Origin of the sequence: Mesorhizobium sp. M0037, from assembly GCF_040323635.1 — a bacterium.
Classification (GTDB): domain Bacteria; phylum Pseudomonadota; class Alphaproteobacteria; order Rhizobiales; family Rhizobiaceae; genus Mesorhizobium.
The window spans coordinates 54,749-170,091 of sequence record NZ_JAMYVB010000009.1; the positions used below are offsets into that span (position 1 = coordinate 54,749).

Sequence of the window (115,343 nt, forward strand, 5' to 3'; positions counted from 1 at the left end):
AGCACTGCCTTCTCCGGATTCGGCGGGAATGCCGGATCGGTCTTCTGGCCGCGCAGCAGCTGTTCGGCATAGATCAGCTGCAGATCGTCCTTCGGATCCGGCGGCACATAGGCAGCCGAGCCCGAGCCGGTATCGCTCTCGTCGGCCCCCTTGATGTGGCCCTTGAGGTCAGATTCACCGCGCGTCAGGTCCCTGCCCTGCAGTTCGGGCGGCAGCGGCTGGTCGACCTTGATGTCGGGCGTGATGCCCTTGCCCTGGATCGACTTGCCGGACGGCGTGTAATAGAGCGCCGTCGTCAGGCGCAGCGCGCCGTTCTCGCCAAGCGGGATGATGGTCTGCACCGAGCCCTTGCCGAATGACTGCGTGCCGACCACTGTGGCGCGGCGCAGGTCCTGCAGCGCGCCGGCGACGATCTCGGAGGCGCTGGCCGAACCGCCATTGACGAGCACGATCAGCGGCTTGGCGCCGATGTCGTCGCCTGCCTTGGCGTCGAAGCGTGTGACGTCCTTCGGGTCGCGGCCGCGGGTCGAGACGATCTCGCCACGGTCGAGGAAGGCGTCGGACACGCTCACCGCCTGGTCGAGCAGGCCGCCCGGGTTGAGCCTGAGATCGAGCACATAGCCCTTGAGCTTGTCGTTCGGCACCTGCTTCTTGATGGTGTCGATGGCGTTCTCGAGGTCGTCATAGGTCTTTTCGGTGAAGGAGGTGATCTTCATGTAGCCGATGTCGTTCTCGACCCGGAACTTGACCGCCTTGACCTTGATGATGTCGCGCACCACCGTCAACTCGATCGGCTTGTCGGCGCCCTGGCGCAGGATGGTCAGCTTGATCGGCGTGTTGACCAGGCCGCGCATCTTTTCGACCGCATCGTTGAGCGTCAGGCCGCGAACCTCTTGGCCGTCGATCTTGGCGATATAGTCGCCGGCCAGCACGCCTGCCTTGGCAGCCGGGGTGTCGTCGATCGGCGTGATCACCTTGACCAGGTCGTTCTCCATGGTGACCTCGATGCCGAGGCCGCCGAACTCACCCTTGGTCTGCACGCGCATGTCCTGCGCCTGCTCGGCATTCATGTAGGAGGAGTGCGGATCGAGCGAGGTGAGCATGCCGTTGATGGCGTTTTCGACCAGCGACTTGTCGTCCGGCGGCGTCACATACTGCGCCCGCACGCGCTCGAAGATGTCGCCGAAGATCGCCAGTTGCTTGTAGGTCTCGGAGCCTGCAGCGTTCGCCGTCGAGCCGGGCGCGCCATAGACCAGGCTCATCGCTGACGCGCCCATCAGCGCACCGGCAATAAGAAGCGACAGTTTCCGCATCATTTCACGTCCTTCCAGAGAAGCGGTCCGCCCACCATGGGGTCGGATCGACGGGTTTTCCATCCTTGCGGAACTCGACATAGAGTTCCGGCGTGGCATTTCCATTCTTCGAGGCCGAGGTGCTTGCCACCCGGGCCTCTCCCATCGCGCCGACCGGCTCTCCTGCGAGCACCGACTGGCCAGACGCGACGCTGATTCTGCTCATCCCCGCCAGGACGACATGATAGCCGTCTCCCGCATTGAGGATCAAGAGTTGACCATAGGAGCGAAAAGGCCCCGCATAAAGCACATTTCCGTCCGCCGGTGCCGTGACGATGGCTCCCGATTGTGTCGCAACCATGTCGCCAAGCATCACCGCGCCGTTACCGTCATCGGCCCCGAAACGCAGCTTGATCTTGCCGGTGACCGGCAGCGAGACTTGTCCCTGAAGTGCCGAAAACGGCGCGGCGGCGGTGAGGCGGTTGCCTTCCGGCACGGGCAGCGAAGCCAGCTCCGTCGACGCGGTTGTGCCTGCATCAGCGTTATCGGCGTCCGGCTTATCGCTGTCGGCCGCTTTCTGTTCGCCTGCCTTGACGGCATCCGCCGCCTTGCGGCTCTTGTCGGCTTCAAGCGAAGCGATCAGCTCTTTCAGGCCGCCGGCCTTGGCCGCAAGCGCCTGGGACCGCTGCTTTTCAGCGGCCATCGCCGTCCAGGTGTCCGCCTCGAGCTTCTGCTTGGCTTCGAGCAGCATGGAGAGGCGTTTCTTTTCCGCCGTCTGCTCGCCGACCGCCGCCGTCAGCCGCGTCCGCTCGGCCTCGATCGAGGCCGTCACCCGGGTCTGTTCCCTGAGGTCGGCCAGCAATTTGTCGGTCTGCTGGCGCAGTTCCGGCACCACTGCGCCGAGCAGGATGGCGCTGCGCACCGACGACAGCGCGTCTTCCGGCTTGACCAGGATCGCCGGCGGCGGATTGAGCCCCATGCGCTGCAGCGCCCCCAGCACCTCGGCCAGCACGTCGCGCCGCGCCGCCAGCGAGACACGGATCTTCTGTTCCTCGCCCTTCAGTCCTTCGAGCCTGGCGCCGATATCCTCGATGTCCTGGCCGAGCTTCTGCTCGGTCATAGCCGACTGGATAAGCGCCGCGGTGATCGAGGCATGGTCCTTCTTGACCGAAGCAATGTCGGCGGCGAGCTTGGCCAGCCGTTCGGACGACAGCGTGATCTCGGCCGACACCTTCTCATATTCGGCACGGCTCAGATCGGGGTCGGGCGCCACGTCCAGCGTATTTTCGGCCCGTGCAAGCCCGAGCGACAGCAAAACCACCGCCGCAGCGATGCCGCAGCGCGCGTGCCGGAAGCCCGTTCGTGATTTCCCGTTGTCAGCCATTGAAGCCCGACTCTATGCGTGGCTTCGTTAACGAACCATCAACCATGATCGAACCGAAGCCTAGCACAAAACAGCCGCGCATTGGGGCGGAAATCCGGACGATTGACCCTCGACCCACTGATTTACGAACGGTGGTAGGGATGTCCCGAAAGAATCGTTGCCGCCCGATAGAGCTGCTCGCCCAGCATGACACGCACCAGTTGGTGCGGCCAGGTCGCCGCGCCGAACGAGACCATCAGCTCAGCCTGATCGCGAACCGACTGGTCGTGCCCGTCGGCGCCGCCAATGGCGATGACCAACGCCTTGCGTCCGCCATCGCGCAGCTGGCCGATACGGCTGGCGAAATCGTCTGAGGACAGGTTTTTGCCGCGTTCGTCGAGCAGGAACAGCGCCGTGCCCGGCTGCAGCTGTGCCTGCAGCTTCTGGCCTTCCTCGCGGCGGCGCTCATTAGCGTTCTGGGCTCGTCCCTCGGCGATCTCGGCGACACCAGAGAATTCGAACCCGATCGCCGGGCCGCTCTTGGCGAAACGCTCGAAATAGCGGTCGGCGAGCTCTCTCTCGGGGCCGGCCTTCATCCGGCCCACGGCATGAACTGCTATCTTCATCCCTGCCTCGGCGAGCTTTCAATCCATGTCGCACCCAGGATGGTTACGACATGAGACGAAGCTCAGTGCAAGGTCTCTTCCTCGAGGTCCGGCGCCTGCCACATCTTTTCAAGATTGTAGAACTCGCGGACTTCTGGGCGGAAGACATGGACGATGATGTCGCCTGAATCGATCAGGACCCAGTCGGCGCCGGACAGCCCCTCGACGCGCGCCGTGCCGAGACCGGCATCCTTGAGCGCCTTGAGGAGGTGGTCGGCGACAGCCGAGACATGACGGTGCGACCGGCCCGACGCGATGACCATATAGTCGCCGAGGCTCGATTTCCGCTGAATGTCGATTGAGACAATATTTTCGGCCTTGGAGTCTTCCAGACTGGCAAGGACTGTCTTGATGGCACGGGACACGGCGTCATCTACGCTGATCCTGGCCGGCGAAGGCATGATGTCAGCCTTCTTCCGCAATGCTGTTCTCAGTGTATTTCCTTTCGCAGCAAGAACAACCAAATCACCCACGAAATCAGGTGACACCCTATAGATAGGCAGAGTTCCCTTGCAGTTTCAAGACGGGAGGCCCTGCCACCGCGAACGCAGTGCAAGACTTCCGGTTCCGGAGCCTTGAGAAAAATCGGAACCCATGGCCGCGGCAGGGGTTATCGACACACCCCCCAAACGGATTTTCCTGATGCCAATCGACCCCCAGAACACGCTGCTCACCGTGCAGGCTGGCCTTGCGCAACTCAGCACACTGATCGTTTCCTATTCCTTCTCCGCCATCGGCGCCATCATCCTGCTGGTCGTCGGCTATCTCGTCGCCGGGCTCGCAGAACGATCGATCTCAGCCGGCCTCGGCCATATCCATGGTTTCGACGCGACGCTGCGCCATTTCTTCTCGAAGATCGTGCGCTACGCCATCCTGATCCTGGTGGTCATCATGGTGCTCGGCCAGTTCGGCGTTCAGACGGCCTCGATCATCGCCGCCATCGGCGCCATCGGGCTGGCAATCGGCCTGGCGCTGCAAGGCACGCTGCAGAACATCGCCGCAGGCATCATGCTTCTGGCGCTCAGGCCATTCCGCATCGGCGAATATGTCGAGGTCGGCGCCATTTCCGGCACCGTCGAGGAAGTCGGCCTGTTCGCCACCAAGCTCCGCACGACAGACGGCGTCTATGTGCTGGCGCCCAATTCGACGCTATGGAACCAGCCGGTGCGCAATTTTACCCGCAACGGCGTGCGCCGCGGCGATATCACGCTGAGCATCGGCTCCTGGAACGACATCGACCTGGCGCAGAAAACCATGCTGGGCGTTGCCGGCAGCGAGCGCCGCGTCAAGCGAGAGCCGGCGCCGATCGCCTTCGTTGCCACCGTGGGCGATGCCAGCGTCGCCATCACCTTGCGCTACTGGACCACGGCGGCGGATTTCTTCGCCACCCAGATCGATCTCACCAAACGCGTCAAGCAGGCCTTCGACGCCGAAGCCATTTCGGTTCCCGCACCTCCGCCGGAGGCCCGACAGGAAACTGCCGCCACCAGGCAGTAGGAGCTGTGAAACCGTTCAGCGCTGATCTTCCGGGGCGTAGGCGAGCTCCACCGGCAATGGCGCCTGCGCCGACATCGGCGCGAAACTGCCGGTCGCCGTGGCGGGAACGGCCTGCGTCGTCGCCACTCGCCACAGCACGAACAGGCAGAACACGGTGGCGATGATGATCGCCACATAGATGAAGGCCTGCGTTCCATAGACGGCCGACAGGGCCGTCACGATACCTGGTACGATGAAACCCGACAGCGACCAGGCAAACAGGAGCGAACTCGACAGCGCCACCATGTCGTCCTTGCCGGCGCGATCGGCGGCGTGTGCGCTGGCGAGCGAATAGATCGATTCCGAGGCGCCGTCCCAGATCACATAGATCACCACCAGCACCGCCAGAGCGCCACCGTCAAAGCCGATAGCCAGAATACCGGCAACGATGGCCAGTGCCGCAGCGCCGGCCAGCACGTAACGGCGATCGGTACGGTCGGAAATCCAGCCGAGCGGGATCTGCAGGATCAGCGTGCCGACGGGCATGGCCGACAAAAGCAGCGCCACATCGGCCTGGCTGTAGCCTTTGGCCGTGGCGTGGATCGGCGCAAAGCCGGCGATCGCCATCGACAGACCGCCAACGGCGAGCATGCCGGCCACTCCGACCGGCGAAATCCGCCAGGCGCGACCGAGCGCCACGGAGGCTGCGCGAGGTGGCGGCGGTTGAGCCAACCGCGTCATGCCGACCGGCAGGATCGACACCGCGGTGAAGGCAATGCCGATCAGCGGCGCCTGCGCCGTCGCGATGTCGACCGCCGCCAGCAGGGCATAGCCGACGCCAAGTCCGGCGACATAGGCGACGTAAAACACCGCCATCACCCGGCCGCGAATGGCGTTTGCGACGGCATCGTTGAGCCAGCTCTGGGCGACGATGAACAGGCCGCATATTGCAAAACCGTAAAGCGCGCGCGCCGCGATCCACAGCAATGGATAGGTGCCGGCGCCGATGGCGGCATTGGACAGCGCTATCAGCGCCGACAGCACCATGAAGGCGCGGGCGTGCCCGACGCGGCGCACCAGCGGCCCGGTCAGGATACAGCCGGCAAGCCCGCCGGCCGACAGGCCGGTGATGATCAGCCCGGCCCAGGTCGGATCGAAGCGCTCGACGCCAAGCCGGACCGGGATATAGGCGAACATCAACCCGTCGCCGACCGCGATCAGCGCCATCGACATGATTACGCTGGCAATGGCGATCACGGGCGCCGGCGGGGCGCCATGATTGTGGTCGATGTCGGTCTGGTTCACTGAATTGGCCATATCCAGCGCAGCATCGCCCAGCGGATCGCGAAAGGCCGCCGTAAAAGCGACATCGGCGATCTGGCCTTACGAGTTACCCCTTGGCTTGCTTGCGAATAGCACTCGATGACAGCGACGAACGCGGGCCGTGAATAAAAGTCCAGGCCGGCGCCTTCATGCGGGCGAGCCGGGGCGCGTCACCCTCGTCGACGCGGGCATAGTCGAAGGTCTTGGCCACGACCGAGGACAGGAAGGACAGCGTCGCGCCCGGGCGGTCGATGACCGCGATGGGGAAGGTCATGACGATCTGGCGCCAGCGCTGCCAACGGTGGAAATCGCGGAGTGAGTCGGCGCCCATGATCCAGACGAAGTCGACGCCGGGATTGCGTGCCTTGACCAGCGCCAGCGTGTCGGCGGTGAAGCGAATATGATGCGCCGCCTCGAAGGCGGTGACCTTGATCTTCGGGTTCTTGGCGATCTGCTCCGACTGCAGCAGCCGGTCGCTCAGCGGCGCCAATTCCCTGGTGCTCTTCAGCGGATTGCCTGGCGTCACCATCCACCAGAGCTGGTCGAGCGCCAGCCGCCTGAGCGCGATTTCCGCCACCAGCGCATGGCCGGCATGCGGCGGGTTGAACGAGCCGCCGAACAGACCGACGGCAAGGCCTTTCTCGGCATGCGGCATGCGGAGGTAGTGCGAGGGGATGGCGGGCTGAAGGGACGACAGCATGGTGCTAGGCACCCCCCTCTGCCCTACCGGGCATCTCCCCCGCAAGGGGGGAGATCAGCAGCTTCGGCAAAGGCACTTTTCTTGCAACGTTAGTGATTGGCGAAAGCGGAAGAAAAAGCTGATCTCCCCCCTTGCGGGGGAGATGTCCGGCAGGACAGAGGGGGGTGTCTGGGCTCAATGCCTCAAGCCCTGACGCGAATGATTCAAGGCCTCACCTGTCCCGACCCGCGCACGCGGTATTTGAACGAGGTCAGCTGTTCGACGCCAACCGGTCCGCGCGCATGCATCTTGCCGGTGGCGATGCCGATCTCGGCGCCCATGCCGAATTCGCCGCCATCGGCGAACTGCGTCGAGGCATTGTGCAAAAGGATCGCCGAGTCGATCTCGTTGAAGAACCGCTCGACCGCTTTGGTATCCTCGGCGATGATCGCCTCGGTGTGGTGTGAGGAGAACGTCTCGATATGGTCGATGGCACCGGCAATTCCGTCTACCAGCTTTACCGCGATGATGGCCTCGAGATATTCGGTCACCCAGTCGGCATCGGTCGCCGGCTTGGCGTCGAAGAACAGCTTCATCACTTCCTGATCGGCATGGATCTCGCAGCCGGCGGCGCGTAGCGCGTCGAGGATCGGCACCAGATGCGTGGAGGCCACCGCGCGGTCGACCAGCAAAGTCTCTGCAGCGCCACAGACACCGGTGCGCCGCATCTTGGCGTTGACGGCGATCCTGACCGCCATGTCGAGATCGGCCGAGCGGTCGATGTAGAGATGGCAGATGCCTTCAAGATGGGCAAAGACCGGCACCCGCGCCTCGCTCTGGACGCGCCCGACCAGGCTCTTGCCGCCCCGCGGAATGATGACGTCGAGATTGCCGGAAAGCCCTTTCAGCATCTCACCGACGGCGGCGCGGTCAGTGGTCGGCACCAACTGGATGGCGTCTTCGGGCAGGCCGGCGGCCTTCAACCCCTCGACCAGGCAGGCATGGATGGCGGCGGACGAATTGAGCGAGTCCGAGCCGCCGCGCAGGATCACCGGATTGCCGGCCTTGAGGCAGAGTGCGCCGGCATCCGCCGTCACATTCGGCCGGCTTTCATAAATGACGCCGACAACGCCGAGCGGCGTGCGCACGCGCTCGATCTGCAGGCCGTTGGGGCGATCCCAGGCCGCGATCACATCGCCGACCGGGTTCCTGAGCTCGGCGATTTCACGTATGCCATCCGCCATGGCACGGGTGCGCGCCGGATCGAGCTTCAACCGGTCCATGAAGGAGCCGGACAAGCCCGATTCGTGTCCGTTAGAGACATCGATGGCGTTGGCATCGAGAATCTGCTGCTGGCGCGCGATGATCGCGTCGGCCATGGCGAGAAGTGCGGCATCCTTGGCGGCGGCGGTCGCAATCGCCAACGGTCGGGCGGCCGCGCGGGCGCGGCGGCCGATATCAGCCATCAGCGCGACGGTGTCATCCCCGGATTGTTCATGCAACTTCAGCATGTCTCATCCTCCGCTTACCTCGCCCCCGGCCCATAGCTGGCCGGCAGGCCGTATCTGGTCACCCGGATCGCTCACCACCAGATCGTCCCTGTGAATCATCGCCGAGCGCGCCTCGTAGCCGAGCACGGTTTCGATCTCGGCGGTCTTCAGGCCTGCGATCCTTACGGCATCGGCGGCATCATAGGCAACCAGCCCGCGCGCGATCTCGCGCCCGTCGGGCGACAGGATCGCCACCGTGTCGCCACGCGAGAAATTGCCGCTGACCAGCCTGACGCCCGCCGGCAGCAGCGATTTGCCGGACAGCAGCGCACCGATGGCGCCGGCGTCGACGGTGAGCCGCCCGGCCGGTTCGAGCTGGCCGGCGATCCAGGTCTTGTAGCCTTTCACCGGATTGGCGCTCGGCCTGAAGAAGGTGGCGCGCTCGCCACGCTCAATCGCCATCAGTGGCGACAGCCTGGTGCCCGAGGTGATGATCATGGCGGTGCCGGCGGCGGTGGCGATCTTGCCGGCATCGAGCTTGGTGCGCATGCCGCCGCGCGACAGTTCGGAAGCGGCCGCCCCCGCCATTGCTTCGATATCGGGTGTAATGCGGTCGACCACCGGAATGAATTTCGCAGCGGGATCGCGCGCCGGCGGCGCCGTATAGAGCCCGTCAATGTCGGAGAGCAGCACCAGCAGGTCGGCGCCCATCATGGTCGCCACCCGGGCCGCCAGCCGGTCATTGTCGCCATAGCGGATTTCGGAGGTCGCCACCGTGTCGTTCTCATTGATGACCGGCACCGCCTTCATCTTGAGCAGCGTCGAGATCGTCGCGCGGGCATTCAGATAGCGACGGCGCTCCTCGGTGTCGCCGAGCGTCAGCAGGATCTGGCCCGATTTCAGCGAGCCCTTGCCCAGCGCATCCGACCACGCGCCGGCCAGCGCGATCTGGCCGACGGCCGCAGCCGCCTGGCTTTCTTCCAGCTTCAATGCCCGTTTGCCGAGACCGAGAATGGTCCGGCCGAGCGCAATGGCGCCGGAGGACACGACCAGGATCTCGGCGCCGCCCTTGGCCAGCACTGCAATATCCTCGGCAAGCGAAGCCAGCCAGTCGCGCTTCAGGCCGCTGGTGCGGTCGACCAGCAAGGCCGAACCGATCTTGACCGTGATGCGCCGGTATTTTGTCAGCGACTGCGCCGTCATCGCTATCGGTCCCAGCGGGTCTCGACGGGAGCGGCGGCCCTGTCGCGCGCTTCGCCGACAACCGCCATCAGCGCGCGCAGCACCGCTTCGACGCCCTCGCCGGTGGCCGCCGACAGCAGCATCGGCGCGCGGCCGGCAGCGCGTTTGAGCGACGCAACCTTCTTCTTGCGCTCATCGGCGTCAAGGATATCCACCTGGCTGAGCGCGACGATTTCGACCTTCTCGATCAGCCCATTGCCATAGGCGTCGAGCTCGGCGCGCACGGTCTTATAGGCTTTGCCCGGATTTTCCTCGTGCGCCGAAACCAGATGCAAAAGCACACGCGTGCGCTCGACATGGCCGAGGAACCGGTCGCCGATGCCGACACCCTCATGCGCGCCCTCGATGAGGCCCGGAATGTCGGCGATGACGAATTCGCGCGCATCGATCCGGGCAACGCCGAGACCTGGATGCAGCGTGGTGAAGGGGTAGTCGGCGATCTTTGGCTTGGCCGCAGTGACGGTTGCCAGAAAAGTCGACTTGCCGGCATTGGGCAGCCCGACCAGGCCGGCGTCGGCAATCAGCTTCAGCCGCAGCCAGACATTCATCTCTTCGCCGGGCTGGCCCGGATTGGCGCGGCGAGGCGCCTGGTTGGTCGAGGTTTTGAAATGCTGGTTGCCGAAACCGCCATTGCCGCCCTTGGCCAGCAGGAAGCGCTGGCCGACCACGGTCAGGTCGCAGATCAGCGTCTCATTGTCCTCGGCAAACACCTGGGTTCCGGCCGGCACCTTGAGCGTCACATCGGCGCCCTTGGCGCCGGTCATGTTGCGGCCCATGCCGTGGACGCCGGTCTTGGCCTTGAAATGCTGCTGATAGCGATAGTCGATCAGCGTGTTGAGGCCGTTGACCGCTTCCAGCCAGACATCGCCGCCGCGGCCGCCGTCGCCGCCATCCGGGCCGCCGAATTCGATGAATTTTTCGCGCCGGAACGACACAGAGCCGGCGCCACCGTCGCCCGAGCGGATATAAACCTTGGCTTGATCGAGAAATTTCATTGGACTACGCAGTTTCTGTTGGCCTTGCGGCTTTGCTATAGATCTTGCGCCTTGCTCTAAACCAAGGCGCGGCCAAGGGCGAGGCCGTTTTGCGACTAAAGCGCCGGATGCCCTTTTGTCGGGGACGCGGTAGCAGTGTTCGCGGACGGAGCTTGAAGGGCGCGGGAATGAAGGTTGTAAGCTACAACATCCAGCACGGTATCGGTCTAGATGGCCGCTACGATCTCGGCCGCATCACCGAGGCGGTTCGCGGCGCCGACGTGATCGCGCTGCAGGAAGTGACCCGCAACAATCCGAGGAACGGCAACCGCGACATGGTCGCCGAGATCGGCGACGCGCTGCCCGAATATTTTGCCGCCTACGGCAGCAATTTCGAGGTCAATGTCGGCTCGCGCCTGGAGGCCGGCCGCGCCATCACCACCACTTTCCAGCTCGGCAACATGGTGCTGTCGAAGACGCCGATCCATCTGTCGCGCAATCTGCTTTTGCCGCGCAGCCGCAGCCTTGAGGCGATGAACTTCCAGCGCGGCGCACTCGAGGCGTTGGTCGAGACCCCGCTCGGCTTCATCCGCTTCTATTCCACGCATCTCGACCATCGCAGTCCGGTTGAACGCGCCAGCCAGATCCGGTTCCTGCGCCAGCGCCTGTTGAACTATGCCTTCGAGGGCGGCGGCCTCTCCGGCATTCCCGAGATCGGCCTGCCGGACCTGCCCTATCCCGAAGCCTTCATCGTCATGGGCGACTTCAACATGCTGCCCGGCTCGGCCGAATATGTCGAACTCGTCGGCCGCCCGGATCATGAATTCGGCATGCCCTTGACCGCCGATCTCGCCGTCGACGTCGCCCAGCGCCTCAACACGCCGGACGTCGTCACCTGGGTCGATCCCACGCGACCCGAAGACACAAGCCGCCACAAGCGCATCGACTACATCTTTACCTCGGCCTCGCTCGCCGGATCGCTGAAGCGCCTGTGGGTCGACCCGCAAGCGGTCGGTTCGGACCATCTCCCGATTTGGGTCGAGATGGGCTGAGTTGAGCCCGATCCACAACCAACGTTGCCAAACCTGTCGTTTGGAGGCACGCGCCTAGGTGTGTTGAGATTCAGGTCAGGCCGAGCCGAAAACACTGGTTTTCGAGAACCGGAGCGGAGCGTACTTAAGTACGTGCACCGGAAGCGCATAAACCCGCGTTTGCAGGCCGGCCTCACCTGAATATCAAAACACCTAGAAATGCACCCAGTTGCGCAGGCTGATCCAGGTCTTTCTGTCCAGCCGGTACCGCTCGACCGGCACCTGGCCGGCGACGATCGAGTTCAGCATGCCCTGGCCGGCATACTGGAAGCCGCATTTGTGGATGACCCGGCGCGAGGCCGGATTGATCACCCGCGTCGAAGCCTGCAGCACCTGGATCGACGTCCGTTGGAAGGCGAGGTCGACCAACGCGTGCGCGGCCTCCGTCGCATAGCCGCGCTTCCAATAGGGCTCGCCGATCCAGTAGCCGAGTTCCAGCCCGCGATCGGTCATGTTGAGGCCGGCGCAGCCGACGAAAATGTCGGTGCCGGCGAGCGTCAGGGCGTAGGCGATGCCGGCCCGGCGCGACCTGGTCATGGCCAGGAAGGCGCGTGCCTCGGCCTCGCCATAGGGGTGCGGCATGCGGGCCAGCATCTCGGCGACGTGACGGTTGTCGGCAAGCTCGACCAGTTGCGCGATGTCGGCTTCACACGGGGCGCGCATCACCAGCCGCTCCGTGGCCAGCACCGGGCAATCTATCGCGTAACTTTCGTCTTCGGTGTCTTCCGCTTCGGCAACCATTCGACGTCCTCCAGGCAAGAAAAAAGGGGAGATGGAAAACCCATCTCCCCTGATCCTTTTCCTGGCTCCATTCAATGGTTTGGCCAGACACCGGTTCCCGAGATGGGCGCCGGTTTTATAGTGCGGACCGGCTACTCCGCGGCTTTGGTAATCGGGTTGACCGATACGTAGGTTCGGCCGTTGGCTTTTTTGTTGAAGGTGACTGCGCCGGTCTCGAGCGCAAAAAGGGTGTGGTCCGTGCCCATGCCGACATTGACGCCGGGATGCCAGGTGGTGCCGCGTTGACGGATGATGATGTTGCCCGGGATGACGGCTTCGCCGCCGAACTTCTTCACGCCCAGACGCTTGGAATGCGAGTCGCGACCGTTGCGCGACGAGCCGCCAGCTTTCTTGTGTGCCATCTAACTAACTCCGATGCGCCCTGGGGCGCTTGAATGGTCTTATGAACGCGTTCGCGTTCCGTTTCAAGTCCGATCCGGCAACCTTGTCGCCGGTTCGTTTTACTTCTTCGCCAGTTCCTTGGCCTGCTCGCGCCAGTCGTTGATCTGGTCGGTGCTGAAGGGCATGTGCGCGTCGATCTTGGCCACGTCCTTGTCCGACAGCTTGGCAAGCTGGGCGAAGGTGGTGATGCCCTGCTCGTGCAGCTGGCCGGCGGCAACCGGGCCGATGCCCTTGATCACGGCCAAATCGTCCGGCTCGCCCTTCGGCGCCTTGAACAGCGGCGCGGCGACGGCGGTCTCCGTCTTGGCTTCATCCTTCGGAGCAGCCTCGGCTTTGGCTTCCTTCTTCGCCTTGGCTTCCTTCGGCGCGGCCTCAGCCTTCGCCTCGGGCGCTACGTCAGCCTTGACTTCCTTGGCTTCCACCTTGGCTGCGGCCTTCTTGGAAGGCTTGGCGCCACCCAGCAGGATCTCGGCGATCCGCACGGTGGTCAGAAGCTGGCGGTGGCCGATCTTGCGGCGCGAATTCTGCCGGCGGCGCTTCTTGAAAGCGATGACGGTGCGGTTCTTGCCCTGCTCGACGACTTCCGCCGTGACCAGAGCGCCATCGACGAACGGGGCGCCGAAGGTGACATTTTCGCCTTCGCCATGGGCGAGGACGCTGCCGATTTCGACGATATCGCCGACATTGGCTTCGAGCTTCTCGATCTTCAGGAGATCGTTGGCGGCAACGCGATACTGCTTACCGCCCGTTTTAATGACTGCGAACATTTTTTGCCTTTCGCTGTTCGGTCGGCCTCGATGAGCCGCGTCACGCGGTTCGGCCGTCTTTTTGTCAGTCTGCGGGTTCGAAAAACAAGCGGCGTGGAAGAACCCTCCACGCCGATTGCGCGCTTCCCCTAACCGAAGGTTCGGTACGAGTCAAGGCAAACGGCCGGATTCCTTGGCCATGCGGCCTCCTTGCCGCGCCCGATCCCTCCGGTCGAGGACCGGTTGGCCCCATCTGCCGACGTGGCCGCAACGCAGCCCTCCAGACAGAGCCCGCACAGGAAGCTGAATTTCCCAGTGAATTTGGCCTTGTAACCTGCCCGCCCAGCCGTTATCTAGTGCGCCGCGCCGGCAACGGCCGACCATGACCGCGGAGAGGTGGCAGAGTGGTCGAATGCACCGCACTCGAAATGCGGCATGGGTGCAAGCCCATCGGGGGTTCGAATCCCCCCCTCTCCGCCAAAAACTATCGATGTCATTAACTTACTGGTTTTATTGCCATTCGAGTGGATGGCCATGGGAGCGGTGCCCCACTGCGGTGCCCCAAGATTTCATATAGGCTACAGGCTCGATTCGTTATCGCCTTCCGTTGGCGGGGACTAGATTCGTATGTTTGCATTTTCAAAGCGTTGGGGCTGGCGCCTTATTTGGCACGAATACCGGCAACATCTATTGCGAGATGGACGGTCCTGAGACGGGGTTTAGCATACGTATCCGCTTCATGGACCAAACATTTGGATTAGCAGTGTATGAAGGCAGGGGGAGCTTTGATGGCTCAGCCCTTCGCTTTGCAGCGACGCCCGTTCAGGCTGAATCAGGCGTAAAAGTTGCCCCTATCAAAGGAAAGGGCGATCTAAATTCAAAGGGCTCCATATCCGGCGACTGGGAATCAGAGCTTGGCACCGCCGGCACATTTGTCCTTCACCCTCATGACCCCACAGACCCGGTTAGCCTGATAGAGACTACAAACGAACTTGCCGAAACGATTCACACCGAGAACAGGACACTCGGATCGATCCGTCTTTATAGGGCCGACTTCGAGGAAATGGTGGCGGCAGTCCGCAAGGACTTCAAGGCCGGCCAATTATTTGTAACATTCAGCGACCGGAAGACAAAGCGAACCATGACTGTCGAGCAGTTCATGGAGGCCAGCAAGAATCTTTCAACAATTACTTATCTGAGGCTAAATGTTCAAGAGAGAGAAAGTCCCAACATTAATCGGATCGCCATGGTCGAGTTGGATTCGAGCGGCGAGAACGCAATTCTAGTTCAGGGTGGACAAGAATCGTGGGCCAGAGGTGAAGCGGATTTCCTCAAATCGATCGCGGAACGCGGGCTTACAAGAACAATCACCTCTATCAAGAAATTTGGGCTCAACATAAATGGACTGATGTTCGTCATCGGACTCGCGGCTTTGCCCGACTTGACCTTTGGGAAGAGGCTGCTTTTTCTCGCAATCCTGTTTACCATCATGGTGGTCATAATGGGTCTGCACAAAGCCTTTGTCAGCAATGCGTTGATCTTCATGAACGAGGAACGGCCCCGAACTCTAAGGATTTATTCGGAGCAAGTTGTTTCGGTGATTATCGCCACGCTAGCCGGCACGCTTGCAGCAGCAGCGTACGGTGCCCTCAGTGGGAAGCTCGCCGGCGCTTTGCAAGCTATCGGCGCATTCTTCGTCGCCAATCCTTAGATCGCGGCGCTCGTGAGAAAAGTCGTCATTTCTTAACCAAAGGGATTTCGAAACCTAGTTCATCAAGCTGCTGAGATCATCTCCTTATCTCCAGTCTCAGCATTTGGCATCGTGCCGGTCGTCGATCGGGCTGCCGCTAGGCAACGAGGCCTTGCCTGATCTGGTTTACGTCTTCGATCGGCACGGGATGCCCGGTGAGGAAGCCCTGCATCAAATTTACCCCCAGGCGCTGCAGCAATATGTACTGCTCCTCTGTTTCAACGCCCTCGGCGAGCACGACATGGCCGAGATTGCGAAGCAGCCCGACCATGTCCCGCAACAGGCTCAAGCCACGAGACGTCTGGCAATCGTGGAGGAAGCTGCGATCAATCTTGACCACGTCGAATTTGAAGCGGCGGAGCCATGTCAGGCCGGCAAATCCCGTTCCGAAGTCGTCCAGCCAGATCTGAACGCCGAGTTTTCGCAACCGCTCCACGTTTCTTACCGCTTGCGCCTCCAGAAAGATGTCACTGCCTTCGGTGATTTCGATGGCCAGTTTCTGGGGCGCAAGGCCGTGCCTGCCAAGGATTTCGGTGATCCGGAGCGAAAAGTTGGGAGCCTTGAGCTGAAGAACGGAGACGTTCACCGTCACGACCGAGCCCAATCCGTATTCCGCCATGTCACCGCAGGCTCGATCGATCAGCCACGTACCCAGTTCCACGATCGCTCCGGTCTGCTCGGCAACGGGTATGAATACGGACGGACTGATCATGGTGCCGTCGAAGTCGCATACCCGCATCAGACTCTCGTGGCCCAGCACGCGTCCCGACGCCAGCTCGCGAATTGGCTGGTAGGCGACAGAAACGAGCTGGTTGGAAACTGCCACCTTCAGCAGTTCTGAAAGATTTTCGCCGGAGCGATCCTGGCTGGTGGCGTGTGGGTCGTAAATCGTGAACGTAGCCCGACCGGCAAACTTGGACGCGTAGAGTGCGCGGTCAGCTTCCTGCAGCAGGATTCTAAGCTCTATGCTCTGATCGGCGCGCGTCAACGACGCTCCGGCACTGATCGTGACGATGTTGAGCTTGTCGCCCCGGTCAGGGTGATAGATATCCAAATCCTCTACAGCGCGACAGAATTTATTCGTTATCTCATGAAGGTGAGCCCGCCCGGTGACCTTGCAGAGAATGACGAATTCTTCTCCGCCATAGCGGGCCGCGATGGCGTTGTTGGCAGCCGCCATCTCGGAAAGGACATGGGCGAGTTTGATCAGGCAATCGTCGCCGGCCTGATGACCAAGTCCGTCATTGAACCTTTTGAAGTAGTCGACGTCGATCAGAATGAGCCCTATCTCGTCGTCGTCTGCGGCCCAGTCTTCGCGCAGCTCCGAGAATTCTCGAATGATCGCCCTGCGGTTCTTCATTCCCGTGAGCGGATCGGTGTCGGCGATTTCGGTTAGCTTCTGCCCCTTCTTGATAGCAGCCTGCTCCTGGAACTGCGCCCGAAGCGCGTGCAGGAAAGTCTGGTACCGCTCCAGGCTCAGCCGCCAGGAAAGATAAAGCGACAAGACGAGACAGTTCACGAAATAGGCCGACAGCACGATGCGGCCGGCGATGTCGGCCTGAAGGGAGAACATCGCGGCGTACACAAAGCTTGCGGCGACCGTCGCGGAGGCAAGGGCTGAAAGCCAAAAACGGAAGTTGAAGAACAGATTCGCACCCAGGATGAACACTGTGCCAAAAACCATGAAATGGGAGAGGGCATCCTGATGCTCTGTTCCAACAGCGGAGACGAGCCACCCAAGGGCACCGGAGACAATCGCCAGCGCTGCTACAAGGTGCAAGGTGGCAAGGGCAAAGCCCCGTCGGGCGACAAATTCGACAAGCGCCAGGGAAGTGATCCCTAGCGTAACGCGCGTCAAAACAAGCCGGCCGGCGACATCCGGAAAGAGAAACCAATCGAAAAGGCCATAGGCCACATAGCTGAATACAGCAGCCGCAATACCCCATCGCACAAGGCTGCGATTCTCATCGGCATCCTTCTGCAGGAACAGTGTCAGGAGTTCCGGATCGGCGGAATGCCACCGCGGACGTCCAATCGCTGCCGCCACCTTCTGGGCAACGTCCTCGCTCAGTTGCATCGCAACGCTCCTCCGCGATCTCCAGTAGCGAATGCAACAGCCGACGTCGCCTGCGGTCGGGGAATGAAGACGTCCCTGTCCGCAAGAAAAGTCAGATGTCGCTAACCGAGGGTAAACGGGCGGTTCGGATTTAGCCAGTTTGCAGGATTGACGGCCGTTCCGTTGATTAAAATTTCACTAAAATTTTATTAAAATTGTTAGCATTGGTTGGCGGCGCACCTATGCTGCTGGCCGGGGACCGGGGCGGTAAACCGGAGAGTAAACGGCATGCCTATCAAGCCAAAACTGCAGCTCGACCAATACAGCCTGGTCACCACCAGGCTGATGAAGAAACATGTTGCGACCTCCGAAGAGGCGGCTGACTCCGACGAGTTGAGGGACAGCACGGCCCAGCTCGCCCTGATACTGGACCTTGCTCATCAAGCCTTTGCGCGAAACAAACCGGCCGCTCCCGTCGTCCATCGTTTGGCGGGGCGACTCCACAAGCTCCGCCGGCAGGTTGCTACCGCGGTTTGGCAGAAACTCGTTCCTTTGGCTCAGCAGCATCGGGTCGCGGAATATTTGCTCCAGGACCCGTTCACGCGGTGGTCGGTCGAAAAACCGCGCGGGTATTCGGGCGATGCAGGCCTGCTGGATATTTACTACAAGCATCCGATCGCCGACGAGATCGTGGCCTCGTCGACCTTACTTGGTCGGCAAATCTATGCGTACACCAGTGAAGCTGCCAGTTCGGTGGCGGGGCGCGAGCGGCGGGATATTCTGGCCAGGACCGTGGACGAGACGGCCAGCAGTGTGGAAAAGGCTGAGGTGCTGGCGATTGCCTGCGGCCACCTCAGGGAAGCCGAACGCTCCGACGCGTTGGCCAGGCATAAACTGCAACGTTGGATCGGCCTGGATCAGGACCCCGTCAGCGTAGCCACGGTGAACCACGACTTTGCCGGCACGGCAGTCGAGGCAGTCCAGGGTTCCGTACGCGGCATCCTGCGCCGCGCCTACGCCCTTGGCACATTCGATCTCGTCTACGCATCGGGGCTTTACGATTACCTGCCGCGTGCCATCGGCGTCCGCCTGCTTCAAAGAGCCATGGAACTCGTCAAGCCCGGTGGCGAATTCCTGTTTGCCAATTTCAGCGACGAGATAACGACGGATGGTTACATGGAGACTTTCATGGATTGGCCGCTCATCCTACGTTCGGCCGACGATATGTGGGACATCATCAATGCCGCCCTCGGCGGGAGTCCTTTCGACGCGAAAGTCTACTATGGCTCGAACCGGAATATCGTTTACGGCAAGGTGAGGAAGGGCGATCTCTAACTAGGCGCGGGAATCGCGCGCGCATCCCCGTAGCAAGGTAGGTCTGCCATGACGAGGCCATGTCTTCGCCGGCTTTCCGGCGACGGGCGAGCAGCTCGTCCGGGCTGCGGTCGGCCTACGCCGTGTTCGTTCTGCTTGCCGCCATACAGATGTGGCGGCGGTTCCAGCAGCACGACGGTGCTGCCCGCTCGGCGGGCTGCGTCTGGCCGTGTTGCTGGCACTGCCGCTGATCGCTAGGCTGTCGGTCGTGCAATGCAACGCGACTGGCCGGCCTGATCAGGCCTCAAAATAGCCGGGACGGTCGAGATCGGCGATGAGCCCAAGCCCGGTCGGCTGCCATCCCAGCGCAGTGCGGGTCTGCTCACTTGACGCCGACAAGTCCCTGCCGATGAAATGCCCGAGAAAGCCGAAATGCGCAGCCGCCTCCTCGGGGCCTATGGAAACGACCGGCAGGCCGAGCCGGCGGCCGATGATCTCGGCGATCTCTTTGCTCGCCACGCCCTGTTCGGCAACCGCATGATAGCTGACGCCGCCCGCCCCCTTCTCCAGCGCCAGCCTGTACAGGGTGGCGGCGTCGAACCGGTGCACCGCCGCCCAGCGATTTGCGCCGTCGCCGACATAGGCCGAGACGCCCTTTTCACGCGCAATGGCAATCAGCATCGGCACGAAACCGTGATCGCCCTCGCCATGGACGGTCGGCGCCAGCCGCACCGTCGATGCGCGCACCCCGCGCGCTGCGAGCGCCACGGCCGTTGCTTCCGAAGCGCGCGGCATGGAGGCCGATGGAGGCGCAGGTTTGTCGTCTTCGGTTGCCGGCCTTCCCTGCGCAAAACCGGCGAGTCCGGAGGTGACAAGCAGCGGCCGCTCGGAACCCTCGAGCGCCGCGCCGAGCGTTTCGATGGCGCGCTGGTCCGCTGCGCAACTGGCGGCGAATCTCGAAAAGTCGTGGTTGAAGGCCGTGTGGATGACGCCATCCGCTCGGGCAGCGCCGCTGCGCAGGCTCTCGAAATCCTCGATATCGCCGCGATGCGCCTCGGCGCCCGCGGCCACGATCGACTCCGCACCTGCTTCCGACCGCGCGAGGCCAAGCACCTGATGGCCCGCCCCGAGCAATTCCCGCACAACAGCCGAACCGACAAAACCGGTAGCCCCGGTAACGAACACACGCATGATCATTTCTCCTTGGTTTTCGGCGAAGGCCGTACAGGCAGCCCGTTGCCGAAGGAGATAGAAGGTTGCGATCATACGATCTATACTGTAAAATCCGAGATATCTTCGCAATCGTCCGAGAACGCTCATGGATCCGCTGTCAGACGTGCTGTCGCTACTGAAGCCGCGCAATTACCTGTCGGCTGGGCTGGAAACCGGTGGCGACTGGGCGATCCAGTTCCCTGACCAGCAGGCCGCCATCAAATGCGGCGCCGTGGTGTCCGGCCGATGCTGGCTGTCGGTCGAGGGCGTCCCTGACGCGGTGCGGCTGGACGTGGGCGACTGCTTCCTGTTGCCGCGCGGCCGGCCTTTCCGCCTTGCCAGCGATCTCGGCCTGCCGACGGTCGATGCGCGAACGATCTTTTCACCGGCGCGCACCGGCGGCATCACCGTCCATAATGGCGGCGGCGATTTCCTCCTGGTCAGCAGTCGCTTCACGCTGTCCGGCGACCATGCCGGCATCCTCTTGCGGATGCTGCCGCCCATCGTCCACATCCGCGGCGAGAGCGACCATTCGGCGCTTCGCTGGCCGGTGGAGCGGATGATGCAGGAATTGCGCCAGCGGCGCCCCGGCGGCTTTCTCATCGTCGAGCACCTCGCCCACATGATCCTGATCGACGCCTTGCGCCTGCATATGACGGCGCAAGGCAATGTCGGCTGGCTGTTCGCGCTGACCGACAGGCAGATCGGCGCGGCGATCGGCGCCATGCACGAGGACCCTGCACATGGCTGGACATTGCAAAAACTGGCGGAACGCGCCGGCATGTCACGGTCGACCTTTGCCCTGCGCTTCAAGCAGACGGTCGGGGCCTCACCCCTGGATTATCTGACGCGCTGGCGCATGATGCTGGCCGGCGACAGGCTGATGCATTCCGGCGATCCCGTCTCCGTCATCGCGCTGGCGCTCGGCTACGAATCCGAAAGCGCCTTCAGCACGGCATTCAAGCGCGTCATGGGCTGTTCGCCGCGGCAGTACAGCCGCCGGGAGCCGGACCTGACTGCGCAGGCCGAACGCGAAGCCGCCTGAGGCGGCGATCCGATCGCCTTGATCACCTTGCCCTTAAAGGCTGAAGCGCGAACGAAACTCGGTGAACGACATCGCCAGATGGTTCTCGTCCACATGGCCGGTGATTCCGTCCACACTGCGCGAGTCGAGTTGTAGCGGGCGAGCCAGAGCGGACAATTGCCGAAGCCGCTCGGATTTCCCAGCGCGCTTCGACCGCTGCGGCCCTTCTGCTCAGATCGATCCCTTGCTTGCTCCATGGCATGCGCTTGACAATCGACTGATTCGCAACCCTTCGGGAATATAAGTATTTCAGTTAACTTAGGGATAATCGGCAGCAGGAACTAGATTTTAGACGCTCAATTGGCACGAGCAAAATCGCGTTTTTCATGCTTTCAGAATGACTTGCTCGCGTGCTGGCGGTTAACCGGCACCAACTTCTCCGATTTCCTTGCCTCTACGGCTGGGTAGCGCAATAGGGTTAATTGCGCGATTGCTAATATGCCTATATCTTAGGCGGCGCGGGGGGCCTCATATCTTCCCGCAGTGGCCGGTGCGGTGAGCCCCACAAGCATGCCCAACCTGCACCGGCCATTCCCTATGGCTGGGTATGGTGTTCCCGCTCGGCAATCTTTTCCAAGAGCTTCCGTGAAGCCTCTAGGACGCGTCGCGTTTCGGCGATGGTCGATTGCAGGGAGTCCAGTTGGCTCTCCGCTCGGAGCTGGCTACGGCGGGCGCTTTCAATGAACTGGTGGTCAGGTTCCCACCGGTCTTTCATCGGGCTTAGCCTCTCTACAGACGAACGAACTTGTCGAGATCCAGGCGTATCCGCTGGCCCTCAGCATAGGACAGCGCAAACGATCAATCACGAATGATCGGGTAATTTCCTGGTCTTCCTTGGCCACAGGAACGGACCATTCGCCGCCGGCTTCGACCACTTCCACGCAAGGCAATGCTTTGCGGATTGGACCCACGTTTCCACCACAGCCTCTATACGAAAAGCAATGGTAACCTCGAGTTTTATACTCCCGTCGAAAGCGGGTTTTCAACAACAAAGATGGTCTGAATCATACCATTCGGGTCAGGGATAGCGGCTGCCGACGTAGCGTCTCCAAGGCCGAGAAAACCGCCATCCGCGCGCAACAGCGGGTTTCCATAGTCACGGCTACATCCGAAGAATCGACCGCATAGATTCAGGAATGTGTGTTGTCGTCACGGTTCCATACAATTTGGAAGGCTATTCCCCTACGGCAGGGTAGCGCCAAAATGAAAGGATAAGCGGGCGGGCAAGTTGAAGGCGTACTGATGCCGGATCGGGCTTTGGTCCAGCAAAAGCCTCTCAGCCTGACGCCTCGGAAAAGTGCGCGGCAATGGCGCTCAGAAAAACCTTGCCGAACTCCTTGAGCTTGGCCGCACCGACGCCATTCACTTCGGCAAAATCGTCGAGGTCTTGCGGACGACGCTCGGCCATGTCGATCAGTGTACGATCCGAAAACACCACATAGGCCGGCACCTGGCGTTCCTTGGCCAGCCGCAGCCGCAGCGTCTTGAGCGCCGCGAGCAGCGACGCATCTACATTTTCGCTCTGGGGGCTCTGCCCGGCGCGAGCCGCGCGGCGCGCGGCGCGCGTGCGCATCTCGACCCGATACTGGAACGGCACCTCGTCCCGGCCGAGTGCGTGGCCCTTGTCCGCGATGGCCAACCCGCCATGGCCGGCCGGGTCCGGCATCAGGAAACCGTTCGCGACCAGCTGGCGAATCATAGATTGCCAAAAATCCTTCTTGTGCGCGGTGCCATTGCCGAAGGCTGCCAGCCTGTGATGCCCCCTTGCCGCGATCTTTTCAGTCTCGTGGCCGATGAGGATGTCGATGACATGGCCGGCGCCGAAGCGCTCGCCGCTCTGCGCCACCGCCGCCAGGATGAGGCGCGCCTCGGCGGTGCCGTCGGTGCGCGGCGCCTGTTCCAGGCAATTGTCGCAATTGCCGCAAGGGACCGCCTCTTCACCGAAATAACCGAGCAGCACCTGGCGGCGGCACTCGGCCGTCTCGCAATAGCCGATCAGCGTATCGAGCCGGCCATGCGAGCGGCGCTTGTGCTCGACAGCGGCGTCCTCGTCGTCGATGAACATGCGGCGCATGCGGATGTCGCCAAGGCCGTAAAGCATATGCGCCTCCGCCGCCCGGCCGTCGCGACCGGCGCGGCCGATTTCCTGGTAATAGGCCTCGAGGCTGCCCGGCAGGTCGGTGTGGAAGACATACGCGACATCAGGCTTGTCGATCCCCATGCCGAAGGCGATGGTCGCCACCATGACGACGCCCGACAGCGTCATGAAGGCGTTCTGGTTGGCATCACGCGCCTCCTTGCTCATGCCGGCGTGATAGGCGAGCGCGGCGACGCCGTTCTTTTCGAGGAATGCCGCCATCTCTTCGGTCTTCTTGCGCGACAGGCAGTAGACGATGCCGCTGCGCCCCTGATGGCGCTCGATGAAGTTGAGCAACTGCCGCTTGCTGTCCTGCTTGGGCTCGATGGCAAGCTTGATGTTGGGCCGGTCGAAGCCAAGCACCTGCGTTTCGACACGCCCGCCAAACAGCCGTCTCTCGATGTCTGCCCGCGTCGTCTCGTCCGCCGTCGCCGTCACCGCAATGATCGGTACGTCGGGAAAGATGCCACGCAGCTGCGACAGGTCTTCATATTCGCGCCGGAACGCCGGCCCCCACTGCGAAATGCAATGCGCCTCGTCGATGGCGATCAGGCTGACATCGAGCCTGGCAAGCGCATCCAGCATCCGCTCGGTCATCAGCCGTTCCGGCGCGAGGTAGAGCAGCCGCGTCTGGCCCGACGCGACGCGGCGCCATGCCGCGACATTGGCATCACGGTCGATCGAGGAATTGATCGTATCGGCGGCGACGCCGGCGAGGCGCAGTGCCGCGACCTGATCCTGCATCAGCGCCACCAGCGGCGAAACGACAATGGTCAGCCCACCCTTGACCAGCGCCGGAACCTGGTAGCACAGCGATTTGCCGGCACCCGTCGGCATGACGGCCAGCACATGGCGGCCGCCAAGCAGCGCCTCCATCACCGCGGCCTGTCCGGGACGGAAATCGTCGAAGCCGAACACGTCCTTGAGGACGCGCCGTTTGGGATCGTGCGTCGGCACGCTTGTCGTCAATATCTGCATCACTGATGTTTCGATCGGCCGCCCGAAGCAGCGGCGTGGACAGAACGATTAGCGCAGCCCCTGCGTGACCACAACAAGCAGCAGCAACACCCCACCGGCGATCGACCTGATTGGCATCGTTAAACCTATCTTCACCATGTTGCGGCACCGTCCAACCCTGCGGCGATGTTTCGAGTACCGCTGCGCCACGAGCGCACAGGCAACAGCCCGCGCCTCCCCAGGAGGCGCGGGTTTCCTGTTTCTGGAATTGCCGAAAAAGGTTCAGGCCAGGAAATCGGCGCGGTGCGGGGTAAAGCTGTCGACCAGGCGCCCGGCCTCCAGCGCCTTCACGCCGTGCACCAGATTGGACGGCACGATGAAGCTGCCGCCGGTCTCGATTGTTTCGATGCGGCCGTCGATGGTCACCTCGAAGCGGCCTTCGGCGACATAGCTGGCCTGGACATGCGGGTGCGAATGCAGTGCGCCGACGCCGCCCTTGTCGAAGCCGAACTCGACCATCATCAGCTCATCGGTGGAGACGAGAACGCGCCGCCTGTTGCCGTCCGGCGTCGGCGTCCACGCGCTCTCGCCGGGTTGGGCGAAAATCTTATGCTCGATCATGACTGTTTCCTCATCGCGCCAGCCAGCCGCCATCCACCGGGATCACGGCGCCGTGCATATAGTCGGATGCGGGGGCCAGCAGGAAGACAGCGGCGTCGCCTATGTCTTCCGGTCCGCCCCAGCGCCCGGCCGGGATGCGCGCCAATATAGCCGCACTGCGGTCGGGATCGGCGCGCAACGCCTCGGTGTTGCTGGTTTCAATATAGCCGGGCGCAATGGCATTGACATTGATGCCTTTGGCCGCCCATTCGCAGGCAAGCAGCCGGGTCACGCCGAGCGCGCCATGTTTCGACGCGGTATAGGACGCGACGCGGATGCCGCCCTGGAAACTCAGCACCGAGGCGATGTTGACGATCTTGCCGCGCCGCCCGGGATCGGCCAGCACGTGTCTGGCAAAACCCTGGCTGAGAAAGAATAGCGTCTTCAGATTGACGTCGATGACGTCGTCCCAGTCGGCCTCGGAGAAATCGACCGCATCGGCGCGGCGGATGATGCCGGCATTGTTGACCAGCCCGTCGATCGGGCCGGTCTTTTCCCAGACCTGGTCGAGCATCGCCTTGGCGGCCGCATGGTCGGCAAGATCGCATCGCACCGCCTCGAACTGGCCACCGGCTTCCGCGACTTGTCTTTCCGTGTCGTCCATCGCCGAGCGGCCGACACCGATGACGGTGCCGCCGGCGCGCGCGATCGAGCCGGCGATGCCCTGGCCGATGCCGGTGTTCGCGCCGGTGACCAGGATACGCTTGCCGGCCAGGCTGAAGGAGGAAGGGCCGCTCAACGCAATTCACCCAGCGGCACCGGGTCGACATCGGTGTAGTCGACATTGTCGCCGGCCATCGCCCAGATGAAGGCATAGTTCGAGGTGCCGGCCCCCGAATGGATCGACCAGCCCGGCGACAGCACCGCCTCCTCGTTAGCCATCACCAGATGCCGCGTTTCGTCCGGCTCGCCCATGAAATGGAAGACGCGCGCCGTCTCCGGCAGGTCGAAATAGAGATAGGCCTCCATGCGCCGGTCATGCACATGGCAAGGGATAGTGTTCCACACCGAGCCCGGCGCCAGTTGGGTCATACCGACCACCAGTTGGCAGGTCTTGACGCCATCGGCATGGATGAATTGGAAGATGGAGCGTTCGTTGCAGGTTTCCTTGCTGCCGAGATCGAGGCGCTTGGCATCGCCAATGCGGATCAGCCGGTTGGGATGGGTGTGATGCGCAGGCGCGCTGAGCAGATAGAATTTGGCCAGTGCGCCCTCATCGGCCGATGCGAACGAAACGTCGGTGCTGCCCATGCCGAGATAGAGCATGTCGCGCGCCTGCAACTGGTGGGCCTCGCCATTCGCCGTCACCGAGCCGGCGCCGCCGATGTTGACGATGATCAACTCGCGGCGGTCGAGAAAATTCTTGGTGCCCGTCGGCTTGATCGCCTCCAGCGGCAGTTGTGCCGCAGCCGGCACGGCGCCGCCGACGATCATGCGGTCATAGTGGGTGTAGGTCAGGCTGATGCGTCCCTGCTGGAACAGGTCGTCAATATGGAAATTGTGACGCAGCTCGTCGGTTCCCATGGACGCCGCGGCGACCGGGTCGATGGCGAAACGCGAGGTGAAATCGGTATGCGGGTGACTTTGAGTCATTGCTGCTCCAGCTGAATGAATGGCTATTTGGTTGCCGACGCCTTGACCGAGTCGGCGTAGTAGACCTGGCGGGCGTGCAGCCGCTCGCGGTAGCGCTGCTGGCTGGCCGTGAGATGGGCGCGCATCGCCTCGCGCGCGGCCTCCGCGTCGCCTGACGTGATCGCGTCGAGGATCACCAGATGCTCGCGCTGCAGTCCGCGCTGATAGCTGTCGGATTGCACCAGTTCGGTCGACCAGGGCGAGGTCACGTCGCAAGGAATGGCGCGGCGTCCAAGCACATCGAGCATCTCGACATAGAACGGATTGTTGGTGGCGCTGGCGATTGCCCGGTGGAAGGCGAGATCGGCCGGACCGGTCGGCTCGCTGTTGAGAAGCAGCCGTTCGAATTCGAAGAACGCTTCCTGGATCGCTGCTTCCTGCGCGGCGTTGCGGCGAATGGCGGCGAGCCCGGCCGATTCGATTTCGACGGCCAGGCGCACTTCGAGCACATTGAGCGCGATGGAATCCTTGCTGCCCATGTCGGCGGCGAGCGCGCCGAACATCGTTGAGATGTGCTCGGTGACGAACACGCCTGCGCCCTGGCGCGCCTCGACCAGCCCGTCGGCGGCGAGCTTGGCCAGCGCTTCGCGGATGACGGTGCGGCTGACGCCGAAGGTCTCGGTCAGTTGTCCTTCGGTCGGCAATTTGTAGCCGGGCAGGATCTCGCCCGCCTGCAGCTGCTTGCGGATCGCAGCGACGACGGTCTCCGACAGTTTGGGTTTTCTCTCGACCCTGAGATCAACAGCGCTATCCGATGCCATATCGCACCCCTGTTTGAAGACGTCTGTTTGAAGACGCCCTATTTGAACACGCTCGGCAACCAGAGCGAAATCGCCGGAATATAGGTCACCAGCCCCAGAACCACGATGCCCGCGCCATAGAACGGCCAGATCGAGCGCATCGCTTCCCAGACCGTAATCTTGCCGACGGCACAGGCGACGAACTGCACCGTGCCGACCGGTGGCGTGTTGAGGCCAATGCCGAGATTGAGGATGGTGATGACGCCGAAATGCACGGGGTCGACGCCGTAATGGGTGACCAGCGGCAGGAAGATCGGCGTGCAGATGATGATCATCGGCCCCATGTCCATGAAGGTGCCGAGCAGCAGCATCAAGACGTTGAGCAGAAGCAGCACCACCAGCGGATCGGTGGAGATGGCGTTCATGCCTGCGATCAGCAACACCGGCACTTTGAGATAGGCCATCAGCCAGCTGAACGAGGCCGCCGTGCCGATGATCAGCAGCACCATTGAGGTCGTGCGCACCGCGCCCTTTGTGGCATGGACGAAATCGCCCCAGGCCATCGACCGGTAGACGAAGACGGTGACCAGCAAAGCGTAGATGATGGCGATGCAGGAGCTTTCCGTCGCCGTGAAAATGCCCGAGCGAACGCCGCCGAAGATGATCCCGATGAGCAGAAGTCCGGGGATAGCGATGACCGCCAGCTGGCCGACACGCGAGAAGCCGGGAAAAGCCTCGACCGGGTAGCCGCGGCTGCGGGCGACGAAATAGGCGGTGACCATCAGCGAAGCGGCGAACAGCAGACCAGGCAGGATACCGGCGGTGAACAGGTCGGCGATCGAAATCTTGCCGCCGCCGGCGATCGAATAGATGATCATGTTCTGCGACGGCGGCAGAAGCAGCGCGATCAGCGCCGCCATCGAGGTGACGTTGACGGCATAGTCGGCTCCGTAGCCGCGCGCTTTCATCTGCGGGATCATCAGCCCGCCGACGGCAGCGGCTTCCGCCACAGCCGAGCCGGAAATGCCGCCGAACAACGTCGCGGCGATGATGTTGACCTGACCGAGCCCACCGCGGACATGACCGACCAGCGAGCCGGCAAAGGAAACGATGCGCTGCGCGATGCCGCCGCGCACCATCAGGTCGCCGGCAAAGATGAAGAACGGGATCGCCATCAGCGAGAACGCCGACATGCCCGACTTCAATTGCTGGAACACCACCAGGGGCGGCAGGCCGAGATAAAGCACGGTGGCGAAGGACGCCGCACCCAAGCAAAAGGCGATCGGCGTGCCGGCAAACATCAAAAGCGTGAAGACGCCAAACAGGATCCAGAGTTCCATCTAGGCCTCCTGCACGGCCGGCATTTCCGGCACTTCTTCGAGATTGATATCCTTGTCGATGTCGGCGCCGGACCAGCGCAGCGCGATGCGTTCGGCCGAGAACAGGCAGATCAGAAAGCCGCCGGCAACCAGCGGCAGATAGTCGAAACCGCCGGGAAGTTCGAGCGCCGGGATGACAGTGTGCCAGGTCAGCCCGACCAGCTTGCAGCCGTACCAGACCATGCCGAAGCCGAAGCCGAACGCGATCAGGTCGGACAGGGTGCGCAGCGCCCATTTGCTGCCCTTGGGCAGGATATAGAGCAGCACGTCGAAGCCCATATGGTAATTCTCGCGCACGCCGACGGCAGCGCCCAGGAAGATGAACCAGTTCATCAGCATGATGGCGGTGACTTCGGTCCAGCTCGGTGACGCGTTGAGCACGAAGCGGGAAAACACCTGGTAGGCAACAAGCGCGGTCATGGCGACCATCCCGATGCCCGCGAGATAGAGCGCACCGTCGCAAATCTTCGAAAGCACCGCGCTGAAGCGCGGTGGCGCTCCGCTCCTGGCCGTTCCCGCAGTCATCCGATCCTCCCGGTCTTTCCGTCCCCTAAAAGCGATTGGCGGGGCGGCGCCATGCCGCCCCGCCAGAAAATCACTTGGTCGCCTGGATGCGCGTCGCGAGGTCCTTGAGCTCCGGCGTCTTCAGATACTTGTCGTAGACCGGCTTCATCGCATCGATCAGCGGCTGCTTGTCGATCTCGCTGACCTTGACGCCGGCCTTCTCGACGATCTCTCGCGACTTCTTCTCCTGCGCGTCCCACAATTCGCGCATATTGACGACGCTATCCTTGGCCGCCTGCTTGACGATCGCCTGGTCTTCCGGCGTCAGTCTGTCCCAGCTCGATTTCGACATCACCAGCACTTCCGGCACGATCTGGTGCTGGTCGACGGTATAGTGCTTGGCGACTTCGTAGTGCTTGGCGGATTCGAAGCTGGGCCAGTTGTTCTCGGCGCCGTCGATGACGCCGGTTTCGAGCGCCGAATAGACCTCGCCATAGGCCATCGGCGTGGCGTTTGCTCCAAGCGCGTTGACCATGTCGACGAACACGTCGGACTGGATGACGCGGAACTTCATGCCTTTCAGATCGGCGATCGAGGTGATGTCCTTCTTGGTGTTGTAGAAGGAACGGGCGCCGGAATCGTAGAAGGCAAGGCCGACCAGATCATGCGTCTCGAAGGCCTTGAGGATCTCGTCGCCGATCGGCCCGTCCATGACATGGCGCATGTGCTCGACCGAACGGAACATGTAGGGCAGCGACGGCACCGCGGTTTCCGGCACGATGCCGTTGAACGGACCCATCGAGACGCGGTTCAGATCGATGACACCGGTCTGCGTCTGCTCGATCGTGTCTTTTTCCTCGCCGAGCTGCGCCGAATGATAGACCTCGACCGAATAGCGGCCGGCGGTGCGCTCCTTGATGAGCTCGCCGAGATATTTGACCGCCTCGACGGTCGGATACCCGTCCGGATGGGTGTCGGCCGAGCGCAGTACGGTCTGGGCGCCGGCAACGCCGATCATCAGCGAGCCGAAGGCGAATGTGGCTGCCATCAGTTTTGAAAAATGCAACATGACTGTCTTCCTCCCTTTTAAAATTCCACGCGCCCGGCTCACAGCCGGTACGCCTTCTTGGCAAGCGTGTAGGCAAGCTCCCGCGCCAGCTCATGCGCCTCGTCCTCACGCAGCCGGTGCTCGGCGACGAGACGGGCGAGAAAGGCGCAGTCAACCCGGCGCGCCACATCGTGACGGGCGGGAATCGACGGAAAGGCACGGGTGTCATCGTTGAAGCCGACGGTGTTGTAGAAGCCGGCGGTCTCGGTGGTCATCTCGCGGAACCGGCGCATGCCTTCCGGACTGTCGTGGAACCACCAGGCCGGCCCGAGCTTCAACGCCGGATAGACGCCGGCCAGCGGCGCCAGTTCGCGCGCGTAGCTGGTCTCGTCGAGCGTGAACAGAATGATGGAGAGGTCGCGCTCCAGCCCGACGCAGTCGAGCAAGGGTTTGAGCGCCGCGGCATAGTCGGTGCGGGTCGGAATATCGAAGCCTTTGTCGCGGCCGAATTTTTGGAAAACACCAGGCGAGTGGTTGCGCCAGGAGCCGGGATGGATCTGCATGACCAGCCCGTCGTCGCGGCTCATCTTGGCCATTTCGGTCAGCATCTGGGCGCGAAACAGCTTGCGCTCGCGCTCGTCGTCCGAGCCGCGGCGGATGCGGTTGAACAGCTCTTCCGCCGCCGCATCGGAAAGATTGGCGGTCTCGGCCGTCGGATGGCCGTGGTCCGACGAGGTTGCGCCGAAGCTTTTGAAGAAGGCGCGGCGCTGGCGATGCGCGTCGAGATAGCCGGCCCATGTGCCGGTGTCGCAGCCGGCGATCTCGCCCAGACGATCGAGATTGGCCGAAAATCCTTCGAAGTCGGGATCGACGACGGCATCCGGCCTGTAGGCAGTGATGACGCGGCCCTGCCAGCCGCTGTCGCGGATCGTCTTGTGCCATTGGAGATCGTCGAGTGCGCCCTCGGTCGTCGCGATGACCTCGATGTTGAAGCGCTCGAACAGCGCGCGTGGGCGATAATCGTCGCGCTGCAAAAGCGCCGCGATGGTGTCGTAATGGCGGCTAGCGGTGCTGGCGTTGAGCGGCTCTTCGATGCCGAACAGATGCTCGAGCACATGGTCGAGCCACAACCGCGTCGGCGTGCCGCGGAAGAGGTAATAGTGCTCGGCGAAGCGCCGCCAGATCGCCCTGGGATCGGTCTCGACCGGCGAGCCGTCGAGGGTCGGGACGCCGAGATCTTCCAGCCGCACGCCCTGGCTGAACAGCATACGGAAAATGTAGTGGTCGGGCACCACCAGCAATTGCGCGGGATCGGGGAATGGCTCGTTGAGCGCATACCAACGCGGATCGGTGTGGCCGTGCGGGCTGATGATCGGCAGGTCCTTGATGCCGGCATGGAGATCGCGCGCGATCGACAGCGCGCGCCCTTCGGCGGCAAAAAGCAGATCCGGATCGGTCAGTCCCGCCACGTCGTTCCTCCCAGGGGCGATATCGGTAGGATTGGAAAGAAATAATGTCAACATACAAAAACTGGATTGTTGTATGATGACTTTTAACCGGCGTCAGGTCATTGTGCGGCGGAAGAGCGGATGTTACGCCGCTAGCAGATCCCGCCCCGCACACCATCCAGCGACAAGCCGCGCCCAACAAGCCAAGCCATGACCAGCAGACGCCTTTCCAACGCAACAGTGCAATCCTTGCCGGCCTCGGTCGCGGTCCCCCCCTATGATCGCGCCAGTGTCGCCCCAGGCATCGTCCATCTCGGCGTTGGAGCCTTCCACCGTGCCCATCAGGCCGCCTATGTCGATGACTGCCTAGCGGCCGGCGAGACCGGCTGGGGCATTGTCGGCGTCTCGCTGCGCAGCCCCGACACGCGCGATGCGCTGACGCCACAGGACGGGCTCTACACGCTGGCGGTGCGCGGCAGCGATGGCGAAGCGCTGCACATTATCGGCTCGATCCAGTCGATGCTGGTCGCGCCGGAAGACCCCGGCGCGGTGCTGGCCGCGCTGACCGACCCGCGCACCCGCATCGTCACCCTGACCATCACCGAAAAGGCCTATCTCAGGGCCGCCGACGGCAGCCTCGACGAAAACCATCCCGATATCGTCCACGATCTGGGCAATCCCGGATCTCCCAGGACAGCGCATGGATTCCTGGCGGAAGCGCTGGTGCGACGCCGGGCCGCCGGCACGCCGCCCTTCACCGTGCTTTGCTGCGACAACCTGCCGGCCAATGGCGCCACGCTGCACCGGCTGCTGGTCGGGTTTGCAAAACTGCGCGATGCCGGCGCTGCTGCTTCAGGCGACGCTGCCCTCGCCGGTCATATAGCCGATGACGTTGCATTCCCATCGAGCATGGTCGACCGCATCGTGCCGGCAACCACCGATGCCGACCGGGCGCGCATCGCGGTCGAACTCGGCCTCGAGGACGCCTGGCCGGTGATGACCGAACCGTTCCGGCAATGGGTGATCGAAAACAGGTTTCCAGCCGGCCGCCCGGCCTGGGAGAAATTCGGCGTCACCATGGTCGAGGATGTCCGGCCGTTCGAGGACATGAAGCTTCGGCTGCTCAACGGCGCCCATTCGGGCATCGCCTATATCGGCCTGCTCAGCGGCCACGTCACCGTCGACCGCGCCTTCGCGGATCCCGCGATCCGCGCGTTCGTCGACCGGCTCTGGGCCGAGGCCATCCCGACATTGCCTGGGGATGCCGGGCTCGACACGTCAGCCTATACGGCCGAACTTGCCGAACGTTTCTCCAACACCGCGCTGGCCCACCGCACCGCGCAGATCGCCAATGACGGCAGCCAGAAATTGCCGCAGCGCATTGTCGCTACCGCCATCGAGTGCATCCAGGCCGGCCTGGTCCCGGAGCATCTGACGCTGGTGATCGCCGCCTGGATCGCCGCCTGCGAGGCGCGCGGCAAGGACCTGCCGGAAGCCCACTTTACCGATCCGCTCGACGCGGCGCTGGCGGCGCTCGACGAACGACGGATGCTGGAACGAGTAGCGGCGGTGTTCGACTGGGCCGGCTTCGCCAGCGGCAAGCCCGAGCGGCAGACGCTGATCGAACTGGTCGCCGCTCATCGCGAGCATATCCTGCAAGGCGGGGTGGCGCTCGCGCTCGCGGCACTGGGTATACCGGGAAAGACCAGGTGACCTGACGTCGCCCGGATACAAAAAGCCGGGCTTAAGCCCGGCCTGTTTCATACCTTTGCCCGACCATGACCCCTCGGATCACGTCCAGTCATTCTGCGGCTTACGCCGGCAGCAGCGCGCCTTCGAGCGTGGTAAGCTGGCTAAGGAACTGCTCCGCCTTGCTGCGGCTCTGGTCGTCCTTGGCGTCGGCGGCGTCTTCCTTGGCTTCCTGGATGCGGCGGGCGAGATCGGCGCGGTCGATATCGCCGACGGCGACCGCCGATTCGGCGAGCAGCGTGCAGCCGGCAGGGACGATGTCGGCAAAGCCGCCGAACACCACATAGCGTTCTTCCTTGCCGCCGGCGGTCTTCAGCGTGACGACGCCCGGCTTGATCGTGGTCATGACTGGCGCATGGTGCGCCATGACTGTCATTTCACCTTCGGCGCCTGGAATGACGACGGACTCGACCTGCTCGGAAACCAGGAGGCGCTCCGGCGAGACCAGTTCGAACTTGAAAGCTTCAGCCATGTCAATTTAGTGAGTAGGGAATAGTGAGTAGGGAGTAGGGAGAGGACAGCTGTCCTGATCACCCGGCCGCTATTCACTACTGACTACTGACTACTCCCTATTGCCTTGATTACGCTGCTTCAGCCGCCAGGCGCTGAGCCTTCTCGACCGCTTCGTCGATGCCGCCGACCATGTAGAAGGCGGCTTCCGGCAGGTGATCGTAGTCGCCGTTGCAGAGGCCCTTGAAGCCCTTGATTGTGTCGGCGAGGTCGACCAGCTTGCCCGGCGCACCCGTAAACACTTCGGCGACGAAGAACGGCTGCGACAGGAAGCGCTCGATCTTGCGGGCGCGGGCCACCGTCTGCTTGTCCTCTTCCGAAAGCTCATCCATGCCAAGGATGGCGATAATGTCCTGCAGCGACTTATAGCGCTGGAGGATCGACTGCACCTGGCGGGCGACGGCATAGTGCTCCTCGCCGACGACCAGCGGATCGAGCATGCGCGAGGTCGAGTCGAGCGGATCGACGGCGGGGTAGATGCCCTTTTCCGAGATCGCGCGGTTGAGCACGGTCGTCGCGTCCAGGTGGGCGAACGAGGTCGCAGGCGCCGGGTCTGTCAAATCGTCGGCCGGCACGTAGATCGCCTGCACCGAAGTGATCGAACCCTTGGTCGTTGTGGTGATGCGTTCCTGCAGCGCACCCATGTCGGTGGCCAGCGTTGGCTGGTAACCCACGGCCGAAGGAATACGGCCGAGCAGCGCCGACACTTCAGAACCGGCCTGCGTGAAGCGGAAGATGTTGTCGACGAAGAACAGCACGTCCTGGCCCTGGTCGCGGAAATATTCGGCGACCGTCAGGCCGGTCAGGCCGACGCGGGCACGCGCGCCCGGCGGCTCGTTCATCTGGCCATAGACCAGTGCCGCCTTGGAGCCTTCGCCGCCGCCCTTCTTGTTGACGCCGGACTCGATGAACTCGTGATAAAGATCGTTGCCCTCGCGGGTGCGCTCGCCGACGCCGGCGAAGACCGAGAAGCCGCCATGCGCCTTGGCGACGTTGTTGATCAGCTCCTGGATCAGAACCGTCTTGCCGACGCCGGCGCCGCCGAACAGGCCGATCTTGCCTCCGCGGGCGTAGGGCGCCAGAAGGTCGAGCACCTTGATGCCGGTGATCAGGATCTGCGCTTCCGTCGACTGTTCGACATAGGTAGGCGCCGGCTGGTGGATGGCGCGCATCTCGATGCCGTCGACCGGGCCTTCTTCGTCGACCGGCTCGCCGATGACGTTGATGATGCGGCCGAGCATGCCCGGGCCGACCGGAACGGTGATCGGCGCGCCGGTGTCATAGACGTCCTGGCCGCGAACCAGGCCTTCGGTGGAATCCATGGCGATACAGCGCACGGTGTTTTCGCCCAGATGCTGGGCAACTTCGAGCACCAGGCGGTTGCCAACATTGGAGGTTTCGATGGCGTTCAAAATGGCCGGCAGATGATCGCCGAACTGCACGTCGACGACGGCGCCGATGACCTGGCGAACCTTGCCGATGGCGCCGGTCTTCTTGACGGCAACGCTCGTCGTCTTCACTGCCGGGGCCGCGGCCTTGGCGGGCGCGGCCGCCTTCTTGGCCGGAGCGGCCTTCGCCGCTGCTGCCGGAGCCTTTGCGGCCGCCTTGGGGGCCGTCTTCGCGGGGGTCGCTGCTTTCGCCATCGTCTTTACCCTTCTCGTCCTTTGTTTCTCACGCTCCATCAGAAGGTCGATGACCTCCTGGCGGTCGCGCCTAGAGCGCTTCGGCGCCCGAAATGATTTCGATCAGTTCCTTGGTGATCTGCGCCTGCCGCTGGCGGTTATAGGTGATCGACAGTTTGTTGATCATGTCGCCGGCATTGCGCGTTGCATTGTCCATGGCGCTCATTTTGGCGCCCATCTCGCCGGCTGCGTTTTCGAGCAGCGCGCGGAAGACCTGGACCGAGATGTTGCGCGGAATGAGGTCGGTGAGGATCTCGCCCGGCTCCGGCTCGTATTCGTAGACGGCATTGCCACCGGCGGTCGCTTCGGCGGGAGCGGAAGCCACGCCGGCAGGAATGATCTGCTGCGCGGTCGGAATCTGGCTGATCACCGACTTGAACTGCGAATAAAACAGCGTGCAGATATCGAAGCCGCCTTCGCCGAACAGATGGATGATCTTACGGGCGATCGCATCGGCATTGACGAAGCCGAGCTTCTTGACATCGCGCAGGTCGACGCGGTCGATAATGAGCGAGGCATAGTCTCGGCGCAGAATGTCGAAACCCTTCTTGCCGACGCAGATGATCTTGACCTGCTTGCCGTCGGCCAGCAGCCGGCGGATATGGTCGCGGGCCAGACGTGCAATCTGCGAGTTGAAGCCGCCGCAAAGGCCGCGCTCGGCGGTGCAGACGACGAGCAGATGCACATCGTCCTTGCCGGTGCCGGTCATCAGTGCCGGGGCATCGCCGCCGCCGCCGATCGCCTGCGTGATATTGGCCAGCACCGCACCCATCCGCTCGGAATAGGGACGCGCCGCTTCCGCCGCTTCCTGCGCGCGGCGCAGCTTCGCCGCGGCGACCATCTGCATCGCCTTGGTGATCTTCTGCGTCGCCTTGACCGAGGCGATACGGTTACGAAGGTCTTTTAATGAAGGCATGCTTCAAACCTGATCCCGAGCGTCCGGCTTCTTCTCAAGCGAAGGTCTTGGCGAAGGCGTCGATCTCGGCCTTCAGCTTGGCGCGCAGATCGTCCGACAGCGCCTTTTCCTTGCGGATGCCGTCCAGCACGTCCTTGCCGGCCGAGCGCATATGGCTGAGCAGACCATGCTCGAACTTGCCGACCTGGTTCAGCGCCAGCTTGTCGAGATAGCCGTTGACGCCGGCGAAGATCACCGTGACCTGCTCCTCGACCTTGAGCGGCGAGAACTGCGGCTGCTTCAACAGTTCGGTCAGGCGCGAGCCGCGGTTGAGCAGGCGCTGCGTGGCGGCGTCGAGATCGGAGCCGAACTGCGCGAACGCAGCCATTTCGCGGTACTGCGCCAGCTCTCCCTTGATCGAGCCGGCGACCTGCTTCATCGCCTTGATCTGCGCCGACGAACCGACGCGCGACACCGACAGGCCGACGTTGACCGCCGGACGGATGCCTTGGAAGAACAGGTTGGTTTCGAGGAAGATCTGGCCGTCGGTGATCGAGATCACGTTGGTCGGGATGTAGGCCGACACGTCGTTGGCCTGCGTCTCGATGATCGGCAGCGCGGTCAGCGAACCGCCACCCAGATCGTCGTTGAGCTTGGCGGCGCGCTCGAGCAGGCGCGAATGCAGGTAGAACACGTCGCCCGGATAGGCTTCGCGACCCGGCGGGCGGCGCAGCAAGAGCGACATCTGGCGATAGGCGACGGCCTGCTTCGACAGATCGTCATAGCTGATCAGCGCATGCATGCCGTTGTCGCGGAAATATTCGCCCATGGTGGCGCCGGTGAACGGCGCCAGGAACTGCATCGGCGCCGGATCGGAAGCTGTGGCGGCGACGATGATCGAATATTCAAGGGCGCCGCGCTCTTCGAGAACCTTCACGAACTGCGCGACCGTCGAGCGCTTCTGCCCGATGGCGACGTAGACGCAGTAGAGCTTTTCCTTTTCCGGCCCGTTGTCGTGCACGGCCTTCTGGTTGAGCATCGTGTCGAGGATGATCGCGGTCTTGCCGGTCTGGCGATCGCCGATGACCAGCTCGCGCTGGCCGCGGCCAACGGGGATCAGCGCATCGATGGCCTTGAGGCCGGTCGACATCGGCTCGTTGACCGACTTGCGCGGGATGATGCCTGGCGCCTTGACGTCGACGCGCTTGCGTTCGGTCGCCTTGATCGGGCCCTTGCCGTCGATCGGATTGCCGAGCGCGTCGACGACGCGGCCGAGCAGGCCCATGCCGACAGGCGTATCGACGATGGCGCCGGTGCGCTTGACGATGTCGCCTTCCTTGATGTCGCGGTCGGCGCCGAAGATGACGACGCCGACATTGTCGGCTTCGAGGTTGAGCGCCATGCCGCGGATGCCGCCGGGGAACTCGACCATTTCGCCGGCCTGGACATTGTCGAGGCCGTAGACGCGAGCGATACCGTCACCGACGGACAGCACCTGGCCGACTTCGGAGACCTCGGCCTCCTTGCCGAAATTCTTGATCTGGTCTTTGAGAATTGCGGAAATTTCCGCGGCGCGGATGTCCATCAGCCGACCTCTTTCAGTGCAAGCTTGAGCGAATTGAGTTTGGTTTTGAGCGACGTATCGATCTGGCGCGAGCCCATCTTGACCACCAGCCCGCCGAGCAGCGACGGATCGACGGTAACAGTGATGGCCACGTCCTTGCCGGCGACGCTTTTCAGCGCGGCCTTGAGTTCCGTCTGCTGGGCAGCCGTCAGTTCATGCGCCGAAGTGACCTCGGCTGATGTCTCACCGCGCTGTTCGGCGGCGATCTGGCGAAAAGCCTTGATCATGCCGGGCACCGCGAAGAGCCGGCGGTTGCGGGAGACGACGCGCAGGAAATTGCCGGTCAGGCCGGTGATGCCGGCTTTGTCGGCGATCGACGCGATTGCCTTGGCCTGGTCCTCGCTGGAGAACACCGGGCTGTTGATGAGGCGCGTCAGGTCGGCGCTGTCATCCAGCATCCTGGCGAAACTGTTGAGGTCGGCCTCGACCTTGGCCACCGAATTCGACTGCCGCGCAAGTTCGAACAGCGAACCCGCGTAGCGTTCTGCGACACCCGAGATTGGCGATGACGATTGAGCCACGGACCGTCTTTTCTCTTGTCTGAGGGGCCGCAGATTGTTGGCGCGAGCAAAAACTCTGGCTAAATCTTTGACCTTACTAAGTTTTTCCAAGCACGGAGGCGCGGCTTCCGCTATCCCCGGCCGAAAGTCGATTGCCGTCTAGCACAGGCATTTTAAGACCGCAATGCGTCGTTCCGCATGCTTTTCGGGCACTATTGTCGCATCCGGCCGTAGAGTTCAACCGAAGCCTTTGGATTGGCTGCCGATTCAGGGCAGAAAGCCGAAGACGAAGGCGAGCGGCAACGCGGCCAGGACGAGTTCGACGACGATCGACGCCCAGTTGAAAGGCGTGTTGGCGCCGTCCGACATCATCGACAGCAAACGGCCAAAAGCGGTGAACAGCCAGGAAAAGCCGAGTGCCATATAGAGCCACGGCTGCGCCAACAGAATGCAGCACAGGCTGACGCCGAGATAGAAGCCCGACATCCGGCCGCGCCCTTCCGCGATTGCCGCTGCCCTTTCGGGCCGGACCTGCAGCCGCAGAATCCGAAATGCCAGCCCTGGCGCGAGGAAAAACAGCAGACCGAGCGCCAAGGTGACGACGGCGCTGGACCAAGCCAGCCATTCGCCCTGGCTGGTCGGCCACGGAAACGCAAATTCCATCTTGCTTTCATCCCCTCACAGCAATGCCGGATGTATTGAATGTCGCTGCAAAAAGAAGTCAAGCGCGCGGCAGTTTTGGCACGCAATTCGTGAAGGAGCGGAAGGCTGTTTAGGCCGCGCGCGCGTCCGGCTAGCATCGTGGCCAACCTGTATTATCAGGCGACGCCTCCCTCCTATCTGCAGGACCGGTTTTGCACAGCCAAAGGCCCCGACACGGATCGCCCTTATTTCCTGACCAGGCACCTCAATCTGGCCGGCACGGAAGCAGATCGATGGAAGCTGAAAGTCGTCGGCAACGGCAATGTCGCCGTGGCCGCCCAGCCCTGATCCTTGTTTTGACCCTTCAGGGCAGCATGAATGCGACCGCCGCCTCGGCATGGATGCGCGTGGTGTCGAACACCGGAATGTCGAAATCGCGCTCGCCAATCAACATGGTGATCTCGGTGCAGCCCATGATGACGCCATCGATCTTCTCATCGCGCCGCAGACGGGCGACCTCGTCGATATAGGCCGCCTTCGATGCCGCGCTGACGATGCCCCGGCAGAGCTCGTCGTAGATTACCTGGTGCACCATGTCGCGCCCGGCCTGGTTCGGCACCACGGGCTGCAGCCCGTATTTCTCCGTCAGCCGGCCCTTGTAGAAATCCTGCTCCATAGTGAAGCGGGTCGCCAGCAGCGCCGGCCGCTTGACGCCGGCGCCCTTGACCGCGACTGCCGTGGCGTCGGCAATGTGGATAAGCGGGATCGACACCGCCGCCTTCACCCGGTCGGCGAGCTTGTGCATGGTGTTGGTGCAGATCAAAAGCCCCTCTGCGCCGCCCGCCTCCAGCTTGCGCGCCGCATCCGCCAGCAGCACGCCCGCACTGTCCCAGTCGCCATGATGCTGCCGGTCGGCGATTTCGGCGAAGTCGAAGGAATAGAGCAACAGCTTTGCCGAATGCAGCCCGCTCAGCCGCTCGCGCACGATCTCGTTGAGCAGGCGGTAATAGATCGCCGTCGATTCCCAGCTCATGCCGCCGATAAGGCCAAGGGTTTTCATGCGCTGAGCCTCCAGCAGGACCGAACGATCTCTCTCACAGAAAAGCTTTACGGGTCGATGTCAATCTTAACGCGCGCCGTACCACGCTCTTCGGCCCGCCTCCACAAACATCACCGCGCGCCCGATTCGGTCATCCTCGCATTGGCGCCGAGATGATGCAGGCTTTGTGTCGTGTGCCTTGAACTCCAGGCAACCGGCGGATCGGGCAGATCGAGATCGAACTGTGCCCGCCCGAGCAGCGAATTGACGATCTTGGCGCTGCGCCAAGCCATCAGGCTGAGCTGCGGCTCGGCTATGCCATGGCTGAGCCGGCCGGCATTGAGTGCGTAGATCCGGCGGTCGTCGGGCCCGTCCCATTCGACCTCGAAGCTGGCGTTGAGCCTGTAATGACCGCGCTCGTCCAGCGCGATCCTGTTCATGAGCGGCGCCATGCAATCAGGAATGGCAAAGGCATAGCCGGTGGCCAGAACCACCGCTTCGACGGTGCGCGTCTCGATGGCGCCGTCGAAGCCGTTGCGCATGATCAGCCGGTATTCGCTGCCTTCCCGCGTCACGTTCAGCACTTCGCGGTGCGGCGTCATGTTGACCGCCGTCGTTTCCTCCGAGAGGTGCCGCAGCGCGTAAAGCTGGCGATAGATCGCCTTCAGCGTGCTCGTCGATGCGCCGTCACCGGCAAGCAGTTGCTGTTCCAGGATCGTCTCGCGCCGCCCTTGCGGCAACCGATGGAAGTTTTCGACATAGCCCGGCGTGAAGAGTTCGTCGGTGAAAGGCGAGTCGTCCAGTGGCAGGAAATTCGGCCGCATCGAGATCCACTCGATTTCGCGGCCGGCGAAGCGGTCGGAGGAGACCAGATGCAGAAGCACTTCGGCGCCGCTCTGGCCACCGCCGATCACGGCGACACGCTGTCCGCTCAGGCGATCGAGGCGGTTGGCGGCCTGGGCGTTGTGGAAGCATTGATCGGAGGCCGCCGCCCGCGCCCAGGCGGGGATGTTGGGCACCAGCCCGACGGCAATGGCGAGATTGCGCGCGTTCACCTGCTCGCGGCCGATACGCAGCCTGAAATTCGTTCCGTCGAAGTCGATCCGGTCGACGGCGCTGGCGAAGCGCAGCGAAGACAAGTTCTCGCCGACCCATCCGAGATAGCGGGCGAATTCCGGCCGCGGGATGGCTGAGAAATCCGCGTTGAGGAATTCATAGAACCGCTTCTGCGCGACCAGATAGGACATGAACGACCATGGGCTGGTCGGATGCGTCGCGGTGACGAGATCCTTGAGGAAGGATGTCTGCAGTTCGACGCCCGGCAGCATCATACCCGGGTGCCATTCGAGCCGCGTCGCCCGATCGAAGAAGCGCGCTTCGACGCCGTCCACCGCATCGAGATGGGCGGCGAGGCTGAGATTGAACGGCCCGATGCCGATGCCTGCGAGGTCAAGCGTATGGGTCATGGCGAACTCCTTATGGAGCTGGCTGGGCTGATGGGAGATCGCCGGGCTGACTCGGGGTTAAGCGGATTGTCGAGCGGTGTGCCGAGGTCCGGCAGAGGGCGTTCGCCGCTGTCACCGTACCCGATCGCGAAGCGCACCTTGTTGATGGCGATGCGCGGAATCTTCGGCGCAAACAGATCGAACAGCACGAACCGTTCCGCCAGCTCGGTGTTCTGCGCCTGGTAGCGCCGGATGGCGCCGGCGAGGATGGCGTAGAAAGTCCTCTCATCGAAGCGGTCGTATGAGGCCAGCGCCTCGGACAGGAAGCGCAGGACGCTGACGATATGGCCGGTCTGCAAATGCTGCAGAAGATGCGCCGGCGGCCGGCGCTTCAACGTCGAGAGGATTTTTGGGTCGAGGCCGGCCAGTTCGGGAAATGGCTGGTCGACGAGGTCGAGGTCGCCCTGAAAGTCCTTGACCGCCACGCCGAGAGGCGTCGCTCCGTCGAGGATGATGGTGACGTTCTGGCCATGGGCGATGAAGCCGACGCCGTAACGGCACATGAAGTGGTAGAGCGGCACGAAGGCCGTGGAGAACAGGCGATCGAGCCATGCCTCCGGACCAAGGCCGGACTGCTCCATCAGGGCGCTGGCGATCGGCCTGCCATGCGCGTCGCGCTGCGGCAGGGCGCCCATCATCATCGGCCGCTGGCCCGCTGTCAGATCCTTTTCGGAGCTTTCGCGCCATATGGCGCCCAGCATCTCGCAAAACTGATAGGGCGCGCCTTCAACCCCGGTATAGTGCGGATGCGGATAGAAGGCGCCGGCGACTTCCTGCAAGACCTTGACGTCCTTGAGCACCGGGTCCGCGGCCGCCACCGTGGCCAGCCAGCGCGACAGATCGGCGCCGATCGCCATGTATTTGCCCGGCACGCCGCGCCACGCTGAGGTGTTGAGGACGGTCAGCGGCAGCTTGACGTGCAGCGCCTCGGGCCGTGCCACATTGGCAAGCGTGCGCAGCGACTGCAAGGGCAGGAACGGATCGCCGAACTGGCCAAGCGGCACCAGCCGGCCGGCGGCGATCTCGCTACCATATTGCGAGGCGATCATCGCCTGCCACTGCCAGGGGTGGACCGGCAGCAGCCTATGCGTCGATCGCGAGATCCCGGCGGCGCTGAAAGCCGCTTCGAGCCTTGCGCGCTCGTAGTCGCCGAGTGCGGCCTGCAGCAGCGCCTCTTCGTCGAGCCCGCAGTCAAGCGCCAGCAGGCAGCGATCGCTGGCGGCGGCAAGCCAGAAGAGCTGGAATGCGGTGGCCGATTCTGGCGCGTAGCGCTCGAAGTCGTCCCGTCCCCAGCCAAGCCGTCCCTTGTTGGCAGGGGCCTTCGGATGGCCGTCGAGCAATGCCTGCAACTCGGTATCCGGCAGCGCGGCTAGATCGGCGGCCGGTCGATTGCCGCGTGCCTTGGCGATCCGCATGTCGGCCATCAGCGTGTTGTAAAGCTCCTTCGCATAGGTGCAGAATGTTGCCGGCGACATGCCGAGCGTCTCGCGCGCGTCGGCGAAGAAGGCGACCGCATCGTCGACCGGCAGCTCGATGCCTGCGTCGCGAGTCAGCGTCTCCGGACGGACGGCGATCTGGCCCCACAGGCGCCGCGTCGCGGCAAAGCGATAGGTCACGCCGGGGCCGGGCGTCAGCTCCCATCGGCCGGGCGAAAGCTCGCGCGGCGACAGGCACTCCTCGAAGGTCAGTTCGGAAATGGCCTTGGCGACGGCGTCGCGGTTGATCGCGGCCCAGCGTGTCGCCTCCCCCGCTTTGGCAATCGGTTGCTGCACCGTCACAGCGGCACCTCGCGGAAGAAGCGCTCGCGTTCGCAGCAGACCAGCGCCGCGCGCTTGTGCGGGAAGTCGAACTCCTTGACTTTGTCGTAGGCGGCGCCGGCGCAATAGCTCAGCATCTTCTGGTGCGCGGCGCGTGGCTCGCCGACGACGCGCTGCGTGCGCGGCTCGTCGAGGAACAGATAGTGGGTGACGGAGCGGAACAGTGACAGCGTCTTCGGCCGGCCGAGATGGCGCATATTGCCGATCAGTCCATGCCAGCCGCGGTCCCAGTCGAGCGGCTCATAATAGGGCCCGAGCCGGTCCTCCTTGGCCCAGTAGAACTCGAAATAGCCGGTCGGCTCGCCGTCGAAGCTGGCGATGACGCCGAAAATATGCGGATCGCTTTCCTGCTCGGCGAGATATTTGTCGAGATCCTCATGGCTCTGGGCAAGTTCCCAGAAGAAGGCGACGCGGCCATCGTTCATCCAGCGATGGAAGAGGTCGAGATCGGTCCTGCGGTCGATCGGCCGCAGCGACACGGTGAGGCCGATTTCCGGAATCCAGCGTTCGTACATCGGGCCGCAGGGGCGCGGTTGGCGCAATGGCGGCAGCCGGTCTTCCGGGCCGATAGCGGTCGTCAATGCCGGATAGGTGACATGCGAGGCCTGGCTGCGCCACAGCAGCGGCAGCTGGCGCAGGACCGAGCGATGGATGACGGCGCATTCCGGTTCACCCGGAACCGTCTCGGTGGCCAGCGCCGAAACCGGCCACAGCGTCTTGGCCGCCGGCAGGAAGGCGCAGTCGAAGGAAGGATGCAGGCGCAGCGCGGCGTCGACGAGACCTGCCAGGATTTGCGGTTGGTCGAGGCGGCCGCCAATGAACGCGACATCGTCGATGAGCAGGCGGCCATCCGCGTCGGAGATGCGGGCCTGTCCCACCGCTGTTCCCTCAGCGTTGACCAGGCTGACATGGCCATCGCCGGCACGGATGGCGAGCGGCTCCGCGGCCGAGGCCAGATGCTGCCATCCTTCGTTGCCGGCGACGGTGACGGGTGACCAGTTTTTCGCAGCCTCGATGTTCATGCGTATTCTCTCACATGCAGGGGGTTCGGAAGCTCGACGTAACCTGCCAGCGGGTCGGTCACTTCGGTGTTCTCATTGATGTCGCGCAGCGCGATCAGGAAATTGCCCTTGGCGGCGAGCGTCGGCGCGTTGAGCAAATAGTCGACGCAGGACCGGTCAGCCATCGGCGTGGCGGCCAGCCGCTCGAGCGAGCGGCGGAATATCGCCAGCAGATCGTCTTCGTTGGTGAGGCCAGCGGCCGCAAGGGCTGCGACGGCGGCGAAAGCGCCATTGACGACCAGATAGTAGCCGAACAGCTTCGCGGCCGCTTCCGCTGGGAAGACATGATCGCCCGCCTGACCAGCCCCGGGCACGAATTCGCGCAGCCTGGGCAGGAATTCCTCGACATAACCGGTGCCCTGGCAGTCGCGAAAATAGAGCGCATTCGGCCAGCCGCCGGCGAGGCCGACGACGAGGTTCTGCTGATGGGCGCCGAACAGCAGGCCGAATTCCGAGAAGGCAACGATAAACGGCTCGATGGCGGCATGAAGGAAACGCTCGAACCACAAACGCGCCGTTTCCTCGACAGGTCGCTTCTCGTCGCGGGCGATACGGTGGACCAGGTCGGACAGATGGCTTTCGGTACGGCCGGGATGGCGCTCGCAAAGCGCGCCGAGAACGGCAGCCGGCGGATTGCCCGTGCCGCGAAACGGATTTTCGCGAAGCGAGACGATGGTATCCGTCATCAGCCGGCCGTCTTCGTCACGCAGGCCGAACCAGGCGGGCTCACCCAGCACCGTCATGGTCGGGCAGCGCCGCTGCAAGGCATAGCCGAGCTTGCCCTTGACCAGCCGGTGCACCGAAAGGCCGCGCCGGCACTCATGCTCCTCGACGATGCGCCTGGAATTGGTCAGGCGCAGGCTGAGCGAGAATTTCAGCATCCACTCGGCTTCAGACGAATGAACCGTGCGCAGCGAGGTCGTGGCCCGCCACGCTGGTCCGCCGAGCCCAACATCGACGATACGACCGGCGCGAAACAGGCGCTCGACGCGGTCTTCCAGCATGAGCCGTACGGCCTGCCACGGATGCATCGGAACGAGAACCTTGCCCTGTTGCTTGCCAGCCCGAGCAAGCAGCTGCGGATCGCTGGCGGCAAGCCCGCGGACCATCTCGGTGACATCTAGCGGCTCGACGCTGCCTCCAGTGAGGATGGTCGGGTCGACGGCCCACCAGCGCAGTTTGAACGCATTGCAGTATTCATGCCCGAAGCGCGCGGAATCCGTGTGCGTGAACTCTTCGCGACTCATCGGCGCCGGATGCACGGCATGGCCGAAGCGCAGGGCGCTTTCGGCATCGATGAAGTCAGGATCGCCTTCGGAGAAGGGCCGCGACGATCCACGCGCCGCAGTCGCGTCAGCGATTGCGGCGATGCTGGCCAGGCTGCGGCGCAGGAAGGTCAGTCGGCTTTTCGCTGTCGCCCGGCCGGCAATGTCGGGATCCGCCAGGATCAGCGCCAAAAGGCTGAAAAGGTCGATCTCGGTCGCTTCGCCATCGGCCCCCTCGTTGCTAATATCGAGGCGCCAGAGCGGCATCGCTAAATCGTGGTAACCAACCTTCGAGCGATGCCGCGCCTCGACGAGCACCGCCGCGCGCGAGGCAGGGAAATTCAGACGCAGCACGGCTGCCTGCGGCCGAAACAGCCCGGTTTGCCTGGCGTCGACGAATTCCCAGCTATCCCATTCCCGCAGCAACGCATTGAGTAACGGGCTTAATGCAGAGGAAGATTCTGGTTTTACTTGTTCCATGTGCATCCCCATAAATCCCAATAACTGCATGCATTGCATTTATACGTTGTCGTCTTTAAAGATTTCTGTTGATTATCTATTCTGAACAAGAAATAAGCTTGGTCTTGTGACGACCCGTATGAAAAATCGATCTTCGCTTCTGCGCCGCCTGGCAACCGCGGTCTCGGCAATCGGCTTCGGCCAGTCGGCCTTCGTATCGCTCGTTCCCCTGGTGATGGAGCGGCTGAGGCTCGACACGTTTGCCATCGGGGCGGCAACTGCTGTCGGCGCGGCGGCCTTTCTGGTCGGCTCGCCGCTGTGGGGTCGCATGGGCGAGCGGCTCGGCCACGCCAGGCTGCTGCGCCTGCTTGGCCTCGCCATGCTGGCCGGCCAGGCGGTGTTCGCCATTCTGCTGATGGCCGGCACGGGAGCCGCGCTGGGCATCGCTTTGCTGATGCTTTCGCGAACCGTGTACGGTTTTGCCGCGTCCGGCGTCATGCCGACGGCGCAGGTCTGGGCCAGCCGCTCGGCTGCCGATGACAGGCGACAGGCCGCGCTGGGACTGCTTGGCGCCGGCGTCAGCATGGGGCGGCTGGCCGGCGCGCTGGCGGCAACGGCTGCCGTCCTGTCGCCGCTGCTGCCGCCCATCCTGTTCCTGTTCAGCCCGCTGTTGCTGTGGCTCGCGCGGGGCAAAGGGGAAGCCGGCGGACGGACCGACGGCAGGGCGGCCGACGTCGGCCGTGGAATATCGCCCTTCGATCGCCGCGCTCTGCCTTGCCTGGGATGGGCTTGTGCCTGACGCTCGGCTTCGGACAGGTGCAGATGATGCTCGGCCCGATGACCCAGCAGCGTTTTGGCCTTGGTGCGACGCAGGCCACGACGTTGACCGGCCTGGCCCTGATGCTGGTTGCGGTCGTCATGGTCCTGGTTCAGGGGCTGGTCGTGGCGCGCCTGCGGCTGGCCGAGCGCATCAGCGTCGTCGTCGGCTGTCTCATGGTTTGCGTCGGCATGACGGCGCTGGCCGTCACGGCCAGCCATGCTGCCTCGGCAGCGTCTCTGGTGGTGGCAGCGGCCGGCATTGCCCTGGCTACACCCGGCTACACCGCCTGGCTGATGAAGCGCCTGGAGCCCGGCGAGCAGGGCGCGGCGGCCGGCTGGCTCACCAGCACCCATGTGCTCGGCCAGAGCATCGGAGCATTGGCCGGCGGCTTCGCCTTCACGCTCTGGCCCTTTGCGCCGCTGGCCGGCTGCGCGGCGCTGGCTCTGGCCGCCGCCGGTCTTGCAGCCATGGTTCATAAGCACTAGCGAACCCGCGCTCATTCGGCGACCTCCGGCAGCGGCATCGGCGTTCCTGGCTGGGTCTTTGCGGCATCGGCGAAATGGGCATTCAGCATGCGATAGGTCGCCACCACGGCGATGCCCGACAGCACTGTCGCCAGGGTGAACAACGCGGAGTAGCCGAGCATGTCGGCAAGGCGGCCGGCAAGCATGGAGCCGACGAGGTAGACGATGAGCTGGGCGCAGGACAGGATGGTGAAATCGGTGCCGGGTTGGTCCGACGACGTGACGGACATGAACAGGCTGTAGAGCGCCACGATCTCCATGTAGCGCACCAGCGTCTGCAGGAACGAGGCGCCGAAGATCGGCCAGAAGCCGGCGATAGCGCCGAAAGCGTGCAGCGCGAAGATCAGGAAGCAGATGGTTCGCAGCGCGCCGAGCAGGCCGAGCACCGAGGCGGCGCCCCTGTTGTGCAGCAGCCACGCCGCCAGCGCCGAGCCGCCGAGCCCGACGGTGAGCGCGGCACCGCCCGAGAGATAACCGATGATATCGAGCGGCACGCCGGCATCGACGAGATAGGAGCCTTCCATCGACTTCACCAGCCCCTCGCTGGCGCGGTAGATGAGCGCGATCCACAGGATCTGGCGTGCCTCCGGCCGGCGCAGAAAGCGCAGGATCGAGGGGCGGTCGATGGCCGCCTGCGGCGCGCTGGCGACGGGATCGGTCTCGCGCATGGCGAAGGCGGCGACCAGCGGGATGATGGACAACGCGGCCACCATGGCCACCATGGTTTGCCAGCCGGCATGATGATAAGCCAACAGGCCGAGCGTGCCGCCGAGAACGACGCCGAGCGCGACGGCGCCGCCCTGGATCGCATTGCCGATCGGCCTGTCCTTCGGGTCGAGATATTTGGCCGCGTAGCCGTCGGTGGCGATGTCCTGGGTCGACATCAACAGGCTCACGACAAGGCCGACGGCAAAGATACCGGCGACATCGGTCGGCTCGATCCAAAGCATGGCCGCGATGCCGGCGATGACGCCGATCTGGGTGATGATGACCCAGCCGGCGCGATGGGCGCGGACCACTGGCCGAAAGCGATCGACCAGCGGCGCCCACAGGAATTTCAGCACCAGCGGCAGCATCAGCAGCGCCATCATGCCGATGGCGGTGCGCGACACGCCTTGCTCACGCAGGATCGGCGGGATCGCCGCGGCAAACAGATAGCTCGGGACGGCCTGCGCCAGATAGAGACAGGCCAGGACGACGAAAAGCCGCAAGCGCGAAAGCCCAGCAGGCGCCAGCCTGTCTGCGTCGGCGCTCATTCGTCATAGTCCTTCGGTGCGTAACCGTTCAGGAAGGCGCCGGCCTCCGCCCGGCCGCGGGTGACGAGCACTGGAAAGCCGAACAGGCTTTGCCAGACGCGCTGCATGTTCTCGTCGGCGGCGGGGCGCACCAGCGCACAGGCGCGGCAGGCTTTTTCGAGCTGCTCGCGTTCCGCCTTGTACCAGAGGTTTTGCGCCTTGCGCTGGGCGTCGCTCAGCGCGATCTCGATGCGGATATCGACCAGGAGCACGAACGGCTCCCGTTCCTGCGAAAGGCGGCCGAGCGCCTCGATATAGCGCGCGCCATCCGCCGGATCGGCTGGCGCTTCTGCCAGCAGCGAGACTAATGCACCGTTTCGTTGGAGAGACACCGCCACCGCCGCCCCTCAGAATGTGATCTGGTAGGACAACGCAACCGAACGTCCCAGACCCGGAACGTCGGCGCCGCGGGTCGCCGATGCGGAAGGGTTGATGTAGTAGGTGTCGAACACATTGCGCACGGCAAGGTTCAGCACGCTTTCATTGCCGAACGTCTTCGAGACGGCGAGATTGACCAGTGCTGCACCGTCCAGTTCCTGGGTGGCGATGCGGTCGCGTCCGGAAAACAGCTCCAACTCGCTGCGCAGGGTCAGCTCGTTCTCGAAACGGGTGGTGAGATAGACCAGGCCCCTGTAGGTCGAGGGGACACGGTTGTTCGGCAGATACTCGTTCGCTTCGATGTGGCCGTCGCGATCCGCGTCGTATTTGCCTTCGACATAGCCGACCGATCCGCCCAGCGTGAACATGCCGCTGAGGTCTGCCTCGAGATTGGCTTCGACGCCCCAGATACGTTCCTTCTGCTGCGATACCCGGTTGTTGACGATGTCGTAGCTGACGCCGTTGTCCGAGGTCGACAGATAGGTGCTGACGCCGCCGCGATAGTCGCCCCAATCGCCGCGCAGACCGGCTTCCCAGGTGTTCACCAGCTGGGGTTCAGGCGCGATATCGGCATAGCTGATCGCGTAATCCGGCGCGTTGGTGCACGGCAGCAGCGGCCGGATGGCGGTGCCATAGGCGTCGCAGGTTTCGGCGTTGGAGTTCAACCCGGCCCGGCGGGTGAAGCCGCCAATGTCGGTCAGGCTGTAGCCTTGCGAGAAATTGCCGAAAAGCTGCATCCTTTCGGTCAGATCGTAGACGGCGCCGGCGTTGAAGGTGACGGCGTCGTAGTCGAACGAGCCGCCGGTCACCTGGATCGCCGGCAGGCCGATAATGTTCCGGCCTAGCAGAACGGCAGCGGCAGGCCGGGTGAAGTCTTCAACGTTGAGATAAAACTGGTCGTAGCGCGCGCCGCCGCTGATGCGAAAGCGATCCGTCACCGGAATTTCGCCCTGCGCAAACAAGGCAACCGAGTTCTGGGTCGTGGGCGAGATGGCGTCCTGGCCGTTGGTCAGCTGCTGATCGGTGGCATGGAAAACGTAGTCGGCGCCCCAGGTCAGTGTGCTGCCCTGAGTGATAAAGTCCATCGGCGTGTTGACGGTCAGGTTGACGCCGCTGCGCCGCGATTGCAGCGCCGTCTGGTTGAAGTCGGCGGTCGGGTCCGTACCCGGCGGCAGGATCACCGGCCGCGTCGGGTTCGTCGGTAAATACACCTGGCTGTTGACGGCCGAGAATTTGGTAAAGGGCGACTGCTTGAAGATGTCGTTGTAGAACGCCTTGACCTCGAGGTTTCCGAGCGCGAAGTCGCTGTCGGTGTATTTGGCGGTCAGATATTTCGAATCTTCCTTCAGCGGCTTGCCTTCATAGGGATCGCCGAAATCCGGGGAGACGGGATTGGTCGTGTAATCGGTGAACCAGTCCGGCTTCTGGTTGGCATAGGTCCAGTCGACGCTGGCCTCGAAGCGCCTGGAATCGAACTGGTAGCCGGCCACGCCGAAGAGATTGCCCGTGCCGGTGCGGTCGCCGCCGCCTTGCCCAAGCATGGCGTCGGAAGCCACCTCGTTGCCGTGGCCGTCATAGGTGCGGCGCGACAGATCACCGGACGCCGAGAAGAAATAGTCGAAATCGCCTTTCTTGCCCTCGACTGAGACACTGGTGCTTGGCCCGGCCGACTTGCCGGGGTTTTCGGTGAAGGCGGTGACGCCGGTGCGCACCGTCACCTTCGGCTTGTCGCTGTCGCCGCGCTTGGTGATGAAGTTGATCGTGCCGCCGGTGGCGCCGGCGCCATAAAGGCTGGACGCGCCATTGATGACTTCGATGCGCTCGACCGAATTCAGGTCGATCATCGACAGGATGCGTGAGACGTCCCGCAGCGGTGTGTTGCGCGGCACACCGTCGACCATGATGAGAACGCTGCGCCCGCGGAAGGTTTCCGAAGCGCCGGAAATGGTCTGGTTGCGTGGCGCGTAGCCGGGGACGATGCGGCTGATCAGGGTCGCGGCGTCGATATTTTCCTGCGCGGCTTCCTCGACCTGTTCCTGTTCCACGACCTGGACAGACTGAGCGACGCTGGAAATCGACCTTTCATTGCGGCCGGTGACCAGTATCTGATCGAGCACGGTGGCTCCCTGCTGGTCCGTCGGAGCGGCTTCCTGGGCAAATGCCGCGCCTGCCATAATCGACGAACCCAAAGCCGATGACCAAAGAAGCGTACTGAAAAATCTGCGCATGCTGTCCCCATCCATGCCCTGGTCCCCAGCGCCAGAGCGGAAAGGCCCAGTTATAATTCATGATAAAACGAGTCAACATTATTTTGTGGCTTTTCAAATCAGGATTAGTCAGCGAACGGATGGGAGCCGGGTACATGAACGGCGCGCATTTTAGCCGGCACTAAGATGCTGAGTTTTCTTGACAAACGGCTTACGGGCGGCCGGCGGCGGCGTCAGCCTTTGTGCTTACAAGAAGCTCTGCGGATCGATGTCGACCTGCACGCGGACCGAGCCGCGCTGCTTCGGCCCTTCGGCCAGCATGGTGCGGATGAAGCCTTGGATGTCGGCGCGCTTTTCACCCTGGATCAGCAAACGGAAACGATGGCGCCCACCGAGCAGCGACAGCGGCGCCTCGGCCGGACCGAGCACGAACAGGTCGCTGGCCTGGGGTGCTGCACGGCGCAGGCCTCGCGCGTGGCCTTCGGCCTCGGCCCGCGTCACCGCACTGACGATGACGCCGGCAAGCCTGCCGAAGGGCGGCAGGGCTGCCCGTTCGCGCTCAGTGATCTCGCGTTCGTAAAAGGCCTCGGCATCGCCCGAGACGATCGCCCGCATCACCGGATGGTCCGGCTGGAAAGTCTGCAGCAGGCCGAGGCTCTTCTTGCCGGTGCGGCCGGCGCGTCCAGTCACCTGGCTGAGCAATTGGAAGGTGCGCTCAGCGGCGCGCGGATCGCCATTGGCGAGGCCGAGATCGGCATCGACGACGCCGACCAGCGTCATGTTGGGAAAGTTATGGCCCTTGGCGACCAGCTGCGTGCCGATGACGATGTCGACCTCGCCATTGGCGATGGCCTCGAGCTCCAGCCGCAGCCGGCGCACCCCGCCCATCAAATCGGATGACAGGACGATCGTGCGCGCGTCGGGGAAATGCGCCACGACTTCTTCAGCTATCCGCTCGACGCCAGGCCCGCAGGCGACCAGATGGTCGAGCGTGCCGCATTCCGGACAAGCCTCCGGCCGCTTCTCATTGTGCCCGCAATGATGGCAGACGAGTTGGCCGCGAAAGCGGTGCTCGACCAGCCAGGCCGAACAAACCGGGCAGCCGAAGCGGTGGCCGCAGACACGGCACAGCGTCAGCGGCGCGTAGCCGCGCCGGTTGAGGAACAGCAGCGACTGTTCCTTCTTCTCCAGCGTACGCTGCATCTCACCGATCAGCAGCGGCGACAGAAACCCCCCGCGCGCCGGCGGCGCGCGGCGCATGTCGATCGATTTGAGATGCGGAAGCGCCGCCTCCGCGAAGCGGGCAGAGAGAACCGCTCTATCGTATTTACCTTGGCTCGCATTGACCCGGCTTTCGACCGACGGCGTCGCCGACGCCAGCACCACCGGGAAGCCGCTGATATGGCCGCGCACCACCGCCATGTCGCGGGCATTGTAGAAGACACGGTCCTCCTGCTTGTAGGCGGGGTCGTGTTCCTCGTCGACGACGATCAGCCCGAGCTCGCGGAACGGCAGGAACAGCGCCGAGCGTGCGCCGGCGACGACGCGCACGCCGCCTTCCGCCACCTGTCGCCAGACCTTTTCGCGCATTCGGGGCGGCAGGTCGGAATGCCATTCCGCCGGCTTGGCGCCGAAGCGCTGCTGAAAGCGTTCGAGGAAGGCATGCGTCAGCGCGATCTCCGGCAAAAGGATCAACACCTGCTTGCCCCGGTCGAGGGCTGCCGCCACCGCCTCGAAATAAACTTCCGTCTTGCCCGAGCCGGTGACGCCGTCGAGCAGCGTGACGTTGAAAGCAGCGGCCGCGACATTGGCGCGCAGCATGGCGGCCGCGTCTGCCTGGTCCGGCATCAGCTCCGGCATGGCGTAGGAGGGATCGGGCGCGGCGACCACCGGTCGAGGCGGGATCATCACCGTCTCGAACACGCCTTGCGCCTTGAGCCCCTCGACCACCGTCGACGACACGCCCGCCGCGTGCGCCAGGCCGGATCGCGTCCAGGCAAGCCCCCCTTCCGCCGTCTCCAGCACGCGCGTCCTGGCATCCGTCATCCGGTTGGGCATGACGAGGGTCCGCTGCAGGCCCTCGATCCATGGTTCGGGATCGAACGCCTCCGGCGCGCGCAACAGCATGCGCGCCACCATGCCGGGCGGCGACAGCGTGTACTGCGCCAGCCAGTCGACAAAGCGGCGCATGCCGCGGTCGATCGGCGGGCAGTCGAAGACCTGTTCGATCGGGCGCAGCTTTTTGGCGTCGATATTCTCGACCGCACCATCCCAGACGATGCCGGCAACCTGGCGCGGACCGAGCGGCACGCGCACGATCGAGCCCGGCACCACGCGCACGCCGGCAGGCACAGCGTAGGTGTAGGGCCGTTCGGCCGGCATCGGCACCAGCACCGGCGCGGCTGCGACAAAGGGCGAATCTTCGATCATCGGGCGTGACCTTGCCCCGACTTTGGTCTAGATCAAAGGGCAACCCCGAATGTGCATGGCATGCACATGGAAATCTTTCAGGAGACCCCCATGAAATTTTTTGTCGACACCGCTGACATCAAGGACATCAAGGAACTGAACGACCTGGGGCTGCTCGACGGCGTGACCACCAATCCCTCGCTGATCCTGAAATCCGGCGGTAAGATCGCCGAGGTCACCAAGCAGATCTGCGACATCGTCAGGGGCCCGGTTTCGGCCGAGGTCGTTGCGATCGAATACAAGGACATGATGGCCGAGGCCAACATCCTGGCCAAGATCGCCGACAATGTCTGCATCAAGGTGCCGCTGACGCTCGACGGCCTGCGCGCCTGCAAGACGATCCGCACCGAGATGAACCGCATGGTCAATGTAACGCTGTGCTTCTCGGCCAACCAGGCGCTGCTGGCGGCCAAGGCCGGCGCCTCGTTCATCTCGCCCTTCGTCGGCCGCGTCGACGATACCGGCGCGGACGGCATGGAACTGATCCAGGAGATCCGGCAGATCTACGACAATTACGATTTCGACACCGAGATCCTCGTCGCTTCGGTTCGCACCGTGAACCACGTCAAGCAGGCAGCCCTGATCGGCGCCGATGTCGTTACCGCGCCGGCCGCGACGCTGAAGGCGCTGGTCAAGCACCCGTTGACCGACAAGGGCCTGGATCAGTTCGCTGCCGACTGGGCCAAGACCGGCCAGAAGATCGGCTGAGATCGGGCTCGATACAAAAAGGCCGGGAAACCGGCCTTTTTATTGCGGACTGCTAAAGTCGAGTTGGCAAGGCTAGGAAACGCTCAGGCCTTCTTGCCGTGCCTGACCAAGTCCTGGGCGACCGACAGGCTCACCATTTCAGCCAGTTCGCGTGCGGCGCGGTTCTCGGCGTCGAGCTGCGCCCGGTAGGAGGCGAACTCCTGCGTCGGCTTGTCGAAGGATGATGGGATCGACCGCTTGCCGGTGGCGATCACCACGCCGGTCCTGGCATCGGTCAGCACATAGTTTGCGGTCAGCGTCACCGTGCCTGCCGTCGGCTCGTCTTCGTCGGTCTGAATCTGCACCACCGCGGCCGATTCGACCAGTTCGGTGACACCGAGATCGAGCATGTAGACCGGTGCCGTCGTCTCGCCGGCACCCTGGCCGAAGGCGAAGATCAGATTGTTGCGGACCTGCTGGGCATAGCGGGTCTTGACCGGCTTGACCGCGATCGAGGCGAGCTCCGCCGACGCGCTGACAGTCGAGCCTGCCGTCAGCGGCGCGCTCGAATAGAGCGGCCTGACCGTGCAGGCCGAAACCAGCGTCATCGAGGCCACCAGCCCGCAGAGCGCGGTGCGGCGCAGCACATGCGTCGTCTTTCCGAAGTCAAGCCCCGTCTTTTTGAAATCAGGCAACGACATTGACGATCCTCTGCGGCACGATGATCACCTTGCGGGGCGCCTTACCTTCCAGCGCTTTCTGCACGAAGTCGAGAGCCAGAACCGCTTTTTCGACCGCACCTTGGTCCGCGTCGCGGGCAATTGTCAAATCGCCGCGCTTCTTGCCGTTGACCTGAACCGGGAGCACGATCTCGTTGTCGACCACCAGTGCCGGATCGTAGACCGGCCAAGGCCGTTCGGCGACCAGATCGGTGCCGCCGAGCGTGTGCCAGCACTCTTCGGCCAGATGCGGCATGACCGGCGCGACCACATGCACAAGGATCTCCACCGCCTCGCGGCAGGCGCCTTTCAGCGCCGCGTCGGCCTTGCCCTCGGCGACGTCGTTGAGCGGCGCGGTCAAGGCATTGGCCAGTTCGTAGATGCGGGCGATGGCCCGGTTGAAGCCGAGCTTCTCGATATCCTCGCCGATAGCCTTCAGGATCTTGTGCGCGGCCTTGGAAACGGCCCCCGCCTCGCCCTCCGGCGCCGCCTGCGGCTTGGCGCCGTCAAGCGTCTCGGCGGCAATGGACACCAGGCGCCAGACACGCTGGATGAAGCGATGTGCGCCGGCGGCGCCATCGTCCGTCCATTCGACGTCGCGCTCGGGCGGCGAATCCGACAGCATGAACCAGCGTGCGGTGTCGGCGCCGTAGCCGTCGGTGATGTCTTCCGGGCTTACCGTATTCTTCTTCGACTTCGACATCTTTTCGAGTGAGCCGATCGCCGCCTCTTCGCCGGTGGCGATCTCGATGGCGCGGCGCTTGCCGCCGACATCCTCGATCCTGACCTCAGCCGGCGACAGCCAGCGGCCATTGTTCGACGCACCGCCGACGCGGTAGGTCTCATGCACCACCATGCCTTGCGTGAACAGGCCCTTGAATGGCTCGGCCAGGTCGAGATGCCCGGTCGCGCGCATGGCGCGGGTGAAGAAGCGCGAATAGAGCAGATGGAGGATCGCGTGCTCGATGCCGCCAATATACTGGTCGACGGCCAGCCAGTCATCGGCAGCCTTGGGCTCCGTCGGCTCATTGGCCCAGGGCGCGGTGAAGCGCGCGAAATACCAGGACGAATCGACGAACGTGTCCATCGTGTCGGTCTCGCGGCGCGCATCCTTGCCGCATTTCGGGCACTTCACATGCCGCCAGGTCGGGTGACGGTCGAGCGGATTGCCGGGACGGTCGAACTCGATGTCGTCGGGCAGCTTGACCGGCAGATCGGCCTTCGGCACCGGCACGACGCCGCAATCCTCGCAATGGATCATCGGGATCGGGCAGCCCCAGTAGCGCTGACGCGAAATGCCCCAGTCGCGCAAGCGGAAGTTCACCTTGCGCTCCGCCATTGGCCGCCCGCCTATGGTCTTCTGCTCCAGGAGCTTTGCCACCTCGTCGAACGCCTGCTCCGGCTTCATGCCGTCGAGAAAGCGCGAATTGATCATCACGCCGTCATCGACATAGGCCTCTTCCGTGACCTGGAAGGTCTTGGCGTCGGCATCTTCCGGCATCACCACCGCGATCACCGGCAGGCCGTATCTGTTGGCGAAGTCGAGGTCGCGCTGGTCGCCCGACGGACAGCCGAATATGGCGCCGGTGCCGTATTCCATCAAAACGAAATTCGCGACGTAGACCGGCAGGGTCCACGAGTCGTCGAACGGATGCACGACGCGGATGCCGGTGTCGAAACCTTTCTTCTCGGCCGTCTCCAGTGCGGCCACCGACGTGCCCATATGCCTGATTTCGTCGATGAACTTGGCCAGATCGAGATTGGTCTCGGCGGCCTTCCTGGCCAGCGGATGGTCGGCGGCAACCGCCATGAACGACGCGCCGAAAATGGTGTCGGGCCTGGTCGTGTAGACCTCCAGTTCCTTCGCATCGCCAACCGGAGCGGCCAGCGGCCAGCGGATCAGCAGCCCTTCCGAGCGGCCGATCCAGTTCTGCTGCATCAGCTTGACCTTTTCCGGCCACTCGCCGAGACCATTCAGCGAGTCCAGCAGGTCCTGCGCGTAGTCGGTGATCTTGAAGAACCACTGCGTCAGCTCGCGCTGTTCGACCAGCGCGCCCGAGCGCCAGCCACGGCCGTCGATGACCTGCTCGTTGGCGAGCACCGTCATGTCCTCCGGGTCCCAGTTGACCTTGGAGGATTTGCGCGTCACCAGCCCCTTTTCGACGAAGTCGAGGAACAGCATCTGCTGGCGGTGGTAATAGTCGACGTCGCAGGTGGCGAACTCACGCGCCCAGTCCAGCGACAGGCCCATCATCTTGAGCTGCTCGCGCATGGCGGCGATGTTGGCGTAGGTCCATTCCTTGGGATGGACCTTGTTCTGCATCGCCGCGTTTTCGGCCGGCATGCCGAAAGCGTCCCAGCCCATCGGGTGCAGCACGTTGAAGCCCTTGGCCCGCTTGTAGCGCGCCACCACATCGCCCATCGTGTAGTTGCGGGTGTGGCCGATATGGATCTTCCCCGAGGGATAGGGGAACATCTCCAGCACGTAGTATTTCGGCTTTGGATCGTTGTTATGCGCTTCGAACAGCTTCTTTTCGGCCCAGGCCTTCTGCCATTTGGGCTCTGACGCGCGCGGATTGTATCGTTCGGTTGCCATCGGATGATTTTCACTTAAAAGCAGGCGCAGACCGCCGGACAAGGCCCGGTGGCCAAGGTAAATGTCGTCGCGGTGTTCACCATGGATTGCCGGACCCGTCAACTGCGGCGAGCCGGCCAAGACGATTAAAGACAGGCAGGATATGGACATGGCCAGCGCCGTTGAACAGTTTTTCGCCGTCAAGACGAGGATCGCTGCCGCCGAGCGCGAGGCCGGCCGCGACGCCGGTTCGGTGACGCTGGTTGCGGTGTCGAAGACTTTTGAGGCCGACGTCATCCGCCCGGTCATCGAGGCTGGCCAGCGCGTCTTCGGCGAAAACCGCGTGCAGGAAGCGCAAGGCAAATGGCCGGCCTTGAAAGCGGAATTCCCTAATATCGAACTGCATCTGATCGGCCCGCTGCAGTCGAACAAGGCGAGGGAAGCCGTCGCTCTCGCCGACGTCATCGAGACCGTCGACCGCGAAAAGATCGCCGCCGAACTCGCCAAGGAAATCGTGCGCCAGGGCCGCACGCCGAAACTCTACGTCCAGGTCAATACCGGCTCGGAGCCGCAAAAGGCCGGCATCGAGCCGCGCGACGCCGTCGCCTTCGTCGCCCGCTGCCGCGATGTCCATGGCCTCGCCATCGAAGGCCTGATGTGCATCCCGCCGGCCGACGAAAACCCCGGCCCGCATTTCGCCTTGCTGGAAAAGCTCGGCAAAGAGGCCGGGGTCGCAAAACTATCGATGGGCATGTCCGGCGACTTCGAGACCGCCATAGCCTTCGGCGCCACCAGCGTCCGCGTCGGCTCGGCGATTTTTGGGAGCCGGTAGCCTTCGGCTTCGTGAGACACCTGTCGTTCCCCTATTATTCGAGCTAATGTTTCGAGCACATCCGGCGAGTTAGCGAGGACTATTCTTCTTCGACTGGCATCTCAGGGACGCGAGAAACAATCTTTCGAAGCTTGTACGACAGGCGCACAAAGAAGGGGCGCAAACCATCACCTTGCGCGGAAAGCCGGCTGGCGTCGTATTGTCTCCTGATGACTATGACCAACTGATCGGCGCAGCCTTGGCTTGCCGAATATCTTCTCTCCGGTCCCGCGTGGGACGACGATTTCGACGAGGAGGTCAACCGCCGCTCAAAGACGATGATCCGACCCGTGGAATTCTGATAGAGTTTTCGGCATGAAGATCATCTCGCGACGGTTGACGGGCTCTATGGGCCAACTGCGTTAGGTCCATTGTGCCACCACTGGAAACGAAACGCACCGTTCCTATTTGCATGGCGTCATCACACATCTGCTGGAGCTGCCACCATGCGCTACAATCAACTTGGAAATACGGGGATGTTCGTCTCGGAACTCTGCCTCGGCACCATGACCTTCGGCGCCGCGGGCGAGAATGCCCAATGGGGCCTGATTGCCAGCCTCGACCAGAAGGGCGTCAACGACGTCGTTGCCCGTTCCATCGCCGCCGGCGTTAATTTCTTCGACACGGCCGACGTCTATTCATTCGGCCAGTCCGAACGCCTGCTTGGCCAGTCGCTCAAGGATCTTGGCGTCAAGCGCTCGGACGTCGTCATTGCGACCAAGGTGCATGGCGCCATGGGCCAGGGCCCGAACGAGCGCGGCTCTTCGCGCGGCCACATCATGGATTCGGTCGAGGGCAGCCTGGAGCGGCTGCAGCTCGACCATATCGATCTCTACCAGCTGCACGGCACCGACACGGTGACCCCCATCGACGAGACGCTGCGGGCGCTCGACGATCTCGTTGCCAGCGGTAAGGTCCGCTATGTCGGCGTCTCCAACTGGGCGGCTTGGCGCATCTCTAAGGCCCTCGGCATAGCCGAGCGCAAGGGGTTTTCCCGCTTTGAGACCATCCAGTCCTATTACTCGATCGCCGGCCGCGACCTCGAGCGCGAGATCGTGCCGCTGATCAACGAGGAAAAGCTCGGCCTGATGGTCTGGTCGCCAATGGCCGGCGGCCTGCTGTCGGGCAAATACGGCCCCGGCGCGCCCGGCAATGGCGAAGGCCGCCGCGCCGCCTTCAACTTCCCGCCGGTCGATGAGGACCGCGCCTGGGCGGCTGTCGCCGTGATGCGCGACATCGCCCAGAAGCACGGCGTCAGCGTCGCCACGGTGGCGCTCGGCTATGTCCTGGCCAAACCTTTCGTCATGAGCGTCATCATCGGCGCCAGCCGCATGGAGCAGCTCGAGCAGAACCTAGCCGCGGCCGAGGTGAAGCTCGACGCCGACGATCTCGCCAAACTTGATGAGGTCAGCGCGCTGCCGGCCGAATATCCCGGCTGGATGCTGGAGCGCCAGGCCGCCGGTCGCCGCCCGGCGCCGTTCACGCCGAAGAAGTAGTCGCCGCCGGTTGGATGCTGGGGAGCCAAAGGGCTCCCCAAAATCGTTCAGGCTCTGTTTTTGTTGAGCATGATCTTTTCCGAAAACCGGATTCCCCCTTTCGGGATCATGCTCCCATCCGAACGCTCTCGACCAGAAAGTCGAGAAAGGCCCGCACCCGTGCCGGCAGATGCCGGCCCTGGCCGACATAGACGGCGTGGGTAGGCTCCTCGTCGCCCGGATTGAAATCCTCCAGCAGCGCCGTCAGCCGCCCCGCCGCGATGTCATCGGCCACATGCCAGTGTGCCAGCCGGGCGATGCCGGCGCCGCCGATCGCCATCAACCGCATCGACTCGCCATCGCCGACCAGCGTGTTTCCCACGATGGGAACCGTGATGGCATTGTCAGCTGCGTCGACAAACTGCCAGCCATCGACATGCCGGACAAAGCCGAAAGCCATGCGATTGTGCCGGCTGAGATCGGCTGGAATCAGCGGTGTGCCATGTGTCTTGAGATAGGACGGTGCGGCAACGACCGTCATCCGGGTTTGCCCGAGCTTGCGCGCCACCAGCCGCGATTCGCCGAGCGGCCCGGCGCGGATGGCGACGTCGGCACGCTCAGCCATCAAATCGATGACGCTGTCGGTCAGCACCAGATCGACCGAAATCTCGGGATAGCGTTCGAGGAAATCAGGCAGCAGCGGGATCAGCCGATGCACCCCGAAGGGCACATAGGAGTTGACGCGCAGCCGTCCGCGCGGCGCGGCACCCACGGCCGCCTCGCGCTCGGCCGCCGCCATATCGGCCAAGATGCGCACCCCGCTGTCATAGAACGCCGTCCCTTCCGGCGTCAGCTGCAGCTTGCGCGTCGAGCGGGTGACCAGCCGCGCGCCGAGCCTTGCCTCCAGTCGCGCGATCAGCTTGCTCACCGCCGACGGTGTCATACGCAGCGAACGAGCCGCAGCCGAGAAGCTGCTCGCCTCGACGACGCGGACGAACACTTCGATCTCGCCGGAACGGTTGATGTCGGGTCTGGCCATCTGTGAATCTATTTCACAGGAAATATGCCCAAGGCAAGTCTGGTTCACAAGGCATGGCAACACGATCTCTGCGGTCGGGGCGCGGGTCTGGACAGCGCGCTCGTTCGAGTTCGAACTGGAAACCGCCATGCCTCTTGCCCTCTACGCCCTCGCTGCCGGCGCCTTCGGCATCGGTGTCACCGAATTCGTCATCATGGGGCTGCTGATCGATGTCAGCAAAGATCTCGGAGTCTCGATCTCGGCCGCCGGCCAGTTGATTTCGGGCTACGCGTTGGGCGTCGTCATCGGCGCGCCGCTTTTGACCATCGCCACCGGCAACTGGCCCCGCAAGACCGTCCTTCTGGCCCTTATGGCGATCTTCACGCTCGGCAACCTCGCCTGTGCGATCGCCCCCGACTACTGGACGCTGATGGGCGCCCGCATCATCACCGCCTTTGCCCATGGCACTTTCTTTGGCGTCGGCTCGGTGGTCGCCACCGGCCTGGTCGCGCCCAACAAGAAAGCCTCGGCGATCGCGCTGATGTTCACCGGCCTGACTATCGCCAACATCCTCGGCGTGCCCTTCGGCACTTGGCTCGGCCAGACCTTCGGCTGGCGCGCCGCCTTCTGGGCCGTAACCCTGGTCGGCTTGGCAGCCTTTGCCGTCATCCTGCTTCTGGTGCCGCGCAGCAAGGAAGCGCCCGAGAAGACCAATCTGCGCGCAGACCTCGCAGTGCTGCGCCGCACGCCGGTGCTGCTCGGCCTCGCCACCACCGTGCTCGGCTATGCCGGCGTCTTCGCCGTCTTCACCTACATCGCCCCGCTGCTCACCGAGATCACCGGTTTTGGGGAAGCCGCCGTGTCGCCGATCCTGCTCGTCTTCGGCGGCGGTCTTATCGCCGGCAATCTGCTTGGCGGCAAGGTCGCCGACCGCTGGTTGGTGCCGGCGGTGCTCGGCAGCCTCGTGGTGCTGGCGTTGGTGCTGGCCACAATGACCTTCGCCGTCCACAGCCAAATCCTGGCCGTCATCTATGTCGGCCTGCTTGGTGCCGCCGCCTTCGCCACCGTGGCGCCGCTGCAGATGTGGGTGCTGGAAAAGGCGCAAGGCGCGGGCCAGAGCCTCGCCTCGTCCTTCAACATCGCCGCCTTCAACCTCGGCAATGCCGCCGGCGCTTGGCTTGGCGGCGCGGTGATTGCCCATGGCCTCGGCCTCGGCTCACTAACCTGGATCGCCGCTTTGCTGCCGGTCGCGGCTCTTGGCGTCGCTGCCCTGGCGCTGCGCCTCGATCGCGCCCCCACAATCGGGGCGCCGGTCTGCGCCCAGTCATGAGCATCACGCGCAATCCTTCTTCGACATCATCAAGGAGCATAAAATGGATTATCGACGTCTCGGCGCATCGGGCCTGAAAGTGCCCGCACTCTCTTTCGGCGCCGGCACTTTCGGCGGCTCCGGGCCGCTGTTCGGGGCCTGGGGCAACAGCGACGCCAAGGAAGCGCGGCGGCTGATCGACATCTGCCTCGAGGCCGGCGTCAATCTGTTCGACACCGCCGATGTCTATTCGAACGGCGCCTCCGAGGAAGTGCTTGGCGAAGCCATCAAAGGCCGCCGCGACGCGGTGCTGATCTCGACCAAGACTTCGCTGCCGATGGGCGACAGACCGGCCGACTACGGCTCGTCGCGCTCGCGGCTGATCAAAGCCGTCGACGCCGCCCTGAAGCGCATGGGCACCGATTACATCGACCTGTTGCAGCTGCACGCCTTCGATGCAGGCACGCCGATCGAGGAGGTGTTGTCGACGCTGGACGACCTCGTGCGCGCCGGCAAGCTGCGCTATGTCGGCGTCTCCAACTTCTCCGGCTGGCAACTGATGAAGTCGCTGGCCGAGGCCGACAAGCATGGCTACCCGCGCTATGCTGCGCACCAGGTCTACTACTCGCTGGTCGGCCGCGACTATGAGTGGGAGCTGATGCCGCTCGGTATCGACCAGGGCATCGGCGCGCTGGTGTGGAGCCCGCTCGGCTGGGGCCGCCTGACCGGCAAGATCCGCCGCGGCCAGCCCCTGCCGGAAAAGAGCCGGCTGCACGACACCGCCGATTTCGGCCCGCCGGTCGCGGACGAACATCTCTACCGGGTCATGGATGCGCTTGATGCGATGGCTGAAGAGACCGGCAAGACCGTGCCGCAGATCGCCATCAACTGGCTCTTGCAGCGCCCGACCGTGTCCTCGGTCATCATCGGCGCCCGCAACGAGGAACAGCTGCGCCAGAACCTCGGCGCCGTCGGCTGGGCGTTGACGCCGGAGCAGGTCAAAAAGCTCGACAAGGCAAGCGAAGTGACCGCGCCCTACCCGTACTTCCCCTATCACCGCCAGGAAGGTTTCGCCCGGCTGAACCCGCCTGCGGTGTGATCGCCGACGTTGAAGCTGCCAATCTCCCCCCTCGCGGGGGAGATCAGCTATACTGCCGCTCAGTGCAGCACGAACTCCCCATCCACCTTCCGCCATTCGTTCGGCGCGATCAGCTTCTGGTGCGTGTAGCTGATCGAATGCAGCGGCCCGTCGAGCCTGGCCTTCCAAAACTCGATGAACTTGATCAGCACCGGAAACTTCGGCGCCAGATCGTAATCCTGCCAGATGAAGCTCTGCAGCAGATGCGGGTGGTCGGGAAAATGGTATAGAATCTTGGCCGTGGTCAGGCCATACCCCTTGAGCATCAGGTCCATTTCGGAATGATCGCGCATGACAGCCCCTTGGCCTAGTTGATTCTCCATTCCTCCCAACACCGAATTGTGCGCGCCGTTCCTTAACTGTCTATGATTTTCCTGATCCCAGTCGGGTTTTATGCACGAAAACATGCAGTTAGCAGCGACCGCTGCCGAGTGCTGATACAACCGAGACGGGAGCTGCGGCATCCCGCCACGCGAATCCAACGTCTAATGTTGCCGTCAGCGCGGAACTGTTAATAATGCCGCCGAATTCGCGGCTGCGTCGCCGTGATCCTGGCTGTGGTCAAGCCGGCGGGGTGGTTTGGGAGGAAAGTGAAGACATGTCCGAGGTGAAGATCCACCGCGTCCAGCCGGCGTGGAAGAAGAATGCGCTGATCGACAATGACACCTACCTCAAATGGTATGCTGACAGCGTGAAGAATCCGGACAAGTTCTGGGGCAAGCACGGCAAGCGCATCGACTGGTTCAAGCCGTTCAGCAAGGTCAAGAACACCTCCTTCGAGGGCAAGGTCTCGATCAAATGGTTCGAGGACGGCGAAACCAACGTCTCCTACAACTGCATCGACCGCCATTTGAAGAAGCGCGGCAACCAGACAGCCATCATCTGGGAAGGCGACAATCCCTACGACGACAAGAAGATCACCTATAACGAGCTCTACGAGCATGTCTGCCGGCTCGCCAATGTGATGAAGAAGCACGGCGTCAGGAAGGGCGACCGCGTCACCATCTACATGCCGATGATCCCGGAAGCCGCCTACGCGATGCTGGCTTGCACCCGCATCGGCGCCATCCACTCGATCGTCTTCGGCGGCTTTTCACCGGACGCGCTGGCCGGCCGCATCGATGACTGCAAGTCGACCTTCGTCATCACCGCCGACGAAGGCCTGCGCGGCGGCAAGCCGATCCCGCTGAAGGAAAACACCGACAGAGCGATCGAAATCGCCGCCAAGGCCGGCACCAAGGTCGATAAGGTGGTCGTCGTGCGCCGCACCGGCGGCAAGACCGGCTGGGTCCAGGGACGCGACATCTGGTACCATGACGAGATCGCCACGGTGAAAGGCGACTGCAAGCCGGAGAAGATGAAGGCCGAGGATCCGCTGTTCATCCTCTACACCTCAGGCTCGACCGGCAAGCCGAAGGGCGTGCTACACACCACCGCCGGCTATCTCGTCTATGTCTCGATGACCCACCAATATGTCTTCGACTACCATGACGGCGATATCTACTGGTGCACCGCCGATGTCGGTTGGGTCACCGGCCACAGCTACATCGTCTATGGCCCGCTCGCCAACGGCGCCACCACGCTGATGTTCGAGGGCGTGCCGAACTACCCCTCGCAGTCGCGCTTCTGGGAAGTCATCGACAAGCACAAGGTCAACATCTTCTACACTGCGCCGACGGCGCTGCGCGCGCTGATGGGCGCCGGCGACGAACCGGTGAAGAAGACCTCGCGCAAGTCGCTGCGCGTGCTGGGCTCGGTCGGCGAACCGATCAATCCGGAAGCCTGGGAGTGGTATTTCAACATCGTCGGCAACGGCAAGGTGCCGATCGTCGACACCTGGTGGCAGACCGAGACCGGCGGCATCCTGATCACGCCGCTGCCCGGCGCCACCGACCTCAAGGCTGGTTCGGCGACGCGGCCCTTCTTCGGCATCAGGCCGCAGCTGGTCGACGGCGAAGGTAGGGTGCTGGAAGGGGCGGCCGACGGCAATCTCTGCATCGCCGATTCCTGGCCCGGCCAGATGCGCACGGTCTATGGCGATCATGACCGCTTCGTGCAGACCTATTTCTCCACCTACAAGGGCAAATACTTCACCGGTGACGGCTGTCGCCGCGACGCCGACGGCTATTACTGGATCACCGGCCGCGTCGACGACGTCATCAACGTTTCCGGCCACCGCATGGGAACGGCCGAGGTCGAATCGGCGCTCGTCAGCCATGAGAAGGTGTCGGAAGCAGCTGTCGTCGGCTATCCCCACGACATCAAGGGCCAGGGCATCTACAGCTACGTTACCTTGATGAAAGGCGTGGAGCCTAGCGAGGAACTGCGCAAGGAGCTCGTGGCCCATGTCCGCAAGGAGATCGGCGCCATCGCCTCGCCCGACAAGCTGCAATTCGCGCCCGGACTGCCGAAAACCCGCTCCGGCAAGATCATGCGCCGTATCCTGCGCAAGATCGCCGAGGACGATTTTTCCGCGCTCGGCGATACCTCGACACTGGCCGATCCGGCCGTGGTCGATGATCTGATCGCCAACCGCCAGAACAAGAAGGGCTGAGGGGATTTGATGGCTGCACTGGGCGCAGTCACGGAGCTCTGGCGTTACCCCGCAAGTTCGCTTGCCGGCGAACGCCAGGACGCCATTTCGGTCGGCCTTGAAACCATCGACGGCGACCGGCTGTTCGGCCTTGTCGATGTCTCGGACAATGAGATCGCGCGGCCCGACCGCGACGCCAAGTGGCACAAGGTGCCGCGCATCCGCACCCGGCTGAGCAAGGACCGCAAGCTGGAGATCGCCGTTCCCGACGGCGACTGGCTGGCAGTGCCGGGTGTGGAATGCGACCAAGCCATCTCGGCCTATCTCGGCTTCGCCGCCTCGATCCGGCCGTTCAGCCAGGACAACGCCCCCGGCTACACCGGCCCGCTCACCGCGGCGCGCTACCGCAAAGCGCCGATCCATCTCTTGACCACCGCATCGCTGGCGCGGCTCAAGGCGCTGCACCCCGAAGGCATTCCCGATCCGCGCCGCTTCCGCCCCAACATCGTTATCGACATGGCGGCGGTCGAAAGCTCGTTTCCCGAGACCGAATGGATTGGCCGCAAGCTTGCCATCGGCGACCTGCTGGTGACCGTCTCGGAGCCGTGCCGCCGCTGCGGCTTCACCATCATCAGCCAGGACGGCTTCGACCACGATCCCGGCATCCTGCGCAATCTGGTCCGCCACAACGCCCATAATCTCGGCGTCTATTGCACTGTGGACAGGCCTGCCCGCGTCGAGATCGGCGCGCCGATGCGGTTCGTGTAGGCCTCTACCGCGAGGCAGCGAATCGCAGACCTTGGAAAGCGTGGGGTTCGGCCCCGAATCCTATCTCTACCGATACAGATCCGCCCGTGTCGGCGGCAGCCCGCTCGGGCCGCGTGCGCGTTTGGTGACGACGGTCTGAAAAATCTGCGCCGAGGCGCGCTCGAAGGTGATCGAGCAGCCGGTGAGATAAAGCAGCCACAGCCGTGCCTTGGCCTCGCCGACTTCGGCGACCGCCTCGTCGAAGCGAGCCTGTAGCCGCTCGGCCCACAGCCGGCAGGTGCGCGCATAGTGCTCGCGCAGATTCTCGACGTCGTAGACCAGGAAGCCATGCGCCTCCAGATTGCCCAGCGTCATGCCGATCGTGTCGAGTTCGCCGCCTGGGAAAATGTATTTGAGCAGCGCCTTGAACTCCGGCCCCTTGCGCAAGGTTTTCTTCAAGTCGCCCTTGCTGCGCCTGGTGATGGCGTGGTGCAGATAGATGCCGCCGGGCTTCAGCAAGCGATGGATGGTCTTGAAATAGCTGGCGTGGTTGGCGAGGCCGAGATGCTCGAACATGCCGATCGACGATATCTTGTCGAAGGAGCCTTTGAGTTCCGCATAGGATTTGATCTCGATGGTGATGCGGTCCTGCAGCCCTTCGGCGCGGATGCGCTCGCGGGCGAGATCGGTCTGCGCCTGCGACAGCGACACGCCATGGCCGACGACGCCGTAATTTTTGGCCGCATGGATCAGCATGGCGCCCCAGCCGCAGCCGATGTCGAGCAGCTTTTCGCCCGATTTCAGCCTGAGCTTGCGGCAGATATGGTCGAGCTTGTCGGCCTGCGCCTGGTCGATGCCATCGGCGAAATCCTTAAAGTAGCCGCAGCTGTAGACCATGCGCTCGTCGAGGAAGAGCCGGTAAAAGGCATTCGAAATGTCGTAGTGATGCTGGATCGCCTCCTGGCTCGACCCGCTGACATAGGGGTTGCGACCCGACAGATCGGTGCGTGCACTCATCTGCTTGCGTGACAGGAGCACCGCCGGCAGGTCGCGCAGGATCGCCAGCTTCGGCAGCGACTTGAGCTTGGTCCTGAGCTTGCCTTGCGACGGCAGTGCATAAAAATCGAAAATCGTCCCGTCTTCGATGTCTATCGTCTTGGAAATCCACATCTCGATCAGCGTCGACAGTGATGGCCGCTTCACCACCTGCCAGACGATGTCCTGGTCGTTGATGGTGAGCACGGGCCCGGTGGCGGGACCGATCCGCTCGCCGGTCCACAGCTTAACCGCAAAACCCGGCTTCAGCGTTTCGATCACCGTTCGCACGATGCGCGCGGCCTTCTCGGCTGCCTCCATGGCCATCCTCCCGAGTCCTGACAATCCACCTTGCATGGATTTTGCCCGCCCGCGCGGCTCTTCGCAACCCGGCGCAAAAGGCGGCTCGCCAGCTATTTCAAATCGGCATCTTGTTTTTTGCTGCAACGCACCCCATCATCTGTACGTGTTCAACAAATCGAAAGGAGGTGATCCGATGTCGAGTGATTTCGTTTTCCAGAACGTGGCCTCAGCGGATTGCACTTTCGGGAAGCAGTCTTCCCGTTAAGGCGCGATAAGCGCGGCGGGTGACCTCGGTCGCCGCCATTGGCCGCGCCACGGACGGAAACACGGAAGGCCGCCGGCTTCGTCAAGAAGCGGCGGCCTTTTCCATTTCCGGATTGTGTGTCGAAGCGGATCAGAATCCGGTCACGCCAGCGTCCGCGCGCTCACCGTCTTGTCGACGCCGTGATAGGGCGGGTTGAACAGATTGCCTTCCTGCTCGTAGGTCCAGACCTTGAACAGCGAAAGTTGGTGCGGGCCGAAGCTGTGCAGCAGCGGGACATCCGTGGCATCACGACCGCGCGCGATGACGACGCGGCCTATCCTCGGACGATTATGACGCGGGTCGAACGTGTACCATTTGCCGTCGAGGAACACTTCCATCCAGGCCGAAAAATCCATCGGCGCCGGGTCGGCCGGTACGCCGATGTCGCCGAGATAACCGTTCACATAGCGGGCCGGGATGTTCATGCAGCGGCAGAGCGTGATCGCCAGATGGGCGAAGTCGCGGCATACACCAACCTGCTCCTCATGCGCTTGGGCTGCGGTGCGCGTCGACCGCGCATAGCCATAGCCGAAGGACAGCCGGTTGTGGACATAGTCGACGATCGCCTGCACCCGCGCCCAGCCGGAGGGAACATGGCCGAAAAGCTGCCAGGCCAGACTACTCAGATGATCGGTCTCGCAATAGCGGCTGCCGAGGAGGTAGCCGAGCACGTCGTCCGGCAGTTCCGCCACCGGCACTTCCCTGGCCAGCGTGTTGACCGCGTCAGGCTCCCCGCTGTCCTCGACGGCTGCGTCATAGAGAATGCGGAAACTGCCGGCGGGTGCGGTGAAGCGGCGGCAGGTATTGCCGAACAGATCGTGATAGACCTTACTCGGCACTGAAGGCGACGTCAGCACGCGCGTCTGCCGTTTGATGTCGGCCTGACGATCCCTGTGGATATCAAGCAGCGAGATGACCGGCGTGGCGCCGACGCATTCAATGGCGATTTCGTAGCCGAGCCGGATCAGCACAATGATTGCCCCTTCGATCCCGTGGAAAACAGTATGCTCAAAACGCCAGAGGCGGGACCATGGTTCCCTGGAACTATCGAAAAGGCTCTCCCGCAGCTTCCCAGGCAGGCGTGGCGACGTTACGGTCGCACGACATGTTTCGACCCTCCCGAAACGATCCCTAACCCCCTTGGAAAACCTGATGTTTGCAGGCAGAAAATTCGCCGCGTTCCTGTTCGATATGGATGGCACGGTGCTCAATTCGATCGCCTCGGCCGAGCGCGTCTGGGCGGCGTGGGCGCTTAAGCACGGTCTCGACGTCGAAGCCTTCCTGCCGACGATCCATGGCGTGCGGGCGGTCGAGACCATCACCAGGCTGGCGCTTCCCGGCCTCGACCCTGTTCATGAGGCGTTTGTGCTGTTGCAGGCCGAGTCGGACGATGTCGAAGGCGTGCTGCCGATCGCCGGCGCCGTGCCGTTCCTCAACGCTTTGCCGCCAGAGCGCTGGGCGATCGTCACCTCGGCGCCGCGCCCGTTGGCGCTGCTGCGCATGCGGGCCGCCGGCATCCCGGTTCCCGCCTTGGTGGTCGCGGCCGAGGATGTGTCGCACGGCAAGCCGGCGCCCGACTGTTTCCTGCTGGCGGCAAAACGGCTCGGCGTCGATATCGGCGACTGTCTGGTCTTCGAGGACGCACCGGCCGGTATCGCGGCGGCGGAAGCAGCGGGCGCGTCGGTGATGGTGATCAGCGCCACTCACCAGCATCCTATGACGACTCAGCACAACTCGATTAGCGGCTACGAAACCGTCTCCATCGCCATCGATGACAGCGGCTGGATGACGCTGGGAGCACAGCGCAGCGCGGCCTGAGGAACTGGAGGACTGGAGGACTGGAGGACTGGAGGACTGCAATGAGCCTTTTTCTTCAACTCTTCAGTTCACCAGTTCCCCAGTTCTTCCGTTCCTGAACCCCTAGAAATCGCTAGCCAGTCCCTTCACTTCCCAGTCGCCGTAGCGGCCGGGTTCCTTGCCGCCGCGGCCGCCGATTTCCTTCGGCAACGCAGCTTCCTTCTGGCGATACGCTTCACGGCGCGCCTCGGCTTCAGCCAGCGCCCGGCTGGCCGCCGGCGTCAGGTCCTTCTCCCGGTCGGCATCAGCTTTGCTGGGTTGGTCGGTCATGCGATAGTCCGGGCGGATTGAAACGAAGGGCGGCGTTTCCCATCATATAGCCATGAGTTCACCCCGATCGACCTTTTTTTGCCACGGCCGCACAGGGAGCAGATGATGAGAACGCTACGCACCACCATGCTCCTGGCCGCGATGACGGCGCTGTTCATGGGCGTCGGTTTTCTGATCGGCGGCACCGGCGGCATGATGATCGCCTTCCTGGTCGCCGCGGGCACCAATCTGTTCAGCTACTGGAATGCCGACAAGATGGTGCTGTCGATGAACCACGCCGTCGAGGTCAACGCGAAGAACGCGCCCGAATTCCACGCCATCGTCGAGGCGTTGGCCAAGCAGGCCGGCCTGCCGATGCCCAAGACTTATCTGATCGACAATCCGCAGCCGAACGCCTTCGCCACCGGCCGCAATCCCGAGAACGCCGCGGTCGCGGCCTCGACCGGGCTGCTGGAGCGCCTGTCGCATGAGGAGGTGGCGGCAGTCATGGCGCATGAGCTGGCCCACATCCAGCATCGAGACACGCTGACCATGACCATTGTCGCGACACTCGCCGGCGCCATCTCGATGCTCGGCAATTTCGCCTTCTTCTTCGGCGGCAGCCGCGACAACAACAACCCGTTCGGCTTTGTCGGCGTGCTGGTGGCGATGCTGGTCGCGCCCTTCGCCGCCATGATCGTGCAGATGGCGGTCAGCCGCACCCGCGAATACGAAGCCGACCGGCGCGGCGCCGAAATCGTTGGAAATCCGCTTTGGCTGGCATCAGCGCTTGACAAGATCGCCCGCGGCGCCGAACGCATCCGCAACCCGGATGCCGAACGCAATCCCGCGACCGCGCATCTCTTCATCATCAATCCCCTTCACGGCGAGCGAATGGACAGCCTGTTTTCGACCCACCCGAACACCGACAACCGCATCGCCGCGCTGCAGGCGATGGCGCGCGACATGGCAGGCCGCCAGCCGGCGCCGCGCCAGGCGCCGACGCCAGAGCAAACAGAAGAATTCCCGGCCGATGTCGAGCAAGGCCCGTGGGGCAAGGCAGCACAACCCACGCCGCCGACCAAACCGGCCAAGCCGAAAGCCAATCCGTGGGGCCGCAATCCGACCGGACCCAAAGGTCCGTGGTCGTGAGCGGCGCCAGATCCCGGCCCGCACATTCAGGCGATCGCGAAAACAGCTCGGACGAATTCGTCGCCGGCCTCGCCGCGCGCAAGGCAGCGGCGCGGCTGCTGGCCGCCGTTATCGACGCCAAGACGCCGCTCGACGGGCTGACCGACCACGAGAACGGCCATCCGCAATACAAAGTGCTCGACCTGCGCGACCGCGGCCTGGTGCGCGCCATACTGGTGACCGCGCTGCGCTACCGCATGACCATTGCCGGGCTCCTCGCCCGCCGCCTTGAAAAGCCGCTGCCGCCCAACGCCACAGCGCTGTCGCACATCCTGCATGTTGCGGCGGCGCAGATCCTGTTCCTCGACATCCCCGACAGCGCCGCCGTCGATTTGGCTGTGACCCACGCCAAGTCGGACCCACGCACGCAGCGCTTTTCCGGCCTCGTTAACGGCGTGCTGCGCACTTTGGTGCGCGCCAAGGAGACCGAACTGCCGGCAGCTCTTGCCGCCACCGATGAGGCGCCAAAATGGTTCTCCGACCGGCTGAAGGCCGCCTATGGCGCCGAGATGACCAGACAGATCCTGGCGGCGCATCGCGTTGAGGCGCCGGTCGATTTCACGGTCAAGGCCGATCCCGAATTGTGGGCCGAAAAGCTCGGCGGCATCGTGCTGCCGACCGGCACGGTGCGAGTGGAAAAGCTCAACGCCTCCGTCACCGAACTGCCGGGCTTCGGCGAAGGCGCATGGTGGGTCCAGGACGCCGCCGCCAGTTTTCCGGCGCGGCTGTTCGGCGATGTCAAAGGATTACGCGTCGCCGACCTCTGCGCCGCCCCCGGCGGCAAGACCGCTCAGCTGATCCTTGCCGGCGCCAAAGTCACCGCCGTGGACACCTCGAAGAACCGGCTGGCGCGGCTGACGCAGAACCTCGAACGGCTCGGGCTGTCCGCCGAGATCGTGCAGGCCGATCTGCTGAAATACCAGCCGGCGGAGCTTTTCGACGCCGTCCTGCTCGACGCGCCCTGCTCTTCCACAGGCACGGTTCGGCGCCACCCCGACGTGCCATGGACCAAGACGGCAGCCGACGTCGAAAAGCTAGCCGATCTGCAAGCAAAGCTGCTCGCCCGCGCCGTCACTTTGGTCAAACCGGGCGGTCGGATTGTTTTTTCCAACTGTTCGCTGGACCCGATCGAAGGCGAGGATCTGTATCGCGTCTTTCTGGCCGGCAACAAAACCGTCGCCGACGATCCACTGCAGCCCGGCGAAATCGCCGGCATCGACGCCTTCCTGACCCCGCAAGGCACGCTGCGCACCACACCCGCCGATCTTGACCGTGGTTCGCCAGGGGTTTCCGGCCTGGACGGCTTCTTTGCCGCCCGCATGCGACGTCTGGCCTGACTCCGACGCGACGACATGCCTAAAGCATGTCGTCCAAGGACCAGTGCTTCCCCCACCTTGCATCGATCTCATCATCGACATTCTGGTAGCGGATATCGGTGGAGAGCCGGATACGCCCCTCCGCGCTCTGGTTGGTCGTCGAGGCGTGGATCATGTAGGGCGAGTGGAGGACGACATCGCCGGCCTCGAAATCCGCGATCATCCAGCGTGTATCGAACCGCTCCGCCATGTCGGGCAGGTCCTTCGACACCCAGCCGCCCTCGCTCATGTTCCTGTTGTAGGCGCTGATGCGCTCCTGCGGGCTCAGCCCGGCATTTTCCCTGGCGAACCGGGCCTCCATGTCGAGGCCGATGGCGTGCGATCCCTCGAGATAGACCAGGCCGCCCATGTCGACGGGAACGTCGCCGATCGGGATCCAGGCAGTGACGATGCGGCTGGTGCCGCCGCGCAGATAGACGAGGTCGTAATGCGCCGGCGTCGCCACAGTGGTGCCCGGTTGGATGAAACGCATGATCTTGCGCTTGTGCAAATAGGACAGCCCGCCGACGAACGCATCCATCAGCCGGGCCATCAGGGGCTGTGCGCAGAACCCTTCATAGGCGGTGGAGCGAACCAGCGCCATCAACCGGCGATCGGCGAGCTGACGGTCGAACGTGCCGGCGGCCGCCGCCAGGCCAAGCGCGGGATCGGACCCGGGCTGCAGCAAGCCGGTGTCGGCCAGATATGAAAACACCCAGCCGCGAAAATCGATGACGTCGCGGCGCGGCAGCATACCTTTCAGCCAGACATAGCCTTGCTCGGCAAGGAGGCCGCGAATGGCATCGATGCCGATCCCGGCGTCGGTTGGCACGAGGCGACCCAACCGGTTCGGCGCCATCGATAATGTCTTGCCGTTGGCGTTCAGATCGATTGACGCAACAGGACTCCGTCGTTGCATGCCACCTGTTGAGCTTGACATTTCAGCCACCTGCGATTTTTCATCCTTAGCTGGAAATGTCATACTGTTCGCACACTCGCCCATGGACAGAACGAAGCCATGGACTTTTCGCTCATGAACGATCTCTCTTACGCACTCTACAGATCCGCACCGGCCGCGGCCGGCGGCCTGTCGGTTACAGGGATTGGTCGGCATCGCGTCACGCAGGCGATCCAAGCGCGCAAATTGCCGGAATTCGCCGTGGTGCTGATTGAGAACGGTCAAGGCTGGCTTGAAACCAGGACTGCCGGCATGCAGACGATCCAAGCGCCGGCCCTGTTCTGGCTGCTTCCCGGGAGGATGCATTCCTACGGGCCGGACGCATCGGGCTGGCTCGAACGCTGGGCGCTCTTCGACGGGGCCTTGATACGCGATTTCACCCGGCTGCGGCTGATCGCCGAGGAAGCCCCTGTCGTTCCCTTGCGCGACCTCGGCAAAATGCAGCGGCTGTTCGACAGGCTGCACGGTGAGCTGTCGCTCGATACGATGCTGAGCCAGGCAGAAGCCGCCGCCACGATGCATCGCATCGTCGTGCGTGCTGCCCGCCAGGCAATGGATTGGAACAACCGTCAACGAAACCCCAGCCTCCAGGATGCCGCCGACATGCAGCCCATCGTCGACGAATTGCGCCGCTGCGCGTGCGACCCGGTCGATCTCGATGCCTTCGCCGCGAAATTCTCGATGTCGCCGGCAACCTTGCGGCGCAGATTTGCGCGGGCAGCCGGCATGTCGCCCAAGGCCTTCCAACTGCGCACGAGGCTCGACCGCGCCAAACAGATGCTGGCCGCCTCCGATTCGCCCATCGAGTCCATTGCGGCCGCCGTCGGCATCCACGACGCCTTCTATTTCTCCCGTCTGTTTCGCGACCGCGAAAACTGTTCGCCCAGCGAATTTCGGTCTCGCCACAACCGCAAGTGAGTGCAGGATTGCCGGGCTTAAACCCGCGAAGCGCTTGACTTTTTTCGGGGTGGGTCGGTGGCCGGCAGCGTGAGGCGCTTCACGTCGGCGGAATTCGACTTCGCATAAGTTCTTGAATCATATAAGCTTGTGCTGGGGTACCGGAACATGATGCCGAAAAGTGCGACGCGGTTTTCGGGCGACAGCATGCTCTATCTCCAGGCGACGAGGAGGGGTTTTGGCACTGGCTGCCGGCAGCACGACACGTCTGTGGACGCTTGTCGCTAAGGAGTTTTGGCGCAAGACGCGCCGGCGCCTTCGCGCGGGGCCAGTCTATCGCTGGCGCTATTCCGGGCGCACGCCCGAACGCGTCCTGATTGCACCGCCCGACCTCAGGCTCGCCGATCCGCAGATCGCGCTCGAGATCTACTATGGCCGCTATCCGCTGTCGGGACACCTCGTCGAGACCGGCGGCAAATCGCCATTCCAGATCGATGTCGCCAATCGCGGCTGGGTGAAGACGCTGCACGGCTTTCGTTGGCTGCGCCATATGCGCGCCGCCGGCACCGAGCTGGCCGCCGCCAATGCACGCGCGCTTGTCTCCGACTGGATCGCCATGCATGGCAACCAGATTTCCGGCATAGCCTGGGAGCCCGGCACCACCGCCAAGCGAGTCATTGCCTGGTTGCAACACTCCTCGGTTGTCCTACAAGGGGCCGAATTTCCGTTCTATCGCGCCTTCCTGAAATCGCTCGCCGTGCAGATCCGCTATCTCCGCTCGATGGCGCGCGAAATGCCGGACGGCAAGGACAGGCTGCGCGCTCGCATCGCGCTTGCCTTCGCCGCGCTGTCGCTGCCGGCGCCGGCCTCCGCACTGCGCGGCGCCACCCGCAACCTGGCGGAAGAACTCGACCGCCAGATCCTTCCCGACGGCGGCCATATTTCGCGCAACCCGATGGCGGTGCTCGAACTGCTCGCCGATCTCCTGCCGCTGCGCCAGACCTATGCCAATCAGGCCGAAACGCCACCGGCAGCCCTGATGGGCGCCATCGACCGCATGCTGCCGGCGCTCCGTTTCTTCCGCCATCAGGATGGCAGCCTGGCCCGCTTCAACGGCATGGGCGCGACCATCCACGACCGCATTGCCACCATCTTGCGCCACGACGACACCGCCGGCGCGCCGCTGCTGCACGCGCCGCATTCCGGCTATGAGCGGCTGTGTATGGGCGGCGTTACGGTGATTGCCGATACCGGCCCGTCGCCGGCCGTCGATGTGTCCAACGCCGCGCATGCCGGGTGCCTGGCCTTCGAACTCTCGTCCGGTCGCCAGCATTATATCGTCAATGCCGGCATCGACACCTATGGCGCTGCCGAGTTCCGGCCGCTGGCCCGTGCCACCGCGGCGCATTCGACCGCCACCATCAACGACACCTCGTCGGCGCGGTTTTCCCATTCGCTGCGCGTCAACGACCTGCTCGGCTCACCCTTGCTCGGCGGCCCGCAGCATGTGCCTTGCAAGCGCATCGACCAGAAGGGCACGCAAGGCTTCATCGCCCGCCATGACGGCTATATGCAGCGCTTTGGCTTCCTGCATGAGCGCGAGCTGAGACTGTCGAGCGAGGGCAATGTGCTCGCCGGCAGGGATCGCTTCCTCCGCCCGGGCGGTGCGGCGATCCGCAACAATGGCCGCGACTTCGTCGTGGTGCGCTTCCACATCCACCCTGATATCAACCTTTTGCAGGACGAGCATGACCGCCTGGTGCTGACCGCCGACCAGGCCGACACCTGGGTGTTCACCTGCACCGAAGTGGTGCCGGAGGTCGAGGAATCGATCTATTTCGCCGGCCTTGGCGGCCCGCGCCGCAGCCGCCAGATCGTGCTCGCCTTCAAGGCCTCGGAGATCGCCGAGGTGCATTGGCAGCTCACGCGCACCGGCATCGCCGGCTATCCCGAGAACAGCTGAGCGTCGTTGCCGGCGCCGGCTTGATCGAGCTTCCGGCTTGATTTCCTGACCTCATGTGCTACGGCCGGCAACGCTCTCCAATCAGCCCTGAAAGGCCGCTAGCCCATGGCCGTCGCCGCCAAGAACATTCCGGCACCCGACCTCGTTCCGGTCCGCCGCGCCCTGCTTTCCGTCTTCGACAAGACCGGCCTGACCGACTTCGCCAAAGGGCTGGTCGCGGCCGGCGTCGAGCTGGTCTCGACCGGAGGTACGGCAAAGGCGATCGCCGAGGCGGGGCTGGCGGTGCGTGACGTCTCGGAACTGACAGGCTTTCCCGAGATCATGGACGGCCGCGTCAAGACGCTGCACCCGTCGGTGCACGGCGCACTGCTCGGCGTGCGCGACGATCCCGAACACGCCAAGGCGATGCACGATCACGGTATCGAGCCGATCGATCTGCTCGTCTGCAATCTCTACCCGTTCGAGGAGGTCCGCCGTTCCGGCGCCGACTATGCCGCTGTTGTCGAGAACATCGACATTGGCGGCCCGGCGATGATCCGCGCTTCGGCCAAGAATCACGCCTATGTCGCCATCGTCACCGATCCCGGCGACTACGCCTCGGTGCTGAACGCGCTGGAGATGAACATCGGCTCGCTGTCGCTGGATTTCCGCCAGAAGCTGGCGGCCAAGGCCTTTGCCCGCACCGCCAGCTACGATGCGGCGATCTCCGGCTGGTTCGCCGAAACGCTTGAGATCGAGCACCCGACCTGGCGCGCCTTCGGCGGCAGGCTGGAAAGCGTCATGCGCTATGGCGAGAACCCGCATCAGAGCGCCGGCTTCTACGTCAATGGCGACAAGCGGCCCGGGGTCGCCACGGCTCGCCAGTTGCAGGGCAAGCAGCTGTCCTACAACAACATCAACGACACCGATGCCGCCTTCGAGCTGGTCGGCGAGTTCGATCCGAACCGCTGTGCAGCGGTCGCCATCATCAAGCACGCCAATCCATGCGGCGTCGCCGAGAGCGCTTCACTGGCTGCTGCCTATGCGAGAGCGCTGGCCTGCGACCCGGTTTCGGCCTTTGGCGGTATCGTCGCCATGAACCGCATCCTCGATGCCGAAGCGGCTCAGGAGATCGTAAAAACCTTCACCGAGGTGATCATCGCGCCGAACGCGTCGGAGGACGCTGTCCGCATCGTCGCCGCCAAAAAGAATTTGCGACTGCTGGTCACCGGCGGTCTGCCCGATCCGCACGCCGGCGGCATCACTGTGAAATCCGTCGCTGGCGGCATGCTCGTCCAGGGCCGCGACAACGCGGTGCTCGACGATTTCGAACTGAAGGTGGTGACCAGGCGCGCGCCGACGGCGGCCGAGATGGCCGACCTCAAATTCGCTTTCCGCATCGCCAAGCACGTCAAGTCGAACGCCATCGTCTACGCCAAGGACGGCGCCACGGTCGGCATCGGCGCCGGCCAGATGAGCCGCGTCGATTCCTCGCGCATCGCCGCACGCAAGGCGCTCGACGCGGCGGAAGCAGCTGGCCTCGCGGAGCCGTTGACCAAGGGCTCGGTGGTCGCCTCCGACGCTTTCTTCCCTTTCGCCGACGGGCTCATATCCGCGATCGAAGCCGGCGCCACGGCGGTGATCCAGCCCGGCGGCTCGATGCGCGACGACGACGTTATCGCCGCTGCCGACGCGCATGGCATCGCCATGGTGTTTACCGGCGTGAGGCATTTCAGGCATTGAGCGCCTCTGCCTTTTCCCACAAGGGGAGAAGGAAAAGTGCGGCGCTATTCCACCGGCTGATCCGCCGGGTACGGCGTCCAGATCAATATCGCGATCCCAACGCCCAGGAACAGCACGATGGCCGCCATGCCGAGCCGCGCCGAGCCGCTGGCGAGCGTGATCGACGCCACCATGAACGGCGCCAGGAAACTCGTCGCCCGTCCGGCCAGCGCATAGATGCCGAAATAGCGGCCGGACTCGGCTGCGGTGACGCTGCGCGCCATGTAGGAGCGTGACGACGCCTGCACCGGTCCGAACGCCAGCCCTATCAGCAGGCCATAGAAAATGTAGGCCTTTTCCGCCGCCGTGCCGAACAGGCCGCCACTATCGGCTCCCGGCATCATCCAGGCGCCGAACAACGTGTAGCCTGGCCCGGTCGAAACGATGCCGATGGTGGCGATGCTGAGCAGGACGAGCGAAATCATCACGATGGTCTTGGAGCCAAGCGCGGTGTCCAGCCATGCGGCAACCAGGCAGCCGACGATGGCGACGACGTTGAGGATAATGCCGAACATGCCGATCTCAGTGATCGACCAGTGGAACATCGCTGCCGCAAAGGTGCCGCCCAAAGCGAGCAGCGCATTGACGCCGTCCTGATAAATCATGCGGGCGACAAGGAAGCGGAAGATGCCTTTGCGCCGGCGCACTTCAGTCAGCGTCGACTTCAGTTCCGACAGCCCCTCGCGCACCGCGGGCCCGATCGGAATCCCCTTGATGGCGTCCGGCGTAAAGAAGAACATCGGCAGGATGAACAGGAAATACCAGCCGGCCGACAGCGGCCCGGTGGCGCGCGCGTCCTCGCCGAGTTTCGGGTCGAGCCCAAAGAGCGGGTCGATGCCGATGATCGTCTTGCCGGTCTCCGGCGAACCCGCAAGACAGGCGACAACAAAGATCAGCGCGATCATGCCGCCGAGATAACCAAGTCCCCAGGCAATGTTGGAGACGTGGCCGATCTCGCTCTTCGGCACCAGGCGCGGCATCATCGAATCGTTGAACACGGTCGAGAATTCCGCCGCGACCGAAGCGAGAGAAAAGAACAGCACCACCAGGAAAAGGTTCGAGCCGGGAGCGGCGAACCATAGCAGGCAAAGGCTGATGATCTTGATCGAGGCGAAGAACGCAATCCACGGCTTGCGCGGCCCGGTCTGGTCGGCAATCGAGCCGAGGATGGGAGACAGCACGGCAATGACCAGGCCCGCAACAGCGATGCCGTAGCCCCAGGCCGCCTGGCCTGAGACCGGATCGCTCGCCATGCGCGAGACGAAATAAGGCCCGAAGATGAAGGTGGTGACGACGGTGAAAAACGGCTGCGCCGCCCAGTCGAAGAACATCCATCCCCAGATGCCGTGCCCGGATGCCCGCTGCACTGTTTCTACCGCCGCCATGATGATTCCCCCGGGACACCGCGCTTGTCGGATGCCATGTCTGCATGTTTCGAATGCTCATGCAAACCGCCAAAGATTCGCGCTGCCCCTCACCTGCCTGCCAGCATCCTCTCCCCGAATAGTGACGGGGAGAGGGTTGCTCTCATCGATGATTTCGCTAGTCGCCAGCGTTGCAACAAGGGCGCCAAGGCTACGGCCCGCCCTTTCTCCTCGTCACTATACGGAGAGAAATGCCCGGCAGGGCAATGAGGGCGGCGCCGGCGTTTCGGAGATGTTCACATCCCCGTCAGATCGCTCATCAGCCCCGAAGCCACCGACAGCCTGGACACGGTGATATCCCCGCCTTCGGTCAGCGCCTGCAGCCGCTCGCGGATGCGCGCCACGCGCTCGCCTCCGGCTTCCAGCCAGGCCGCCACAGGATCCGCCGTCCCGGCATGGCCGGCGAGAGCCGCCACCGCAATGCCGCGCCGCGCCGCGCCGATCGTGTCGGTGGCGCGCGACAGCGCCAGCTGGTCGTAATAGTCCGACGGCGTGATTGAACGCGCCGCCTCTTCGACGCGCGGAATGCGGAAGGCATCGCTGACGGCGAAGAACGCCTTGGCCGAGGCGACGACGTCGGCATTGGCCGTGCGCGCCGTCAGTGCGATGTCGGGGATCAGTCCCGCCACATCGGCCATTGCCAGCTGCCCGGCGAGCTTTTCGGGGGCGCCGGCCTTGAACAGGCCATACCGCCTCTCCTCGACCCGCTCGCGCGAGAAGGCCGGTAGCAGCGAGAGCAGCTTCGGCTCCAGCGCCATGCGCGCCTCTTGCAGGTCGGCAATGCGCTGGCCGAGCGCTGCGGTGCCGGCATCGTTCTTCAGATACCAGCCGCTGGTCACGAAGATAAGCCGGCTGACGGACTGGTAGAGATCGAGCTGCGCCTGGCCGTCGATGTGGCTGTCCAGCGCATCGATCTCCTGATAGAGCGCCGGCAACGCGAAGCCGTCGCGCACCACGGCGAAGGTGCGCACCACGTCGGCCGCGCTGCGCCCCGTGGCTTCCTGCAGCCGGTTGACGAATGACGGTCCGCCGCGATTGACGAGATCGTTGGCGACGACGCGGGCGATGATTTCGCGGCGCAGCCGGTGGCCATGGATCTCGGCCGCATATTTCTTCGCCATCCGGTCAGGGAAATAGCCCATCAGATCGCGGTCGAAATGCGCGTCGTCAGGCACGTCGCTGGCGACGATGTCGGAAAACAGCACGATCTTGGCATAGGCGAGCAGCACGCCAAGCTCCGCCCGGGTCAGCGGCTCGCCACGCGCCTCGCGCTCGGCAAGGGCGGCCGGCGACGGCAGCGTCTCGACAGCGCGGTCGAGCAGGCCCCGAGCCTCCAGCGCCGCCATGAACCGGCTCTGGTGCGCGATGTCGGCAAGGCCGCGCTTGCGGGCGATGGAAAGCGCCAGCGTCTGTTCGTAATTGTTGGACAGCACGAGGCCGGCGACCTCGTCGGTCATCTCGGCCAGCAGCTTGTTGCGCGCCGGCCGGGTCAGCGATCCCTTGCGCATGGCGGACGCCAGCGCGATCTTGATGTTGACCTCGACGTCGGAGCAGTTGACGCCGCCGGAATTGTCGATGGCATCGGAGTTGCAGCGACCGCCATTCATGCCGAATTCGATGCGGGCACGCTGCGTGACGCCGAGATTGGCGCCCTCGCCGATCACTTTGGCCCGGACATCGAGCGCGGTGATGCGGATGGCGTCATTGGCGCGGTCGCCGACTTCGGCATTGGTTTCGCCCGAGGCCCGTAAATACGTGCCGATGCCGCCGAACCACAGAAGGTCGACGTTCGCCTTGAGGATGGCGGTCATGATCTCGGCCGGTGTCGCGGTGGTCTTGGCGAGGCCAATCGCCGCCGCCGCTGCCGCAGGCAGCGTGATCGACTTCTGGCTGCGCGAGACGATGACGCCGCCTTCCGACAGCTTGGTCTTGTCGTAGTCCTGCCAGGACGAACGCGGCAGCGCGAACATGCGCTCGCGCTCGGCCATCGACGCCACCCTGTCCGGATCGGGATCGATGAAGATGTCGCGATGGTCGAAGGCGGCGATCAGCCTGGTCTGCGGCGACAGCAGCATGCCGTTGCCGAACACGTCGCCCGACATGTCGCCGACGCCGACGACGGTGAAGGGGGTGGTCTGGATGTCGCGGTTGATCTCGCGGAAATGCCGCTTGACCGCTTCCCAGGCACCCTTGGCGGTGATGCCCATCTTCTTGTGGTCGTAGCCGGCCGAGCCGCCGCTGGCGAAGGCATCGTCGAGCCAGAAACCGTGTTTCTCCGAAATGGCATTGGCGGTGTCGGAGAAGGTTGCCGTGCCCTTGTCGGCGGCGACGACAAAGTAGGGGTCGTCAGGATCGCGCCTGACGACACCGGCTGGGGGTATGACGCCATCGAGGCCGATATTGTCGGTGATCGACAGCAGGCTGGAAACGAAATTCTTGTAGGCCGAGGTGCCGGCCTCGAAGATGGCGTCGCGGCCGGCGCTCATCGGCAGCTTCTTCGGATAGAAGCCGCCCTTGGCGCCGACCGGCACGATGACGGCGTTCTTGACCTGTTGCGCCTTCACCAGGCCGAGCACCTCGGTGCGGTAATCCTGGGCGCGGTCCGACCAGCGCAGGCCGCCGCGCGCAACCGGGCCGAAGCGCAGATGCACGCCTTCGACCTCGGAACCGTAGACGAAGATCTCGCGCCACGGCCGCGGCGCCGGCAATCCTTCGACCGCCTGCGAATCGAGCTTGATCGCCAGTGACTGGCCCCGCTCCTTCGTTCCCGCAACGAAATGGTTGGTGCGCAACGAGGCTTCGATCAGGTTGAGATAGCGGCGGATGATGGTGTCGTCATCGATGTTAGGGACTTCCTCCAGCGCGTCCTTGATCTTGGCCTTGAGGTGCTTGGCGGCGACGACGCCTTCCGTCTCGGCGGTCGGGCCGAGACGGGCGACGAACAGTGCATGCAGGCCGCGCGCAATGTCGGGATAGCGGTTGAGCGCGGCCGCGATGAAATCCTGGCTCTGCGGGATACCGGCTTGCTGCAGGTAGCGGCCATAGGCGCGCAGAATGCTGACTTCGCCCGACCACAGGCCGGCGGTCTGGGCAAGCCCGTTATAGCTGTCATTGTCGATGTCGCCGCGCCAGACCGACAGGAACGCGTCCTCGAACAGCGCGCCGCCATCGCTGAGGTCGATCGGCTTGCCGTAGCTGTTCTCCAGTTCCATGTCGTGGACGAAGACGGTGTCGCCGCCGTCCTCGCCAACTTCGAAGGTGCGCTCGCTGATGACGCGGAAGCCGATGTTTTCCAGCACCGGCACGCGACGCGACAGCGCTACCGGGCTGCCGTGGTGGTAGATCTTCAGCGCTGCCTGATGCGGTTTCTGCTCGGCATGGCGGTAATAGTCGATGGCGATCGGGTTGGCGGTGCTGATGCCGGCGATGCGCCCCGCATCCTTCAGCGCGACGGCCGCGCTGAAGGAATCGCGATAGCTCTCAGGCAGACGCGCGGCGATCGCCTTCAGCGATGGATCGCCGCCGACGGCTTCCGCAGCTTCGGCCAGCGCGTCGTCCCAGGTTCGCACGATGTCGCGGATCGCCGCTTCGATCACCGCCTGCTCGACCTTCGGCGTCTTGCCGCCGGAGCGGCCGATGATGAAATGCACACGCGCCAGCCCGCCCTCGGGGAAAGCCGGATAGTAAGCCGACAAACGGCCTTCGAAGACGGTCTTGAGATAGGTGCCGATCTTCTCGCGCACGACGCTGTCATAGCGGTCGCGCGGCACGAAGACGAGGATCGAGACGAAGCGGTCGAACTGGTCGGCGCGCACCAGCGCCCGCACCCGCGGCCGCTCGACCAGGCCGAGAATGGCCGCGGCGTGCTTCTTCAGGATCGGCACCGGCACCTGGAACAGTTCGTCGCGCGGATAGCTCTCCAGAACGTTGATCAGTGCCTTGCCGGAATGGTCGTGCCGGTCGAAGCCGGACTTGGCGATGATGGTCTCGGCCTTTGACCTCAGATACGGGATTTTCATCACCGAGCGCGTGTAGGCGGTCGAGGTGAACAGGCCAACCATGCGCAACTCGCCGGCAAGCGTGCCCTTGGCGGTGTAGGTTTTGACGCCGATATAATCGAGATAAATGCGGCGGTGCACCAGCGACTTGGCGTTGGCCTTGGTGACGATCAGCGGCTCCGGCCCATGCAGGAAGGCGCGGATTTCGGGCGTCGTCGTCACCGCCTCGGTGCCGCGCCGGAGCACCAGCACATCCGGGTCGGCGAGGATGCCGAGACCGGGTTTGTCGGCGCGCTCCAGATTGCCGCTCTCCGCGCCGCCGGAATATTTGAACTCGCGCATGCCAAGGAAAGTGAAATTGTCGTCGCGCAGCCATTCAAGGAAGGCGATGGCCTCGGCAACGCTCTTCTTGTCGAGCGGCACGGCGGAATAGCGGAATTCGGAAATCGCCTGGTCGAGACGGGCGAGCATCGGCTTCCAGTCGCTGACGGCGGCGCGCACCTGGTTGAGCATCTTGCGCAGGCGGTCGGCCAGCGCGTCGGCCTGCTCCGCCGTCAGGCGCGGAATATGGACATGGACGACGCTCAGGCGGTCGTGATTGCCATCGTCCTTGAGGGCGCTGCCGTCGCCGAGGATCTCGTCGACGCCGGCCTTGCCGTGACGCACGACGATGACCGGATGGGTGACCAAAGTCGGTTCGCCGGCAGTTTCTGTGATCTCGCCGAGGATCGAATCGAACAGGAACGGCATGTTGTCGTTGACGACGGTGATGATCGTCATCGGGCGGCCCTCGCGGGAGACGCCCGACCCGGCATCGACGGCGACGACACTTTGGCCCTTCTTGTGGGCGGCGACCGCACGTCCTGCCAGGTCGGCGGCGCGCTCCAGGTCGGCGGCGTCATAGGCGGCAATGTCTTCGGCCGGCGCGCGGGCCAGCAGATAGTCGGCGAGCCTGGCCGGCTTCCCGTCGGGTTTCACCCCGGCGGTGGCTGTTTTCTTCGGCTTAGCTGCGGATTTCACGCTCGCCATGTTGTCCTCCCGTCACATGCTTTTACGACTATGGTAGCAGATGACCGCTGTTTGGCGACAAAGGTTTGACGGCTCGATAAGAATTACAGGAATTCGACGGTCAGGCGGCGGTGAACCAGGAGGGAGACCCCATGTCCGGCAAAATCAGCGCACTTGACCTCGGTATCGCGGAACTGAGCGAGGCGACAAAAGCCTATTTCGCCAAATGCGAGGAAAAGCTCGGCCTGGTTCCCAACGTGCTTCTTGCCTATGCCTTCGACGAGAAGAAGCTGCGCGCCTTTACCGACACCTACAATGATCTGATGCTGGGTGAATCCGGCCTGTCGAAGCTGGAACGGGAGATGATCGCGGTCGTCGTTTCCTCGATCAATCACTGCTATTATTGCCTGACCGCGCATGGCGCGGCGGTGCGCCAGCTCTCCTGCGATCCGGCTCTCGGCGAGATGATGGTGATGAACTTCCGCGCTGCCAATCTTTCACCGAAACAGACGGCGATGCTCGAATTCGCCGTCAAGCTGACGGAAGAGCCGGCAAAGATCGTCGAGGCGGACAGGGAAGCACTGCGCAACGCCGGCTTCACCAACCGCGACATCTGGGACATCGCCTCGACCGCCGCCTTCTTCAACATGTCGAACCGCGTGGCGGCGGCCATCGACATGCAGCCGAACGACGAATACCACGCCATGGCGAGGTGAAAGTTTCCTTCTCCTCGTAGGAGAGGTCAACGCGCCGCGATGGCCCCGGCAGCGCCGGCCATCGTCGTGGCGCTGATTCGGTTGGCGATCTTCATGGCGCGCCTGCTTTTGAGCAGCTTGCGCGCCTGTGAGGCCGCGACGACCCAGGCGAGATCGATGGCGATCAGAACCACCGCCATCGTCGCCGTCAGTTCGACCCAGCCGATGACACTCACCGAAGCGAGGTCGATGATCGTCGGCAGCAGCGCCAGATAGAACATCATGATCTTGGGATTGCCGAGCGTCACCGCCATGCCGGCAAAGAACAGTTTTGCCGGCGAATCCTCGCGCGGCATCTCGCCTTCTTTTGCGTCGACAGGTGCGGTCCACATCCTGAAGGCGAGGTAGGCGAGGTAAGCGACGCCGATCCATTTCACGACGACGAAGGCGAAATGGAAGGTCTGCGCCACGACCGCCAGCCCGAACACCGCCAGCGACAGCCAGATGGCCTCGCCGATCCACATGGCGAGCAGGAACGGAAACACGTCACGAAAGCCCTTCGAGATGACGCGGGCAACAAGGGCTGCGATCGACGGTCCGGGCGAACCGGCGGCGACGAACAAAGCGGCGGCGAAGATCAGGAGCGAGGTGAGGTGCATGACGGAGCCTTCGAGCGTTGGATGGCGAAGAATATCCGATCGGCGTCAATTTGGCACCCCTCTGCCTGATGGGCCAACGAACGCGACACATTTCGGAGATCGGCTTGCCCGTGCCAGCGGTTTGAGAAAGGATCGCGGCCGTGAAATCAATCGTCATCCACGCCGCAAAAGACCTGCGCATCGAAGAGACCGATTCGGGCGCGCCTGGCGCCGGACAGGTCGAAATATCGGTCGAGGCCGGCGGCATCTGCGGCTCGGACCTGCACTATTACAATCATGGCGGCTTCGGCGTGGTGCGCCTGCGCGAGCCGATGATCCTCGGACATGAGGTCGCCGGCACGGTGAAGGCGCTTGGCGCCGGCGTCTCCAGCCTCGTGGTCGGCGACCGCGTCGCTATTTCGCCCAGCCGGCCCTGCAATGCGTGCCGGTACTGCCTGCAGGGCGTGCAGAACCAATGCCTCAACATGCGATTCTACGGCAGCGCCATGCCGATGCCACATATACAGGGCGCCTTCCGCCAGCGCCTCGTCGCCGAGGCCTGGCAGTGCCACAAGATCGCCGACCATGTCTCCATCAACGAAGCCGCCTTTGCCGAGCCGCTCGCGGTAACGCTGCATGCCGTCAACCGCGCCGGCTCGCTGCTCGGCAAGCGGGTCTTGGTCACAGGCTGCGGGCCGATCGGTGCGCTCAGCATCCTTGCCGCACGTGTCCACGGCGCGCGTGAGATCGTCGTAACCGATGTCATGGACGCGGTTCTGGCCAAGGCCAACGAGATCGGCGCCGACCGCACCATCAATGTCGCCACAGATGCCGACAAGCTCGCTGGCTACAATGTCGAGAAGGGCAGTTTCGACGTCATGTTCGAATGTTCAGGCAATGAGCGCGCGGTGCGAGCCGGGCTCGATGTGCTGAAGCCGCGCGGGGTGCTCGTGCAACTTGGCCTTGGCGGCGACATGTCGCTGCCTCAGAATCTCATCGTCGCCAAGGAAATCGAGATGCGCGGCTCCTTCCGTTTCCACGACGAGTTCGCGCTGGCCGTCGATCTGATCAACAACCGTCGCGTCGACGTCAAGCCGCTGCTGACCGGCATCTATCCAATGGACGAGGCGGTTGCGGCTTTCGAGATCGCCGGCGACCGCAACAAATCGATGAAGGTACAGATCGCCTTCGCCTGAGCAGGGCGAGACACCGCCATGAACCTTGCCCGCTCGGCATCTTGCCGCTAGAAGAACCGTCCCGACATTCATTTCGAGCTTCATTTTGCCTCAGTAACCGCTGGTCTCGCCAACTCCCCTGATCACACTTGGCAGGGCGCCGCATTAAGCGGTGCCTGCTCCATTTCACGTGTTCCTCAGGCGGCGGTTCGAGACCGGTTTGGCACTGCTGAACCGTTGTCGCGCGCTTTGCCGCCCGTGACAGCTGATTTCCGACATAGCTAGCTCTCGCCACGCCGTGCCCGCATGGGCATCTCGCCATTGCCGACCTGAAGAACTTCCACCCTGGAAGGTCTTCCGGCTTGTCCCAACATCTCGCTATCCACTGGGCAATCGCGCCCGAAATCGCACCTCGACCCCTGGTCCACTGCAACCGCTGCGGCGCCGTGAAAGCCTATCGCTGCAGCGGCAAATTCCGCGTCAACGCCAATGGCAAACGCATTGATGTCTGGCTGATCTATCGCTGCATCGACTGCGACAATTCGTGGAATTGCGGCATTTTCGAACGCTGCAACCGCCGCGACATCGAACCCGCGCTGCTGGCAGCGCTCGAAAGCAACGATCCGGCCCTCGCCCGCCGCCATGCCTTCGATGTCGTGGCGTTGCGAAACCGGGTCGGCCACGTCGAGGAGTTTCCCGATGTCGCCGTTCAAAAGCGAAGGCAGGATGACACAGGCGGCGGCGCAACTGCGCTTGAAATCAGGCTTGGGCTGGAAATGCCGACATCGCTGCGGCTCGACCGTCTGCTCGCCGGCGAACTCGGCATCTCCCGATCAAGGCTTCAGGCGCTGGAGGAGAAACGATTGCTGGTTGTTGTTCCCGAAGGCGCCAGAGCTTTGCGCAAGCCGGCCCGCGACGGCACGGCGATTCGCATTGACCTGGCCGACGAGCCGGATCGTGAAGCCATCATTTCGGCTGCCGTGGGTGAATGACAAGAGGGGCGAAGCACCGGTGCTTCGCCCCTCTCGAATTTAGACAATCAGACGATTACGCCGCGCCCACAACCTTGGCCGACTTCTCGAAGCGCTTGCGCTCGTTCGGATCGAGATAGAGCTTGCGCAGGCGGATGGTCTTCGGCGTCACCTCGACCAGCTCGTCGTCCTGGATCCAGGCCAGCGCGCGCTCCAGCGTCATGCGGATCGGCGGCGTCAGCTTCACCGCCTCGTCCTTGCCCGCGGCGCGGATGTTGGTCAGCTTCTTGCCCTTCAGCACGTTCACTTCGAGGTCGTTGTCACGGCTATGGATGCCGATGATCATGCCCTGATAGACCTTGACGCCCGGGTCGATGACCATCGGGCCGCGGTCTTCCAGGTTCCACATGGCATAGGCCACTGCCTCGCCCTGTTCGTTGGAGATCAGCACGCCGTTGGTGCGGCCCGGCAGTTCGCCCTTGTAGGGCTGGTAAGCGTGGAACAGCCGGTTCATCACGGCGGTGCCGCGCGTGTCGGTCAACAGTTCCGACTGGTAGCCGATCAGTCCGCGCGTCGGCGCGTGGAAGACGATGCGCTGACGGTTGCCGCCCGAAGGCCGCAGCTCGACCATCTCGGCCTTGCGCTCCGACATCTTCTGCACGACGATGCCGGCGTGCTCCTCGTCGACGTCGATGACGACTTCCTCGACCGGCTCCAGCAATTCACCGTTCTCGCCCTTCTGCATGACGACGCGCGGACGCGACACGGCGATCTCAAAGCCTTCGCGGCGCATCGTCTCGATCAGCACGGCCAGCTGCAATTCGCCGCGGCCGGAAACGAAGAACGAATCCTTGTCGGGCGATTCCTCGATCTTGAGCGCGACATTGCCTTCGGCTTCTCGCAGCAGGCGGTCGCGGATGACGCGGCTGGTCACCTTGTCGCCTTCAGTGCCGGCGAGCGGCGAATCGTTGACCAGGAAAGACATGGTCACGGTTGGCGGATCGATCGGTTGCGCATGCAACGCCTCGGTCACCGCCAGGTCGCAGAACGTGTCGGCGACGGTGCCTTTGGACAGGCCGGCAATGGCGACGATGTCACCCGCCTGCGCCTCTTCGATCGGCTGGCGCTCGAGGCCACGGAACGCGAGAATCTTGGAGATGCGCCCGGTTTCGATCTGCGTGCCGTCATGGTGGAGCACCTTGACCGCCTGGTTGGACTTCAGCGTGCCGCTCTCGATACGGCCGGTAATGATGCGGCCGAGGAAGGGATTGGCTTCCAGGATGGTGCCGATCATGCGGAACGGGCCGGGATGAACGGTCGGCTCCGGCACATGCTTGATGACGAGGTCGAACAGCGGCGCCAGGCCCTGGTCCTTCGGGCCTTCCGGATTTTCCGAGACCCAGCCATCGCGGCCAGAACCGTAGAGGATCGGGAAGTCGAGCTGCTCGTCGGTGGCGTCAAGCGCTGCAAACAGGTCGAACACCTCGTTGACCACCTCGACGTGGCGGGCGTCCGGACGGTCGATCTTGTTGATGACGACGATCGGCTTCAGGCCGACCTTGAGCGCCTTGCCGACGACGAACTTGGTCTGCGGCATGGGGCCTTCGGCGGCGTCGACCAGCACGATCGCCGAATCCACCATCGACAGGATGCGCTCGACCTCACCTCCGAAATCGGCGTGGCCGGGGGTGTCTACGATGTTGATGCGGGTGTCCTTCCAGTCGACCGAGGTCGCCTTGGCCAGGATGGTGATGCCGCGTTCCTTTTCGAGGTCGTTGGAATCCATGGCGCGCTCGGCGACGCGCTGATTGTCGCGGAAGGAACCGGATTGCCGCAGCAATTGGTCGACGAGGGTGGTTTTTCCATGGTCGACGTGCGCGATGATCGCGATATTACGAATTTTCATTTTGTGGTCTCGGGAGCGTTGCAGGCAGCAGGCCAAAAGGCGCCGCCTCTTTCGGTTGGGCGGCTCATACAGGGTTTTTCGCAATTGCGAAAGAGGAGGCGCACCACCAAATACTCATCAAATCTTAAGCATCTCGGTGTGAGATGGTTTTGTTAACCAAGGCGGGAACCTTTCTGGGCCCGGGTAGTTCGAAATTCATGACCGACAAGCTCAACCGATTTTGGCCCCTCATCGCTTCGGTCGCATTCGCTGCCGTGCTGGCGGCCAATGCCGCTCAATCGGCCGCCACGGTGAAGGAAGCCAATCCGGCTTCGTCGTCCGACCGGACGGCCGAGCAGATGTTTGCCGACGCCCCTGATGGCGTCGACCCAATGGTCACTGGCCCGGTCAGCGCCTCTTTCAAGCAGAGGCAGCAGGTTGCAGGTTGCGACAGCGCGGTTTGGCCGAAGATTCCGACGGTTTGCTACCCGGACTGACGGCTGCCCATTCCAGGCGTAGCGATCCTTCGCACCGACCCAAAGGCTTACGCCGACCGCACCGGATCGAGCGTCACCAGCGGGAGATTAGTACCGCGCCCTACGCCGCTTGCGGCTCCGGATCGAAAGCCGGCCTGCTCGTATTGATCAGCAGCGACAGACACGCAGCCACGATCGCCGTCATGCCGGCGATCAGGAAGGCCAGTTCGTAATTGCCCTGCAATTCGCGCATGGTGCCGCCGAAGGCAGCGGCGGTGGCGGCGCCGACCTGGTGGCCGGCTACGATCCAGCCGAACACGATCGGGCCGCTGCGGTCACCGAACGCCTCGTTGGCGAGCCTGAGCGTCGGCGGCACGGTGGCGATCCAGTCGAGACCGTAGAGCACGGCGAAGATGATCAGGCTGGTCGCCGAGAAGCCGGAATAGGGCAGATAGATCAGCGCTAGGCCGCGAATGCCGTAGTAGACGCCGAGCAGCTTGCGCGGGTCGAAACGGTCGGTGAGCCAGCCCGAGAGCGTCGTCCCGATCAGGTCGAAAATGCCCATAAGCGACAGCAGGCCCGCGGCCTGTACCTCGGGGATGCCCATGTCGCCGCAGAAGGAGATCAGATGCGTGCCGACCAGCCCGTTGGTGGTGAAGCCGCAGATGAAGAAGGTGGCGAACAGATACCAGAAGACGCGGGTGCCGGCGGCGCGGCGCAGCGTGTTGAGCGTATGCGCCAGGAAATTGCCTTGCGATGCCGGCGATACCGGCGGCACGTCATCGGCCCCGGCGCCATAGCGCACCATGCCGATCGAAGCGGGACGCTCCGGAACCAACAGCCAGACCAGCGGCAGAAGACAGGCGGTGGCGATCGAGACGGCGGTAGCGACGGGCTGCCAGCCGCCCGACTGGGCGAGCGATGCCAGCAGCGGCAGGAACACCAACAGGCCGGTGGCGCTGGAGGCAGACATCAGCCCCATCACCAAGCCGCGATTGGTCTTGAACCAGCGGTTGACGATGGTGGCGCCGAGCACGGTGGCGACCGCGCCGGAGCCGATGCCGGAAAACACGCCCCAGGTGAGGAACAGGTGCCAGGGCTCGGTCATCAGTAGGCTGAGCGCGGTCGAGCCCGACATGATCACAAGCGAGGCAAGCAGCGTGCGGCGCAAGCCGATACGCTCCATCAATGCGGCGGCAAACGGCCCGGTCAGGCCGTAAAGGAAGATGCCGATCGCAGCGGCAATCGAAACCGTATCGCGCCCCCAGCCGAAGCTTTTATCCAACGGCAGCATCATCACCGAGGGTGCGGAACGAAGCCCGGCCGCGATCAACAAGCAGAGGAAGATGACGCCAACCACGACGAAAGCGTAGCGCTGGCCAAAGGGACGGGATTGAGCTATCATGTTACTGACCGGTACGTTGCAGGGTGAGGACATGTATACGTACCGATCGGTAACACGTCAATCGAGTCATACCATGCCAACGGACAAAAATATTGAACTGACCATCAAGGACGGTCATGCAGCCGCACCGCCCAAGGCTGCCAAGAAAATCCTCGACGTGGCCTACGACCTGTTCTACCGCCGCGGCATCCGGGCGATCGGCGTCGACGAGATCGTCAAGCGCGCCGGCGTCACCAAGCCCAGCCTCTACCGCAGCTTTCCCTCCAAGGACGAGCTCGCCGCTTCCTATCTCAGGCAATATGACCGTGAGTATTGGGAGCGTTTCGACGAAGCCGTGGCTGCCCATCCCGGCGACCCACGGGCACAGCTCAGGGCTTTCCTGACTCGCGTCGGCAAGCGCACGCAAAGGCCGGACTATCGCGGCTGCGGCATGACCAACGCGGCGGTGGAATATCCCGAACATGGCCATCCGGCGCGCGTCGTCAGCGAGGCCAACAAGCAGGAGTTGCGCCACCGCCTGCGCGCGATGGCCGCAGCGATGGGCGCTAAAGACCCTGACACGCTCGGCGACGGCCTGCTGCTGTTGATCGAAGGCGCCTATATCAGTGGCCAGCTCTTCGGCCTCGGAGGCCCGGCGGCAGCGGTCGCCCACAACGCCGACCTGCTGATCGAGGCGAGCTTGAAGAAATAACATTTCGAACGTTGGCGCCGCCCCTCACCTGCCGGCATCCTTTCCCGGAAATGGGGCGAGGAACGCTCTCATCACGATTTCGCCAATTGCCAGCGTTGCAAGGTTGTCGCCAGCGGCGCAGCCGGCCACTTTCTCCCGTTCAGGGGGAGAATTGCCCGGCAGGGCGATTTGGGCGGCGCCAACGTTGAGATTGGCACGCTAGGCCGGCCGCAGATTTGGCGATAGGCTGGGGCGAACTTCACGGGAGACGTCCGCATGCGAACCCTGCTGCTTGTTCCATTCGCCCTCGCCGCCCTATCCCAAACCGCCCATGCCGACGGCATATCAAGCGTCTACACCGACCTCGACTCGCAAAAGGACTGCGTCACCTATGCGCAGGCGCAGGAAGGCGACGGCGAATGGGCCGAACTCGCCTGCTCCGGCTATCGTGGCTATCCCGTGCTGATCGCCTATGACGACGCCCGTGAATCGCTGTTCTACGGATTTCCGCCCGGCGGCGACATGACCTCGGTCTGGGAGAGCTTTTCCGGCTTCAACTCGTCCGGCGCCAAGGTCGAGTGGCGCATCGAGACCAAGGGCGACGTTGCCGTTCCCTTTGCCGTCATCCACCGCCGCTCGATCAGCAATCCCGAGGACGAGAACAAGCCGACCGAAGTGCTGCTCGTCGCCAAGGTCGCCCAGATGGAAGCCCGCGACGGCTGCACCATCGGCCTCGTGCTGGCCACCGGCAACCCGCAGGCCAACGACCAGGCGCGCAAGCTGGCCGACGAAAAGGCGAAGAGTTTCGCCTGTGGCAAGGACAAGCACACCGTCATCGGCAACGTGCCGGCGTTTGGTCGGGTGGATAACTAGTCACGTGGGTGCAAGGCACCCCCTCTGCCCTGCCGGGCATCTCCCCCTCAAGGGGGGAGATTGGCAGCTTCGCTGGCGGCGCTTTTCTTTCGGCGCTGAAAATTGACGAAAGCCGTTGCGACTCCCCCCTTGAGGGGGAGATGGCCGGCAGGCCAGAGGGGGGTGCCTCGCGCTGGCGTTTGCCGCTTACTTGAACGAGACGCAGGCCTCTCTCGGCGCTACTTTGCCGCCTTCGCCCGTGCGATCGCGTCGACAATCATCTTCTTGGCGTATTTGGAATCGTGCCAGCCTTCGATCTTGACCCATTTGCCGGGCTCGAGATCCTTGTAGTGCTCGAAGAAGTGCTGGACCTGGTCGCGGGTGATCTCGGGCAGCTGCGTGTATTCGGTGACGTTTTCGTAGCGCAGCGTCAGCTTCGGCGACGGCACGGCAATGACCTTCTCGTCCTGGCCGGCATTGTCTTCCATCACCAGCACGCCGATCGGCCGCACATTGATGACGCAGCCCGGCACCAGCGCGCGGGTGTTGCAGACCAGAACGTCAATCGGGTCGCCGTCGCCCGAGAGCGTGTGCGGCACGAAACCGTAATTGCCGGGGTAGCGCATCGACGTATGCAGGAAACGGTCGACGAACAGCGTGCCGGCCTCCTTGTCCATCTCGTACTTGATCGGCTCGCCGCCGATCGGCACCTCGATGATGACGTTGATGTCCTCGGGCGGGTTCTTTCCGATGGCAATGGCTTCGATACGCATGGCTTAAATCCCTCTCTCGATGTCCACGATCGATAGCGGGCGGCGCGGCATGGTGCAATGCGGCGATTGGTACGGAGCGCTAATGGAAGCGCACGGTTTGTGATGATTTGTAACCGAGACCGGTCATTCCCAGACGAAGGCGACCTTCTTCAGCGCCCTCTGCTCGAAAACCTCGACGCCTTCGGCAACATCGCGGCCACCCGCGCCGGCATAGAAGGAAAGCGCATTCTGGTTGTCTTCCAGCGCCCACACCACCATTCCCTTCAGCCCGTGGTCGGCAAGCCGCGCCCGCGCCGCCTTGAACAGCCGGCTGCCGAGCCCGATGCCCTGATATTCCGGACGCAAATAAAGTTCGTAGATTTCACCCTGCTGCTTCAGCTCGCGGGCGCGGTTCTTGCCGATCGTGGCATAGCCGGCGATGGTGCCGCCGATCTCGACCACCAGAACGGTGGCAGCGCGGCGGATGGCGTTGGCCCACCAGTCGGCGCCGCGGCGGTTGATCATCGAGGTCAGCGAGCGATGCGGGATGATGCCGGAATAGGCGCCCTCCCAGGCCAGCTGGTGCACGTCGGCAATGGCGCCGGCGTCGCGCGGTTCGGCTTTCCTGATGTCGATGCTCAGCGTATTCATGATTTGTTAACCATAAACCCGCATCGGCCATTTGCAAGAGTCGAGGTCAGCCCGCCGACCGCTTTCTCACAGCCGATCGCGACACTGCTGACAATGGGCAAAGCCTGCCTGGAAAACGCACCCAGCCGGCGCGGTCAGGCGTCCGTCCGGGTAGCGCGTGCTGGCTTTTCAGATCTCGACGAGATGATCGTCCAGTTCATTGGCATCGCCCGACGTCACCGGGAAATGCTCGGCCAGCACCGCGCCGACCTGCCCGATCGCCTTGACGAAGCCGTCGGCGAGCCGGTCGTGACCGGCATGCTGCAGGAGATCGCGCAGCACGCCGTCCCAGACATGCTGGCCGACCTTGCTGTCGATGCCCGAATCGGCGACCACTTCGGCATAACGCTCGGCGATCGACACGAAGACCAACACGCCGGTGCGCGCCGTGGTGCGGTGGACATTGCGGGCGAGGAACTGCCTGAGCGCATTGTGATGTGCCGCCTGATAACGCTGCCGGCGCGGCACCAGATGGATGCGCAAGCCCGGCAGCGCCCACAAAAGCACCAACACCGAGGCCAGTGCCAGCAGTTGGACAATGACGAAATGCGGCAGCCGGATCGACAGCCACCAGGCTTCCAGCCCATAAGCGACGGCGAGGCTGGCAATCAGCATGCCTGATGTCGCCATGAAGGCGGCGGGAAAGAAATAGCCGTCGCTGGCATGCGCAACGACGCAGTAGATCTCGCCGTCGGTTTTGGCCTCGGCCGCGCGGATCGCGGTGGCGATGCGCTCATGGTCCTGTGGGCTGATCGGTCGTGTTGCCATCTTCTCTCACCAGCTCCCTGAAGACCCGCCACCGCCAGACGAACCGCCGCCGCCTGAAAACCCGCCGCCGCTGCTTGAGCCCGAAGACCAGCTGCTGCCCGAACTTCCCGATGACCATCCGCTGCCCGACGACGAACTTGTTGTCCAGCTGCTGGAGCCCGAGGACGATCCGCTCGGCCCCTGGCCGTAGCGAAAGGTCATGCCCAGCCATTTATACACGCCCGGCGACAGCTTGGTGCCGAAGATCGGCGGCAGGAAGGCCATCGCCAGGCCGCCGAAGAACATCGCCGCCCACAGGATCAGGAAGACCGCGACGACGGGATCGATGGGCGTGCTGCGGTCGGCCGGGTTGCGCTTGCCGCGCGCCTCCAGCTCTTCCGGGTTGCCTTCCAGCACCATGACCATGTCGTCGACGGCCTTGGAAATGCCGCCGGAGAAATCACCGGCGCGGAACGCCGGCACCATGTCGTTTTCGATGACCAGTTTGGTGTGCAAATCGGTCAGCGTGCCTTCCAGCCCGTAGCCGACCTCGATGCGCATCTTGTGGTCGTTCTTGGCCACCAGCAGAAGCACGCCGTTGTTTTCGCCGGCCTGGCCGAGTTTCCAAAAGCGGAACAGCCGGTTGGCGTAGGGTTCGATCTCCTCGCCCTCGAGGCTGTTGATCGTGGCGACGACGATCTGGTCGGAGCCTTTGGTCTCGAAATCCGCGAGCTTCTGCGTCAGTGCCGCCTTGGTCGCGGCGTCGATAATACCGGCATTGTCGACCACCCGCCCGGTGAGTGCCGGCAGGTCTGCCGCCAAAGCTACAAACAGCATGGTGAGCATCGTCAACAGCGCGATGCCGATCGTCGCGGCTGCGCGGCCAGGTCTTGGCGGATTGAAGACGCGTACTGTCATGCCGTCACCAGTTCCCCTCAACCACCATGACTGTCCTCAATCACCATGATCATGTCGTCGACCGCTTTGGAAATACCGCCGGAGAAATCCCCGGCGCGGAAGGCCGGCACCATGCCTTCAATGATCCGTGTGGCGTGCTGGTTGGTGAGCGTGGCTTCCAGCCCGTAGCCGACCTCGATGCGCATCTTGCGGTCGTTCACGGCCACCAGCAGAAGCACGCCATTGTTCTTGGCCTTCTGGCCGAGCTTCCAAGCGTTGAACAGCCGGGTGGCGTAAGGCTCGATCTCCTCGCCGTCGAGGCTGGGAACCGTCGCGACGACGATCTGGTCGGAGCCTTTGGTCTCGAAATCGGCCAGCTTCTGCGTCAGCGCCGCCTCGGTCGCAGCGTCGATGATGCCTGCATTGTCGACGACACGACCGGTGAGGGCGGGCAGTTCCGCCGCCAGCGCCGCGAAGCTGACGAGCAAGACCAGCAAGGCAGCGCCGGTCATCGTGGCGAAGCGGCCATGCCAGGGATTGGCGATGCGTGTTGTCATCTCGTCACCAGCTTCCCGAGGAGCCGCCGCCGCCGGACGAACCGCCGCCGCCGGAAAAGCCGCCACCACCGCTTGAACCCGACGACCAGCCGCCCCCGCCCGAAGACCAGCCGCCGCTGGACGACCGCTTGTGCGGCTCGAATGTCATGCCGAGCCAGCGATAGCGGCCGGGACCGAGTTTTTGGCCGAAGATCGGCGGCAGGATGGAGGCGGCCATGCTGCCGAAGAAGATGATTGCCCAGATGCTGATGAAGACGCCGAAGAACAGATTGTCGGTATTGATGGGCGGCTTCTGGTTGCGCTCGCCGCGCGCCTCCAATTCCTCCGGATTGCCTTCCAGCACCATCACCATGTCGTCGACGGCCTTGGAAATGCCCCCGGAGAAATCGCCGGCGCGGAACGCCGGCACCATGTCGTTTTCGATGATCAGCTTGGTGTGCAAATCGGTCAGCGTGCCTTCCAGCCCATAGCCGACCTCGATGCGCATCTTGCGGTCGTTCGGCGCCACCAGCAGCAGCACGCCGTTATTTTCCTTGGCCTGGCCGAGCTTCCAGAAGCGAAACAGCCGGTTGGCGTAAGGCTCGATCTCCTCGCCGTCGAGGCTGGGGATGGTGGCGACGACGATCTGGTCGGAGCCTCTGGTCTCGAAGTCGGCGAGTTTCTGGGTGAGCGCGGCTTTGGTTCCCGCGTCGATAATGCCGGCGTTATCGACGACGCGGCCGGTCAGCGCGGGGAGGTCGGCGGCGAAGGCGGTGAGGGGCAGGAAGACGGCCAGAAAGGCGAGAAGAACACCAAGGTTGGCGTTCCTTCGCGTCCCCCTCTGTCCTGCCGGACATCTCCCCCTCGAGGGGGGAGATTGGCAATCTCGCTGCCGACGCTCAGCCGGCAACGCTGATATTTGGCGCAAGGACAGAAGACAGCTGATCTCCCCCCTTGAGGGGGAGATGTCCGGCAGGACAGAGGGGGGTGTGAAGGAACGCAAGGCTGGCAAAGGCCAAGCAGACGTCATCACCCGCCCTGCTTCGTGCCGAAATCGACCTTCGGCGGCTGCATCTTGTCTTCTTCGACGGTGAAGTTGGCGAAGGGCTCGTTGCTGCGGAACCAGAAGGTTGCCCATAGCACCGACGGAAAGGTCCTCAGCGTCAGATTGTAATCCTTGACCGCCAGGATGTAGTCGCGCCGCGCCACGGCGATACGGTTCTCGGTGCCTTCGAGTTGCGCCTGCAGCGCCAGGAAATTCTGGTTGGCCTTGAGGTCGGGATAGGCCTCCGACACCGCGATCAGCCGCGACAGCGCGCTGGTCAGCCCTGATTGCGCATCCTGGAACTTCTTGAGCGCTTCGGGGTCCTTCAGCGTTTCCGGCGTCACCGTGATCTGCGTCGCCTTGGCGCGCGCTTCGACCACCGCATCGAGCGTGTCCTTTTCATGCGAGGCATAGCCCTTCACCGTCTCGACCAAATTGGGAATGAGGTCGGACCGACGCTGATACTGGTTCAGCACCTCGCTCCATGCCGCCTTGGCGTTTTCCTCCGCCGTCGGGATGGTGTTGAAGCCGCAGCCGGCGAGCAGAGGCAGCACGACGGCCATCATCAGCACGGCCGGCAGACTGCGGAAAGGGAAGGCAAGGCGCTGGGCAAACATGGTGAGGTCCCTCGACAGAAGTTGCATGTGAAGCATTAGCACAATCCGCGCTCAAGAAAATGTCTGCCGCTGGCGCGCATTCATGCGCCGGCGAGGCCCTGTGATTGATCGCGCGAACACGGTATGGTTGCCGGCAAACAGGACAGGACCATGGCGGAAGGCCGCGACGGTGACAGCGAATCGCGCCGCATTATCGAGCGCGTGGCGAACGAGGGCGGCCTTGGCAGCGCATCGCTGGTGTCACGGGCAGCGAAAGGCGCGCGCGATCATGTTACCGCAGCGGAGGCCGACCGATCCGATCCGATCGAGGTCTGGGGCACCCGCATCGGTCGCGCACTTGGGCTCATCGTCGCCCTCGGCCTTTTGATCTGGCTCGTGTACTACGTCTCCCGGGGCAGCTAGAGCATGATCCTGAAAAGTGGGAACCGGTTTTCTCGGACAAGCGGGAACCGTTTTGTCCGGAGATCATGCTCCAACCAAAGAGATAGATCAGGATGACGATTCAACGAAAAATTATCCGTATCTAGGATTTTCCATGAACAGCGAAAAAGCCGACGCGCCGCGCGCGGTCATCGTCATTTCCAGCCATGTCGCCCGCGGCTCGGTCGGTAACCGCGCCGCCGTGTTTGCGCTGGAGACGCTGGGCTTTCCGGTGTGGGCGGTACCGACGGTCATCCTGCCCTGGCATCCGGGCCATGGCCGCGCCACGCGCATCGTGCCGCCGCTCGACCAGTTCAAGGCGCTGATGGCCGATCTCGAGCGCGCGCCCTGGCTGGGCGAGGTGGGCGCGGTGCTGTCGGGCTATCTCGGCGAGGCCGGCCAGGCCGAGGCCGTCGCCTCGCTGGTTGCGGCAGTCAAGGCCAAGACGCCGGACGCGATCTATATATGCGATCCGGTGATGGGCGATTCCGGCGGGCTCTATGTGCCCGAGCCGACGGCCGCCGCCATGCGTGATCGACTGATGCCGATCGCCGACATCGCCACCCCCAACCGCTATGAGCTGGAGTGGATGGCCGGCGCGCCCTTGCCCGATCTGAAATCCGTGATCTCGGCCGCCCTCCATGCCGGACCGTCAACAATGCTGGTGACGTCGGCACAGTCGATGATGACCGGCGGCACCGGCAATCTGCTGCTTGACGGCACCCAGGCGCTGCTGGCCGAACACCGCCTCATCGACAAGCCGCCGAATGGCCTCGGCGACCTGACTGCGGCCGTCTACCTCGCCCGCATCCTGTCGGGGCAGCCGCCGATCAAGGCGCTGCAATCGACCACCGCCGCCGTCTACGAAATCCTGGCGCGAACCGCCAAGCGTGGCGGCGACGAGCTGCAGCTTGAAACCGATGCCCAGAGCCTGTCGCACCCGATGGCGATGGTGCAGCTGCGCCACCTCACGCATCCGGGGCGGGACCGCCGGGCGTGACCTCGACCGTGGTCGTCGGCGCCGACGGCTGCAAGGCCGGCTGGATCGCCGTCCGCCGCGATCTGGATGCCGCGCCGTCAGTCCGCGTCTTTCCCAGCTTTGCGGCCCTGCTCGACGCCTTGCCCGCCGATGCGACAGTGGCCGTCGACATGCCGATCGGCCTGCCGGACGTCTCGCAAAGAGGCGGGCGCGGGCCGGAGACCTTGGTACGGCCAATGCTCGGAGCACGGCAATTCAGCGTCTTCTCTATCCCGTCCCGCGCGGCCCTCTACGCCGACATCAGCGACTTCACCACGGTCGAGGCCTGGTATGAGGCGCATCGGCGCGCCAGCGAGGTGGCCAGGGCGACCTCCGATCCGCCACGCGGCGTCTCGATCCAGGCCTTCGGCATCTTTGCCAAGATACGCGAGATCGACGCGCTGCTGATCGCACGTCCGCAACTGCGCCGCCGCGTCTTCGAATCGCACCCCGAAGTGGCCTTCTGCCGGCTGAACGGCGAAAAACCGATGACGCTGCCGAAGAAGATCAAGGGCGCAGTCAATCCTGCCGGGATGGAAGAGCGCAAGGCACTGCTCTGCCGGCACGGCTATACCAGAGCCTTCCTTGACCAGCCGCCGCAACGCGGTGCTGCCGCCGACGATTTCCTCGACGCCGCAGCGATGATGCTGATTGCCGGACGCATTGCCGGCGGCGAGGCAAAGCCGTTTCCCGACCCGCCGCTTGCCGACCGTTTGGGCATTCCCCTGGCGATCTGGGCGTGAGGCAAGCGGCGAGCCATGCGTGCGGCATGGCGATTTGCGACGAAGCCATCTGCAATTCGGCATTGCCCGCGACGGGCATTTGCCGTTAGAGCCTTTCTAACTTGAAATGAGCTGCCGTCGCTAACCCCGAAAGGCTTCATCCCTAGCCCATGCCCCATCTCCCCGAACATCTTTGGACCGGCTACCGCAACTTCATGAATGGCCGCTATCTCACCGAGAGCGGACGCTATCGCGAGCTCGCCCGCGAAGGGCAGGCGCCCGAAACCATGATCGTTGCCTGCTGCGATTCCCGCTCTGCCCCCGAGGCGATCTTCGACGCCGGTCCGGGCGAACTGTTCGTCCTGCGCAATGTCGGCAATCTGGTGCCGCCCTATGCACCGGACGGCGAGTTCCACTCGACCTCGGCCGCGCTCGAATTCGCCGTGCAGAGCCTGAAGGTGAAAAACATCGTGGTGATGGGCCATGGCCGCTGCGGCGGCATCCGCGCCGCGCTCGACACCAATTCGGCGCCGCTGTCGCCCGGCGACTTCATCGGCAAATGGATGAGCCTGATCGCGCCGGCGGCCGAAACCGTTTCGTCCAGCACGTTCATGACGGCAACCGAACGGCAGACGGCGCTGGAGCGGATTTCCATCCGCTATTCGATCGCCAATCTCAGGACCTTCCCTTGCGTCTCCATCCTCGAAGGCAAGGGGCGGCTGTCGCTGCATGGCGCCTGGTTCGACATCTCGACCGGCGAGCTCTGGGTGATGAACAAGGACACCGGCGACTTCGAGCGGCCGGATTTGACGTAGACCCATGATCCCGAAAAGTGGGAACCGGTTTTCGGATAAGGGCATGGTCAAATAAGAGGAGGCAAGAATGCGGGTTTGGCCTGCGATCGCTTTCGCCGTAGCGGCGCTGCTGATTTCGCTCGTCCCTGCCCGCTCCGATGACGGCGCCATTATCGACCGCTGGTATTCGGCGCTGCTGGTCGCCGATCGCACCGAATTGTCGGACCTGCTCGCCGACGATGTCCGCATCAAGCTCGACGATCTCGGCGTCGTGCAGTCGAAGCAGGAGTTCATCGCGTCGATCGACGAATGGAAGGGCGCGGTCGCCGGCGCCGAAATCCGGCATCGCGTCGAAAAGAGCGAGGCCGGCGTCACCACTGTCATCGCCTGCTATGATTTCCCCAACAATGACATGCTGATGCAGGAGACGTTCGGCGTCACCGGCAACCGCATCACCGCCAGTTCGCAAGCGGCGATCGCGGAAAATTGCGACGGCTTCTGACGCGGGCTGGAACGGCCGCGCTGTTGCGCCGCGCCAGTCATCGCCCTACATCGGTCAGCAAGCTCCGCCAATCATCGAAAGATCCCCCATGCCGTCCACGAAAACCGTCGATCTCGCCGCCCATCCGCTGACCAAATGGCAAGGGCCGCTCGGCCTGCCGGATTTTGCCAGCATCGGCGACGACGATTTCTCCTCGGTGTTCGACGCGGCGCTGAAGGCACATGAGGCCGAAATCGATGCGATCGCCGGCAACAAGGATGCGCCGACCATCGAGAATACGCTGGCAGCCCTCGAGCTCGCCGGTGAGCCGCTCGACCATGTCTCGTCGATCTTCTGGTGCCGGGCCGGCGCCCACACCAACGATGCGATCCAGGCGCTGGAGCGTGAGATCTCGCCGAAGATGTCGCGGCATTTCTCGGCGATCTCGATGAACGAGAAACTGTTTGCCCGCGTCGACGACCTCTACCAGCGCCGGGAGACGCTAAAACTCGACGTCGAGACGCTGCGGGTGCTGGAGAAGACCTGGAAAGGCTTTGTGCGATCGGGCGCAAAACTCGACGCCGACGGCAAGAAGCGGCTGGCCAACATCAGCGAGGAGCTGTCCTCGCTCGGCACGACCTTCGGCCAGAATGTGCTGGCCGACGAGCGCGACTGGGCGCTTTTCCTCGACGAGGCTGATCTTGCGGGCCTGCCGGACTTCGTGAAGAGTTCGATGGCCGAAGCCGCCGAGACGCGCGGCCAGAAAGGCCGCTACGCAGTCACCTTGTCGCGCTCTATCTATGAGCCGTTCACGACCTTCTCCGAACGCCGCGACCTGCGCGAGACCGCCTTCCGCGCTTTCACCATGCGCGGCCAGAACGGCGGCGCCAGCGACAACACCGCAGTGGTGCGCGACATGCTGAAATTGCGCGCCGAAAAGGCCAAGCTGCTCGGCTATGCCTCGTTCGCCGCGCTGAAACTCGACGACACCATGGCCAAGACGCCGAAGGCTGTGCACGACCTCCTCGACCCGGTCTGGGAGAAAGCGCTGGAGAAGGCCGCCGCCGACCAGAAGGAGCTGGAGCGGCTGGCGACCAAGGCAGGCAGCAACGAAAAATTCGCCGCCTGGGACTGGCGCTTCTACCAGGAGAAGTTGCGCGCCGAAAAATTCGCCTTCGACGAGGCGGAACTGAAACCCTATCTGCAGCTCGACCGGGTCATCAACGCCTGCTTCGACGTCGCCACAAAACTGTTCGGCATCACTTTCGAGGAGAAGAAGGGCATCGCCGCCTGGCATCCCGACGCGCGCGTCTTCGTGGTGAAGAACGCCGATGGCAGCGAGCGCGGCCTGTTCCTCGCCGACTATTTCGCCCGGTCCTCGAAGCGCTCCGGCGCGTGGATGAGCGCGCTGAAGTCGGGCTACAAGCTTGGCGATGGCTCCAAGCCGGTGATCTACAATATCATGAACTTCGCCAAGCCGCCGGCCGGGGAAGCGGCGCTGTTGTCGGTCGATGAGGCCAAGACCCTGTTCCACGAGTTCGGCCATGCTTTGCACGGCATGCTGACCGACGTCACCTGGCCGTCGGTGGCGGGCACCTCGGTTTCCCGCGATTTCGTCGAACTGCCTTCGCAGCTCTACGAGCACTGGCTGACGGTGCCCGCAGTGCTGGAAAAGCATGCGCTGCATGTTAAGACCGGCAAGCCGATGCCGAAGTCGCTGCTCGACAAGATGCTGGCCGCCCGCACGTTCGGCGCCGGTTTCGCCACGGTCGAGTTCACAGCGTCGGCGCTGATCGACATGGCGTATCACGCGCGGCCGGATGCGCCGGCGGAACCGCTGCGTTTCGAAGCCGAAACGCTGGAAAAGCTTGATATGCCCGACACCATCGCCATGCGTCATCGCACCCCGCATTTCGGCCATATCTTCTCCGGCGACGGTTATTCAGCCGGCTACTATTCCTACATGTGGTCGGAAGTGCTCGACGCCGACGCCTTCGCCGCCTTCGAGGAGACCGGCGATCCCTTCAACCCGGCGCTGGCGGAACGGCTTCGGAAGAATATCTATGCCGCCGGCGGGTCGAAGGATCCGGAGGAGCTGTACACGGCGTTCCGCGGCAAGATGCCTTCGCCGGAAGCGATGATGGTGAAGCGGGGATTGCTATAGCGCCAGCTTATCTCCCCCCTCGAGGGGGAGATGGCCGCAAAGCGGCCAGAGGGGGGTCGGTCCGACTGGGCTCGACCTCCTGCGGCAGATGAAGGTCGGCGCTTCACGCGAGGCGACCCCCTGTCAACTTGGGCAACATCTCCCCCTCAAGGAGATTAGACCTTCCAAGGATCCGCCACCCTTGGCCAAACCGGCCGCGTCAGCTTCTTGTAATCCGTCACCGCCGGATTGCTCGGATACGAGCTCGGCGCCGAGACATAGATGATCTCCGCCGCGATCGGTTCAAAGCCGGCGTAGAAATGGTTGGTCGACTTGATCAGCAATATGCCCTTGCTCATCGGATCGATACCGATGTTCGAGAAAATATCCGGCTCGAAGGTCTGCGTGCGGTTGGTGTTGAGGATGATGTCGATTTCCGTGCCCTCGACGCGCACCAGCGCCGTTGGCCCGAGCGTCACCCGGCTTGGCCCGAAGCTCTGCCAGCCCTCGCGGACAGCCTTCAACACCTTGACGCGCGCATCGATCGGTTCGCCGGCCAGCGGCCCGGCCTTGCCGCCGAAGCGCAGGTCGATGACGGCGCCTTCGCCTGCCGCCTGGCAAAATGTGACGGCGATCGGGTCCCAGATCGTCGCCACGCCAAAATTGTCAACGTCCTGTTCCAACATGGCGCGCAGCACAACGGTACCGTCGCCGGCGACGCCACCGCCGGGATTGTCCCAGATGTCGGCAATCACAACCGGCTTGCCGGGGTTTCCCTTGCGCACCGCCAGTGCCCGCGCGATGCCATCCTCGGTGTTCAGCATCGTCATCGCCGTCTTTTCGCGCATGGCGTAAAGCTCGCGCCCTAGCCTCTCCGCCAGCGCATCACCCTTGGCCTTGTCATTGTCGGTCACGACCAGGATGCGCGTGCCCATTTCGGGCACGTCCGCGGCCATGAAGCCATGGATGACCGACACCGACAGCACGCCGTCCTTGCCGTGCAGCGCCTTGATGCGGTCGACGAAGGAGCGCATCGGCTCGCGGCTGGTCGGCAGCACCTGGATCATGCGGCAGTCGAAGGTCGAGATCACCGGCTTGATCTCGTCGCGCGCCGCCGCCAATCCAAGCTCGACGACATGTTCGCCGCGCTCATAGAAGTCGGTGTGCGGGAATTCGAGGAAATAGGCCATGACATTGCATGCCGCGACGCGCTTTGGGGTCAGATGACTGTGCGGGTCGAGCTCCACCGCGATCACCACGTCGGGCCCGACGATTGCGCGAACCCGTTCCAGCAGATCGCCTTCGCAATCGTCATAGCCTTGCGCCACCATGGCGCCGTGCAGGCCGAGGATGACGGCGTCGACCGGCAAGGCTGCCTTCAACTGGCCGAGAATCTCGTCGCGCAACGCCTCATAGGTCTGCCGCTGCACCAGCCCGCCCGGCTCCGCCCAAGTGGCGGTGCCTTCGATGACGGTCAGCCCTTCGGCAGCCGCACGCCGGCGCAGCGCGACCATCGTCGATGAGCACAAGGTCGGCGTGTCTGGATGCTTGCCCGGCCCGGCATAGAACGCCATCTCGAACGACGCCCGGTCGGTCGGCACCGGCGAGAAGGTGTTGGTTTCGGTCGCCAGCGAGGCGGTGAAGATGCGCATGAAAGCTCCGTTGTGAATGGCGCGGTTATTTGACCGCCCCGAGCGCCAGCCCGCGGACGAGATAGCGCTGCAGCCAGATGAACAGAATCGCCACCGGCAGCGTCGCCAGCAGCGTCGCCGCCATTACATGGTGCCATTCGATCGTGTAGCGGCCGGCGACCAGCGAGAACACCTGGATCGGCAGCGTGTAACTTTCCTGGCTGCGCAGCATTGTGAGCGCAACGACGAACTCATTCCATGCGTTGATGAAGGTGAAGATGGCGGTGACCGCGATTGCCGGCAGGCAAAGCGGCAGAAACACTTTTCGCAAGGTCAGCCAGCGGCCGGCGCCCTCCATCCACGCTGCTTCCTCGAGATCGCGCGGGATGGTGTCGAAATAACTCTGCAGCATCCACACGGTGAAGGCGACGTTGAAAGCCATGTAGATGACGCCGAGCGCCGTCGTCGATTCGATCAGGCCCCAGGCGGCCATCAGCCGGAACAGGCCAAGCACCAGCACGATCGGCGAGATCATCTGCGAGATCAGCAGGAACTGGCGGAAGGCGCCGTAGCCGGCAAAGCGAAACCGCGACATGGCGTAAGCAGCCGGCACCGAGATCAGGATGGCGCCGACGGTGGCGATAACAGAGACATAGAGCGAATTGGCCAGCGCCTCGCCAAAGCCGGTCGCCACCCACATGTCGGCAAAATTCGACCAGTGGAATTCGCTTGGCCACCAGGTCGGCGACAGCACCTCCTGCCGCGGCTTGACCGCGGTCAAAAACATCACCGCGAAGGGGAAGATGGTCACCACGAGCAGCGGCGAAAGCAGCAGCCAGGCAATGATCGTGCGCTTCAGCTTGGGCATCATGCGCGTTGCTCCCGCATGGCGAGGCGCACATAGATCATGGTGAAGATCAAAAGGATGGCGAACATCAGCAGCGACACCGCCGATGCTTCGCCAAGCTTGCCGATGCGGAAGGCCAGCTTGTACAGATGGGTGACCAGGATGTCGGTCGAGTTGGCCGGCCCGCCCTGCGTCATCACCCAGATGATCGGGAAGGAATTGAAGACGTAGATGGTGTTGAGGACGATGGCGATGTTGATGAACGGCTTCAGCAGCGGAAAGGTGATCTCGCGGAACTGCTGCAGCGGCGTCGCCCCCTCCAGGGCCGCCGCCTCGTAGAGGTCGTCGGGGATCGACGACAGGCCGCCGAGGAAGATGGTCGTGGTGAACGGTACCGTCACCAATATGCCGATCAGCACCTGCATCGGGAATGCCGTCTCGGCGCGCGCCAGCCACTGGATGTTCTCATGGATCAGGCCAAGCCCGATCAGCGCCGAGTTCAGCATCCCGCTTTCGCCGTTGAGCGCCCAGCGCCAGACCACCGCCGTCATCGTCAGCGACACCGCCCAGGGCAGCATGATGATGACGCGGGCAATGCCGCGGCCGTAGAAATCGGTATTGAGGATCATCGCCACGGGGACGGACAACAGCAGCGCGCCGCCGACCACCAGCACGGTCCACAGGCCGGTGCGCCAGAGTGCCGCCAGGAAATCGGGATCGGCGAGGAAGGCGGAATAATTGGCGAAATCGTTGAAGTCCCGCAGCTGCCCAAAACGGCTGACATCATGCGTCGATATCTGGATCAGGTCCCAGACCGGCCAGAAGATGACGACTGCGGCCAGAAACAGGCTGGGCAAGGTCAATAAATAGGGCAGGTAACGATTTTGCATCGGCCGGATTCGTACCGTGTTGGACATAAGTGGCGCTGGCGCGCCAGCTCGGATCAATCTCGCATATCGGTCTAAGGCAGCGCTTCAGGGTTTGAATCTCCTGCGGACGTTTGCGCTGCCCCTCACCTGCCTGCCCATCCTCCGCAGCGGTTGCGGAAGGGAGCCCTTCCTCTCCCCCGTTGATCGGGGGAGAGGTGTCGAGCGAAGCTCGACGGAGTGGGGGTCGACGGAGTGGATGTCGACCCTTGGGGCGCAAGGCGAGGTGATGTTTGCCCCTATTGCCCTTCCTATGTCCGTTCGCGGCGGTTGCCAGGTGGTGGGGCGCCACCCCCTGCGGCGGGGGGGCGCCGCGCCCCCCACCCCACGGGCCCGCCCCCCCCCCCCCCCCCCCCCCCGCGTGGGGGGTTGTGGTGGGGCCGCCCGCCGGGCGCCCCCCCCCCGGGCGCAGGGAGATACGCCCTATTTCTTGATCACGGCGTTGGCCTTGCCAGCCGCTTCCTTCAAGCCTGCCTCGGGGTCGCCGCCGAGATAGATCTTCTGCATGGCATCCGAGGTGATCTGGGCGACTTCTTCCCAGCCGGGGATGACCGGTGCAAAGCGGGCGTCGGGCAGCAGCGCGGTGAACGCTGCCAGATCGGCATTGTTGACGTAATAGTCCATCTTGGCCTCTTCCTTGTTCACCGGCAGGAAGCCTTCCCCTTGCGTGAACTTGGCGCGCTGTTCGGTGGTGAACAGGAAGTCGAGCAGCTTCCAGGCCTCATCCTTGTTCTTGGAATTCTTGAACATGATGATGGAATCGGTGACGCCGTACGTGCCGCGCGCGCCGGTCGGTCCGGCGGGGATAGCGGCCACGCCATATTTCAGGTTCGGCGCCTCGTCCTTGATCTGGTTGGACAGGAAGGGCGCGGTGATCATCATGCCGACCTTGCCCTGCTTGAACAGGTTCTGGACGTCCTCGCGGTTGTTGGAGGTGACGCCGGGTTCCGTCAGGCCTTCGTCGATCATCGACTTGTAGAGCTTGGCGGCTTCGAGCGCGCCCGGCGTGCCGAGGCCCGACGTGCCATCCTTGTTGAGAATCTCGGTGCCTTGCGACCACATCGCATAGTAGTAATAGACGTCGGTCTCGATCTCCTTGCCCTGCAGGCCGAAGCCGAACGTGCCGGTGCCCAGCGCCTTGATCTTGCGCGCATCCTCCTGCAACTCGGTCCAGGTTGCCGGCGGGTTGGCGATTCCGGCCTTCTCGAACAATTCCTTGTTGTAGTACATGGCGCGCGCCGAAGCCGCGATCGGCAGGCCATAGGTCTTGCCCTCCATGATCGACGGCGACAGGAAGGTGTCGATGAAGCGGTCCTTGAAGTCTGGCTTGATGTAGGCGTCGAGCGGCTCGGCGACATCCTGCTGGACGAAATCGATCAGCCAGCGGGTGCCGATGATCGACAGGTCGGCATTGGTGCCGGCGGTGATGTCGGTGGTCAGCTTCTGCAGCAGCACGTCCCACGGCACAACTTCGAACTTGACGGTGATACCCGGGTTGGCTGCCTCGAATTCCTTTTTCACCGCTTCGAAATACGGGCCGGTCTTGGCGCTGTATTCGGCGACGGTTACGCGCACCTCGCCGGCATCTGCTTGGGCGGCCAGGGCGAGCAGGCTCATTCCGGCCATCAGGCCGACAGTCCATTTTGCAAGCTTCATTCGATCTCTCCCATTTGATTGGCGCCTGCGCTCTTGCGGCTTTCAGGCGGCCATGGCTTTATGTGACTTTCCTACATTATCCTTCATTTCACGCCGTGCAAGCGGATTATCCTGTTGCTTAATTACATTTCCTAAAATAGCGTTTTCCGACTATCGTGGATCCCAGGGAGGCGCGCAGGGTGGTTTCAACGGCCGAATTCGCGGGCAAGACCGTGCTGGTGACCGGCGCCGGCGGCGGGCTCGGCTCGGCTATTGTGGCGCTGCTGGCCCAACGAGGCGCGCGGGTCGTCGGCTGCGACCAGTCGCAAGATGCGTTGCGCAGCCCACACCTGGCGTCGCGTCACGCCTTCGACCTCCTCGACCGGGCTTCCATCGAGGCGGCGATACCAGCGATCCTTGAGAAAGATGGCGTTCCCGACATGCTGATCAACAATGCCGGCTGGACGCGCGCAGAGACGCTTGCCGCATTGACACCCGATAAGATTGAGCACGAGCTCGACCTCAATCTGACCGGGGTGATGCTGTTCGCCGATCCACTGATCAAGGCGATGGCCGCGCGCGGTTCGGGCAGCGTCGTCTTCATCTCTTCCGTCAACGCCATCGCCCACTTCGGCAACCCGGCCTATGCCGCAGCCAAGGCCGGCATCAATGCCTATGCCAAAGCGATCGCTGTGGAACTCGGCCGCAACGGGCTGCGCGCCAATGTCGTCTGCCCCGGCTCGATCCGCACCGCCGCATGGGACCATCGGCTGGCCAAGAACCCGGATGTTCTCGGCAAGCTCAAGCGGCTCTATCCGCTCGGCCGCATCGTCGACGCCACGGAAGTGGCCGAAGCGGTGGCCTTCCTTGTTTCGGATCGCGCATCGGGGATAACCGGCGCGGTGGTGCCGGTCGACGCCGGACTGACCGCCGGCTTCCTGCCCTTCATCGACGACATATTGGGAGCCTGACCATGACCGATGTCGAGTTCCGCGACCTGTCGAAATCTTTCGGACGCCATAAGATCCTCGAAAACATCAGCCTCGACATCAAGAGCGGCGAGTTCGTCGTGCTGGTCGGCCCTTCCGGCTGCGGCAAGTCGACCTTGCTGCGCATGCTGGCCGGGCTGGAGCCGATCACCTCAGGCGACCTCTTGATCGGCGGCGTGCGCGCCAACGATTTGCCGCCGCAACAGCGTAACATCGCGATGGTCTTCCAGTCCTATGCTCTGTTTCCGCACCTGAAAGCGGCCGACAATATCGGCTTTGGTCCCAAGATTCGCGGCGAAAGCCGCACGGCAATCGACGACAAGGTGAAAAAGGCGTCCGGCGTCCTCAACCTGTTCTCCTATCTCGACCGCTATCCCCGGGAACTGTCGGGCGGCCAGCGCCAGCGCGTCGCCATGGGCCGCGCCATCGTGCGCGAACCCTCGGTGTTCCTGTTCGACGAGCCGCTCAGCAATCTCGACGCGCAATTGCGCGTGCAGATGCGCACCGAGATCAAGGCGCTGCACCAGCGGCTGAAATCGACCATCGTCTACGTCACCCACGACCAGATCGAGGCCATGACCATGGCCGACCGCATCGTGGTGATGGACCGCGGCAAGATCCAGCAGGTCGGCGCACCGCTGGAACTCTACGACCGTCCCGCCAACAAATTCGTCGCCTCCTTCATCGGCTCGCCGTCGATGAGTTTTGTCTCCGGCGCCCTGAAGACGACGCCCGAGAAAAGCTGGTTCGAATCGGCCGGCGGAGGGCGACTGTCGCTCGGCAGCAAGACGGTGCCGGCTGGCAGCACGGTCGAGGCCGGCATACGGCCCGAACACTTCGTCATCGGCGAGGCTGTCGACGCGATGGCGATCAAGGTCGATGTCGTCGAGCCGACCGGCTCGGAAACCCATGTCTATGGCGCCATCGGCGCTGACACGGTGCGCGCCGTATTCCGCGACCGGGTTCAGGTCAAGCCGGGTGAACTGCTGCCGGTCTCGGTAGCGCCGGGCAACATCCATCTGTTCGACACGGCGACAGGCCTGCCGCTATGAGCGCCGGCATGAAAACGAAAATACCACGATGAAGACGACAACCCAGAAATGAAAACGCCGGCCGACATCATCACGCGCCTGCAGCTGATGTCGCAGGACGGCACCAAATCGGACCGCCGCCTGGCCGGTCTCGTGCTCACCGATCTCGACTTTGCCTCCAAGGCGGCAATCTCGGAAATTGCCGCGCGCGTCGGCGTCAGCGAGCCGACAGTCACCCGTTTCTGCCGCAATCTCGGCTGCGAGGGTCTGCGCGATTTCAAATTCTACCTGGCGCAGGCGATCGCCATTGGCGGCCAGTATCTATCGCCCGAACCGCTGAACCGGGACGCGCGCGAGCAGCGCATTGCGTCGGCCATCACCGAAGCGGCAATCGCCGCCATCCAGCGCGCCAGCGAAAACCTCGACATGAAGACGCTGGTGGGCGTGGCCGCGCGCATCGTCAGTTCGGGCAATGTGCTGTGCATCGGCTCCGGCGGCATTTCCTCGATGATGGCGACCGAGATGCAGAACCGGCTGTTTAGGCTGGGCGTGCCGGTGCTGGCGCAGATCGACGGGCAGTTGCAGCGCATGTATGCCGCGGTCGCTACGTCGGAGACGACGTTGATCGCGTTCTCGGTGTCCGGCTATGCTCGCTCGGTGATCGACGCCGTGCAGGTTGCCCAGCAATATGGCGCCACCACAATCGCCATCACCCCGCCGGAGTCAGCGCTCGCCAAGGCCGCCGACACTGTCGTCCAGTTCCAGTCGCTGGAGGACGGCAACATCTACAAGCCGACCTCGTCGCGCTATGCTCTGCTGTCGATCATCGACATGATCGTCACCTCCGTGGCCGAAACGCGCGGACCCAGGGTTCTCGAAAACCTGCGCCGCATCAAGCAGAGCGTGAACACGCTGAAGGTCGACGATCCGAAGTTGCCGCTGGGGGATTGAGAGTGGGGCGGAAACTGCCAATCTCCCCCCTCGTGGGGGAGATGTCCGGCAGGACAGAGGGGGGCGCTGTTCCGCCGACAGATCAAGGGGCTGCATGCCGCAACGCTGGATCTTCGATCAGCCGCTGAGCGCCCCGATACGCTGCGCCAGCACCGCCGGATCACCCCCGACAATGCACGGTCTTCAGCCGCGCCGTGCCGCCTGCAATGACCGACACGACCGATGCCGGAACGCCCAGCGCCTTGGCCACCAGCCGTTCCAGCGCCGCATTGGCCCGGCACGGCGCGCACGCGCGCCTTCAAATGGCTGCGCCCGCCGACGGAGGTTCGACGGCTTCGAGCCTGTCCACCGAAGACTTGGGTGTCAGCCGGATAAACAGGTCGATGCCGTCGGCGCGCAAGCGGAATGGCGCGCTCATGCCATCGTCAGGCTCACAGGACCAGCGGCGCTATCGTGGTGAGAATGAGCTGCCTGAGAAAGAACAGGAGCAGAAGCAGGATGATCGGCGAAATGTCGACGCCGCCGAGGTCGGGCATGAACCGACGGATCGGCCGCAGCGCCGGCTCGGTCAGCCGGTAGAGCATGTTGCCGATGCTGCCGACAAATTGATTGCGCGAGTTGACGACGTTGAACGCATAGAGCCAGGAAAAGATCGCCGAGGCGATGATGACCCACCAGTACAGGTCCAGCGCCATGACGATTGTTTGAATGAGGGCGAGCATGCCGGTCTCCGATTGTTGCCGACATGTAGCCATTGCGCGCCAAACCGGCAAGGGCCGGTCGCCTATAAGCACCGGGCACAAGGGATTTCGGCAAAACCCCGCCTTGACAGGAAACCGCCGCCTTCGATAAATGCGCCATCCGCTGGACGGGGCTGTAGCTCAGCTGGGAGAGCGCGTCGTTCGCAATGACGAGGTCAGGAGTTCGATCCTCCTCAGCTCCACCAGCGGAATTTTCCTGCCTGTCGACACATCTAAGTTCCGAGACGTCTCGTCAAAGCCCCGCCTTCGCTGCGAGATAGGGCGCCAGGGCAAGCGAGTAGCTGGCGGTCAGATGATGACTGTCCCGCCAGACGATGATGTTGCCGACAACTGCCGGGCATAGTTGCGGCCCGCAAATGGCATCGAGCATATCGATGGCGCGCACATTTTTCTGTCCTTCCGCGGCCAGCGCCAACACGTTGCTCCGCTCAATATCGCTCAGTTTGGTGACGCATTTCGTTGGGGTCGAACTCAGGCATTCGCCCGGGTCGAATTTCATATAGGGCGTGTTGCGGATGGCAACGATTTGCGAGCCGGCGTCCGTCAGCCCGCCCCAGAGACTTCGCAGCCCCTCGATCATCACGTCTTGCTGAACCGCTCCGTAATTGGACTGGCTGGTGAAGATCAGATCCGGTTTCAGCTTTAGGATCTCGGCCAGCACCTTTTCGTGCCACTGCGCGCATAAGACGTTGGGTTTGCCATCCGCCGTGATGGCCACGCGGGTGAATGGGCAGGCGGATTTTGTAAAGGTAACCAGTTTGAAGTTGCGGTCCTTTGCGATCTTGTCCAGTGCCGGCACCCACTGGGCTGCATGAGAATCTCCCACCAGAACCATTGTTTTCGCACCCGTGGGATCGCCTAGAGAGCATCGTTTGGGCTCCGAGCTTTCCTCCTGGTGGCACTTCCTTGCATACACGACCGGCACGTCCCGCCTCAGCCGGGCCAGCGGCGGCAGAAGGTTCACACCGTCCGGGACCACGGCGCCGGAGACGAGAGCGGCGGGCCCAGGGTAGGAAGGCGTGCCGATCAGCGCGGTGTCGATGCGTTCGGTCTTCAGAAAGAGCAGCAGGCTGCCGGATGCGGCCACGCATGTGAGAACCGCCGCGGTGCCGTATCCCAGCGGCTTCCACCAGGCGCCGCCCCGAGCTTGCCGGTAGCGCTGCTCAACATATCGATAGGACAGATCCGATAGAAGCAGGGTCGCCGCAATCAGGCCGAAACCGCCGGCAAGGGTCAGCGAATGACCCTGCGCCTGGAAGATGGTGATCAGCGGCCAATGCCATAGATAGACCGAGTAGGAGCGATCGCCGATGAAACGAAGTGGCAACGAATCGAGCCCACGAAACCGGCCGACTTCAACCTCGCCAGCCAGGATGACCAGCACTGTGGCCAAGGTCGGCAACAACGCACTGACGCCGGGAAATGGAGTTGCAGCGGAAAACAGCAAGGCGGACGCAACGATGCCCAGGATGCCGGCGATCGCCAGCCACTGTCTAGTGAGTGCCGCCAGTCGAAACTGGTGTTCGGTCAGCACCAGCAGACCACCCAGCGCCAATTCCCACAGGCGGGTATGGCTGACGAAATAGGCCTGGGCCGGATCCGTCGCCGTCAAAACGACGGAGGCAACAAGTGATGCCGCGAAAATGAGCGACAACGCCCCGATCAAGCAGGCCCTCAGCGGAA

At 63.5% G+C, this 115,343-nt stretch carries 100 protein-coding genes, 2 tRNA genes and 3 pseudogenes (2 of these 105 running past the window's edge); 40 read left to right on the top strand and 65 right to left on the bottom strand.

Features of this window, described 5'->3' with window-relative positions; translation table 11 throughout:
- The 4 genes from NKJ78_RS15485 to rsfS all read right to left on the bottom strand — a co-directional run.
- Positions 1–1,316: the 5' portion of a S41 family peptidase gene (locus NKJ78_RS15485; RefSeq protein ID WP_023668701.1), read on the bottom strand. The gene continues 10 nt to the left of window position 1, outside the view; 1,316 of the gene's 1,326 nt are visible here — the first part of the coding sequence; its start codon is at positions 1,314–1,316; the stop codon falls past the left edge of the window.
- A 1-nt stretch (position 1,317) separates the two neighbouring features.
- A complete protein-coding gene (locus NKJ78_RS15490) occupies positions 1,318–2,676 on the bottom strand; it encodes a murein hydrolase activator EnvC family protein (RefSeq protein ID WP_352562498.1) in 1,359 nt (452 codons plus the stop codon).
- A 122-nt stretch (positions 2,677–2,798) separates the two neighbouring features.
- The gene (gene rlmH / locus NKJ78_RS15495) at positions 2,799–3,281 is read right to left on the bottom strand and encodes a 23S rRNA (pseudouridine(1915)-N(3))-methyltransferase RlmH (RefSeq protein WP_023815253.1); all 483 of its coding nucleotides are present in this window, start codon (positions 3,279–3,281) and stop codon (positions 2,799–2,801) included.
- A gap of 62 nt (positions 3,282–3,343) precedes the next feature.
- Positions 3,344–3,721 carry a ribosome silencing factor gene (gene rsfS / locus NKJ78_RS15500; RefSeq protein WP_023668698.1) on the bottom strand — a complete coding sequence of 126 codons (378 nt, stop codon included), beginning with the start codon at positions 3,719–3,721 and terminating at the stop codon, positions 3,344–3,346.
- 241 nt (positions 3,722–3,962) lie between these two features.
- On the opposite strand from rsfS, the gene NKJ78_RS15505 reads away from it, so the two are divergent.
- A complete protein-coding gene (locus tag NKJ78_RS15505; protein ID WP_352459906.1) occupies positions 3,963–4,817 on the top strand; it encodes a mechanosensitive ion channel family protein in 855 nt (284 codons plus the stop codon).
- Positions 4,818–4,832: 15 nt separating this feature from the next.
- Here the strand turns inward: NKJ78_RS15505 and NKJ78_RS15510 are convergent, their stop codons facing one another.
- The 5 genes from NKJ78_RS15510 to obgE form a co-directional block, all read right to left on the bottom strand.
- Positions 4,833–6,101 carry an MFS transporter gene (locus NKJ78_RS15510; RefSeq protein WP_502903274.1) on the bottom strand — a complete coding sequence of 423 codons (1,269 nt, stop codon included), beginning with the start codon at positions 6,099–6,101 and terminating at the stop codon, positions 4,833–4,835.
- Positions 6,102–6,186: 85 nt separating this feature from the next.
- Complete coding sequence (locus NKJ78_RS15515) at positions 6,187–6,819, bottom strand: nicotinate-nucleotide adenylyltransferase (RefSeq protein WP_023700240.1); 633 nt, start codon at positions 6,817–6,819, stop codon at positions 6,187–6,189.
- A gap of 203 nt (positions 6,820–7,022) precedes the next feature.
- A complete protein-coding gene (locus tag NKJ78_RS15520) occupies positions 7,023–8,309 on the bottom strand; it encodes a glutamate-5-semialdehyde dehydrogenase (protein WP_023737904.1) in 1,287 nt (428 codons plus the stop codon).
- Between the two features lie 3 nt (positions 8,310–8,312).
- Positions 8,313–9,491, bottom strand: a complete 1,179-nt coding sequence (gene proB / locus NKJ78_RS15525) for a glutamate 5-kinase (protein WP_023737905.1) — start codon at positions 9,489–9,491, stop codon at positions 8,313–8,315.
- Positions 9,492–9,493: 2 nt separating this feature from the next.
- Positions 9,494–10,525, bottom strand: coding sequence for a GTPase ObgE (gene obgE, locus NKJ78_RS15530; protein ID WP_023737906.1), 1,032 nt, complete (start codon positions 10,523–10,525; stop codon positions 9,494–9,496).
- A 167-nt stretch (positions 10,526–10,692) separates the two neighbouring features.
- Here obgE and NKJ78_RS15535 point away from each other — a divergent pair, with 167 nt between their 5' ends.
- Positions 10,693–11,556, top strand: coding sequence for an endonuclease/exonuclease/phosphatase family protein (locus NKJ78_RS15535; RefSeq protein ID WP_352459908.1), 864 nt, complete (start codon positions 10,693–10,695; stop codon positions 11,554–11,556).
- A gap of 192 nt (positions 11,557–11,748) precedes the next feature.
- Here NKJ78_RS15535 and NKJ78_RS15540 read toward each other — a convergent pair whose 3' ends face one another.
- The 3 genes from NKJ78_RS15540 to NKJ78_RS15550 all read right to left on the bottom strand — a co-directional run bounded on the left by NKJ78_RS15540 (position 11,749) and on the right by NKJ78_RS15550 (position 13,544).
- Positions 11,749–12,336, bottom strand: a complete 588-nt coding sequence (locus NKJ78_RS15540; protein WP_023688901.1) for a GNAT family N-acetyltransferase — start codon at positions 12,334–12,336, stop codon at positions 11,749–11,751.
- Positions 12,337–12,467: 131 nt separating this feature from the next.
- Positions 12,468–12,737 (bottom strand): 50S ribosomal protein L27, encoded by a 270-nt coding sequence (gene rpmA, locus NKJ78_RS15545; protein ID WP_015315190.1) that lies wholly within the window; start codon positions 12,735–12,737, stop codon positions 12,468–12,470.
- Between the two features lie 99 nt (positions 12,738–12,836).
- Positions 12,837–13,544 (bottom strand): 50S ribosomal protein L21, encoded by a 708-nt coding sequence (locus tag NKJ78_RS15550; protein WP_023700236.1) that lies wholly within the window; start codon positions 13,542–13,544, stop codon positions 12,837–12,839.
- 369 nt (positions 13,545–13,913) lie between these two features.
- Between NKJ78_RS15550 and NKJ78_RS15555 the strand changes: the two genes are divergently transcribed.
- Both NKJ78_RS15555 and NKJ78_RS15560 read left to right on the top strand, forming a co-directional pair.
- A tRNA-Ser gene (locus NKJ78_RS15555) sits at positions 13,914–14,003 on the top strand.
- A gap of 151 nt (positions 14,004–14,154) precedes the next feature.
- A complete protein-coding gene (locus tag NKJ78_RS15560; protein ID WP_352459909.1) occupies positions 14,155–15,234 on the top strand; it encodes a hypothetical protein in 1,080 nt (359 codons plus the stop codon).
- Positions 15,235–15,370: 136 nt separating this feature from the next.
- Here NKJ78_RS15560 and NKJ78_RS15565 read toward each other — a convergent pair whose 3' ends face one another.
- Positions 15,371–17,350: a putative bifunctional diguanylate cyclase/phosphodiesterase gene (locus tag NKJ78_RS15565; RefSeq protein ID WP_352459910.1), complete on the bottom strand. Its 1,980-nt coding sequence runs from the start codon at positions 17,348–17,350 to the stop codon at positions 15,371–15,373.
- 267 nt (positions 17,351–17,617) lie between these two features.
- On the opposite strand from NKJ78_RS15565, the gene NKJ78_RS15570 reads away from it, so the two are divergent.
- Positions 17,618–18,664 carry a class I SAM-dependent methyltransferase gene (locus tag NKJ78_RS15570; protein WP_023684116.1) on the top strand — a complete coding sequence of 349 codons (1,047 nt, stop codon included), beginning with the start codon at positions 17,618–17,620 and terminating at the stop codon, positions 18,662–18,664.
- A 276-nt stretch (positions 18,665–18,940) separates the two neighbouring features.
- On the opposite strand, the gene NKJ78_RS15575 is transcribed toward NKJ78_RS15570, so the two are convergent.
- A complete protein-coding gene (locus NKJ78_RS15575; RefSeq protein WP_352459911.1) occupies positions 18,941–19,834 on the bottom strand; it encodes an SDR family oxidoreductase in 894 nt (297 codons plus the stop codon).
- Between the two features lie 127 nt (positions 19,835–19,961).
- Here NKJ78_RS15575 and NKJ78_RS15580 point away from each other — a divergent pair, with 127 nt between their 5' ends.
- On the top strand, positions 19,962–20,900 hold the full coding sequence (locus tag NKJ78_RS15580) for an AraC family transcriptional regulator (protein ID WP_352459912.1): 939 nt from the start codon (positions 19,962–19,964) through the stop codon (positions 20,898–20,900).
- Between the two features lie 1,315 nt (positions 20,901–22,215).
- On the opposite strand, the gene recQ is transcribed toward NKJ78_RS15580, so the two are convergent.
- From recQ to uxaC, 9 genes are all read right to left on the bottom strand, one after another.
- Positions 22,216–24,054 carry a DNA helicase RecQ gene (gene recQ / locus NKJ78_RS15585; RefSeq protein WP_352459951.1) on the bottom strand — a complete coding sequence of 613 codons (1,839 nt, stop codon included), beginning with the start codon at positions 24,052–24,054 and terminating at the stop codon, positions 22,216–22,218.
- 261 nt (positions 24,055–24,315) lie between these two features.
- On the bottom strand, positions 24,316–24,654 hold the full coding sequence (locus tag NKJ78_RS15590) for a cupin domain-containing protein (protein WP_352459913.1): 339 nt from the start codon (positions 24,652–24,654) through the stop codon (positions 24,316–24,318).
- Positions 24,655–24,664: 10 nt separating this feature from the next.
- Positions 24,665–25,432, bottom strand: a complete 768-nt coding sequence (kduD, locus tag NKJ78_RS15595; RefSeq protein ID WP_352459914.1) for a 2-dehydro-3-deoxy-D-gluconate 5-dehydrogenase KduD — start codon at positions 25,430–25,432, stop codon at positions 24,665–24,667.
- Positions 25,429–26,286 carry a 5-dehydro-4-deoxy-D-glucuronate isomerase gene (kduI, locus tag NKJ78_RS15600; protein WP_352459915.1) on the bottom strand — a complete coding sequence of 286 codons (858 nt, stop codon included), beginning with the start codon at positions 26,284–26,286 and terminating at the stop codon, positions 25,429–25,431. Before kduI ends, kduD begins: the two co-directional genes overlap by 4 nt.
- Before the next feature lie 23 nt (positions 26,287–26,309).
- Positions 26,310–27,086, bottom strand: coding sequence for a FadR/GntR family transcriptional regulator (locus tag NKJ78_RS15605; protein WP_352459916.1), 777 nt, complete (start codon positions 27,084–27,086; stop codon positions 26,310–26,312).
- Between the two features lie 38 nt (positions 27,087–27,124).
- Positions 27,125–28,405 carry a TRAP transporter large permease gene (locus NKJ78_RS15610; protein ID WP_023684106.1) on the bottom strand — a complete coding sequence of 427 codons (1,281 nt, stop codon included), beginning with the start codon at positions 28,403–28,405 and terminating at the stop codon, positions 27,125–27,127.
- The gene (locus NKJ78_RS15615) at positions 28,406–28,969 is read right to left on the bottom strand and encodes a TRAP transporter small permease (protein WP_023668678.1); all 564 of its coding nucleotides are present in this window, start codon (positions 28,967–28,969) and stop codon (positions 28,406–28,408) included.
- A 70-nt stretch (positions 28,970–29,039) separates the two neighbouring features.
- Complete coding sequence (locus NKJ78_RS15620) at positions 29,040–30,017, bottom strand: TRAP transporter substrate-binding protein (protein ID WP_352459917.1); 978 nt, start codon at positions 30,015–30,017, stop codon at positions 29,040–29,042.
- A gap of 38 nt (positions 30,018–30,055) precedes the next feature.
- Complete coding sequence (gene uxaC, locus NKJ78_RS15625; protein WP_023698223.1) at positions 30,056–31,465, bottom strand: glucuronate isomerase; 1,410 nt, start codon at positions 31,463–31,465, stop codon at positions 30,056–30,058.
- Positions 31,466–31,654: 189 nt separating this feature from the next.
- Here uxaC and NKJ78_RS15630 point away from each other — a divergent pair, with 189 nt between their 5' ends.
- A complete protein-coding gene (locus tag NKJ78_RS15630) occupies positions 31,655–33,157 on the top strand; it encodes a mannitol dehydrogenase family protein (RefSeq protein ID WP_352459919.1) in 1,503 nt (500 codons plus the stop codon).
- 100 nt (positions 33,158–33,257) lie between these two features.
- On the opposite strand, the gene NKJ78_RS15635 is transcribed toward NKJ78_RS15630, so the two are convergent.
- From NKJ78_RS15635 to NKJ78_RS15660, 6 genes are all read right to left on the bottom strand, one after another.
- Positions 33,258–33,665 (bottom strand): F0F1 ATP synthase subunit epsilon, encoded by a 408-nt coding sequence (locus NKJ78_RS15635; RefSeq protein WP_023668674.1) that lies wholly within the window; start codon positions 33,663–33,665, stop codon positions 33,258–33,260.
- Between the two features lie 109 nt (positions 33,666–33,774).
- Positions 33,775–35,346: a F0F1 ATP synthase subunit beta gene (gene atpD / locus NKJ78_RS15640; RefSeq protein WP_023698224.1), complete on the bottom strand. Its 1,572-nt coding sequence runs from the start codon at positions 35,344–35,346 to the stop codon at positions 33,775–33,777.
- A gap of 70 nt (positions 35,347–35,416) precedes the next feature.
- On the bottom strand, positions 35,417–36,301 hold the full coding sequence (locus NKJ78_RS15645; protein WP_023668672.1) for a F0F1 ATP synthase subunit gamma: 885 nt from the start codon (positions 36,299–36,301) through the stop codon (positions 35,417–35,419).
- A 34-nt stretch (positions 36,302–36,335) separates the two neighbouring features.
- A complete protein-coding gene (gene atpA / locus NKJ78_RS15650; protein ID WP_023684101.1) occupies positions 36,336–37,865 on the bottom strand; it encodes a F0F1 ATP synthase subunit alpha in 1,530 nt (509 codons plus the stop codon).
- Positions 37,865–38,425 (bottom strand): F0F1 ATP synthase subunit delta, encoded by a 561-nt coding sequence (locus NKJ78_RS15655; protein WP_352459920.1) that lies wholly within the window; start codon positions 38,423–38,425, stop codon positions 37,865–37,867. Before NKJ78_RS15655 ends, atpA begins: the two co-directional genes overlap by 1 nt.
- 246 nt (positions 38,426–38,671) lie before the next feature.
- Positions 38,672–39,067, bottom strand: a complete 396-nt coding sequence (locus NKJ78_RS15660) for an AGROH133_08824 family phage infection protein (RefSeq protein ID WP_023684099.1) — start codon at positions 39,065–39,067, stop codon at positions 38,672–38,674.
- 138 nt (positions 39,068–39,205) lie between these two features.
- Here NKJ78_RS15660 and NKJ78_RS15665 point away from each other — a divergent pair, with 138 nt between their 5' ends.
- Entirely contained in the window at positions 39,206–39,394 is a 189-nt protein-coding gene (locus tag NKJ78_RS15665) for a hypothetical protein (protein WP_352459921.1), read from the top strand.
- A gap of 16 nt (positions 39,395–39,410) precedes the next feature.
- Here NKJ78_RS15665 and NKJ78_RS15670 read toward each other — a convergent pair whose 3' ends face one another.
- From NKJ78_RS15670 to NKJ78_RS15690, 5 genes are all read right to left on the bottom strand, one after another.
- Entirely contained in the window at positions 39,411–40,106 is a 696-nt protein-coding gene (locus tag NKJ78_RS15670) for an aspartate/glutamate racemase family protein (protein ID WP_352459922.1), read from the bottom strand.
- Positions 40,107–40,216: 110 nt separating this feature from the next.
- A complete protein-coding gene (locus tag NKJ78_RS15675; RefSeq protein ID WP_352459923.1) occupies positions 40,217–41,551 on the bottom strand; it encodes a lysine N(6)-hydroxylase/L-ornithine N(5)-oxygenase family protein in 1,335 nt (444 codons plus the stop codon).
- A complete protein-coding gene (locus NKJ78_RS15680; RefSeq protein WP_352459924.1) occupies positions 41,548–43,368 on the bottom strand; it encodes an IucA/IucC family protein in 1,821 nt (606 codons plus the stop codon). Before NKJ78_RS15680 ends, NKJ78_RS15675 begins: the two co-directional genes overlap by 4 nt.
- Positions 43,365–44,429, bottom strand: a complete 1,065-nt coding sequence (locus NKJ78_RS15685) for a GNAT family N-acetyltransferase (RefSeq protein WP_352459925.1) — start codon at positions 44,427–44,429, stop codon at positions 43,365–43,367. The genes NKJ78_RS15680 and NKJ78_RS15685 overlap by 4 nt, the downstream gene beginning before the upstream one ends.
- The gene (locus NKJ78_RS15690) at positions 44,426–46,087 is read right to left on the bottom strand and encodes an IucA/IucC family protein (protein ID WP_245264392.1); all 1,662 of its coding nucleotides are present in this window, start codon (positions 46,085–46,087) and stop codon (positions 44,426–44,428) included. The genes NKJ78_RS15685 and NKJ78_RS15690 overlap by 4 nt, the downstream gene beginning before the upstream one ends.
- Positions 46,088–46,331: 244 nt before the next feature.
- Here NKJ78_RS15690 and NKJ78_RS15695 point away from each other — a divergent pair, with 244 nt between their 5' ends.
- On the top strand, positions 46,332–46,991 hold the full coding sequence (locus NKJ78_RS15695; RefSeq protein WP_352562500.1) for an MFS transporter: 660 nt from the start codon (positions 46,332–46,334) through the stop codon (positions 46,989–46,991).
- Complete coding sequence (locus tag NKJ78_RS15700) at positions 46,967–47,497, top strand: MFS transporter (RefSeq protein WP_352562501.1); 531 nt, start codon at positions 46,967–46,969, stop codon at positions 47,495–47,497. The genes NKJ78_RS15695 and NKJ78_RS15700 overlap by 25 nt, the downstream gene beginning before the upstream one ends.
- An 11-nt stretch (positions 47,498–47,508) precedes the next feature.
- Here NKJ78_RS15700 and NKJ78_RS15705 read toward each other — a convergent pair whose 3' ends face one another.
- The 4 genes from NKJ78_RS15705 to NKJ78_RS15720 form a co-directional block, all read right to left on the bottom strand.
- Positions 47,509–48,792 carry a RhtX/FptX family siderophore transporter gene (locus NKJ78_RS15705; RefSeq protein WP_023737915.1) on the bottom strand — a complete coding sequence of 428 codons (1,284 nt, stop codon included), beginning with the start codon at positions 48,790–48,792 and terminating at the stop codon, positions 47,509–47,511.
- Entirely contained in the window at positions 48,789–49,163 is a 375-nt protein-coding gene (locus tag NKJ78_RS15710; RefSeq protein ID WP_156929802.1) for a hypothetical protein, read from the bottom strand. Before NKJ78_RS15710 ends, NKJ78_RS15705 begins: the two co-directional genes overlap by 4 nt.
- Before the next feature lie 15 nt (positions 49,164–49,178).
- Complete coding sequence (locus NKJ78_RS15715; RefSeq protein WP_352562502.1) at positions 49,179–51,383, bottom strand: TonB-dependent receptor; 2,205 nt, start codon at positions 51,381–51,383, stop codon at positions 49,179–49,181.
- A gap of 279 nt (positions 51,384–51,662) precedes the next feature.
- Positions 51,663–53,846 carry a primosomal protein N' gene (locus tag NKJ78_RS15720; protein ID WP_352459927.1) on the bottom strand — a complete coding sequence of 728 codons (2,184 nt, stop codon included), beginning with the start codon at positions 53,844–53,846 and terminating at the stop codon, positions 51,663–51,665.
- A gap of 90 nt (positions 53,847–53,936) precedes the next feature.
- On the opposite strand from NKJ78_RS15720, the gene fsa reads away from it, so the two are divergent.
- Complete coding sequence (gene fsa / locus NKJ78_RS15725) at positions 53,937–54,593, top strand: fructose-6-phosphate aldolase (RefSeq protein ID WP_352459928.1); 657 nt, start codon at positions 53,937–53,939, stop codon at positions 54,591–54,593.
- An 83-nt stretch (positions 54,594–54,676) separates the two neighbouring features.
- Here fsa and NKJ78_RS15730 read toward each other — a convergent pair whose 3' ends face one another.
- Both NKJ78_RS15730 and leuS read right to left on the bottom strand, forming a co-directional pair.
- Complete coding sequence (locus NKJ78_RS15730) at positions 54,677–55,273, bottom strand: LPS assembly lipoprotein LptE (protein ID WP_023698237.1); 597 nt, start codon at positions 55,271–55,273, stop codon at positions 54,677–54,679.
- Complete coding sequence (gene leuS / locus NKJ78_RS15735) at positions 55,260–57,887, bottom strand: leucine--tRNA ligase (protein WP_352459929.1); 2,628 nt, start codon at positions 57,885–57,887, stop codon at positions 55,260–55,262. The genes NKJ78_RS15730 and leuS overlap by 14 nt, the downstream gene beginning before the upstream one ends.
- Positions 57,888–58,035: 148 nt before the next feature.
- Between leuS and NKJ78_RS15740 the strand changes: the two genes are divergently transcribed.
- The 3 genes and pseudogenes from NKJ78_RS15740 (at position 58,036) to NKJ78_RS15750 (ending at position 60,233) form a co-directional block, all read left to right on the top strand.
- Complete coding sequence (locus NKJ78_RS15740; protein WP_023712033.1) at positions 58,036–58,698, top strand: YggS family pyridoxal phosphate-dependent enzyme; 663 nt, start codon at positions 58,036–58,038, stop codon at positions 58,696–58,698.
- Positions 58,699–58,852: 154 nt separating this feature from the next.
- Positions 58,853–59,056 (top strand): annotated as a pseudogene (locus NKJ78_RS15745) (type II toxin-antitoxin system Phd/YefM family antitoxin); the annotation flags it as partial.
- 127 nt (positions 59,057–59,183) lie between these two features.
- Positions 59,184–60,233: an aldo/keto reductase gene (locus NKJ78_RS15750; protein ID WP_352459930.1), complete on the top strand. Its 1,050-nt coding sequence runs from the start codon at positions 59,184–59,186 to the stop codon at positions 60,231–60,233.
- 106 nt (positions 60,234–60,339) lie between these two features.
- On the opposite strand, the gene NKJ78_RS15755 is transcribed toward NKJ78_RS15750, so the two are convergent.
- Positions 60,340–61,251, bottom strand: a complete 912-nt coding sequence (locus NKJ78_RS15755; RefSeq protein ID WP_352459931.1) for a LysR family transcriptional regulator — start codon at positions 61,249–61,251, stop codon at positions 60,340–60,342.
- Positions 61,252–61,378: 127 nt separating this feature from the next.
- Between NKJ78_RS15755 and NKJ78_RS15760 the strand changes: the two genes are divergently transcribed.
- Together NKJ78_RS15760 and NKJ78_RS15765 are read left to right on the top strand one after the other, a co-directional pair.
- Positions 61,379–62,560: an MFS transporter gene (locus NKJ78_RS15760; RefSeq protein WP_352459932.1), complete on the top strand. Its 1,182-nt coding sequence runs from the start codon at positions 61,379–61,381 to the stop codon at positions 62,558–62,560.
- 43 nt (positions 62,561–62,603) lie between these two features.
- Complete coding sequence (locus NKJ78_RS15765) at positions 62,604–63,638, top strand: aldo/keto reductase (RefSeq protein ID WP_352459933.1); 1,035 nt, start codon at positions 62,604–62,606, stop codon at positions 63,636–63,638.
- A 59-nt stretch (positions 63,639–63,697) separates the two neighbouring features.
- On the opposite strand, the gene NKJ78_RS15770 is transcribed toward NKJ78_RS15765, so the two are convergent.
- Positions 63,698–63,970, bottom strand: coding sequence for an usg protein (locus tag NKJ78_RS15770; RefSeq protein ID WP_023668649.1), 273 nt, complete (start codon positions 63,968–63,970; stop codon positions 63,698–63,700).
- Positions 63,971–64,275: 305 nt separating this feature from the next.
- Between NKJ78_RS15770 and acs the strand changes: the two genes are divergently transcribed.
- Together acs and NKJ78_RS15780 are read left to right on the top strand one after the other, a co-directional pair.
- Positions 64,276–66,231, top strand: coding sequence for an acetate--CoA ligase (gene acs / locus NKJ78_RS15775; RefSeq protein ID WP_023693191.1), 1,956 nt, complete (start codon positions 64,276–64,278; stop codon positions 66,229–66,231).
- A 9-nt stretch (positions 66,232–66,240) separates the two neighbouring features.
- Positions 66,241–66,978: an MOSC domain-containing protein gene (locus NKJ78_RS15780; RefSeq protein WP_352459934.1), complete on the top strand. Its 738-nt coding sequence runs from the start codon at positions 66,241–66,243 to the stop codon at positions 66,976–66,978.
- Between the two features lie 66 nt (positions 66,979–67,044).
- On the opposite strand, the gene NKJ78_RS15785 is transcribed toward NKJ78_RS15780, so the two are convergent.
- The gene (locus NKJ78_RS15785; protein WP_352459935.1) at positions 67,045–68,313 is read right to left on the bottom strand and encodes a class I SAM-dependent methyltransferase; all 1,269 of its coding nucleotides are present in this window, start codon (positions 68,311–68,313) and stop codon (positions 67,045–67,047) included.
- Positions 68,314–68,700: 387 nt separating this feature from the next.
- Complete coding sequence (locus tag NKJ78_RS15790) at positions 68,701–69,570, bottom strand: transglutaminase-like domain-containing protein (RefSeq protein WP_352459936.1); 870 nt, start codon at positions 69,568–69,570, stop codon at positions 68,701–68,703.
- Positions 69,571–69,751: 181 nt separating this feature from the next.
- Between NKJ78_RS15790 and NKJ78_RS15795 the strand changes: the two genes are divergently transcribed.
- Positions 69,752–70,417, top strand: coding sequence for an HAD-IA family hydrolase (locus NKJ78_RS15795; RefSeq protein ID WP_023827105.1), 666 nt, complete (start codon positions 69,752–69,754; stop codon positions 70,415–70,417).
- A 102-nt stretch (positions 70,418–70,519) separates the two neighbouring features.
- Here NKJ78_RS15795 and NKJ78_RS15800 read toward each other — a convergent pair whose 3' ends face one another.
- Positions 70,520–70,726 carry a DUF1674 domain-containing protein gene (locus tag NKJ78_RS15800; protein WP_023688862.1) on the bottom strand — a complete coding sequence of 69 codons (207 nt, stop codon included), beginning with the start codon at positions 70,724–70,726 and terminating at the stop codon, positions 70,520–70,522.
- Between the two features lie 105 nt (positions 70,727–70,831).
- Here NKJ78_RS15800 and htpX point away from each other — a divergent pair, with 105 nt between their 5' ends.
- Positions 70,832–71,857, top strand: coding sequence for a zinc metalloprotease HtpX (htpX, locus tag NKJ78_RS15805; protein ID WP_352459937.1), 1,026 nt, complete (start codon positions 70,832–70,834; stop codon positions 71,855–71,857).
- Complete coding sequence (locus tag NKJ78_RS15810) at positions 71,848–73,233, top strand: RsmB/NOP family class I SAM-dependent RNA methyltransferase (RefSeq protein WP_352459938.1); 1,386 nt, start codon at positions 71,848–71,850, stop codon at positions 73,231–73,233. The genes htpX and NKJ78_RS15810 overlap by 10 nt, the downstream gene beginning before the upstream one ends.
- Positions 73,234–73,252: 19 nt before the next feature.
- Here NKJ78_RS15810 and NKJ78_RS15815 read toward each other — a convergent pair whose 3' ends face one another.
- Complete coding sequence (locus NKJ78_RS15815) at positions 73,253–74,191, bottom strand: phytanoyl-CoA dioxygenase family protein (protein WP_352459939.1); 939 nt, start codon at positions 74,189–74,191, stop codon at positions 73,253–73,255.
- 78 nt (positions 74,192–74,269) lie between these two features.
- On the opposite strand from NKJ78_RS15815, the gene NKJ78_RS15820 reads away from it, so the two are divergent.
- The 3 genes from NKJ78_RS15820 (at position 74,270) to purH (ending at position 78,791) form a co-directional block, all read left to right on the top strand.
- Positions 74,270–75,127 (top strand): helix-turn-helix transcriptional regulator, encoded by an 858-nt coding sequence (locus NKJ78_RS15820; RefSeq protein ID WP_502901621.1) that lies wholly within the window; start codon positions 74,270–74,272, stop codon positions 75,125–75,127.
- Between the two features lie 217 nt (positions 75,128–75,344).
- Positions 75,345–77,069: a heparinase II/III family protein gene (locus NKJ78_RS15825; RefSeq protein ID WP_352459940.1), complete on the top strand. Its 1,725-nt coding sequence runs from the start codon at positions 75,345–75,347 to the stop codon at positions 77,067–77,069.
- 105 nt (positions 77,070–77,174) lie between these two features.
- Positions 77,175–78,791: a bifunctional phosphoribosylaminoimidazolecarboxamide formyltransferase/IMP cyclohydrolase gene (gene purH / locus NKJ78_RS15830; RefSeq protein WP_352459941.1), complete on the top strand. Its 1,617-nt coding sequence runs from the start codon at positions 77,175–77,177 to the stop codon at positions 78,789–78,791.
- A gap of 44 nt (positions 78,792–78,835) precedes the next feature.
- Here purH and NKJ78_RS15835 read toward each other — a convergent pair whose 3' ends face one another.
- Both NKJ78_RS15835 and NKJ78_RS15840 read right to left on the bottom strand, forming a co-directional pair.
- On the bottom strand, positions 78,836–80,215 hold the full coding sequence (locus NKJ78_RS15835) for an MFS transporter (RefSeq protein WP_023750353.1): 1,380 nt from the start codon (positions 80,213–80,215) through the stop codon (positions 78,836–78,838).
- 275 nt (positions 80,216–80,490) lie between these two features.
- On the bottom strand, positions 80,491–85,281 hold the full coding sequence (locus NKJ78_RS15840; RefSeq protein ID WP_352562503.1) for an NAD-glutamate dehydrogenase: 4,791 nt from the start codon (positions 85,279–85,281) through the stop codon (positions 80,491–80,493).
- Between the two features lie 131 nt (positions 85,282–85,412).
- Here NKJ78_RS15840 and NKJ78_RS15845 point away from each other — a divergent pair, with 131 nt between their 5' ends.
- Complete coding sequence (locus tag NKJ78_RS15845) at positions 85,413–85,976, top strand: peroxidase-related enzyme (protein ID WP_352459943.1); 564 nt, start codon at positions 85,413–85,415, stop codon at positions 85,974–85,976.
- 26 nt (positions 85,977–86,002) lie between these two features.
- Here NKJ78_RS15845 and NKJ78_RS15850 read toward each other — a convergent pair whose 3' ends face one another.
- Positions 86,003–86,614, bottom strand: coding sequence for a LysE family translocator (locus NKJ78_RS15850; RefSeq protein ID WP_352459944.1), 612 nt, complete (start codon positions 86,612–86,614; stop codon positions 86,003–86,005).
- Positions 86,615–86,754: 140 nt separating this feature from the next.
- Here NKJ78_RS15850 and NKJ78_RS15855 point away from each other — a divergent pair, with 140 nt between their 5' ends.
- Positions 86,755–87,789, top strand: a complete 1,035-nt coding sequence (locus NKJ78_RS15855) for an L-idonate 5-dehydrogenase (RefSeq protein WP_352459945.1) — start codon at positions 86,755–86,757, stop codon at positions 87,787–87,789.
- A gap of 341 nt (positions 87,790–88,130) precedes the next feature.
- On the top strand, positions 88,131–88,760 hold the full coding sequence (locus tag NKJ78_RS15860) for a DUF1062 domain-containing protein (protein ID WP_352459946.1): 630 nt from the start codon (positions 88,131–88,133) through the stop codon (positions 88,758–88,760).
- Positions 88,761–88,815: 55 nt separating this feature from the next.
- On the opposite strand, the gene typA is transcribed toward NKJ78_RS15860, so the two are convergent.
- Positions 88,816–90,645, bottom strand: coding sequence for a translational GTPase TypA (gene typA / locus NKJ78_RS15865; protein WP_023681424.1), 1,830 nt, complete (start codon positions 90,643–90,645; stop codon positions 88,816–88,818).
- Positions 90,646–90,842: 197 nt separating this feature from the next.
- On the opposite strand from typA, the gene NKJ78_RS15870 reads away from it, so the two are divergent.
- Positions 90,843–91,121 carry a hypothetical protein gene (locus NKJ78_RS15870; RefSeq protein ID WP_245260088.1) on the top strand — a complete coding sequence of 93 codons (279 nt, stop codon included), beginning with the start codon at positions 90,843–90,845 and terminating at the stop codon, positions 91,119–91,121.
- Positions 91,122–91,221: 100 nt separating this feature from the next.
- On the opposite strand, the gene NKJ78_RS15875 is transcribed toward NKJ78_RS15870, so the two are convergent.
- Positions 91,222–92,505, bottom strand: a complete 1,284-nt coding sequence (locus NKJ78_RS15875) for an MFS transporter (RefSeq protein ID WP_023835196.1) — start codon at positions 92,503–92,505, stop codon at positions 91,222–91,224.
- 73 nt (positions 92,506–92,578) lie between these two features.
- Here NKJ78_RS15875 and NKJ78_RS15880 point away from each other — a divergent pair, with 73 nt between their 5' ends.
- Both NKJ78_RS15880 and NKJ78_RS15885 read left to right on the top strand, forming a co-directional pair.
- The gene (locus NKJ78_RS15880) at positions 92,579–93,196 is read left to right on the top strand and encodes a TetR/AcrR family transcriptional regulator (protein WP_023668625.1); all 618 of its coding nucleotides are present in this window, start codon (positions 92,579–92,581) and stop codon (positions 93,194–93,196) included.
- Between the two features lie 255 nt (positions 93,197–93,451).
- The gene (locus NKJ78_RS15885) at positions 93,452–94,048 is read left to right on the top strand and encodes a hypothetical protein (protein ID WP_023700187.1); all 597 of its coding nucleotides are present in this window, start codon (positions 93,452–93,454) and stop codon (positions 94,046–94,048) included.
- Positions 94,049–94,266: 218 nt separating this feature from the next.
- On the opposite strand, the gene ppa is transcribed toward NKJ78_RS15885, so the two are convergent.
- The 7 genes and pseudogenes from ppa to NKJ78_RS15920 all read right to left on the bottom strand — a co-directional run bounded on the left by ppa (position 94,267) and on the right by NKJ78_RS15920 (position 99,311).
- Positions 94,267–94,800, bottom strand: a complete 534-nt coding sequence (ppa, locus tag NKJ78_RS15890) for an inorganic diphosphatase (RefSeq protein ID WP_023668623.1) — start codon at positions 94,798–94,800, stop codon at positions 94,267–94,269.
- A gap of 123 nt (positions 94,801–94,923) precedes the next feature.
- On the bottom strand, positions 94,924–95,430 hold the full coding sequence (locus NKJ78_RS15895; RefSeq protein WP_023732945.1) for a GNAT family N-acetyltransferase: 507 nt from the start codon (positions 95,428–95,430) through the stop codon (positions 94,924–94,926).
- A gap of 168 nt (positions 95,431–95,598) precedes the next feature.
- The gene (locus NKJ78_RS15900) at positions 95,599–96,237 is read right to left on the bottom strand and encodes a TPM domain-containing protein (protein ID WP_352459947.1); all 639 of its coding nucleotides are present in this window, start codon (positions 96,235–96,237) and stop codon (positions 95,599–95,601) included.
- Between the two features lie 6 nt (positions 96,238–96,243).
- On the bottom strand, positions 96,244–97,134 hold the full coding sequence (locus NKJ78_RS15905; protein ID WP_352562504.1) for a TPM domain-containing protein: 891 nt from the start codon (positions 97,132–97,134) through the stop codon (positions 96,244–96,246).
- 35 nt (positions 97,135–97,169) lie between these two features.
- A pseudogene (locus NKJ78_RS15910) lies at positions 97,170–97,625 on the bottom strand (TPM domain-containing protein); the annotation flags it as partial.
- A 49-nt stretch (positions 97,626–97,674) separates the two neighbouring features.
- A complete protein-coding gene (locus NKJ78_RS15915) occupies positions 97,675–98,445 on the bottom strand; it encodes a TPM domain-containing protein (RefSeq protein ID WP_198018627.1) in 771 nt (256 codons plus the stop codon).
- Positions 98,446–98,678: 233 nt separating this feature from the next.
- Entirely contained in the window at positions 98,679–99,311 is a 633-nt protein-coding gene (locus NKJ78_RS15920; protein WP_023681434.1) for a LemA family protein, read from the bottom strand.
- Between the two features lie 150 nt (positions 99,312–99,461).
- Between NKJ78_RS15920 and NKJ78_RS15925 the strand changes: the two genes are divergently transcribed.
- From NKJ78_RS15925 to NKJ78_RS15950, 6 genes are all read left to right on the top strand, one after another.
- On the top strand, positions 99,462–99,713 hold the full coding sequence (locus tag NKJ78_RS15925; protein WP_023737933.1) for a hypothetical protein: 252 nt from the start codon (positions 99,462–99,464) through the stop codon (positions 99,711–99,713).
- A gap of 133 nt (positions 99,714–99,846) precedes the next feature.
- Complete coding sequence (gene pdxY / locus NKJ78_RS15930; RefSeq protein WP_023668615.1) at positions 99,847–100,731, top strand: pyridoxal kinase PdxY; 885 nt, start codon at positions 99,847–99,849, stop codon at positions 100,729–100,731.
- Positions 100,728–101,492, top strand: a complete 765-nt coding sequence (locus NKJ78_RS15935) for a DUF429 domain-containing protein (RefSeq protein ID WP_023737934.1) — start codon at positions 100,728–100,730, stop codon at positions 101,490–101,492. Before pdxY ends, NKJ78_RS15935 begins: the two co-directional genes overlap by 4 nt.
- Before the next feature lie 149 nt (positions 101,493–101,641).
- Entirely contained in the window at positions 101,642–102,286 is a 645-nt protein-coding gene (locus tag NKJ78_RS15940; RefSeq protein WP_023681438.1) for a carbonic anhydrase, read from the top strand.
- A gap of 67 nt (positions 102,287–102,353) precedes the next feature.
- Positions 102,354–102,767 (top strand): hypothetical protein, encoded by a 414-nt coding sequence (locus NKJ78_RS15945; RefSeq protein WP_023737935.1) that lies wholly within the window; start codon positions 102,354–102,356, stop codon positions 102,765–102,767.
- An 88-nt stretch (positions 102,768–102,855) separates the two neighbouring features.
- On the top strand, positions 102,856–104,910 hold the full coding sequence (locus NKJ78_RS15950) for a M3 family metallopeptidase (RefSeq protein ID WP_352459948.1): 2,055 nt from the start codon (positions 102,856–102,858) through the stop codon (positions 104,908–104,910).
- Between the two features lie 155 nt (positions 104,911–105,065).
- Here the strand turns inward: NKJ78_RS15950 and NKJ78_RS15955 are convergent, their stop codons facing one another.
- The 4 genes from NKJ78_RS15955 to NKJ78_RS15970 form a co-directional block, all read right to left on the bottom strand.
- On the bottom strand, positions 105,066–106,541 hold the full coding sequence (locus NKJ78_RS15955) for a M81 family metallopeptidase (protein ID WP_023737937.1): 1,476 nt from the start codon (positions 106,539–106,541) through the stop codon (positions 105,066–105,068).
- A gap of 25 nt (positions 106,542–106,566) precedes the next feature.
- A complete protein-coding gene (locus NKJ78_RS15960) occupies positions 106,567–107,391 on the bottom strand; it encodes a carbohydrate ABC transporter permease (protein ID WP_023737938.1) in 825 nt (274 codons plus the stop codon).
- Positions 107,388–108,257, bottom strand: coding sequence for a carbohydrate ABC transporter permease (locus tag NKJ78_RS15965; protein ID WP_023726098.1), 870 nt, complete (start codon positions 108,255–108,257; stop codon positions 107,388–107,390). The genes NKJ78_RS15960 and NKJ78_RS15965 overlap by 4 nt, the downstream gene beginning before the upstream one ends.
- A 459-nt stretch (positions 108,258–108,716) precedes the next feature.
- Entirely contained in the window at positions 108,717–109,949 is a 1,233-nt protein-coding gene (locus NKJ78_RS15970; RefSeq protein WP_023737939.1) for an ABC transporter substrate-binding protein, read from the bottom strand.
- 179 nt (positions 109,950–110,128) lie between these two features.
- On the opposite strand from NKJ78_RS15970, the gene NKJ78_RS15975 reads away from it, so the two are divergent.
- Genes NKJ78_RS15975 through NKJ78_RS15985 form a run of 3 tightly spaced genes read left to right on the top strand, consistent with a single transcriptional unit; the run spans position 110,129 to position 112,899 of the window.
- Positions 110,129–110,899, top strand: a complete 771-nt coding sequence (locus NKJ78_RS15975; RefSeq protein ID WP_023737940.1) for an SDR family NAD(P)-dependent oxidoreductase — start codon at positions 110,129–110,131, stop codon at positions 110,897–110,899.
- A gap of 2 nt (positions 110,900–110,901) precedes the next feature.
- Positions 110,902–111,969, top strand: coding sequence for an ABC transporter ATP-binding protein (locus tag NKJ78_RS15980; RefSeq protein WP_352460297.1), 1,068 nt, complete (start codon positions 110,902–110,904; stop codon positions 111,967–111,969).
- Between the two features lie 48 nt (positions 111,970–112,017).
- Positions 112,018–112,899 (top strand): MurR/RpiR family transcriptional regulator, encoded by an 882-nt coding sequence (locus tag NKJ78_RS15985; RefSeq protein WP_023737942.1) that lies wholly within the window; start codon positions 112,018–112,020, stop codon positions 112,897–112,899.
- A 117-nt stretch (positions 112,900–113,016) separates the two neighbouring features.
- Here NKJ78_RS15985 and NKJ78_RS15990 read toward each other — a convergent pair.
- Together NKJ78_RS15990 and NKJ78_RS15995 are read right to left on the bottom strand one after the other, a co-directional pair.
- Positions 113,017–113,317: pseudogene (locus NKJ78_RS15990) on the bottom strand (DUF167 family protein).
- A gap of 13 nt (positions 113,318–113,330) precedes the next feature.
- A complete protein-coding gene (locus NKJ78_RS15995; protein ID WP_023668602.1) occupies positions 113,331–113,621 on the bottom strand; it encodes a YggT family protein in 291 nt (96 codons plus the stop codon).
- 148 nt (positions 113,622–113,769) lie between these two features.
- On the opposite strand from NKJ78_RS15995, the gene NKJ78_RS16000 reads away from it, so the two are divergent.
- Positions 113,770–113,845 (top strand) — tRNA-Ala (locus NKJ78_RS16000).
- Positions 113,846–113,892: 47 nt separating this feature from the next.
- On the opposite strand, the gene NKJ78_RS16005 is transcribed toward NKJ78_RS16000, so the two are convergent.
- On the bottom strand, positions 113,893–115,343 hold the 3' portion of the coding sequence (locus tag NKJ78_RS16005) for an acyltransferase family protein (RefSeq protein ID WP_084014270.1). The gene runs 511 nt beyond the window's last position; only the last 1,451 of its 1,962 coding nucleotides appear in the window; its start codon lies off the right edge, out of view; the stop codon is at positions 113,893–113,895.

Coding starts and splice junctions, on each gene's coding strand:
- NKJ78_RS15490 (WP_352562498.1), bottom strand. CDS start 2,676: ATGGCTGACAACGGGAAATCACGAACGGGCTTCCGGCACGCGCGCTGC.
- rlmH (WP_023815253.1), bottom strand. CDS start 3,281: ATGAAGATAGCAGTTCATGCCGTGGGCCGGATGAAGGCCGGCCCCGAG.
- rsfS (WP_023668698.1), bottom strand. CDS start 3,721: ATGCCTTCGCCGGCCAGGATCAGCGTAGATGACGCCGTGTCCCGTGCC.
- NKJ78_RS15505 (WP_352459906.1), top strand. CDS start 3,963: ATGCCAATCGACCCCCAGAACACGCTGCTCACCGTGCAGGCTGGCCTT.
- NKJ78_RS15515 (WP_023700240.1), bottom strand. CDS start 6,819: ATGCTGTCGTCCCTTCAGCCCGCCATCCCCTCGCACTACCTCCGCATG.
- NKJ78_RS15520 (WP_023737904.1), bottom strand. CDS start 8,309: ATGCTGAAGTTGCATGAACAATCCGGGGATGACACCGTCGCGCTGATG.
- proB (WP_023737905.1), bottom strand. CDS start 9,491: ATGACGGCGCAGTCGCTGACAAAATACCGGCGCATCACGGTCAAGATC.
- obgE (WP_023737906.1), bottom strand. CDS start 10,525: ATGAAATTTCTCGATCAAGCCAAGGTTTATATCCGCTCGGGCGACGGT.
- NKJ78_RS15535 (WP_352459908.1), top strand. CDS start 10,693: ATGAAGGTTGTAAGCTACAACATCCAGCACGGTATCGGTCTAGATGGC.
- NKJ78_RS15540 (WP_023688901.1), bottom strand. CDS start 12,336: ATGGTTGCCGAAGCGGAAGACACCGAAGACGAAAGTTACGCGATAGAT.
- rpmA (WP_015315190.1), bottom strand. CDS start 12,737: ATGGCACACAAGAAAGCTGGCGGCTCGTCGCGCAACGGTCGCGACTCG.
- NKJ78_RS15550 (WP_023700236.1), bottom strand. CDS start 13,544: ATGTTCGCAGTCATTAAAACGGGCGGTAAGCAGTATCGCGTTGCCGCC.
- NKJ78_RS15565 (WP_352459910.1), bottom strand. CDS start 17,350: ATGCAACTGAGCGAGGACGTTGCCCAGAAGGTGGCGGCAGCGATTGGA.
- NKJ78_RS15570 (WP_023684116.1), top strand. CDS start 17,618: ATGCCTATCAAGCCAAAACTGCAGCTCGACCAATACAGCCTGGTCACC.
- NKJ78_RS15575 (WP_352459911.1), bottom strand. CDS start 19,834: ATGCGTGTGTTCGTTACCGGGGCTACCGGTTTTGTCGGTTCGGCTGTT.
- NKJ78_RS15580 (WP_352459912.1), top strand. CDS start 19,962: ATGGATCCGCTGTCAGACGTGCTGTCGCTACTGAAGCCGCGCAATTAC.
- recQ (WP_352459951.1), bottom strand. CDS start 24,054: ATGCAGATATTGACGACAAGCGTGCCGACGCACGATCCCAAACGGCGC.
- NKJ78_RS15590 (WP_352459913.1), bottom strand. CDS start 24,654: ATGATCGAGCATAAGATTTTCGCCCAACCCGGCGAGAGCGCGTGGACG.
- kduI (WP_352459915.1), bottom strand. CDS start 26,286: ATGACTCAAAGTCACCCGCATACCGATTTCACCTCGCGTTTCGCCATC.
- NKJ78_RS15605 (WP_352459916.1), bottom strand. CDS start 27,086: ATGGCATCGGATAGCGCTGTTGATCTCAGGGTCGAGAGAAAACCCAAA.
- NKJ78_RS15610 (WP_023684106.1), bottom strand. CDS start 28,405: ATGGAACTCTGGATCCTGTTTGGCGTCTTCACGCTTTTGATGTTTGCC.
- NKJ78_RS15615 (WP_023668678.1), bottom strand. CDS start 28,969: ATGACTGCGGGAACGGCCAGGAGCGGAGCGCCACCGCGCTTCAGCGCG.
- NKJ78_RS15620 (WP_352459917.1), bottom strand. CDS start 30,017: ATGTTGCATTTTTCAAAACTGATGGCAGCCACATTCGCCTTCGGCTCG.
- NKJ78_RS15630 (WP_352459919.1), top strand. CDS start 31,655: ATGACCAGCAGACGCCTTTCCAACGCAACAGTGCAATCCTTGCCGGCC.
- NKJ78_RS15635 (WP_023668674.1), bottom strand. CDS start 33,665: ATGGCTGAAGCTTTCAAGTTCGAACTGGTCTCGCCGGAGCGCCTCCTG.
- atpD (WP_023698224.1), bottom strand. CDS start 35,346: ATGGCGAAAGCAGCGACCCCCGCGAAGACGGCCCCCAAGGCGGCCGCA.
- NKJ78_RS15645 (WP_023668672.1), bottom strand. CDS start 36,301: ATGCCTTCATTAAAAGACCTTCGTAACCGTATCGCCTCGGTCAAGGCG.
- atpA (WP_023684101.1), bottom strand. CDS start 37,865: ATGGACATCCGCGCCGCGGAAATTTCCGCAATTCTCAAAGACCAGATC.
- NKJ78_RS15660 (WP_023684099.1), bottom strand. CDS start 39,067: ATGGAATTTGCGTTTCCGTGGCCGACCAGCCAGGGCGAATGGCTGGCT.
- NKJ78_RS15670 (WP_352459922.1), bottom strand. CDS start 40,106: ATGAAAACCCTTGGCCTTATCGGCGGCATGAGCTGGGAATCGACGGCG.
- NKJ78_RS15675 (WP_352459923.1), bottom strand. CDS start 41,551: ATGACCCATACGCTTGACCTCGCAGGCATCGGCATCGGGCCGTTCAAT.
- NKJ78_RS15685 (WP_352459925.1), bottom strand. CDS start 44,429: ATGAACATCGAGGCTGCGAAAAACTGGTCACCCGTCACCGTCGCCGGC.
- NKJ78_RS15695 (WP_352562500.1), top strand. CDS start 46,332: ATGAAAAATCGATCTTCGCTTCTGCGCCGCCTGGCAACCGCGGTCTCG.
- NKJ78_RS15705 (WP_023737915.1), bottom strand. CDS start 48,792: ATGAGCGCCGACGCAGACAGGCTGGCGCCTGCTGGGCTTTCGCGCTTG.
- NKJ78_RS15715 (WP_352562502.1), bottom strand. CDS start 51,383: ATGGCAGGCGCGGCATTTGCCCAGGAAGCCGCTCCGACGGACCAGCAG.
- NKJ78_RS15720 (WP_352459927.1), bottom strand. CDS start 53,846: ATGATCGAAGATTCGCCCTTTGTCGCAGCCGCGCCGGTGCTGGTGCCG.
- fsa (WP_352459928.1), top strand. CDS start 53,937: ATGAAATTTTTTGTCGACACCGCTGACATCAAGGACATCAAGGAACTG.
- NKJ78_RS15730 (WP_023698237.1), bottom strand. CDS start 55,273: ATGTCGTTGCCTGATTTCAAAAAGACGGGGCTTGACTTCGGAAAGACG.
- leuS (WP_352459929.1), bottom strand. CDS start 57,887: ATGGCAACCGAACGATACAATCCGCGCGCGTCAGAGCCCAAATGGCAG.
- NKJ78_RS15740 (WP_023712033.1), top strand. CDS start 58,036: ATGGCCAGCGCCGTTGAACAGTTTTTCGCCGTCAAGACGAGGATCGCT.
- NKJ78_RS15750 (WP_352459930.1), top strand. CDS start 59,184: ATGCGCTACAATCAACTTGGAAATACGGGGATGTTCGTCTCGGAACTC.
- NKJ78_RS15755 (WP_352459931.1), bottom strand. CDS start 61,251: ATGGCCAGACCCGACATCAACCGTTCCGGCGAGATCGAAGTGTTCGTC.
- NKJ78_RS15760 (WP_352459932.1), top strand. CDS start 61,379: ATGCCTCTTGCCCTCTACGCCCTCGCTGCCGGCGCCTTCGGCATCGGT.
- NKJ78_RS15765 (WP_352459933.1), top strand. CDS start 62,604: ATGGATTATCGACGTCTCGGCGCATCGGGCCTGAAAGTGCCCGCACTC.
- NKJ78_RS15770 (WP_023668649.1), bottom strand. CDS start 63,970: ATGCGCGATCATTCCGAAATGGACCTGATGCTCAAGGGGTATGGCCTG.
- acs (WP_023693191.1), top strand. CDS start 64,276: ATGTCCGAGGTGAAGATCCACCGCGTCCAGCCGGCGTGGAAGAAGAAT.
- NKJ78_RS15780 (WP_352459934.1), top strand. CDS start 66,241: ATGGCTGCACTGGGCGCAGTCACGGAGCTCTGGCGTTACCCCGCAAGT.
- NKJ78_RS15785 (WP_352459935.1), bottom strand. CDS start 68,313: ATGGAGGCAGCCGAGAAGGCCGCGCGCATCGTGCGAACGGTGATCGAA.
- NKJ78_RS15795 (WP_023827105.1), top strand. CDS start 69,752: ATGTTTGCAGGCAGAAAATTCGCCGCGTTCCTGTTCGATATGGATGGC.
- NKJ78_RS15800 (WP_023688862.1), bottom strand. CDS start 70,726: ATGACCGACCAACCCAGCAAAGCTGATGCCGACCGGGAGAAGGACCTG.
- htpX (WP_352459937.1), top strand. CDS start 70,832: ATGAGAACGCTACGCACCACCATGCTCCTGGCCGCGATGACGGCGCTG.
- NKJ78_RS15815 (WP_352459939.1), bottom strand. CDS start 74,191: ATGTCAAGCTCAACAGGTGGCATGCAACGACGGAGTCCTGTTGCGTCA.
- NKJ78_RS15820 (WP_502901621.1), top strand. CDS start 74,270: ATGGACTTTTCGCTCATGAACGATCTCTCTTACGCACTCTACAGATCC.
- purH (WP_352459941.1), top strand. CDS start 77,175: ATGGCCGTCGCCGCCAAGAACATTCCGGCACCCGACCTCGTTCCGGTC.
- NKJ78_RS15835 (WP_023750353.1), bottom strand. CDS start 80,215: ATGGCGGCGGTAGAAACAGTGCAGCGGGCATCCGGGCACGGCATCTGG.
- NKJ78_RS15840 (WP_352562503.1), bottom strand. CDS start 85,281: ATGGCGAGCGTGAAATCCGCAGCTAAGCCGAAGAAAACAGCCACCGCC.
- NKJ78_RS15845 (WP_352459943.1), top strand. CDS start 85,413: ATGTCCGGCAAAATCAGCGCACTTGACCTCGGTATCGCGGAACTGAGC.
- NKJ78_RS15850 (WP_352459944.1), bottom strand. CDS start 86,614: ATGCACCTCACCTCGCTCCTGATCTTCGCCGCCGCTTTGTTCGTCGCC.
- typA (WP_023681424.1), bottom strand. CDS start 90,645: ATGAAAATTCGTAATATCGCGATCATCGCGCACGTCGACCATGGAAAA.
- NKJ78_RS15870 (WP_245260088.1), top strand. CDS start 90,843: ATGACCGACAAGCTCAACCGATTTTGGCCCCTCATCGCTTCGGTCGCA.
- NKJ78_RS15875 (WP_023835196.1), bottom strand. CDS start 92,505: ATGATAGCTCAATCCCGTCCCTTTGGCCAGCGCTACGCTTTCGTCGTG.
- NKJ78_RS15880 (WP_023668625.1), top strand. CDS start 92,579: ATGCCAACGGACAAAAATATTGAACTGACCATCAAGGACGGTCATGCA.
- NKJ78_RS15885 (WP_023700187.1), top strand. CDS start 93,452: ATGCGAACCCTGCTGCTTGTTCCATTCGCCCTCGCCGCCCTATCCCAA.
- ppa (WP_023668623.1), bottom strand. CDS start 94,800: ATGCGTATCGAAGCCATTGCCATCGGAAAGAACCCGCCCGAGGACATC.
- NKJ78_RS15895 (WP_023732945.1), bottom strand. CDS start 95,430: ATGAATACGCTGAGCATCGACATCAGGAAAGCCGAACCGCGCGACGCC.
- NKJ78_RS15900 (WP_352459947.1), bottom strand. CDS start 96,237: ATGGCAACACGACCGATCAGCCCACAGGACCATGAGCGCATCGCCACC.
- NKJ78_RS15905 (WP_352562504.1), bottom strand. CDS start 97,134: ATGACAGTACGCGTCTTCAATCCGCCAAGACCTGGCCGCGCAGCCGCG.
- NKJ78_RS15920 (WP_023681434.1), bottom strand. CDS start 99,311: ATGTTTGCCCAGCGCCTTGCCTTCCCTTTCCGCAGTCTGCCGGCCGTG.
- NKJ78_RS15925 (WP_023737933.1), top strand. CDS start 99,462: ATGGCGGAAGGCCGCGACGGTGACAGCGAATCGCGCCGCATTATCGAG.
- pdxY (WP_023668615.1), top strand. CDS start 99,847: ATGAACAGCGAAAAAGCCGACGCGCCGCGCGCGGTCATCGTCATTTCC.
- NKJ78_RS15940 (WP_023681438.1), top strand. CDS start 101,642: ATGCCCCATCTCCCCGAACATCTTTGGACCGGCTACCGCAACTTCATG.
- NKJ78_RS15945 (WP_023737935.1), top strand. CDS start 102,354: ATGCGGGTTTGGCCTGCGATCGCTTTCGCCGTAGCGGCGCTGCTGATT.
- NKJ78_RS15950 (WP_352459948.1), top strand. CDS start 102,856: ATGCCGTCCACGAAAACCGTCGATCTCGCCGCCCATCCGCTGACCAAA.
- NKJ78_RS15955 (WP_023737937.1), bottom strand. CDS start 106,541: ATGCGCATCTTCACCGCCTCGCTGGCGACCGAAACCAACACCTTCTCG.
- NKJ78_RS15960 (WP_023737938.1), bottom strand. CDS start 107,391: ATGATGCCCAAGCTGAAGCGCACGATCATTGCCTGGCTGCTGCTTTCG.
- NKJ78_RS15965 (WP_023726098.1), bottom strand. CDS start 108,257: ATGCAAAATCGTTACCTGCCCTATTTATTGACCTTGCCCAGCCTGTTT.
- NKJ78_RS15970 (WP_023737939.1), bottom strand. CDS start 109,949: ATGAAGCTTGCAAAATGGACTGTCGGCCTGATGGCCGGAATGAGCCTG.
- NKJ78_RS15980 (WP_352460297.1), top strand. CDS start 110,902: ATGACCGATGTCGAGTTCCGCGACCTGTCGAAATCTTTCGGACGCCAT.
- NKJ78_RS15985 (WP_023737942.1), top strand. CDS start 112,018: ATGAAAACGCCGGCCGACATCATCACGCGCCTGCAGCTGATGTCGCAG.
- NKJ78_RS15995 (WP_023668602.1), bottom strand. CDS start 113,621: ATGCTCGCCCTCATTCAAACAATCGTCATGGCGCTGGACCTGTACTGG.